The organism is Coraliomargarita sinensis, assembly GCF_003185655.1.
GTDB lineage: Bacteria > Verrucomicrobiota > Verrucomicrobiia > Opitutales > Coraliomargaritaceae > Coraliomargarita_B > Coraliomargarita_B sinensis.
The window spans coordinates 1-86,944 of sequence record NZ_QHJQ01000012.1 but is presented as its reverse complement, the minus strand read 5'-3'; the positions used below and the strand labels follow the sequence as shown (position 1 = coordinate 86,944).

Here is an 86,944-nt window from a genome sequence, read left to right as displayed (position 1 = left end):
AACGTTCGAACTCGCACGTCTTGAGGCACAGCTACGCCACCCACCTGCTGGAGAACGGAAGCAACATCCGCACGGTCCAGGAGCTTCTGGGGCATACCTGCGTCGAGACGACCATGATCTACCTGCACGTGATGGAAGATGAAAAGGATCAGACGCCGAGCCCGCTGGACGCGCTTTAAGGGCAGCGTATCATCCGTCTGACGAGCGGATGCGACCGGGTGCTACACCCTCTCTAAGGACTGAGTGCTAATCGCATAGCTACGTGAAGAGAAAGGACGGGACTTAAAACGGTTGTGAGCCTTCGGCGGCCTTCATCACAGGTTTGCCGCTTTCGCGGCTGAAGCGCATGGAGAGGAGCGTCGAGACGCCCTTTTCCGGCATGGTTACGCCGAAGACGGTGTCGGCGTTGGAGATGGTGCGCTTGTTGTGGGTAATGATGAGGAACTGCGACTTATCGGTAAAACCGTGCAGTGTATCGCAGAAGCGGCCGATATTGGCGTCGTCGAGCGCGGCATCGATTTCGTCGAGCACACAGAATGGGCTGGGCTTGACCATATAGATACCGAAGAGGAGCGCCACGGCCGCCATGGTGCGCTGGCCACCGGAAAGCAGGGTTACGCTCTTGAGGCGGGTACCGGGAGGGCGAGCAATGATCTCGATCCCGGACTCGAGCGGATCCTCGGAGTCGACGAGCTGGAGGTCGGACTCCCCTCCCCCCGAGATCTTCTCGTAGGTAAAGGCAAAGTTTTTACGCACCTGTTCGAAGGTATCACGGAAGAGGGTCTGCGAGGTCTCGTTGATCTCGTCGATGGTTTCCACAAGTTTGTTCTTTGAATTCCAAAGGTCTTCGCTCTGGCCCTTGAGGAAGTCGTGCCGTTCCTTGAGATCGGCATACTCGCTGATGGCATCGAGATTGACCGGGCCCATGTTGGCGATACGGCCCTTGAGCTCACCGACTTCCTCCTCGATGGCGGACCAGTCGGTCCGGTCCATCTCGGCGAGTTCTTCTTCGTTGGGGTCGCGACGTTCGCCCTTGGGCTGAGCGGCGATCTTGTCGGGGTCGTCCAGGTCGTCGAGGTTGACCCGTTTTTCGAACTCGATGTTGGCCTCCCAGAGTTCGGCCTTCCAGTCGATCTCGCTGAGCTCGGTCTGGTAATCGTCCTGAGCGGTGCTCTGGATAAAGCCGAGCTGTGAACGCTCCTCGGCGAGGCGTACTTCCAGCTTTGTCATTTCCTGATCGAAATTCCGCCCTTCGCTGCGGCGACCGGCGAGGCCCCCGTCGATCTCGGCAATCTCGGCGTCGAGCTTTTTCACTTTCTCGCGGTCGGTATCCAGCTGCTCGGTAGCGACGGCGAGTGTCTTCTCCAGTTCCTCGGTCTTGGCCTGCTCGGCGGACGAGGTCTGCTTGAATTCTTCGATCTGTTCGTTGAGGGTATCGATTTCCTGATTCCGGCGGAGGATGCGATGTTGCAGGTTGGCGGTCTCACGCTGCACTTCGCTCAGGGCGCGGTCGGCGGACTCCAGACGTTGCTTTTTCTCGGCCAGCTCCAAGCGCACATCGGCGAGGGCTTCGCGCTTCTGGTCGCGCACTTCACGGGCGCGGTTAATCTCCTCTTCCAAATCGGTGCCGTTCTGACGGGCATCACCCAGCCCCTTTTCAGCCGCGGCGAGATCCTCTCTGGCGGTTTCCAGTTCCTTGACGGAGTCGCCGTGCTTGGCATCCAGCTTGGCCAGTTCGTCTTCGCTCTCGCTGCGATTGCGGGCGTTTTGCTCGATTTTCTGCTGCTGGTTGCGCTCCTCGGCAACGAGGCCCGAGACCTCGCTGGCCAGTTCCCCCTGACGCTGGCGCTGCTCTTCCACCGTTGCTTCGGCCGCGTTGCGCTTATCCTCGAGGGCGCTGGCTTCTTCGCGGAGGGCATTGAGCTGCTTGCGCTCCGCCTCGATTTCGGTACGGAGTTTGCGAATTTCCGCCTCCCGCTCCAATAAGCTGGAGGACTTCTGCCCGGAATCCTTACCCCCGTGAATCAGGCCACGGCAATCGATCAACTCCCCGTTCTTGGTCGCGACCAACAGGAAGTGAAATTCCGGATTAGCCTTCCAGAATTCAATAAAGCTTTCAAGATTCTCGGCGAAATAACAGTCGCGAAGCAGGCTCTGAACCGGTGACTCAACCGATTCATGGCGGGCCTGGATGACGCTGCCGGCCGCAACGAGGCCATCCGGCAGGTCCTTGACGCCGGCCTTCGCAGCCGCATCCACTGAGACCTGCAGGCAGGCGCGCCCGAGCAAGGCGGAATCCAGCTTACCGATAACCGATAAGGCTTTGGCCGCGTCGCCGATGTAGAGTGCGTCGACCGACGAGCCCAGAAGCGCTTCCAGCGCGCCGGTGTAAGCCGGGTCCACTTTCAACTCCTTGGAGAGAATGGTGACCGCATCCTTGGATACGATATCGCCGAGCTTATCGCCGAGGATCGCCTTGGCGCCCTCGCCGAAGCCTTCGAACTTGGCCTGTAAGCCTTCAAGCACGTTGAGCTGAGCGGTCTTGCGGGCGATGCCCCTGTCCTGCTCCTGGATGCGCTCCTGCAGGCCGCGAAACTGCCCCACAATCTCGCGGGAATCGTTACGCGCCTGCTCGACGGCCGCTTCGCTGGCCGTTTGCTCCGCGCGGCGCTTGGCCAGAAGGCGCTGAATTTCGCTCAAGGCCTGCTCGAGGGATTTCGCCTCTTCCTTGAGCGTAAGGATATTCTCGGTCAAGGAGGCGTGCTTCACCTGGTAGGTCTTCAGATCGACTTCAAGTGTGGTGCACTGGGAACGCGCCCGATTGATCCGGTTTTCGGCATGAAGCACTTCCTGGCGGCGGTTTTGCAGCTCAGCCTCCATCTCACCCAGCTTTTCCTGGGCGGCGACCAGATCATTATTCCGGTCACGGAAGATACGGTCCGAATCATCCACCACGCCGAGGTGCATTTGCTTGTTCTCGGTCTCGCTCTTGGCCTTTTCGGCAAGCTCGGTCTTCTGGGCTTCGAGCTCGGAAATTTCCTTCTTAAACTCGACGATGCGGTTTTCCAGGTCCTTGGCACGAATGCCGGAAAACTCGGACTGGTTCTCCGCATTCTCCTTTTCCGAGCGCAGGGCATAGACCCGCTGCTGCAGCTCTTCCATCTTGTGCGCCAGCTCGGCACGGGTCACTTTCTTCTCCGTGAGCACCGATTCGTCGGACTCCAGGGATTCGGTGTGCGATTCGAGTTTTTTCTTCAGCTCCTCCGCCCGGGTGGCCACCGATTCGATGGACTCGTTCAACTGGGCATAGCGGTAGGCGTTAAAGGAAAGGTCGAGGTGGGTTAAGCGATGCTTGAGGCGCTGATAGCGAAGGGCCTTACTAGCCTGGCGCTTGAGCGAGCCGATCTGGCGGCTCACCTCCTCGATCACGTCGGTCACGCGGGCGAGGTTGGCGTCGACCAGGGCAAGCTTGTTCAACGCTTCTTTACGCTGCGCTTTATAGAGAGTGATACCGGCGGCTTCCTCGAAAATCGTGCGGCGCTCCGCCGGATTGGTGGAGAGAATCTGGTCGATCTGCCCCTGCAGCATGAAAGAGTAGGAAACGCGCCCCACCCCGGTATTGGCAAAAAGCCGCTGGATGTCTTTCAGGCGGGAAACTTTGCCGTTGATGTAGTAATCGCTGCCGCCGTCACGCGTGACCCGGCGGGAGATTTCCACCTCGTTGAACTGGGTGCCGAGTTCGGCCTCGCAGTCGGTGAATGTCAGGGCCACCTCACAGGTGGGCAGTGCCTTGCGCTTATCCGTGCCCTCGAAAATAACATCCTGCATGGACGCACCGCGCAGGGCTTTGGCACTCTGCTCGCCGAGCACCCAGCGAATGGCATCGACGATATTACTCTTCCCGCACCCATTGGGGCCCACCACGGCGGTGACGCCGGGACGAAGGTCGAAGCGGGTGCGGTCCGCAAAACTTTTAAAACCACTGATGACGATCTCTTTGAGATACATGAATACTTAAAAATAGCTGCTTATAGGGTAGAAAAGCCGACAAGAAGAAGCCTCGAAAGCGGACCCCGCAACCCTAAAAGAAGCGACAGAAACAGTTGCCAGTAGGAATTCGGGCAATAGCGTGCAACATACTAAGATTTCACAACTGCAAGATGAGCTTACCCAGAGATTGTTCCCGCGATGAATGGCCCCTCAAGGCCTATAAAAACCTCGATTTCCTCAACAGCGATGCCGCACGCAACATCCGTGTCTTGTGTGAGATGACCGAACCGGGGCTGCGCTTTGCCGAAGAATCGATCCAGGACACCATCGTGCTCTTCGGCTCGGCCCGTCTCCAGCCCGAAGCGGATGCCAAGGAGGCCCTGGAAACGCTGGTGGCCAGCTTTGAGAATCCGGAAGCGCCGACGGAAGCGGAAAAGTTTTCCCAACTGCGCGCGGAATCCGGGGTCAAGTCGGCCCACTACTACAGTTCCGCGGTGGAGCTGGCAGAGAAGCTAACGCGCTGGTCCCTGAAGCGGGAAGCCGAAGGTAAACCCTCCTACACGATCTGCTCCGGTGGCGGACCGGGCATCATGGAGGCGGCCAACCTCGGCGCGAAAAAAGCAGGGGGTAAATCCATCGGGCTGGGCATCAGCCTGCCCTTCGAACAGGGGGTCAATGATAGCGTCCCGGAGGAACTCAAGTTCGAGTTCCACTACTTCTTTGTTCGTAAATTCTGGTTCGTTTCCATGGCCAAGGTCCTGGTCGCATTTCCCGGCGGTTTCGGCACGCTCGACGAACTCTTCGAAACACTGACCCTGGTGCAGACCAAAAAGATCGAGGAAAAACCGATCATCGTTCTTTTTGGCAGTAAATTCTGGAACAGTGTGATCAACTTCGAAGCCCTTGTCGAATGGGGCACCATCTCCCCCGGAGATCTCCACCTCTTCAAAATCATCGATGATGTCGATGAGGCGGCGAAATACATCATCGACGGCCTGACCAAATCCTAGCCGACCTCATCACGCATCCCGCATCCCGTATCCCGCATCCCAGGGGCAGCCCCTACGACTTGCTCAGGAAAGCCCGGGCTGGTAAGCGTCGTGCAAGCGCAGTAGGCCGACCAGCTGCCCGGAATCACGGCCCACCACCGGAAGCACGGAAATCTGGGAGGAACGTTCTTCCATCAGCCGCAGCGCGTCTCCCAGACTTTTCTCCGGTTGGGTCGCAATCGGCGAAACCGTCATACAGGTGCCCGCTTCACGGGCGAGAATATCGCCATCCTCGGAAAGCAAACGGCGCACGTCGCCATCGGTAATCAAGCCTTCCAGCTGGCCCGCCTGATCCACAATACAGGCCGCACCCAGGGGGTGCTTCGTCATGCGTATGACCACTTCGCGCAAGGTATCCCCGGCAGAGGCACAGGCGACCTGATCGACTTTGTGCATGACTTCCGCAACTGTCATCGAGAGGTTTCGCCCTAGTTGCCCGCCGGGATGGTAGGTGGCGAATTCCTCGGCCGTAAAATCACGGGCACGGACCAGGGCAGCCGCCAGGGCATCGCCGATGGCCAAACTCACCGTCGAACTTGAGGTGGGCATGAGGTTGAGCGGGTCCGCCTCCTTTTCGACACTGGAATCGATCACGATGTCAGCCGCCGCCGCAATCGGGGACTTGGTGTTACCCACGATCGCAATCACCGGCGAGTCGAACTTCTTAAACATGGGCATGAGCCGAAGCACTTCTTCCGTGCTGCCACTCTTGGATAAGACGATGGTGGGATCACCCGGCTTGTAGACACCGAGATCCCCGTGAATCGCTTCCGCGGCGTGAAGAAAGACCGCAGGCATGCCCGAACTGGAAAACGTCGCGGCAAGTTTACCCCCAATGTGACCGGACTTGCCGATCCCACAAATCACGAGTTTGGACTTACAGGCCAGGAGCGTCTCAACGGCCTGCTCAAATGAAGCATCCATCCGTTCGGCTGCAATCTGTATCGCAGTCGCCTCGGCCTGCATAGCCTGACGGCCTGTTTCCAGACTGGATGCTGCACGCTCTGACATGATCGATAAAAAAGCCGCTCCCGGGAAATCGAAAGCGGCCTGAAAATAAGTTACAATTTCACCCTAGTAATCCTTGAGAGTAACAAGTCCCCAGAGGAGTGTTACCCGATCACCGGAAAAGTTTTTGCGCTTGTAAAGCTCGTCTGTATGCACCGCAAATGTGTTGGCCGTGGTGGGGCCGTAGTTGTCTTTTTCAATCTTTGCGATGCCAAGCAAATTGGATTCACGGCTGCCCATTTGCGCGCGGCCTTGATCGCAACCGGTAAACCAAAGGGCAGCAGTGGAGAGTGCTAGAAGAGTAACTATTTTAATACGCATAATATAATAAGGGGATTCTTGATGCTTTAAAAGTGGGTGTTCGGATGGTGCTTTGCAAGCGGTTTTTGAATTATTCTTCGTCCAGTAAACCTTCCGTCAGGTCCATGTTGTCGTGCACGGCTTTGACGTCTTCGAGGTCGTCGAGTTTCTCGATCAATTGCAGTACTTTTCGGGCGGTATCCTTGTCTTCGACCGGCACAAGAATATTCGGCAGGTAGGCCAGATCAGAAGATTCGGTCTCAATTTCCTTATCACTCAGAGCCTGGGAAAGTGAATCGTAGTCCGCCATGGGGCAAATGACCTCGTAATGGTCCTCCTGATTCTTGATGTCTTCAGCCCCGGCTTCGAGGGCGACCTCCATCAGTGCCTCCTCGTCGATTTGCTTGGCATCGATGATAAACTGTCCTTTGCGCTCGAACTGAAAGGCCACCGCCCCGACTCCGGCAAGATTACCGCCGTGCTTCGACATCGTGCTGCGTACTTCAGAAGCCGAGCGATTCTTGTTGTCGGTCGTGACCTCGACAATCAGACCGACACCGCCCGCCGCGTAACCTTCGTAGACAATTTCCTCGTAGGTGACCCCGGGCAACTCGCCGGTGCCCTTCTTGATCGCACGGTCAATATTGTCGGCCGGCATATTGGCCTGTTTTGCTTTCTGGATACAGGTCCGCAGGCGGGGATTAAAATCCGCATCGCCGCCGCCATCGCGTGCGGCCAGCGTGAGGTCTTTACTGAGAACGCTGAAAAGCTTGCCGCGCTTGGCATCGGCAGCGCCCTTCGCGCGTTTGATCGTGGCCCATTTACTGTGTCCTGACATAGCTAATAAAAAAACTGATTACTTGTGAACTGAGAACCGGAAAACCGACTAGGTTACTTCTTTTTCCGCGCCTTGCCTCCGTGCTTGGTTTTAGGTTTGGCAGCAGCGGCCTCGGCGACCACCGGTTCGGGGTCGGGACGGCTGTTGATGTATTTTTGCTGCAGAATGGTGAGGATATTCTGCACCGTCCAGTACAGAGTAAGGCCGGAGGAGAAATTGTAGAGAAAGACCAGAAAGATCGCCGGCATGAATTTGAAGATCTTCTGCTGCATGGGGTCCGCCGTCGGCGAGACGGGCATCATGTGCATCTGCAGGAACATCGTCAGACCCATCAGGATCGGCAGGAGGTTGAGCGGGAACCCTCCGATCTCCATAATCGTGTCCGGTTGCGATAGGTCGGACACCCAGAGGAAGGGTTCGTGGCGTAGCTCCGAAGCCGTGCGCAGCATGTAGAAAAGCCCGAGGAAGATCGGCATCTGTATGATCATGGGCAGGCAGCCTGCCAGCGGATTGACCTGATGTTCCTTGAAGAGCTTCAAGGTCTCCTGCTGCATCTTCTGGGGGTTGTCCTTGTACTTTTCCTTAAGCTCGGACATCGGCCCCTGGATCGACGCCATCCGCTTCTGCGAACGACTGGCTTTGGCGGTCAGTGGAAGGAAAATTGTCTTGATGCAGATCGTCATAATCACGATCGACCACCCCCAGCTTGGAACCACGGAGTGGATCGCATACATGAAGGCGAGCAAGAGCTTGCTGAAGAAACCGAGGAAACCGAACTGCATGACGAGGTCCTGCTCGTTACCCAGCGACTGCAGGCGCTTGAATTCCTTCGGCCCCACATAGTATTCGAAGGCAAGCTCGCTGCTGTTTCCGGCGGAAACCGTGCCCAGAGTATAGCCGACACTTCCGGAGATGCCGGGGCTGTCCGGTATGCCATCGCCGTTAGCCTGTACTTCGACCGGGTAAATAAAGACTTCACCGGCAGTTTGCTCGGAAGAAAGCACGCTGGCAAAAAACTGGTTTTTCACAGAGGACCACTCGATCCGGGCGCGTTTGGAAATCTCGTCCTGGGGTGAACTGGCCCCGATTCCCAAAAATCCGGCGCTGCCGGTCAGCTTATTGATGGGGATAAAGTCGGCATCCTCCCCATTGTAGAAGCCCACGTTCAGGTAGTTCGGCTGACTGGACTTGGAGATCGGGCGCGCCGTGCCCAGGTTGAGATAAATCGTGGAAAGCGCTTTGGGCGAATCACTGCGGTTATTGAACGTGGTGCTGTGCTCGATCACGTAGGGATCCTGCCCGTTTTCACCGGAAGCGATTTTGTAGGACCGCCGGATCACCAGGCCGTCACCGGCATCCAGGCCAAAAGTGATGGAATCGCGGGTCTGGCTTTCGATGGTGTAATCGAGATTGAACTCACGCATGGCACCTTCTCCCGCAGCCAGACTCAGACTCAGTGCGGGCAGGTAGCCGCCCTCATTGAAGACGTAATCGTCTTTTTCACCGCGTTTGGTTTGCAGGAAATGTACCTTGCGAATCGCCCCTCCGCGTGTGGTGAACTCGGCCTGAATGTAGTCATTGGAGAGCTCAACCGTCTTCTCTTCAGCCCGGGGCATTGATGACACACTGCTGGCAGCGGGCTCCTCCACTTCCTGCGCGAGCAGGTCCAGCATGGTGCCTGTTGCAGGTTCCGCTTCGACCGTGACCGGAGCCTCCGCAACTGTATTTGCCGGCTCTTCAGATTCGGTCTGCCCGGACGCGGGTATCGGCTCCGTTTGCTCCTGCAGCGCCTGCTCTCGGCGCTGCTCCTGAAGCTGCTGGCTCTGCCAGAACATAAATCCGATCCCCGCAGCAATGAAGACTATGCCTAAAATTGTATTCTTTTTATCCATCTAGATGAGTTTTAAAGTTTGGGGCTATGCCCTGCCTGTTCCCTGTTTTCAAGTCCGGAACAGGATCATAGCCACCTGAGTTCCATGGGTGGCAGCGTAGAATGCGCCCCAACGCCAGGCGACAACCGGAAAAAAAACCGTGCTTAAAGAGTGCCTCACGGGCGTAGCAGGAACAGGTCGGTTGAAAACGGCAGCCACAACCTGCGCCGAAAATCGCATGGATCGCCGGCGACACCGTCAATTGATAGGCCCTGACGCAAAGGGCCGCAATCCGGACGGGCACGCTGAGCTTATTCCTCGGCTGGCTCATTTGGAAGCCTCTCCCGCTTCAGTCCGGCGTACAATTTTCGCACAGGCCCGGGCAAAATGAGCTTCAAGCTCGGCAAAGCTGTAACGATCGAAACCGGAACGCAGAACCACCACGTAGCGGCTACCTGGAGGCAATGTCCCCGCGCTGCGGCGAAAAATCTCCCGCACCAGACGCTTGCCCCGGTTGCGCTTGACCGCATTCCCCACGCGACGACTGGCAATCACCCCGAGCATGGGCCGCGAAGCGCTAGCCTCTCCACCCGGCTGACATTGCACAACAAAAGGCCCGCAGTGGATACGATGCTCCGATCTGCGGACCTGTTGAAAATCGCTCTGTTTGCGCAGGCGCTGTGAAGCCGGTATGCCCATGCTTCTCAAAAACCACGCGACTCGCTGCCAACCTTATACGGAGGCAGACAAACGGTAGCGACCCTTGGCGCGACGTGCAGCCAGCACTTTGCGGCCGCTGTGTGTTTTGTTGCGAGCACGGAAGCCGAACTTGCGTGCGCGCTTGAGCTTGGAAGGTCTGTAGGTTGGTTTCATAACTATATAAGCTTGGAAATTGGAAAAGCGGGAGAGGAAAAACTTTGCCTCCCCTACTGTCAAGGCCTCAGAGCCTGGTTTTTCGTCATTTTTCCCGGACAGGAGCCGTATCTTAAAAAGACGTAAATCCTTGATCCTCAGACTTGTTACTTGCTTATACTTTAATGGCTTATAGCAATAAGGATACAAGATATCGAATCATGGCAAATCTAAGCTCCAAATCAGGATCCTCCGGCAAAGCCGGCAAGAAGCGTAGTTTCATGGAAGGGCAAAGGCTCGCGAAGCAGAAGTCCTACGAAAAACAGGCCAAGCGTAAAAAAGTCAAACTGGAGGAGTTGACCGTTTTCACGCAGCAGCTCGCCGCCATGCTGGAAGCCGGCCTACCTCTGGTGGGAGCCCTGGAAGCGCTGGAAGAACAAACGGAAAACCCGGTGTTTCAAATTATTATTCGCAACGTAAAGAACGAAGTGTCGGCCGGCCGCTCCTTCTCCGACTCTTGTTCCGATTACCCGAGAGCGTTTCCCAATCTTTTCGTCTCCATGGTTGAAGCTGGTGAAGCCAGCGGTAGTCTCGCCGAGATTCTGGATAAGACCTCGACCTACTTTGAGGATACGGTCAAACTGATGAAGCAGGTTAAAGGCGCATTGGTCTACCCGGCTGTCGTGATCGGCCTGGCCATCATTCTGGTGAATGTCCTGCTGGTCTTCGTGATTCCCGTCTTCGCCGACATGTTTACCGACTTCGGGGCGGAACTGCCCAAACCCACTCAGTTCCTCATTGGACTGAGCGATTTCCTCAAGTCCTACATCATCTTCCTGCTTGTCGGGATGTTTGGTGTTTTCTGGATGATTAAACGATTCTGCGCCACACCCAAAGGCCGTGTGATCAAAGACAATGTGATCACCAAGCTCCCCGTGATCGGAGAACTCGTACGGAAAGTGAATCTTTCCCGTTTCTGCCGTACCTACGCCATTCTCATGCGTTCGGGCGTCCCGATCCTGAAGACTTTGGAAATCACTTCCTCTGCCTCCGGAAATACGTTTGTCGAGCGGGCGTGTAAAAACATCGCCAAGCATATTAGTGCGGGTGGCCAGGTCTCCGAAATTGTCGCGGAAGACCCCTACTTCCCGCCCATGGTCAAACACATGAGCCGCGCAGGTGAGCAAACCGGTAATGTCGACGGCATGCTGGTTAAAGTCGCTGATTTCTACGACGCGGAAGTCGAAACCCTGGTCGCCGCCCTTACCTCCCTGATGGAGCCCTTGCTGATCACCTTCCTCGGTGTTGTCATCGGTGGTATCGTTATGGCCATGTTCCTGCCGATCTTCCAGCTCTCCAGCGTGGTCGGCTAATACCACACCTATTTCACGCCCGGCAACCGCATCGAAAGCAAGGGGCCAGGGGACTGGCTCTACTACATCTAAATGTAGCTATGGCAGTCCACTGCCGTCTCTATGGCTAGCTTTCTGTAAGGAGCCAGGGGACTCGCTCTGCTACATAAAACTATTTAAGCCAGAATTAAATCGAAGCGGTTTTATACCAGTGCCGAACTTTTATCGGTAATACGAACCCCCGAAACAGAGTTTGCTCCGCCATCTCGGTAAAAACTTCGTCGAGGCCACGTGGCCTCGCTTGTCAAAGCGGGGTGTTCGAGATGCGACATTTGTCTTTTTGTCAGTAAAAGTCAGTCGATGGTATTGGAAAGTTTGTCCTTGTAGCGACCTTGCGAGAACAAGGTCGCTAGATCTATGCCAGCGATAATCGACGGCACTATCGTGCCATCGCGACAAGCGAGCCTACAGCAGTTGGGCACTTGAAGCTTTCAGCACAGGGGTAGCGGAAAAAGCGCGTTTTCCTGCTGCTGGACGTAGGTGACCCGCTTCAGCCGGTCACCCGGACTGGAAAGTGCTGCCGTTTGGCCGATTCGAGTCGCACGGCTATAAGCAGAGCGACTACATTAAATACGCTTATTTTAGTGCCATTCGGCCTAAGCGGCGTTCGCCGAGCCACCCTTCTCGTCGGACTTCGACGCATTGCTCTTCTTACCGCCTTTGCGAATTTTGAGCTTGGGCTTACCACGGCCTTCCACCACCGAACGGTTGATCACAACTTTCTCGACATTCTCGACCTGTGGCAGGTCATACATGACGTCCAGCATGATCCGCTCCATGATGGAACGTAAGGCGCGGGCGCCCGTCTTGAGCGTAATGGCCTTTTCCGCGATCGCAGCCACGGCATCCCGAGTAAAATGAAGGTCCGCGCCTTCCATGGAGAAGAGCTTGGAGTACTGCTTGACCAAAGAATTCTTGGTATTGCGTAAAATATGCTCCAAATCTGAACGACTCAGTTCATCCAGCACGGCCACCATGGGCAGACGACCAATGAATTCGGGAATCATACCGAAATGAACGAGGTCTTCGGGTTGGGTCTCGCGCAGAAGTTCGCTTACCGGCACTTCGCTTTGATGGCGGTTATGCATGGTATCAAAGCCCATCGCTTTGGAACCGATCCGGCTTTGAACAATCTTATCGAGATCGACAAAGGCACCGCCGCAAATGAAAAGTATGTTGGAAGTATCCAACTGGATATACTCCTGGTTCGGGTGCTTACGCCCGCCCTGAGGCGGCACATTACAAACCGTACCTTCCAGAATCTTGAGAAGTGCTTGCTGGACGCCCTCACCGGAAACATCCCGCGTAATCGACACATTGTCAGTCTTGCGGCCGATCTTGTCGATTTCGTCGACGTAAATAATTCCGCATTCGGCTTTTTTCACGTCGTTGTCGGCCGCCTGGAGAAGACGCAGCACGATGTTCTCGACGTCTTCGCCCACATAGCCAGCTTCCGTCAGTGTCGTCGCGTCGGCGATGGCAAATGGCACATCGAGCATTTTGGCCATGGTGCGGGCCAGTAAAGTCTTACCGCTGCCCGTGGGCCCAAGTAAGAGGATATTACTCTTCTCGATCTGAACATCCGCAAACTCATCGTCTTTGCCGTTTAATCCCGATGCGGGCTCGTCGGACCGGAGGCGCTTGTAGTGGTTGTAGACTGCGACAGCCAGAGCCTTCTTTGCGTAGTTCTGCCCGATGATATGTTCGTCGAGCCGGGCTGTGATTTCAGCAGGCTTGAGCAGATTGAAGCGCTCGCCACGCTTGCCCCCCTGCTGCTGCGCGGCTTCCTGACCATCGGAAAGCTCGCGATCAATGATGGTTTTACACACGGATACACAGGAATCGCAGATGTGCACGCCGGCAGGGCCGGCAATCATCTTACGAACTTCGTTCTGCGCTTTTCCGCAGAACGAGCAAAAAGTCATGCGTGTGGATTTAGCCATGATGAAATGATACGAAAAATAAACCTGCTTGTGAAGGCCCGACTTGAAGTCGACTTCAGGACTAGGCCGAGTGCTTGCTCTCAATCACCTTGTCGACGATGCCGTATTCCAGTGCGTCCTGCGCGGTCAGGTAAAAATCGCGATCCGAGTCGGCGGCAATTTCTTCCGCCGTCTTCTTGGTGTGGCTCGCAATCAATTCATTCATCCGCTCGCGCCAGCGAACGATCTCGCGGGCGGCTATTGAAATATCGGAGGTCTGCCCGGTGGCGCCACCTGTCGGTTGGTGCATCATCACGCGACTGTTGGGCAGCGCGTAACGTTTCCCTTTCGTGCCGGCAGCCAGCAGCAGGGTCGACATGCTCGCGGCCTGCCCGACACAATAGGTCACGACATCGCACTGAAGAAAGTTCATGGTGTCGTAGATCGCCATTCCGTCGGTCACACTGCCGCCGGGGGAGTTGATGTAGAGGCTGATATCCTTCTTCGGATCCTCCATCTGCAGAAAAAGCATCTGCGCGATCACGGCATTGGCCACGAAATCATTGATCGGGGTGCCGATGAAGATGATACGGTCGCGAAGCAGGCGACTGTAGATATCCCATGCGCGCTCGGTGCGACCCTCGCGTTCATAGACTGTTGGTAATGGAACGTAACTCACGCAGTCAACATGTAGAGAGGCCGAAGCGAATATCAACTGCTTTTACAAATTCTGTGGCAAAGAACTACTTCTCGCTGTCTTCAACCGACGGCTCGACCGTTGCACGCTCAGCCTTATCCACCAGAAGATCCATGGTTTTGCCCAGAACAATCTCACTGCGCATACGGTTGATCCGGCTTTGGTCCTTTTGGAGTTCCTTCACCAGCTTTTCGGGCTTCTGGCCGGTATTCTGAGCTTCCATCATGATCATGCGGCTGAAATCATCCTGTTCGGCTTTGATCTTCTCCTTCTCCGCAATCTTGCTCAGAATAAGGCGGGATTTCAGGCGGTCATGTGCCGCCTTGCTGGCCCCTTCGTGGAGCTGCTCCTTGTGCTTTTCGAATTCCTCCGCGGAGACGCCCTGCTGCATGTTGCGCTGCATGAAGTCGCGCAGCACTTCTTCCGTCTCGCTTTGCACGCCGCTTTCGGGGACCGGAAAATCAACCGCTTTAATCAGGGCTTCGGTCACCTGTTGACGCTCGCCGTTCGCGTTTTGCTGCTTCTTCTGGTTCTCGATGTTTTCGGCAATCGCCTTGCGCAGACCGGCCTCATCTTCGACGCCGAGACTCTTCAATAGCTCGTCGTTGAGTTCGGGGAGTACCTTCTCACGCACCTCCTCAGCCTTCAAGCTGTAAGTAGCGGTCTTTCCGGCGAGAGCCTCGGGCTTGAAATCCTCGGGAAATTCCATGGTGACTTCCTTTTCGTCCCCTGCGCTCATCCCGACCAGACCGTCGACCACGGCGCGCACACCGGGCGCATCTTCAGATCCGGCTTCCTCCCAGGTGACTTTCTGGGTGCCGAACATGGGCGTATCCGGCACAAGGTCAGCGACAAACTCGTCACCGATTTTGCCTTCGTAGGAGCAACGTACGTAGTCCCCTTTCTCTGCCGCCTTCTCCACAACATTGTACTCGGCACGCTGGTTGAGAATCTGGGTCAGCATCTTGTCGATGTCCTCCTCGGTGGCCTCAGTCGGTTCACTGGTGACACGGATCCCCTCGTACTCAGGCAGCTCGAATTCGGGCACCACATCGACGGTAAAGATGATCTTGGCATCCGAACCAGGGGCGATTTCCCCATCCTCGAGGTCGACGATGTTGAACACTTCGAAGTCAGCTCCGCCGACACCCTCCTGGTGCGCCTGTGAGATGACCCGCTGCTTGAGTTCCTGGTTAATATCCTTGGCGAAGCGGGAGCGCACCATTTTCTCGGGTGCCTTGCCCGGACGGAAGCCGGGGATCTTCGCCTGACGTTGAAAGTCCTTTACCAGAGCAGCCTCCTGCTCGGTCACCTCTTCGGAAGTGAAGCTCACGGTAATAGTCTTGCGGGTCTCGTTGATGTCTTTGACGTCGGTTTTCACGGTGCTCATAATTTAAAGTTAGCGGATCCGGCAAACTGGGTTCCCCGGAGAAAAGCGGAGCAATAAAGGGGAAAGGCATTTTTCGGTCAATGCCTATTGCGCTTAATTTTACTGAGGCCGATGGTATCCTCTAATCGAGCAATTCCTCGGCGTGAGCACGGGCCGAGGCGGAATTGCGGTCCCCCAACATGCGCGCCAGTTCGGCGAGACGATCCTCGCGGGTCGCGTGAATCGGGGCAATGGCCACCGTGGTGGAGTCCTCGTCCTGCGATTTGGTGACGATAAAGTGATTCTGCGCCAGCGAGGCGACTTGCGGCAGGTGGGTCACACAAAGCACCTGATGTTCCGCAGCCAAGCGGGCCAGTTCGGCACCGACCGCACGGCCCACTTCGCCGCCGACGTTGGCGTCCACCTCGTCGAAGACCAGCAGCGGCGTGGCATCGGCCTCGGCCAACACGGTCTTCAGCGCCAGCATGACGCGAGCCGTCTCGCCACTGGAGGCGATTTTGTTCAGAGGCAACAACTCCTGACCGGCGTTGGGCGAAAAGACAAAGCGGCAATGGCTGTCGCCCCGCTCGTGCAGTCCTGCATCACGCAGCACCTCAATCCCCAGTTTGGCTTTTTTGAATCCAAGTGCCTGCAGCAACTTGGCCGCTTTCTCGCCGAGCGACTTGGCCGCTTTTTCACGGGTCCCGGTCAATTTCGCAGCGGCTTTAGCCAGATCTTTCTCCATCTTGGCTGCAGCGTCGCGCTTCTCCTTTAAAACGCCTTCGATATCGCCCTGAATGGCGATCTTCCCGGCCAGTTCTTCGCGCTTGGCCAGGACGGATTCGACACTGCCCCCGTACTTCCGCCGGACTTCCTGCCAGAGGTTCATGCGTTCGTTCACGGCTTCCACCTCTTCCGGATCAAAGTCCAAATCACCCGCCATACGCTCGACTTCCGAGCCGAGGTCCTGCAACTCGATCTGCAAACTGCGGGCGCGCTCCAAGAGAGACGCCGATTCGTTATCGAGCTCGGCCAATGCCTCCATCCGCCCGACCACGGTCATGAGTTGCTCACTCACACCCTGTTCGCCAACCATGCCCTCGGCGCACTCGCTGGCGATGGCCGTCAATTCCTGCGCACTCGACATCCGCGTGTAATCCCGCTCCAGCGCTTCGATCGAATCCTCACTCACCTCAACAGCGTCGATCCTGGCGATCTGTTTGCGCACAAAGTCGAGTTCGTCCTCATCCAGGCGCTCGCTGCCCTCAAGCTCATCAATTTCCTTCAAGGCCTCGCGCCAGGCACGAAAATCGGCGGTGTATTCTTCCACTGCCTTTAAATTACCGGAGTATGCGTCCAGCATTTCCAACTGACGCTTCTCCTGAAACAGCTTCTGCGGTTCCCCGGGACCATGGAAATCGATCCATGACTCACCGAGTGATTGCAACTGAGTGAGGGTGGCCATGTTGCCGTTAATCTGCACCCGTGGCATCTTACTGCGGTGGATACTGCGATAGAGCAGGAGCACACCGTCTTCGCAGATCGGCAAGCCCGCGGCTTCAAGCAGCGCATCGATGGCTGCGGTGTCGTCAAAATATAAGGCCGCCTCAACCTCCAGCCGATCCTGTCCCTGCCGCACCAGAGACTTGTCCGTACGGGCCCCGGAGAGTAGACTCAACGCCCCGAGTAAAACGCTCTTACCCGCGCCTGTCTCCCCTGTCACCGCAGTGAAGCCGGGCTCGAACTCAAGCCGCACCTCATCAAGCAGCGCGAGGTTTTTTATGCGAATATATTGAAGCATGGGATGCGTTAAGTCTTAGGAAGAGGAATCACGAAGTTTTTCAAAATAAAATTTTCCAACAAGCCTTAACACGCATCGCCAGCAAAATCCGGCCCCAAGGTAATCGCTGCCCATCCGCCTAACCGCCACAAGCAGGTCAACAACGTACTCGCACCGCTTTCCTGTCCGCCGTAGCTATATGTGAAGGCGGAAGCCATGCGAACCGAATCGGCCTTGCGGAACCGATTGTCCGATCGGTTGACCGGCTAAAGCAGGTCAACGACAGGAGCAGCATTTACGGCGCCTCCGGACCAGGAACGCCGAAAAACAACTGCATGACGAACGTGAGCGGAAAAATACTCACGAGAAACGTTAAGATCAGACAGAAAAACGCTTTCATTAATGAGAGGCGGAGCGCGACCGCCAAACATGAAAGTAAAATGACAAAGCCATAGACAATCGCAGCAAAGAACAGGGGAAACATCTGCCGGGCATCGCCACTGGTTGCGGTTACCAGAACAAGTAAAAGTCCGAAGAGCCCGGCCCAGGGCAAAAGTCCCCACCCCAATGCGGTGCGGACATCGACCAGCTCAGCCCCTCCCCCGAACCAGCGACTGAAATTCCGGAGCAACCAGCTGAAAAGATAAAGCCCAGCCACCCCGACAAAAGCACCGAGCAGCAGCAAGCCCGGGCGAGCAGAGCCCTGCGCGGCAAATGCCGGCCAGACTTGCACCACGCCAAATATGGCCGCGATGAACACAGCGACGCTTCGCCCCTTGCCAGAGGCAATTAGACCTTGCAAGGTCTGACCCGGCTTATACCAGAGCGTGATCAAGGGATTTGGACTGCTCGTTTCTGTCATTTCTTTTTTTTTGCAGGCAAACCGCTCTGCCCACGCCTAGCAAGCCTCTGTCCCGATAAAAATCTGTATGCTTACCATTTCACAAATCAGCAAAGGCTTCGGCCCGAAAGTCCTGTTCAGCGATATTTCCTTTCGTTTGCAGCGCGGCGAGCGTGTCGGCCTCGTCGGCCCGAACGGTGCCGGGAAAACCACGCTGTTCAATATCGTGCTCGGGCAAAGCGAGCCGGACTCGGGGGAAATCGAGACAGAGCGCGACCTGCGCATCGGCTACCTGCCTCAGGAGAGTGCTCCCGCCGGGGATGAAACCGTGACCGAGCTCGCCAGCTCCATCACACCGGAGTTGTGCGAGATCTACAAAACCCTCCGCCAATTTCCCGACCCCGAAGCACCCGAGCGACTGTCTGCGATGGAGCGCTTTGTCGAACTGGACGGCTATAAACTGGAAGCACGGACCAAGCGCATTCTCGCCGGGCTCGCCTTCCGCTCCGACGACTGCGACAAGCCCGCCCATACTCTCAGCGGGGGCTGGATCATGCGCGCGCACCTGGCCCGGCTGCTCGTCATGGAGCCGGACCTGCTCATGCTGGACGAGCCCACCAACCACCTCGACCTGGAAACACTGGGCTGGTTTCAAAACCAGCTCAAGCGCTACCCCGGGGCTATTCTGACCATCTCGCACGACCGCGAATTTTTAAATGCGGTTTGCGACGGCATCGCCGAGATCGCCCATGGCAAGCTGCACCGCTATACCGGCAACTACGAACATTACCTGAAAGAAAAAGCCGAACGGGAAGCCCAGCAACTGGCCGCCTACAAAAACCAGCAGCGTGAGATCGCCCACCTTGAAGACTTTGTCCGCCGTTTCCGGGCCAAGGCGACCAAAGCCAGTCAGGCCCAGGCGCGCCTCAAGCAGCTCGAGAAAATGGAGCGGATCGAAGCTCCGGAAAGTGCCGCCGACACCATTCATTTCAAGTTCCCCCAACCCGACCGCAGTGGCCAACGGGTCGCCACACTCGAAAAGGTGGATCAAGCCTATGGTGACCACCGGGTCTACTCCGGTCTCGACCTGAAAATTGAAAAAGGCCAGCGCATCGTGCTGGTCGGACCAAACGGCGCGGGTAAATCCACTCTGCTTAAAATCCTCGCCGAGCAGGTGCCGATTCAAGCGGGTACCCGGGAGCTCGGGCTCAATGTGAGCGTGGGCTACTTCTCCCAGCAACGCGTGGAGGTGCTCGATCTCGAACGCACGGTCCTGGACGAGGCCATGGAACGGGTGGAGGGAGGCATGAACGAGCAAAGCGTTCGTACGGTCCTCGGCGCTTTCCTTTTCCGCGGAGATGAAGTTTTCAAGAAGGTCAAAGTTCTCAGCGGGGGTGAGAAAAGCCGGTTGGCACTGGTGAAGCTGCTTCTGGCCCCACCCAATCTGCTTTTACTCGACGAGCCCACCACCCACCTGGACATGCCGAGTATCGACGCCCTCGTCTCCGCCCTGAAAGACTACAGCGGCACCCTCCTCTTCGTGAGTCACGACGTGCACTTCATCCGCGCCATTGCCGAGGAGACCATCCAAATCCAGGCGGGAAAAATCACCCACTATCCCGGTGACTATGATTATTACCTGCGCAAATCCGGAACCAGTTCCGAACAGGAAGGCCTGGTCGCAGGCCTGAAAAACGCCCGCCCGGATGGCAGCCTGGCGACCGAGGGCGAGCACAAAGCACTCAGCGCCAAGGAGCGCAGGCGAATCGCGGCCGAAGAACGCAAGGCCGCCTCCGCCGCCCGCAAGGATATTGAACGAAGAGTCAATCGCCTGGAGGCGGAAATTATGGAGCTCGAAGAGCAACAGGGCGAAATCTCCAAGCAACTGGAGGACCCCTCCAGCTACAGCGACCCCGAGGCCGCCAAAGAGCTCAATGTTAAAGCCGGACGTGTGGCAAAATACCTGGAAGAAAAAAATTACGAATGGGAAATCGCCGCCGGTGAACTCAGTGCGCTGCAGTCCTAGGTATTAATTTCCTGCGATGAAGAGGACGGATTTGGCAGACGGTAAAGCGCCACCTGCATGGGTTTCATCATGCCTCACCATAAGCGATCGTAGCGGCTGCGCTTGCGCATGCCAGTGCCTACTTGAGGAACATCCAGAAAATGTTTCCGAAGCCCAGACTCCTAAACGCAACACATCAAGGGGATGAAATATATCCAGATTATCCAGTTCCCATACTGGCACAGGTAATGCGCAGCCCCTACGCGAGCGTCAGGAGGCAAAATTAATATGAACTTGGACAGATCGGAGAATTGGGTTAGTTTGCGCCATCATGCAAGAAGACGGAAATTTAGACTCCTTTCGCTCCGCGTTGAATGACAACCACGATTGGCCCTGCCATTACACCTTTAAGTTCATCGTACCGAAAAAACAGTCGGAAACGGTGCTCGACCTCTTTGCCGACGACCCGGTGCAGGCCAATGAGTCCTCCAGCGGTCGCTTCATCGCCTACACGATGGAAATATACGTACACTCCTGCGACGAAGTTATCGCCCTTTACCAGCGTGTTTCTGCCGTCCCCGGAGTGATTTCCCTGTAAGGATTCGGGAACAAATTCTGTTTGGTCCGCCTCAAACCTTCATGAGAAAACGTTTACTACCATCATTCGGCCTGCTGTCCCTGATTCTCTCGCTATCACTTTCCTGCACGGCCCAGGAAAAAGAATCTCCCAATACCATGTTGTCTGAAGAAGAAAAAGCCTCGCTCGAAACCGCAACCTTTGGCGCCGGATGTTTCTGGTGCGTGGAAGCCGTTTTTGAAAACCTCGACGGCGTCAAGTCCGTTGAATCAGGTTATATGGGTGGCGAGACCGAAAATCCGACTTACCGGGAAGTGAGTATGGGGAATACCGGACATGCGGAAGTCACCCGGATTTATTACGACCCGAAAGTGATCTCCTACAAGACTCTGCTTGATTGGCTCTGGCGCTCACACGACCCGACGACTTTGAATCGCCAGGGAGCCGATGTCGGCACACAATATCGCTCGGCAATCTTCTACCACAGCGATGAGCAGCGCGAGATTGCCGAAGCTTCCAAGGAAACGGCTCAAAGTATGTTTGACTCGCCCATCGTGACCGAGATCACAGCGGCGTCGGAATTCTACATCGCGGAAGACTACCATCAGGATTATTACAAACTGAACAAGTCCGCGCCCTATTGCCAAATGGTGATCCGTCCGAAGCTGAAGAAATTGGATTTGGAGTAAGTGGGGTCATTTAGCCTATGCCTTACAAAACTGAGTGGCGAAACCGTGGCGTCTGCTGGACCTACACCGGTACAGTGAGCGGCGAGGATATTCTAAAGTCCAATTTAGACATCTACGGCGACGAACGATTTGACGATCTGAAATACCAGATCGTCAACTTGCTGGAGGCTGAAAAAATAGAGGTCAGTGAACGGCACATGCAAAAAGTCGCCCACTTGGATGCGGCCGCGGCACGAACAAATAAAAGAGTTCGAGTCGCTGTGGTTGCGGCTGACAAAGATGCAAGGTTACTGCACGAGCTCTACGTCAAACATCTAAGCGATGGCGGTTGGACTTCGAAGTTATTCGACTCGATCGAATCCGCCGAGGCTTGGGTCAAGTGATCCCGCCCCAGACACCTCGAAACCCAAAAGAGGCTGCCACTAGTACGACTTGGCGAAAACGACGCGTTTGCCCGGCTTGCCAGTAAAGATACAAGGGACCTCCTCGTCTGCCGTTGCGTTGGGGATACAGCGAACGGTGACTTTGTGCTCTTTGGCAATCTTGTCTTCCAGTTCCGGGTCGCAACAGAAACCGACTGAAGCAAAACCTGCATGAATCTCCGGGTCTTCCCGGTTTTTCGGCGTGAAGAACTCGACGAAGTCAGCCTCGCTGGTGATCTCACGCGAATGCTCATCGCGGAAGGCTTTGGCTTTTGCCAGAAGGTTGTTCTGAATTTCCTCGAGTAAGGCTCCAATCCCGCCGACAAATTCGTCGCGGTTGATGGCCTCCTTGTCTTTGGGCGCGCGGTCACGACGCCCCACGAAGACGGCGTTTTTCTCCATATCACGGGGACCGACCTCGACGCGGACCGGGATGCCCTTTTTCACCCAGCCCCAGGTCTTCTCGCCGCCACGGATATCGCGGTCGTCAAGTTCGACTTTGACCCGGCCATCGAGGAAAGGCTGTGCTTCAAGATCCTTCTGCAATTTCTGACAGTATTCCAGCACGGCGGCACGGGTCTCTTCCTTTGGCGTGACCGGAATAATGACGAGGTGCGCTGGCGCGATCCGTGGAGGAAGGACCAGTCCATCGTCGTCGGAATGGGTCATAATCAAGCCACCAACCAGACGTGTCGAGACGCCCCAGGACGTGGTCCAGGCATATTCCTCCTGCCCCTCGGCACTGAGATATTTAATCTGGCTGGATTTGGCAAAGTTCTGCCCGAGGAAGTGCGACGTGCCAGCCTGTAGCGCCTTGCGATCCTGCATCATCGCCTCGATCGCGTAAGTCACATCAGCACCGGGAAAGCGCTCGGCTTCGGTTTTTTCCCCGGTGATCACCGGCATGGCCAGGAACTCCTCCGCAAAATCCGCATAGATATCGAGAATTTTGCGGGTTTCTTCCATGGCCTCGTCTGCGGTGGCATGCACGGTATGCCCCTCCTGCCAGAGAAACTCGGCAGTGCGGAGAAAGAGGCGCGTGCGCATCTCCCAGCGGACGACATTGGCCCACTGGTTGATCAGGAGCGGAAGGTCACGGTAGGACTGCACCCACTTGGAAAAGAGTTCTCCGATAATGGTTTCGGAAGTTGGTCGTACGATGAGTGGTTCTTCAAGTGGCCCGGCCGGTTGTAGTTTCCCCTCGTCATCCGCCTCCAGACGCGAGTGCGTGACCACGGCACATTCTTTCGCGAAGCCCTCGACATGGTCGGCCTCCTTCTGGAGATAGCTCATGGGGATAAAGAGCGGGAAGTAGGCATTGCGGTGACCGCTCTCCTTGAACCGGCGGTCGAGTTCGCGCTGGATATTCTCCCAGATAGCGTAGCCCCATGGCTTGATGACCATACAGCCTCTGACCGGAGAGGTTTCCGCCAGATCGGCGGCTTTGACCACCTGTTGATACCATTCGGGATAATCTTCCGAGCGCGTGGGAGAAATTGCGTTTTTAGCCTGCTTCGCCATAGAAATTGTATTTTTGAAATATAGTCTTGGTTGGTTAGGGGTTACGCTAGCGGATGTCCAGTCTGGAGGAACTGCAAGGCACTCGAGGCATCTCATACAGGCGGGACGTCTGTTCTACGTCGCACAGGCGTCCCGCCTGTGTCACACTGGAACGACCGAGTTACCAGGGCTTGTCCGGACGGTGCTCGCCCAGCCATCCCCCGCGAATAAAGTCGGCAATCGGCTCGGCAATACCAGGAAAGAACTTGGCGATCAAAAAAACGCAGGCGCAGAAAGCGGCGAAGAGTAACAAGCCCTTGCCCGCGCTCTTGAGAATTTTGATAAAAAGAATCAACAGGACAACGAGTATGATCCACCCGATCAGGTTACCCGAAAAAATCAGCTCTTTAATACTGTCCATGCCTAGTAAGTCTCTAAGTCCTCGGTTATATGGCAAGTCTACAGCTTTACGCCCGCGATTCGCCGATATATTCCTGTTTCATCCAGTATTGCAGGCATTCCGGCACTTTCACGCGTCCGTCGGCCTGTAAATTATTTTCTAAAATTGCGGCCAGTACTCTCGGGACAGCCAAGCCGGAACCATTCAGGGTGTGCACGGTCACCGGCTTGCCATCCGCACCGCGGTAACGAATCCCGGCACGGCGCGCCTGAAAATCGGTAAAGTTGGAGCAGCTTGAAACTTCCAGCCAACGCTTCTGACCGGCCGCAAAAACTTCCAAGTCATATTGCTTGGCGTGCGGGAAGCCGATATCGCCCGTGCACATGCGCAGAACACGATACGGCAGATCAAGCTTTTGCAGCGTCCCTTCCACGTTCTCACGAAGCTTTTCCAACTCGTCCATCGAGCTCTCCGCATCCGTCCACTTGACGAGTTCGACCTTGTCGAACTGGTGCAGGCGGTTGAGGCCCCGGACATGCGCCCCCCAGCTTCCGGCCTCGCGGCGAAAACATGGCGTGTAAGCGCAGCGGTAAACCGGAAGCTGGTCGGCTTCCAGAATCTCGTCGCGGTAAAAATTTGTCACGGGAACTTCGGCAGTCGGAATCAGGTAAAGGCCCTCGTTCTCATCGACATACATCTGTCCTTCTTTGTCGGGCAACTGCCCGGTAGCGGTCGCACTATCGGCGTTGACCACGATTGGCGGAAGCACCTCCTCGTAACCGTTGCTGTGAGCTTCCTCCAGAAAGAAGTTGACCAGGGCACGAACCAAACGGGACATTTCGCCGACGTAGAATGGAAACCCGGCACCGGTTGCTTTCACCCCACGCGCAAAATCGATGCGGGATTCAAACCAGGGGATATCAAAGTGAGGCAAAGCATGGGGAAAGTCCGCGTCCGCATCACCCCAGGTCGAAGCCACCACGTTCTCGTCTTCGCCCTTCCCCACCGGCACGGATGCGTCGGGCAGATTCGGGATTTCGAGAAAGGCAGCCTGAAAGGCCTCGTCTGCCGATTTCGATTCGGCCTCCAATTCCTTCGCGCGGGCGGCGATTTTTTTCATGTCCTGAACTTTCTCCAAAAATTCGGGTGAGCCCTTCTTCAGGGCCGCCATCTCCTGGTTGGCCGCTTTCTGCTCCGCACGGGCCGATTCCGCATCCGTGATTTTGGCACGACGAACCGCATCGAGCTCCAGTACGGCATCGATGTCGCAGGTGAATTTCTTGTTGGCAATCGCAGCCTTGACTAGGTCCGGCTGCTCGCGGAGGAGCTTAATGTCTATCATGATTCGCGAGAAGTCAGAAGACAGAAGGGAGGAGACAGTCAAGACTTCATGACTCCGGGGCTAGCCTTCCAGGAGATATTCGAAGTCCTCACGGGAAAGCCCTGAACGGGCGGATTTCGCTCCGGGGACCTCAACGAGTTGCCGGAAAAGATCCGCTTTGCGGTTTTTCAACTCCATCATCCGTGACTCGATGCTGTGCTCCATGATCAAGCGCTGCACAAAAACGGCCTGTCGCTGGCCAATCCGGTGAGCGCGGTCGGTCGCCTGATTTTCGACCGCCGGGTTCCACCAGGGATCGAGATGGAACACATAGTTGGCCCGCGTCAGATTGAGACCAACACCACCGGTCTTCAGGCTGATCAAGAAAAACGGTGGGCCGCCGGCGGACTGGAACTCCGCCACAATCCCCTTCCGCTTGGCCACCGGCGTGCGCCCGTCCATCCGCAGATAATCGAGCCCACGGGCGGCAGCCTCGGCTTCAAGGCCGTCCAGACCGCCGATGAACTGGCTGAAGACCAGCGCCGCGTGGCCTTCGGAATGGAGTTCCTCGAGCTTGTCCGCCATGTAAGCAAACTTTGGTGCCACATCGGGCATTTCCTTACCCAGCAAGGCCGGACTCACGCAAACCTGCCGCAGGCGCAGAATCGCCGCCAGGGCCACGATCCCCGCCTGCTGCTCGGGCTTGTCGGCAAACGCCTCTGCGATCTCCTCGCGCACCTCCGCCACCGTGCGGGTGTAAATCTCTTTCTGAATCGGCGTCATCTGCAGATGCAAAACCTGCTCTTCCTTTTTGGGGAGTTCCTTCAGGATCGCCTTCTTGGTACGACGCAGAATAAACGGCCTCGCCCGGCCGAGAATCTGATCCGGTCGTTTGCGAAAAACTTCCTTAAAATCCTTGTGGGTGCCAAAGATCCCCGGCACGGCGGCACTGAGGACCGAATAAAACTCGGAAGCGTTGTTCTCGACCGGCGTCCCTGTGAGGCAGAGGGTAAAACGCCTATTTAAACGAGCGGCGGCCCGGGTCCGCGCTGCCGAAATGTTTTTCAGATTATGCGCCTCGTCAAAGACCACGATCTGGAAGCGCTTCTTTTCCAGCTCCCTGATGTCGAGTCGCACCCGATCATAGGTGGTTAAAACAACCTCGGCCTCAGCCAAGGCGTGGTCCCAGTCCGACTTCTTCAGGCAATCCCTCACCTTCACGCCCGGCGCAAAGCGCTGCCACTCATCCAACCAGTTGAAGACCAGGCTTGGCGGCAGAACAATCAGCACAGGCGCGCCATGCTTTTGACTCAAACCACGCTCGAAAGACGCGACTAGAAAACTGATCGTCTGCACGGTCTTTCCCAGCCCCATGTCATCGGCCAGACAGGCACCGAAGCGGTGCCGGAAGAGAAAATCGATCCAGGCACAGCCTGCCTTCTGGTAGCCGCGCAACTCGGCGGCACAGCCCTCGGGCGGTTCATACTCCGGCAACTGGCGCAAGTGCAGGAGGCTCTGGAAAACTTCTTCCGCCTCCTGCGGCAACTCCACCTTCACGCCGTGTCGTCGCAGCGCAATCCAATCCAGCATCTGTAGCCGCGAGACTTGCGCCGGTTCCCCCGCCTCGAGCTGACCGGTCATGCGGTCGACGCGCAGCATCGAGGCCAGCGCCTCCAGCCCGGCGGCCTCGCCCTCGCCCGCCTCGGGCATGATCAAGGCACCGTCTTCCCCGCGCAGGAGAAGTTCGCCGCGTATCAAATCCCGCCACTCCTCCGGCTCGATCGTCCGCTCCCCACAGGCAATCGAGGGATGCAAGGCGAACCAGTCGATGTCGTTGCCGGAAGCCTTCGCGTCCACCGAAATACTGAGCGGCTCGCTGCGTACGGGCAGTTCGTCGACCCGCACTCGCACGCCTAAATGTTGCGCGACTCCGATGAGGCGCTTGAGCGCACTGCTACCGCTGCTTCCCCGGCGTACCGTAATCCGACCCTCGGCCAGATCGTAAAGGTCCCGGCGCGATCCGGGTTCCGCCATGCCGTGCACCAGCATCGCAAGATGTCGGACCGGGACCTCGTAACACAGGAAACGTCCCGCCTTTGCGTCGGCAGCCAGTGCATACGCGTCCCCCTCCATCTCTGTAATCATGGCCGCATGCCGACGCAGGATAGCGAGTACCGCATGTCGATAGTTCGCGCCATACAATTCGGAAAAATCCCGAGCATAAACCGAAGGCTCGAATTCCTCTCCGGGCTTATAATCAGCCAGAAATCGACGAATCAAATCCATCAGGGCCGTGACACGGCGCTTCGCGCTCAGCATGTTGCCCGAGTAGGCGTGCAAGGTGACATCGAGCATATTCAAAAACATCCCATCTAAATCCACCCTGACGCCATCGACTTCCAAGCCGCAACGAAACTCCCAATACTCAGCCTCACCGGCCGCATTTCTCCAGAGCGAGCAATCCACCTGCAATTGGCAGGCATCGCCCGTAAAAAACAACGGCTGCATTGATTCTCCTTGAAACCTAAAGTCCTCCTGCAACGCCGCCTCGGTTCTTCCGTGCAGCACCTCATATCGGTTGAAGGAATCCACCGAACTGCTGTGGACCAGGGCGCCATCATGAGGCCCCAAAGAATCGCCTTTAGCCTGTTGAATGCGGTAAACCCGCCCATCCGCATCCAGTGCAAAATCGAACTCACCGATCAGTTCGACGACATCCAGAGCATCCCCCTTGATCGTCTCGAAAACATAATGGCGCACGACCTTGTCGCCCCTCAATGCATAGTCTTTTCTGGCACGACAATTCCTCGTCGCCATCGTCAGTTCGACCTCACCTTCTCCCGAGCGCCAGCGCACCGGAATGCCCGCTTTCTTCGCCTTGTGCAGGAAGGGTTTCAGCGTCCGCGACAAAGCCCCCATGAAAAGCTCCCGGCTCTGCCCCCCGCCGTAGCTATGGGGCAGATGCAATCCCGCCGACTTTAACAGGTCGTAGGGGATCGCACCCCGTACTCGAAGCCGCATCCCGCCATAGCTGCTCAGGTCGATCACCGTAAAACTGGTGGTATCCCCCTTACCGCCACTTTTCGATTCCGGTTCCGGCAAGGCCTCCCCAGAGGACAACCCGAGTCCGCTCCGCAGCTCCTGTAAATAGTCCTCCGGGATCTGCTGCGAGCCCACCTGAAAACCATTCAGAACCGCAAAGACCGCCGCCAGAGCGGCGACGCCGTGCTTGCAGGCCCCGTAGCTATCCCAGGCAGGACACTCACACTCGTGCTCGACATGACCATCCCGGACCCACAACAAAACTTCATAAGGCGCATAGCCCGAACCGCTCACCAGCGCCGTGATTCGCTTGGCACGCCCGTCCCAAAAAAGCGAGTCCACTGCATAATCCCGAAAGTAGCGCAGGCCACGCTCCACAATACGACGATCACCCAGGTAGTATAACTCGCCCAAGTCGAGTTGCGCGAAATCCGCCAGACGACCAAGCTTTGCTTCATCACTTCGCATAAACCGGCCAAAAGAGAGCGAGGTATTTCAATTGGCCAGTACGAAATGACGATTCCTGAAATGTTCCGACGGGTCGCTCCCTCAATCATAATCCACGGGGACGGGAACCCTGCCATGCTGCGGCTAAATGTTCGCACCCATGAGGGGCCTCCTTCCATGTCTGTCTACGATGCTTCAACAGCCTCAAGCACCTCCGCCACCGCTCGCCTGACCTCGCTTACGTCAATCTTTGTCAGGTCGCCACCTTCAGGCGCAATGATCCGCTGGATACTTGTCTGCACCGGATAAGGACCGAACCGCTCGGGAGAAGTCGGCCCGAACAAGGCCACCAGGGGCCGCTTTTGAGCCGCCGCCAGATGCATGGGCCCACTGTCGTTACTGACCACGCAATCGGCTGTTTCGAGAATACCCGGAAGGTCGTCGATGCCGGTTTTCGCCGTTAGATTAATAAACCCGGGGTCAGAGATGGCGCGCTTCGGCGCATACGCTACATGCCCGCACCACAGCACTTGGCCGATCCCAGGGGCGTCGAGGAACTCCCGTGTTAGCCGTTCATAACCCGACCAATTTTTCTCGGCCCGTCGACTTTCGGGAAAAACCACCACGCGACGTTGCCCTTCCCGAACAGGTGGCAAATCAACCTTAGAAGTGGTCGGGTGGAAGCGGATCGCCTGCGACAGATCCGGCTTCAAGCCGAGCACATCCAGAAAACCCGAGAGTATTTTTACCGCATGCATGGGCTGCCCGGGCAACGAGAGAGCGGTCTTCTCGCGATAAAAGAATCCAGCGCCTTCCCGGGCATCCGAGCGCCCGATTTTTCTGGCTGATTTGGCAAAAAATGTCAGCAACCCGGAACGTGCCAGCCCCTGCATGTCGAGCACGACATCATAGCGGGTTTCACGAATCTCACGAATCAAACGAAGGAAACTCTTGAGCCCTCCATCGCGCTCAAAAATCAAGCTGCGATCAACGACCCGAGCAGCATCAACCAGAGGCGCAAACTCGCGCCGAACCACCCAATCGATGCTTACATCCGGCAGCTGTGCATGGATTGCCTCGGCCACCAGCAATCCATGGATGATATCCCCCATCGATGATGGTTTTATGATAAGAATGCGCCTCATGGCTCTCCCCCTTTCATTCTACGGCGAAAAGCCTCGCCGATTTCGGGCCATGAAGACCAGTTTTTCAAAAAACGTTTCAAGTCCTTTCTGCGGCCGCGATCAAAGGCGCCGTCCGAAAGGCCGAAGCGAAAGGAATCCAAATCAAAGAGGAACACTTTATTGTCCGAATTCACCATCCAGTTGGTCGCCTTGAGATCGCCGTGCACCGCACGCAACCGACCGAGGCAGTCCCAGATGCGCCCAACACTCTCCACCAATTCGGCCACCTTTGCTGCATCACCTGAAATGCCCCGGGCATAGTCTGCCAATAGCTCCGCATTGATCGACTCCATCAAAAAATAGCTTCGACCCCTGGGAAACCCGCCTTCGTCCATAAAGGCAACCGCCTTGGCCGTTGGTACAAAGGCCAGATGTAAAACCCACGCGCTCGACCAGCTCAGGCGGGCACGGGACGGAGACAGCGAACGCCGGCACTGAGACCAAAAAGGCTTTTTGTTGTAGCGCTTCAGTACATATGCCCGGCCGTTACATTCAAATTGCTGCACCGTGCAGGTGTTGCCGGATTTGAGACGACGCCCCTCGGCCATGAGCGTTTCCGGATCGTCGAAGAAGCGATCGACCAGAGTCTTGTCCGCGGACCTTGAGAAGATTCCAGATCCCGTCGTATTTTCCCTTGAGGCAAACTCCGTGCAGTCGCGCTGTGTTTTTTTGAAATATTTCCGGGCCCGTTCGCTCTGAAGCCGAACAATGGCCTCTTCAAGGACGGCCTCCGTAAGGTCGTCACGCGCATTTACCACTGGTCCACCCTCACAGGAAAAAAGAGTTTTCCGGAAATCCTGTTCGGCCTCCGGAGGCAGCGTCGCACAAATCGCAGCCAGATCTTCCAATCGTTCCTTCGCACTGAGCGGCCTCGAATGAAACTGGAATGTTCCCGCATCGAGCAGAAAAACCTGCCCGCCAGACACGGCCCAGTTGTCAACATGCTGATCACCCTGACGGGCTCCGGCTTCATGCAGTTGATCCACCAGACGGACTAACTTTTTCATCAAAGAACTGTCTCTGCGTCCAGCCACATCCTCCAAGTAAGTGCCCAATGTCACAGCGTCAGCAAGCTGCTCCATCACTACGCAAATCTCTCCCGTCGAATTCCGACAAACCGCCAAGGGGCCGGGCGCAGGCAGTCCCAGCCTTTGCAGCGTTTGCAGCCCGCCCCACTCCTTTTCCCAATCGCGTGTCTGCTTTGCGTGGGGCAGATAGCACTTCACCACAACTGGTTGGTCCAGGTCGGTAACGCGGGCGCTGAAGACTTCCCGGCGACCGGGAAGGACGCGGAGCGACGCACCAACCTCTAAACTGAGCGAAGTCAGTGAACATCCGGACGCAGATTCCAGCACCAGCATGCTATCAAATCGAGCACTCATCTTCCATTCGTGGACAATACTTCCAGCGCTGCCTGAAGACAGCTTTGGGGTGAAACTTCGCGAATCGGCACGCCGCCTGTCGCCGGACAACCGTCGGGTTGCAATATCCTGTGCGGCGTCGAAAAGATCGGGCCGGTGCGGACGGGGTTCGTCGGCCCGAAGATCGCCACAACGGGCGTACCCAGCATATTGGCCAGATGCATCCCGCCGGTATCATTGCAGCACACAAGCTCACAGCCGCTGAGTTCATCACAGAACTGCGCCAGATCCGTCTCTCCCGCGAGGTTCCACACGCGCTCGGGATCAAAACCCGCAGCGACCTGATCCGTAATCGTGCGATCTGCCGGCGTCCCGTATAAAACCACTTCACTGACCTGGTCGACTTCCAGCAACCCGGTGATCAGGCTGCGCCAGTGCTCGACGGGCCAGCGTTTCTCGGGCGAATTCTCGGTGCCACAGATCAACCCGACCCGCCCCGGGCACTTCTCGATTTTCGTTTGTTTCACCGGACTGTAATCTATCGCCCCTTTCAAGCCGTACTTTCGCGCCATGCCCTCCCACACCGAAGTCTGGTGCAACTGCCGCTCGTCAATATCTTCAGATAAGTGATAGGCATTAGTCAAAAGCGGACGCCGCTTGCCGGGGCGAACCATACCGAAACGTTGCGCACAGGATGTCAGATAGGCCTCAAGATCGCCACGAAACGAATTCGTCAGAATGTAATAGGTATCCGGATACATCTTGCGCATCCTGTAAAACGCACAAAAGTAACCACTGCCCCGCTTCGGCAATGGAATAAAATGATCCGCAACACCGAGCCGGTCAACCAGTGGCTCGAATCCGGCTTTCCCAATCAAGGTAAATTCAAAGTCCGGACGGGCCTCGCGAATGGCGCGGAGGACAGGCAGCGCCATCACAACATCGCCCAACCAGTTCGGCAGGCGGACCCAAAAGCGCACCTTGCGCGGCAACTTGTCGTAACCGTGAAGCCGGTTCGAAAGAGCGATCTCGTTACGCTTCTCCGGAAAACTAAAGCGCTTGTACGAGGAATAAAAATGATCCCAGCGGTCGTGCAGCCATAACCAGTCTGCCGCCGTGTTAGTATCACGCTGCAGATAAGCTTCCAAGGCATCGTGAGCATGGACGGTCGTCTCAGCCGGCGAATCGCCGAGCGGTAGTTGTTGCAAGGTCAGCTTCGCCTTCCAGAACCCCTGCCGCTCCAAAAGCATGAGAAAAACATCGGCTCCGAAACGGTGAGCCATGAGCGCAGGCAAATCGGTCGCCGAAACAATGCGATCCATGAACGTGATGGTTGAACCTTTCTTGGAAGCGTCCTGGTCAAAAAGGACCGCCAGGATCTCCCCACGGCGGAGCGCTGCCATGGCATCGTTGTAACCCTTGCGGCGCGAAATCAGGTTGGCCCCGAACTTTTCCCGCTCCCGGGTCACCCAACGACTGATTGACGGCTGATTCAGGGGACGAAATATGACGTGAACCGGCTTCAGCCCGGGCGCTCTCGCCGGGAGCATCGTGGCCGCCTCAGACATGGTCATGTGCGGGAGCATAATTACCACCGGCTGCCCATGCTTCGCACCACCCTCTTCGTATTTTTTGATGATCTCACGCGCTTCGGGAGCAATCTCGAGACAGGCCTCCAGTCTTTTTTGCGAAAAATAAGCTGATGCCGGCCGGAACAGACCCATCTCAAAGAGGTGTACCGCCGATCTGCGAAAAACCGTCTTACGCCACTGCTCTGTTTTATCAGGGAATGCATGCGACAGGGAGTTCATCGTCGATCGACTCCGCCTGGGCATGAAGAGCTCTACCAACCAACCGAAAAAACGGCATAAACATGCCACGAAAGCCTCTGGCAGACAGGCTAAAGTTCGGGCAAATATTTTAAGAAGTAAGAGCAAGCCTGCATTGAAGACGAAAAGGCAGATACTCCGCAAGGCACGATTACGGCAAAGACCGTTACAGATCTGCGTCGGGATTAATTTCCCGCCGGGGGCAACGTTTCGACAGGCGAAGCACCTTTAGAAATAGCCTTGTTCTGGATTAAATTATGTTACAAATACGACACACGTGTCGCATCAGATGAGCAAAGTGAAAGCATCCCGGCAGTCTCTTGAAAGAGGCTGGGGATTTCTGGACGCTTTCGAAGTGCCTGCCAGCTCCGTCAAGGACAGGTCAGCGGTGTTCATCCGGGAGACAACACATAACGACAGAAAAACAGAAGTATACATAAAGATCTACGCCAATCGCAAACACCCGCTGCAACGGGTATTTCGCAGCGGGCGCAGTCAAAGAGAAGTCGGCAACTTGTTGTTTTTCCAGTCCCTCGGCATCCCGACCCCACAGGTTATTGCCTGGGGCGAAAGGCGGAATCCCTTCGGGCGTATCGTCGAAGAATTTATCATAACTGAATCAGAAAAAGGCACACTCCAGCTGGACGAGTTTGTCCGTAGTTTTTGCCCCGACCCGGAGCAATCCGAGCAGCAAGCTATGCGACGTCACATCGCAAAAAACTTAGGGGAATGGACGGCACGTATTCATGCCGAGGCTTTCATTCATGAAGATCTGAAATGGCGTAATATTTTAGTTCGTCCAAACGGCACCACACCAGAACTTTTCTGGATCGACTGTCCGAATGGGCGTTTCATGAAAAAAGGCAAAGCTCTGGACCGTAAAAAGCTCAAGGATTGCGCGGCTCTGGATAAACTGGCTCACCTCGAATGCACAAAAGAGGAGCGTAAAGCCTTTATCGCCGCTTATCTGGGTGATTCCGGCAATGCGGGCAGTGTGGCTAAAATGTGCCGCGAAGTGGAAAACTATCGCAGACGGCGATTTGACCCCAAAGATAGAACACAACGTGAGGGCTCTTAAGAAAATCAGCCAATCTGATTTCGATAATCTATGCCGAGGGGCAGAAATACTCGAAAAGGATCATTACGGACCGAAAGTCTGGCTTTTACCGGACCAACGGATTCTGAAGACCTTCCGGCGCAAGAAATTCATCTCATCACAATTATGGATGCCTTACGTTACCCGGTTTGCCCGCAACGCTGATCTCTTAAAGAAAAGAGAGATTCCCAGCGTGCAGGTCGAAGCGACTTACCGCATACCTGAAATCAAGCGCCATGCTGTGCTCTATGGCATGCTGAAAGGAGAAACGTTTCGTGACTCGATGACGGACCTCAACGGCCACGCCAGCCATCGTATGTTCGAAAAATTGGGCGGGTTCATCGCAGATTTGCACGACAAAGGAATTCTCTTTCGCTCGCTCCACCTCGGAAATGTTCTGGTATTGAGTGACGGCGAGTTAGCGCTGATAGACATCTCGGACTTGAGTTTTCGCTGGTTCGGGCCTCTCTCTATCAAACAGCGTATTCGCAACTTCCGGCATATGGACAGACGTGACGTTGATCGCAGCGCCTTGTCCGGAGAAGATGGCACGTACTTTATAAACGCCTACCTTGACGCAGCCAGGCTGCGGGATAGTGCCAAACAGACGCTGCATGAAAAATACGAGGCAATCTTCTCAAAATACGCGGTCCTGAAATAATGTTAAAGGTAACTAAATTATGGCATGCACCGGAGAAAAAGTGCATTTTGGAAGATGCGGGCCTGCTCGACATTGGTGCTTTGAGCCGGCGGGAATTCGATTGGTTCGAAGCTCCTAACTTGCGCCGAGGCGGCTGGAGCGGAGTCAGCAAAATCGTCCTGAATCCCGATGCAGCCGAGGAAAGCGATAAAGCTGTTTTCCTGAAGATTCAGAAAAACCACTTTTATCGGGCGCCCGACACTTGCTTTCTAAAACGTCTCACTTTCGAGCGCGAGTTTTCCGCAATGATGACCCTGCGTGACGCCTGTGCCGCGATTCCAAAGGTATTACTCTTTGCGAAATGGCAGGAGTGCGGAGACCAATACTCCGTTCTCGTTACCGAGTCCTTGGAAGATTGGTGGCCACTCGGCCCCTGGCTCAAGGGAGAACTTCCCGAGCCACCACCGGATGAAGCGACCCTGAATAAGGCCTTGGAAGCTATTGCCGCCACTGCCTGCAAGATCCATCAGGCCGGATGGCTACATATGTGTTATTCTGCCAAACACCTTTTTGTCCGCAAACAAGACAACGGAGAGTTCGACGTTCGGGTCGTGGATCTGGAAAAGACCCGCAAGCGCCTCGGATTGGGCCGACGCACGGTGAAAGACTGTTCCCACTTCATGCGCCATACTCCCAAGCTGGGTCACGCAGAAAAAAACCATTTCTTGAAATCTTATTTCCAGACAGAACATTTTAACACTAAACAGCGTAAGCTGATTCATAAAATGCGCGGGGGCCCTGGTATTTGAGAACTTGCCCCGGCCTTTGAAGCCAAATAACTACAGATCATGAACATTTTAGGACTAGGCGGTGCTGTCGGGCACGATCCGGCAACAGCACTTTTCATGAACGGCGAACTGATCGCCGCCGCTGAAGAGGAACGGTTCATCCGTGACAAACATGCCAAGGGTAAACCCGGCCACGAGGCGACAAGGTTCTGCCTGAAGCAGGGCGGGCTCAACCCCGGGGATATCGATATTGTCGCTTACCCCTATGCGCCCATTTCCCTTTCCCGGCCGGATCGCTGGCACTATGCCAAACGCTACTGGTATGCGCCCGACCGCGCCCTCACCGCCCTTTTCAACGGCAATCGTCGCTTCAAACGTAACAAACGCCAGGCTCTCGCCATGCTCGACGACCTCGGCTTCGACATGACCCGGACAAAATTCCAGCCCGTCGAGCACCATATGGCCCACGCCAGCAGCGCCTATCACCTGAGCGGCTTCAAGGGAAAGACTGCTATTCTCGGGATCGACGGCAAGGGCGAGTATGCCACCACCTTCTTCGGCTACGCGGAGAACGGAAAAATTCACAAAATCAAGGAGTTCTACGACCCCGACTCTCTGGGCGGCGTCTACGGCGCCCTGACCGAATTCCTCGGCTTCGAAATGCTCGATGGAGAGTTCAAGGTCATGGGCATGGCCCCCTACGGCGATCCGAAAAAATACGATTTCTCCCGCCTGATCGAATACGGCGACGGCGACTTCAAAGTAAATACCAAGCTGGTCAACGTCATCGGGACACGCCGCTACAAAGAAAACGGCAAAGGCTACTACTTCAGCCCGGCGCTGATCGACTGGCTCGGACCAAAGCGCCAGGGCGATGAAATCGACGATCCCTACATCGACTATGCCGCCTCCATGCAGCAACTGCTCGAAGACGTCGCGCTCCATCTCGTCGATTACTATCTCAAGGATATTCTACAAGAAACCGGCAAGCTCGCCTTCGCCGGGGGCGTTGCGCTCAACGTAAAGCTCAACCAGCGCCTCATGGCGCTGCCCTACGTCGACGAGCTCTTCGTTCAGCCTGCAGCCAGTGATTCCGGCACGGCCATCGGAGCCGCCTCCTATGCCGCGCATCTGGCCGGCGAAACCATTCAGCCCCAGAAACACGCCTACCTTGGACCGGCCTTCACCAGCGATGAATGTATCGAAGCCTGTAAAAATCACCCGGAGAAACCGACCTGGGAGGTGCTCGACGACCCCTCGCTTACCGGCGCGCAGATTCTCGCAGCCGGCAACCCCCTCTCCTGGTTCCAAGGCCGGATGGAGTTCGGCCCCAGGGCGCTGGGTAACCGCAGTATTCTCGGCGACCCCAGCTATCCCGGCGTGGCCGACCGAATCAACGAGCAGATCAAATACCGCGAGCGCTGGCGCCCCTTCTGCCCCAGTATGTTGGATACGGTAGCCGAAGACTTGCTCCAGTCCAAGCACCCGGCCCCCTACATGACATTCACCTTTGACATGGCCGAGCACTGGAAATCGCGCGTGCCGGAGGTGGTTCACGAGGACGGCACCGCCCGCGCGCAAATCGTGACCGAAGAGACCAATCCACGCTACTATGCTCTTATCAAGGAACTGGAACGCATGCGCGGCCACGGGGTATGCCTCAACACCTCGCTCAACCGCCGCGGAGAGCCCATGGTCTGCTCCCCGACCGACGCGCTCAACATGCTCTACGGCTCGGACCTGCAGTTTTTGATCATGGAAGATATTCTCGTAAAGAAAACCACCGCGCCGAAATTTTAATCGTACGCGAGCATGATGAATCCATTCACGCTCATCCAGCGGCACCGGAAAATCCGACGGGAATGTGCCAGAATTCAAGCTAGTATCCGTGATGACGCCCCGATAGTAATAATATACCAGATGGGGAAAGTCGCTTCCTCTTCGATCTATCACGCATTGAAGCAACGGGAGGACTGCCACGCATTTCATGCCCATTTACTTGGGATGCCACGGCAATTAAACCGGCGTCGCAGAGTAGCAGACTCATGGGCCAATCCGGACAAACGTCTACGAACAGCAAAGTCACTCTGGGAAACGATCATTGCGCCAAGACGACCGGCAAAGATTATCACTTTGGTCCGAGATCCCTTCGAACGAAACATTTCTGCATACTTTGAAAACTCGAAAGAGCCCAAGCGCCCACACAGCAACCGGAAAGAATTCATTGATCGACTGATTCGTGACTTTTTAAAGACGAGCCATCATAGTCTGGCCACAGATTGGTACCAAAAAGAATTCAACCCGACACTCGAGATCGATGTTTTTGCTCACCCCTTTGATACCTCGCGTAAATGGGCACAATACGAGCTAGAGCCCTACGACTTACTCGTCCTCCGCACGGACTTGCCGGACGAAAACAAAAATCAGGTTATCTCCGAGTTCCTCGGCCTTCAGAATCTGAAAATCAGGCCATCCAATCAAACTCATACAAAATCATTAAATCCTGTTTACGCTGATTTTAAGAAGACAATACGTTTCCCAAAAGAGCTGGGAACAACAATATTGAATAGCAGCTATACGAAGCACTTCTTCAGCGAGCAGGAAATAGCTGCGATGCAAGCGAAGTGGATTGAGACATGACACAGCCCGTATTCATTTTCTCCACGCCAAGGTCTGGCTCTACATTGCTACAGCGGGTTTTGCTCGCGACGCAACAATGCGCCACTTTGGGTGAACCAAGCTTACTTTTACGCTTTCTAGGCGATCATCGTACGGTGCAACGATATGCGAGTTATCGTGAAAACAACCTCTCCGTTTCCTTGCACGACATGCAAAAAAAATGGAGTGGATTTGATTCATGTTACCAGAATGGGGTACGCCGCATGATGCTAGACATCTACTCCAACCTATCAGAAGGCAAAGCCTTTTTCATCGATAAAACGCCGCGCTACACCTTAATTGCAGAAGAGATCCACAAAGTTTTCCCTGATGCTAAATTTATCGTTCTTTGGCGTCACCCCTTGGCGATTGCTTCGTCTATCCACCACACTTTTTACAAAGAACACTGGCGATTTGACGACTTCATCATCGACCTGACTACAGGCATGGATCGGCTGCATCAGTTTGAAGTACAGCATGAGGCATCCATCTGTTCCCTAAAGTACGAAGACCTGGTCAGCACTCCGGAGGCGGTCCTTGATAAACTCGGGGACTATCTGGGGCTGCCGGAACTTTCGGCGGTTGGGAATCAAATCCTCCCGAAAGACACCGGAGGTAATTTAGGAGACCCTTCCGGCACACATAAATATGCGACAATCTCCAAAGACAGCCGGGATAAATGGATGGCACACTATTCGAACTGGTATCGTCAAAGCTGGGCTAAAACCTATTTCGAACACCCGCGCGCGAAATGGCTTGGCGAGCTAGGCTACACATTACCAGAGAACATTTCCGGCGCTGGTAGGTTCAATAATTTAATCCCGGGCCTGAAAGATCTATTTTATACGATGCGTAAAAAACGAAGCCATAAAAAGCGTATTGTCCGTGAATTAACCAAACATCACATCTACCCTTATACTTACAAACCGAAAGACTAGCCACCTACCAGACACCCGGAGTCCTAATTATGCTGATCAGCCACAGATATAAATTTATTTACATGAAGACCGTCAAAACCGCGGGCACTTCAACAGAGTCCTACTTCGAACGCTTTTGCATGCATGAAGGTGAATGGGAACCACTTCGCGAACGGGATTCTTACGAATCCGATGCAGGTATTATCGGTTTTCGTGGGCATTTAGGTGGACGAAAAATCAAATGGTACAACCACATGCCGGCTGCCGAGGTTAAGCAGCATGTCGGCGATGAGATATGGAACAGCTACTACAAGTTCTGTTCGATCCGTAACCCCTGGGATAAATGCATTTCCGCCTACTTCCATTTTGGTAAAGATTTCAACTTCAAGCCCCGGAGACGGATTGCCCAGAAAATCAGGTACCCATTACTATCGAAGGACCAACACCGCTTCCTGGGCTGGTTGCATAAAGGGCATCCTCCGATCGACAGAGATAAATACTTAATCGAGGACAAGCCCTGCATCGACAGATTTATTCGCTTCGAAAATATGAAAGAAGACATGAAGAGCATCTGTGAGGACCTCGGCCTACCCTGGAATGAGGATTGGCTACCGCGGTTCAGGTCGGAAACGCGGAATCGATCCGTACAACCCGCGGACCTGTATTCGAAGCCCGCACATGCCTTGGTTCATAAGCGTTATGCTTATGAGATTGAGACCTTCAATTATCAGTATACCGGGTAGCCAGTTCCCGCGCTGATTCATTTATCCGTGCGCGCCAATAACCGATCTTCAGTTTCTCGTAGTTCCAGTTTCTACTGGAGAATTCCTTGTATTTCTGCTCCAGCACAGCTTCGTTCAGATCAGCGAATTCCTTATAATCTTCGAGAAACAGAATAGGCAGATCATTTAACTCATCATGCAACTTTGCCTCGCGTACGACAATCGGGATCGTACCCACGTACATCGAATCCCACATTCGGAAGGTTTCAATTGCGTTGCCACGCGGAGAGATACAAAACTTCGACGCTCTGAGTTGGCCATAAAAAGCTTCGTGCGACAGTGCATATTTCCGATACTCCCCCATATGCTCGGAGTGAACAAAAGGCTTGCTTCGAACTGCCGCCCAGACATCGCTCCGGACCGGATGCGTATCCAAAGAGAAGTTGCAGTAGACTAGATTTGCTTTTTGCGGTTGCGGAGCCAACCCGTGAGATTTTTGTCCTCTAAAATCCCGCCCCATCGGGAAATACCCCGCCAACTCGTCATTCGTATTCAAATTATTTCCATAGAGCTTCACCCGACTGCCCTGATATGGCTCCAGCAACGCATCATTAATTTCAACATCACTCTTCCCGAGTACAATGACATGCCTTTGGATCGCAGCCTTCAAACGAGCGGCTGGCAGTTGAATCTTATGGGCTGATTCAATTCGGCCATCCGAATTGCAGAGGTAGATCGGCCTTCCCTCCTTCAGACCCTCCAGGGATAAGCTCCGGTCACGCATATTTAAACGTAATCGGTGGATATTTCTCTTTAGCGTCCGGGTTGGGGCCCTCCATTTCACCGGATTTGAAACATCCAACCGGAAATATTCAGAACCGAATTCCGGGTTATCCACAGTCAAAATTTGCTCTTGAACCGGGATGCCCCCACTACACTGGAAATCCTGCAACTTCATAGCCTCTACTTCTCAGAACCAACCACACGAGCACATAAATCGTCTGCCAAGCACCTTAATTTTAGATCCAACTGTTTTCGTTTCCTCCGCAATCCGATCGCACGCGGTTGTAGGAACCATGGAATCGCCCCCTCTCTTACGGAATTCCATTCTTCCACCAACTGCCCCTTCTGAACGTACATCTCCAAAAGCAAATGCAATTCTCCCAATAAAGAATACCCGGGTTCATCTGCCTTCGTACTACGGGACAACGTTCGAAATGCGTCGACCGCCAATTGATACAACTTGGGCCGTGACAGAACTGACCCCCATCTCTGGCGACCGGAAGATGCATGCTTGATAAAAATAGATTCCACAGCAGGGGCAACGACCCAGCGTTCAGTATGTGGTCTGGCAATCGCCCAGGCTGAATCGCCGGCGTGCCCGTATTCACACGGGAATGGTTCAGACTTCAAAACGGAAGTGCGATACAGGTTGCTTGACGAACTTCCAATCAAAGTTCCCGGCAAAGCATGTACATTCCAAATAAACCGTTCGACAGAAGGTAACACATAAGGCTCATTTGAACTGAGCGCCTCACAATAGCGGTGGATAGGCCAGCCCGCGAAATTCCTCTGCCCGTCGGGCATAACTATCTCAGGAGGAGAAAGAACGACATCGGCATCTTCATTGACGGCAATCTGATACAGCTCGACCAGGGACTCAAAAGGCATCACGTCGCCAACTGTAGCAAAGTGGAGATAGTTGGCCTCGACCCGTTGAATCGCAGCATTCCAGGACTCATAGAGACCTGGAGGATGTTCGATAAAAACCAGATTCGGGTGAGAGAGATGCTCGTGAAAATATTCTACAGTTCCATCGGTCGACTCACTATCCACAACGACCACCTGCTTCACTTCGGACAACCATGGCAACAGGGCATTCAAATGAGCCTTCAAATGCCCCATTGAATTACGGGTCGGTATGATGACACTAATATCCAACATGTTAGGATGGGATCCGGATATAAGGATGTTGCACAAACCAGTCCTTACTATAAACCCAAAGCTCCCGGAAGAGACACAATCCATATGCCGTAGCGGGACTGATCTGCTGGGATGAATCGAGCCCGGCGTCCTTATGGGCATACGGCTTACTTTCTATTCCTGGAGACGAATGCCACGCTTCAAGGAGCGGCCGTAGCGCCTCACTGCCGTATTCCTGCAACCGCATTATCATTACTATGTATACCTGGTAAATCATCATCGTACTCCTCTGAAAGCTAGCCTCAGGAAATCCAATGACAAGGCAAGACGCCGCCGACAGCAACTTCAACTACTCTAGATATAACCTGAACGGAACAAATGATTGTGATCGACATGTTATTACTATGATAGCAAAAATTTTACGATAGTGTTACCCAATACCCGCCATGGATCTCAATGCACATCAAAACGCCACTCCGGCACGCCAAAAGCGCTTACACATCGTAGGCTGCCCGCGTAGCGGCACCACCTTGATGATGGAACTGATGGCGGCATGCATCGAGAATGACGGTCGCTGCGAACACGAAATGAGCATCTTCCAGCCATTGGACGAAGGCGCAGAACTTTTTTTTAGTAAAAAGCCAACCGACATTCGATACATCAGGCGAATCTTTCTCCGTGACCCCGATCTGTATCTAATCGCCTTAACCCGCGACCCCAGGTCCGTCATTAGCAGTATTCATAAGTCAATATCGGATAGATACTTCGTCGACTTTGACGAATGGGCAGAGTGCCAAAAAGCCGCTGATGCCCTGAAGGGGCATGACCGCTTTCTACTAATTAAGTACGAAGAGCTCACTCAAGACCCCAATGGCATACAGCAAAGGATATTATCCCAATTTCCGTTCCTCAAAAGTATACATCCATTTACCGAATACACTAATGTCGCCACACCATCCGAGAAGTCGGTGAACGCGCTCAACGGCGTTCGTGCAATCAGTACATCCCGTCACGACGGCTGGAAAATGCATTTGCCGCGAATAAAATCGCAGCTGGTTAAATATCCGGAGCTCGCCTCAGAACTAATCCGGTTGGGCTATGAGAAGGATGACAGTTGGATGAACGAGTTAAACGATATGCCGATCGAAAAGTTTTCCAGCCGGCACAATGAGTACTACCTGAAGTTCAAGCGCCTGGAAACCAGCGTCCGGAAGTTCATCCAATCTCAGCGTTACCTGAAGTCACGCAACCTGCGTTGAATTTCCGGTTCGAAAATTGTACGGAGGCAGACACAAACGAATGAAGGCATTGAAAAATTTCTTAAATGGCCTTCGGGGCAAACCGAAAACCAAAAGCTGGAGTGGCTCCCGCAATCAAGTGCATATAAATGACAGCGCACGACTAACTTTTCCGGAAAGAATCCAAATCGGCTCGTGGGTTCGAATCGGAAAATGCTGCTATTTAAACGGTCAGGGCGGAATTAATATTAGCGACGGCACCGTTTTTGCACCGGAAGTCGTCGTGCTGAGCAGCACACATCGGTACCAACAGGACAAATATCTTCCCTACGACGAATTTGACGAGTTCCGCCCCGTTTCCATCGGCAAAGGGGTATGGATCGGTTATCGAGCCATGGTTGCCCCGGGGGTTACGATCGGCGATGGTGCGATTGTGGCAATGGGAGCTGTCGTAACCCGCGATGTACCTGCAGGCGCGATTGTCGGGGGCAATCCGGCAAAAATCATCAAGCAGCGTGATGAGCAAGAGATCGTTCGTCTGGCAGAAAACGAAAGTTATTATATGAAAGCCGTTTTGGAGGACGGTCTTAAACGTAATAAAGATGCGCCTGCTGCAAACAAAGATGAACGATGACTTCGGTCATGCCGGCTCATAGATGTATTTGAAGGGCAAACTTCGACAGAGACGGGCTTTCCACTGAAATCGCCGGGGCCATTCATGGGGGTATGGCTTCTGCGAGCACAATTTGCGCTCGCTGGCTTTGAGATGGCGAAACTCCTCCTTCTTGGATAACTGCTGCTCATGTTTTGTGTAAAGATACAGCAACTTGGGAATAAGCCGGATACGCAGCCGATGATCACGAATACGAGCCCAAAAATCCTTATCCCCGATAAGAACCAAATTCTCGTCAAACATTCCCAGGACGGAATTCAAGTCTTTGCGCCAGGCAAAATATGCGCCAGGCCGAGTATTTAAATCCAGCCTGCTCAGGCGCTTTTGATCCCAGGAGTTCCAATTGCTATCCCTTTCCTGGCGGGCAATCAAAACAGAGAGAACATCCCATGAACCCATGCCAACTTCGCGGATGACCGTCTCCAACAATTTGGGATGCATCATGTCATCCATATTCGAGACACAGACATAAGGCGCCCTCGCCTCCTTCCAACCGATATTCCAGGCTTGGTAAAGGCTGATTCTTTCATCGGACCTGATGATTCGACAGTTCAGGTGCTTTGAACAGAATGGCTGCAGAAGCTCATGTTCATGTTCAGGCGAACAGGCGTCGATAAAGATAAACTCACAGGAATCGAACGCACTCTGACCGGTAATTTCATCCAGCTTTTTAGAAACCAGCTCTCGATCAGAATATGTACTAATGATAACTGTAAGCTTGTAATCATTCTGATGCATAACAGGCGTAAAAAGGATACGTGTGTCGAATTGGAACTGGAGATAGTCCGAATTCTCATCTGGCAAATGGTTTTGCCGCTCCCGTCTATTGGAGTCAAGGAGCGTAATACGGGACCACAGAATATTGTCAGAATGATTTTAGCGCAACGGCCCGGATTCGGACCGGGCAGGTTCACCGCGTACCCTGCCACGACGGCACAAGACATGCCCTGAAATTTCACGTTGCCCCGCCATCTGAACATAGTGAGATAGCGCCATGCAGATTGCCTTCGCACTTTATGACTATTACCGTTTTGGCGGGCTACAGGAGGATTGTCTGGCGACTGCAAAAAAAACCGCCGCGCGCGGGCACGAGGTACATATCTTTTGTCGAACCTGGAAGGGTGAAATACCAGACGAAATGACGGTCCACGAACTGGGAAGGCGCGGTTGGAGTAACACGGGGCGAAACAAAATCTTTTTCAGCGACCTCAAAAAGGCCGTCCAAGCCTTGAATCCGGATGGCCTCGTGGCCTTTAACCGTATTCCCGGGGCAGATATCTACTTTGCCGCTGACCCTTGCTACTTAAAACGTGTTGAAGACAGGTCGATATTTTACCGTCTAAGCTTTCGCCACCGCCACTACGCTGAGCTGGAAAAGGCCATCTTCAAAAGCAAGGACCCACCACTAACCCTGGTGCTGACTGCGCGGGAAATAGAACATTTCATTCATTACTATGGTTGCGACCAAGAGCAATTTATAGAGCTCCCACCGGGAATCGAACGGCAACAATTTGTTAAATCGATACAAGCGGACAACCGATGCTCCTTGAGGAAGGAACTCAACACTCCCGAAGACTCGGTGGTGGCACTCTTCGTCGGTTCGGGATTTCGGGTTAAAGGTCTGGACAGGGCGCTTCGGGCAATTCGCGCGAATCAGCAGGAGGCACTCCGCCTCGAGTTCTGGTGCGTGGGAAACGGAAAAGCATCCGAATATCGATCTCTGGCAAAATCAACCGGGCACACGATCCGTTTCCTGGGAGGCCGGGCTGATGTCGACCGCTTCTATGACGCCGCCGATTTTCTTCTCCACCCCGCGTACAGCGAATCCGCAGGTAAGGTTTTACTCGAAGCATTAACACATGGACTCCCGGTCCTGACGACGGACACTTGTGGCTACGCGCCACACATCGAACAGGCAAAAGCCGGCAAAGTGATCGGCAGTCCGTTCTCACAAAAGGCGCTGAACTCTGCAGTGCGCGAGTTTGTCCGTAATACAGCACAGAGAGCTGATATGCAACAGAATGCGCTGGCGTATGCTGCTCACGAAGATTTGTATAGCTGCCATGAAACAGCCGCTAAAATAATCGAGGCTAAACTTAAGCGAAAACAACCACGCTCTGAATAGCACTCAACTCCTCCGATGGATTTCCCCGAGAGTGTAAACCGCAAGCCTGCCATGCAACAATATGCCACCTTCATCTAATCTTACCGCTGATCTAAAGAACAGTTCGTCGCCGGTCTTTGAACAACCCGTAAGTGATTCAAAGAAGCTCTACATTCTATTTGGCGGTATTAAATCAGGCGTCGGCCTGGTCCCTTTTGAATTCTGTAGAGCCTCCAACATCCTCAACGAAAATAAGATTTTTGTGCGCGATTTTAGCCAGTCATGGTATCATTGTGGTTTAAAAGGCATATCCAAAGATATCCTTGGTACCCGCGACTTCTTGCGACAACGCATCACCCACTATCGTCCAGAAGAAACAATCCTGGTAGGCAATTCTATGGGTGGATTTGCTTCCATATTATTTGCCTCGCTGCTTTCAAACTGCCGGGCAATCGCCATTTCTCCACAAACCTACATCAGCTCAAGTAAGCGAAAAGCACACCAAGACTTCAGGTGGAAATCCGCCCTGCGCAAAACCAAATTAAAAAGCCTTTTCCGCAAGAAGTATTACGATTTAGCCGATATATCCAGCGAGCAAACCGACTGGAGCGTCGACTTGATTGTATCCGCCCACAGCCCACGGGACTTCACTCATGCGTCGAATATCCAACACCTGCCACAGGTAAGAATTCACCCTTTTGATTTCGCAAGCCATCGGCTTGTCAAAGAAATCCGCAATGCAGGCCTCCTGGGAGATATCCTCAATGGTCACATTCCCAATCCCAACCACAAAGGCATTATCGAGATTCCGCATAATTGATCTCGGGACATCAATGACGAACATGGATGCATTCGCCAATCGCGACACAAGGAACAAACATTAATATGTATCTCGATTTAGACCCACAGTTACAGAACGCCCTTGAGCAAGAGAGGGATGTATTCGAGTGGTTCTTGCAACCCAGGGGACAAACGCATCGTGAGGTTAAACACAGACTAACCTACGAAGTTAATCTCGGGGACTTGCACATTTTTGTAAAGCGACACCTCGGATGTGGTTGGAAGGAAGTCATTAAAGAGTGGTATCGTTTTAGAAAGCCAGTCGTCAGCGCCCGTAATGAATGGGAAGGCGCCAGCATCCTCAATAAGGCGGGCCTGCGCGTGCCGAAAGTCTTGGGCAAGGGAGAGCGTGGCAGATATCCTCATGCAGTCGAATCATTCGTCGCCTTGGAAGCCTTGGAGAATTGTGAAAATCTGGAACATTTCAAAAAGGGCTGGCTCGGATTTGAGGGCACGCGATGGGTCGAATTGAAGCAATACTTGGTCGGGGAAATTGCCCGCATCACCCGGACGATGCACCGGTGTGGCATCAACCACCGCGACTTATACATCAATCACTTTCTGGTTAATCACAGCATCATACTCGACTGGAATCCAGGTCGCACTCTTCCACTCTACCTTATTGATCTTCACCGCGTACAGAAACGGAAAGAGGTGCCTGCGAGGTGGCTGCAGAAAGATCTCAGCGCGTTACTATTTTCCGCGCTGGATGTGGGGTTAACTTCGGCCGACTGTGTCCGATTCCTGAAGGAATACCTGGGTGCGGACTGGAAAAAGGAATTTTGGGAAAAGAAGAGGCTATGGACGAAAATTGTCCGGCGAGCCATCCGCCTCTACAACGGTTTCCACCGAAAACCACCGACACTACCCAAACTTCTCCGAACGAATTGAACCGCACCTGTCCGATGGCCATTACAAGCACAATCGTTTACGCGCCTTGCGTTTTAAACGCTTCAGAGAGGCCTTAATTGCGTAGAGTTTAAAGCTGAGCCTATACCTAAAGGTAAAGCGGACACCTTCCTCTTCGAGATAGGTCTTCATGCAAAAACTTTGTTGATGGGGATTCAACTTGAAGACCAAGCGCTTTAAATCGGCAACACGCTGACTCCGTGTAAAACGTCTTCCGGAGAACCTTGCGCGCGCTGTATCGATCAATGAAAAGACCAATTTGCCGCCCTTTTCGACTCTCACGAGTACATTGCCCCCTGAAAGATCACGAAAGTATACACCTCGTTTGTGTACACTGCGGATGAACGCGATCAACTGCCGGGCAAAAGCTTCGAAGGTAAATCCTTCGACGGTATCCTCCCCCCGTGCATATGCGGCAAAAAAACGACGAGCACTTAGATGTGTGCCGGCATGCTCGCAGATAAACCAGTTATCCAGCACTCTGGCAGGGTCTTCATGCTCAAAGTAAGCCACCACTTTCGGCGTCTCAATCCCACGGCGTTGCAACTCGCTCGTACCATTCCAGCTGCGCAGCGATTTGGACGGCTTCCTGCGATCAAGAATTCGTTTATGCCAGGCGACGCGAACGGGTTTTTTGACAACCAGCGCCTGGGCCGGGTCGAGCGGGTTCTCAACCGACCAGATCACGTTGCGCGCCTGGCGCAGGGTTGACTCTTTTACGGGACTGCCAATCGAATCCGGCTTGAAGCGTTCGATCAGTCGATCGGCCTGCTCCCGGGACCGGGCACAGACCGTGCCGCGCCACTCCCCGCTCCGGTAGGCAAAATAGCGAGATCCCGGATCGGGCCGTGCGGCAATCATTTTTGGAAGGACTGCGGCTTCAGGCTTCACCACGATATCGCGAGAGAGCGGCCAGAAAAGATACAGGGGGCTTTCGGAGAAATAATCGGGCAGCTCGTCGAGCCGCTGACCATCCCGGGTGCTTACCGAGCTGAGCGCCGCCAGATCCTCTGCCCCATAGATACCGGCGCTCGGCGCCAAGGCACCATTCTTTGTCCAAACCACATGGAACTGCTCCGAACCTTTTTCGAAGGCATGGATTTCGAGCCCCTCTCCGCCGCGAAGGCGCTTCAGGTAGCGGGCTCCGGAAAGGCGCGCATAAAGCGTCTTGAATGCACTGAAGGAAGGTCGGCGGCGCCATTGGTCTGCCTGCCCGGGAAGCTCGCGATAATAGGAGACCACATCACGAACACTGCGGTCCTCCGGCAGACCGGTGCCATCGTCCAGTAAACCCTCTCTACGACTCACCAGTGGCCCCCAGTAAAAGCGCTCGAAGCTGCCTTGCGAAACACAAAGGATGTAATAACGGACCAGATAGTCCGCCTTCTGGTCTTCCGCATTGGCGAGAATGCGCTCAATGCGTGGCAGGGTCCAGAAGGCGCAGGTCGACCAATGCCGCTCGACGCCATAACGGCGGCCGATCCAGGCCACCATGCCTAATTTTTTGATCAAATCGTAGCCATGGAGACGCTTGAAGGTTTCGCCCAAAATCTTACGATCCAATGCCTCAGGCTCAATCGTCCGCTCGGCAAACATGTTGTTGGAATGAATATCCGGCAATATACCCCGCCGCTTGAGCATACCGAGCGCACCCGCGTTGTATTGTGGCTCAAAATCCGTCACATTCGGCCCCACAACCGTCAATCCATATCCTTTGACTAATGGGTAAGCCGTTTCCCAAGCGGCCAGGAAACCCGCCAGAGAATAGCCCGACCATTTGGCACGGTTGATGGTCGTGCCGATTTCCACAGCTTCGACGTAAGCGGAAAAAACATTCAAGGCGCGTTCAACGAACTGCTTCCATGCCTGAACTGCCGAATCCTCCGGCATTTCCCCTGCCTGGCTTAAGGGCTGAACCAAATGAAGGAGCACGGCGACCCCGGCAGCCTGAAGCCCCTCCAACAAGGGAATCAGGGCATCCGCACTCGTCTCCTCAGAGCAATCAATCCGCACGGCCCTGACGCCCAACTCCCGAATCCGTTCCAGCGCCTCACGGGACGCATCGGTATCCTGGGGCACGGCCAAACTGAAAGCTGCGAATGTCTCATCTATTGTACGCCCCTGCGCGGTCCGATTCTCTGTTTGACCGAAAAGGCTAAAACTCAGCAGCCCTTTGGCCACTTCGCAGAAAAACTCCATATCCAGGCGCCCCGGCGAAACCAGATTGACAAAGCGTGGTTTCGTCGGAGGTGTTGGACTGGACGCGTGGTCCGGTTTGCGCGGTGAGCCATCAGGCATGTCGTAAGAGAAATATGATTATGCGGGAAAACAATTCGCCGGAAGGGCGAATGAGCCAAAGCAGAAAATCATTGGCAAACTTTAGCCGAAATAACTCAAGTCAAGACTGACAATCTCACCGACCACGCTCTAAATACCCCAAAATGATGACCGAAAACGTATGGCATAACCCGGCTTTCGCTAACTTGTCCCCCAAAACTGCAGTCTTCGCCGACCGCGACGGTACATTGATCGAACACGTCGACTACATCGACCATCCGGACAAGCTCAAGCTGCTGCCCGGAGTCAAAGCCCGCGTCCACCAACTTATAGACAAGAAGATCCCTTTCTTCATCCTGACAAATCAATCCGGAGTCGGCCGCGGTTACTTTCCCATAGAAACGGTGCACGCCTGCCAAAAAAAGCTCTTTGAACTCCTCGAAATCGCTCCCGGGCAGATCGCCGGCTGGTGCATCGCGCCGGAGCTCCCGGACACCGAAGGCGGCTACCGTAAACCCTCGCCACGATTCATCGAGGAAGCCTGTCAGCACCTGGGCACCACTCCAAAGCAATGCCACATGATCGGCGATACCCTGGTCGATCTCGAAACCGCATGGAACTCGGGAGCCCAAGCTTGGGCCGTCAGCAATGGCAAACCAGAGTTGCCCAAGCGGGCAAACGCTGGCGAAATCACAGGTGATTTCACATTGTGCGAGAATTTCCCAACATGCGTCGACAGGATCTTGACGGCTTGACCTAAGCCCCCCTTTCAGGCGACTCTAGCGAATTGACTCGAACAAACATTGAAATGAAAACAGGCAATTACACTCTCGTCACAGGCGGCGCAGGATTTATCGGCAGCGCGCTGGTACAGGCACTCAACCAGAGGGGAAACTGTGACATCGTTATTGCCGACATTCTCGGTCAGGACGACAAATTCAAGAATCTCGTTCCGCTGCGCTACGCCGACTACCTCGAAGCTGACGACCTTCTTGAGCTCGCCGAGACCGAACCGGAGTACTTCGACCAGTTCTCGACCATTTACCATCTCGGTGCCTGCTCTGCCACGACCGAGAAGGACGCCAGTTACCTGATCCGGAATAACTACGAATACACCAAGGCGCTCGCTACGATCGCCATCGAAAAAAACATCCGCTTCGTCTATGCTTCCAGCGCCGCAACCTATGGCGACGGCAGCCAGGGCATGGAGGATACGCTCGAAGACCTGCATACACTGTGCCCGCTCAACATGTATGGTTATTCCAAGCACATGTTCGATTGCTACGCGCAGCGTATGGGCTGGCTGGACCGTATCGTCGGCCTGAAGTATTTCAACGTGTTCGGTCCCAATGAAAACCATAAGGGCGACATGCGCAGCCTGGTCAACAAGGCCTACGATCAAGTGACCGCCACCGGCGAGATCGGGCTCTTCAAGAGCTATCATCCCGATTACACCGACGGCAACCAGATGCGTGACTTCCTCTACGTGAAAGATGCGGTTGCGATGAGCATACACCTCGCGGAAACACCCGCAGCCAACGGCTTGTTTAATCTCGGCAGCGGTGAAGCCAACACCTGGAATGCACTGGCCGAAGCGATATTCGCCGCACTCGACCTCGAGCCGAACATCAAATACATCGACATGCCCGAAACATTAAAGGGCAAGTATCAGTACTACACCTGTGCCAACACCGGGAAGCTGCTTTCCACCGGCTTCGACGCATCCAAAAACTTCAATCTACACAGTGCGGTCAAAGACTACGTGCAAAATTACCTCGTGCCCAACAAACATCTCGGACAGGAGTCCTGACCCCATCGATGCACCTTCCCAACGAAAAATGGCTGACCCTGGAAGAGGCTGTCGGAATGCGCCAAAAGCTGCGTGATGCGGGCCGCACCATGGTCATGACCAATGGTTGTTTTGATCTACTGCATGTCGGTCATATCTCCTATCTGGAAGCCTCCAGGAAGTTGGGCGACAGTCTGTGGGTGTTGATCAACAGTGATGAAAGCGTGCGTGCGCTGAAGGGCCCCACCCGCCCGATTGAGTCCGAAGCGGAGCGCGCCTACTGCTTGGCGGCACTTAACTGCGTGGATCACATCGTTGTCTTCAACAACCCACGCCTGATCGAGGAGATCAAACTGCTTCAACCTGACATCTACACCAAGGCCGGGGACTACACCCTGGACACCCTGCACGCCGGCGAGCGTGAGGCTTTCGAAGCGGTCGGTACCGAAATCAAATTTCTTCCTTTTCTCGAGGGCTTCAGCACCACCAGGATGATCGAAAAAATTCACCGTGCCGCCAGCTTGTAAGTGCCGCCGCAGTCACCATATTCCATTGAAGACAATGACCACCGCAGAAGAAGAATACGGAAAGCTCAAATCCACTCTTGAGGCTTTTGAAGCGCAGCTACCCGCAGTCGAAACCACCGCGGAATTGATTGTCCAGCGCCTGCAGTCGGGCCACACCGTCTTTGCCTGCGGCAACGGCGGCAGCGCGACCGACTCCATGCACCTTTGCGAAGAGCTCGTCGGACGCTATCGCGGTGATCGGCGTCCACTGCCGGCCGTCTCCCTCAACACCGACACGTCGGTACTGACCTGCATCGCAAACGACTACGGCTTCGACGAAATCTTCTCCCGGCAGGTGGAAGCGCTCGTCAAAAAAGGCGATATTGTCGTCGGTTTCTCCACCAGCGGAAACTCGGAAAACATTTTTCAGGCCCTTCGCGCCGCCTCAGCCAAAGGAGCCACCACCATACTGCTCTCCGGTGGCGATGGCGGAAAGATCAAAGAGATTGCGGACCATACCGTCATCGTCCCGAATCATAACACAGCTCGTATTCAGGAAATACATACCTTTATACTTCATACCTGGCTGGAACAGGTCGAAGGTATGGATTGGACCTAGCGGACAACATTAGCGCATGGATATTCAGAACACGCTGAAGAAGCTCCCGGACTTGAACGTTCTCGTGATCGGGGACATTATGCTGGACCACTACATCATGGGGGATGCCACACGCATCTCGCCTGAAGCCCCTGTCCCTGTCGTCTCTGTGGCATCGGACCGCTATGTCCCCGGAGGGGCCGCCAATGTCGCGAACAATCTGGCAGGCCTCGGCATCCGCCCGACGATACTCGGAAGCTACAGCGACGACCACGAGTGCCTGCGCCTGCGGGAACTACTGGCGGGAAAACAGATCAAACTCTCCGCATTGGGCCAAAAGCAGAACATCCCCACCATTTTAAAGACTCGGGTTGTCGTCCAAAGGCAACAACTCTGCCGGATCGACCGCGAGGGCAAGGCAAGCGACTATGCCCTGGATCATCTTTTTGATTCCAAGGAGTTTAACGAATTAATCGGCGCAGCTGATGCCATCCTCCTTTCCGACTACGCAAAAGGGGTCATCAACGACGGACTGCTGCAGCGGATACGCTCGGAATTCGCAAACAAGGCGACATCTCCCCTACTGGTAATCGATCCCAAGCCAAAACGACACTTGGACCTGCAGGGACTCGGGCTGATGACTCCCAACCGTGCGGAAGCCTTGCAGATGGCGGGATTCGACAACAGCCCCGATGCCGACTTTGATGATACGGCAGTGTGCGATGCCATCTTCAGGAAATATGGCCCGGAGAAACTGGTCATCACTCTTGGAGCGGACGGAATGCTACTGGGCGAAGCCGGGCGAATCATCGGACGGATGACGACGGAAGCACGTGAAGTTTTTGATGTCTCCGGTGCCGGTGATACGGTAATCGCCGTTTTAACTGCCGCGCTTGCCGCTGGCGAAAGCCTCGAAGATGCTGCCGCGCTAGCCAATAAAGCGGCCGGCATCGTGGTGGGACACCTGGGAACGGCGCCCATCTCCTCGGCCGAATTGCTCGCAAAGCGACCGAACTAAGAACTCGACCGTTTCTTCAAAAAGCAAGGGCAGCCGAAAAGACCAAGCCGTAAGCGGCCACGACCACGCCGGATGTTTTGAGAGCCGCGAGATATTCGTCTGAGCTGTGAAGCTCAGGCAAACGCCATGCCAGCAAAGCGGCAGGAATCAGGGCCAACAGAGCTAGAGGCAGTAAGCGGTTCTGCAGCGCCACGGAAAGACAGCATGTGATCATGGCGACGGTAAACACAGTCGTCCGGTACTGCCACAATGCAAATGTACGGCCGAAGCTTACCGCCAGGGTCTTTTTACCCGAAACGAGGTCCTCCTCCACATCTCTGTAGTTGTTGACCACCAGAATGTTGTTAATCAGCAGGCCACAGGCGAAGCCGGACCAGTACACCACCCAATCCGGTGGACCTGCCTGAACAAAATAAGTGCAACCGACGGCAATAAAGCCGAAAAACAAAATGACAAAGACATCCCCCAGCCCATTGTAAGCCAGGGGGTAAGGCCCCCCGGTGTAACACCAGGCACAGAGGACAGAGACCACGCCCACTGCCAGCAGCCACCAGCCTCCGAAAGGGATGAGTAAAAGCCCGAGGCAAAAAGCAGCCCCCAACACAACCAACGCCGCTCGCTTCATGGAATCGGCGCGCACCAGACCGCTTGCCACAGCGCGTTGAGGACCGATCCGCTTTTGCGTATCCGAACCCTTCACACCGTCCAGGTAGTCATTGGCAAAGTTCGTTCCGATTTGTACCAACAATGCAAAAAATAGGCAAATCAATGCAGGTCGCCAGTCAAAGAGCCCTGCGTGCCATGCCAATGATGTGCCGACCAAGACCGGACAGACGGCCGCCGATAGTGTTTTGGGGCGAGTGGCCTCCAGCCAGACGGGAATTTTACTCATATTGAAAAGAGCGGTGCAGCTTGCTCGTTAGCAGGTAGCACGAGCGTCTCGCCTGTATATCACTTCGGTTTGTCATATTAGGAAAAGCAGAGGGGCCGCATTTTCACGGTTGCCAGCCAAAAAAATGAGTGAGACGAGTTCGACAGCCGCCGCTCGACCTGGCTCGTGCCAGTTCGCTACGGAATATAGCTTTTGTCGTCAGTCCGCTCGCCGGCAGCCTTGGCCGCGAGCTTGGCTTCCCGTTTTGCCGCCGCCCGGCGTTTGAAATAGCGATAAATCGTTCGAATCACGAAATAGAGTAGGAAAAGAACCAAAACACCCGCGAGAATCGGAATCAACACGGCCAAGCCCGCCGTCAGGACGGAACCGCCCAACTCGGCCGTGGATACGGCCGGGTTGCCAATCCCCCCCGTCGTGGCCGAGGAGGTTCCGCGGGCGATCACCGAAGCTCCCTGAACCACCCCTGCCGTACCACCTCCGGCAATCATCGCGACGGCCCACTTAAAGGAACCGTCCCCCATGAATTCAGGCAGCATGGTGCCGGTGATGACCGTGCCCGCCGTCACCGCCAACGGGGTCGCAATCGTATCCAGGGCATTGTCAATCCAGGGGATGTAGTAACTGCCTATTTCCACGACCGTTGCTACGCCAAGCATAATAGTCACCGGCGTACTGCCCAACCAGTGGTGCTCTCCTAACACTTCTTCGACATTGAAGCCTCCGAGGAAATCGACCTCCATTCCCGTGTTTGCCGCCAGGCTCGCGACGAAAAGAGGGACAAAAACACGGAAACCGCACGCGGCGGCCAGTCCGACCCCCGCAAAGATAGCCATAAATTCGTTCATAGTGTCATATTTCTAATTGATTTGACCGTCTTTGGAAGCGTAGAGTTCATTGTGTAATGCCACTGGACCTTTGATAAGTCTGATAAAAAAAAATTGGACTTCTCCCACGTTCAATGTAGGTTAATCACTTATACATTATAAACACTCGTCTTAACTTTATTTATTATGAATACTACTAAATCACCCCGTGCAGGTTTTACCCTGATTGAACTTCTTACCGTTATCGCGATTATCGGCATTCTTGCCGCGATCCTTATTCCTGCTGTTGGCGCGGTGCGAATCAAAGCTGCCCAAGCTTCTTCGCAAAGTAACCTCAAGCAGATTGCCTTGGCTTATAACAATTTCAGCATCTCCGGTTCCAGAACACGGATTATCACCCAAGGCACTTGGGCTCCCGGCGAATTCAGCGCAAATACCCCAGCACAGTGGGCTCAAGTTCTTGCAGAGTTCGGCGGTTTGAATGACGGTGCCCTCTACTTCATCGGTTCAGATGTGAATGTTGCGGCACTTGCTGATATTCCTCAAATCATCCTTCAAAATATCAACACGGCCACTGATGTAGCGCCTACTACTGACTGGAATGCTGCTGCTGACGCTGTCAGCTATGAAATGGGGGCCGACCTCAGCCCCAATGCACAGGCCACGATTACCCCGCTGATTTGGACACGTGGACTGCTTACTACCGGCCAATGGGAGCCGACCTCTCCATGGGAAGGTCAAGGCGGACACATCGCCTACCTGGATGGTCACGTTGTCTTCTACGAAGACGTGGTTGATCAGCTTGTCGATCCTGTTGATGCCTCCAAGACCAGCAGCATTGAAGATGCAGTCGGTGTGAACGGCGAAATCCTGAGAGAATCCAACTAAGATCTGATATTTTTTACCTAGCGAGCATCCAAACGGATGCTCGCTTTTTTATGTCTGGCATTTGCCATCGGCCCCAATAATACGGATGCAATAAAATGTCCTCACCTATCTATATCCTCGGTCATAAGAACCCCGATGTGGATGCCATCTGTTCTGCACTGGCATACGAAGCGTACAAGCATGCCACGGGACAGTCCGAGTATATCGCAGCTCGCTGCGGCAACTCCAACGCACGTATTGAAGCCATTCTCGAGCGCTTTAAAGTAAAGCTCCCCCGTTTCATCGGTGATGTGACGCCACGGGTCGATAATCTGATGCACAAGCAGGTCTTGAGCGTCTCCCGCGAAAGCACCTGTTCCGAAGCACTCGAACTCATCGACAAATATGACGTCCGCGCACTTCCCGTAGTCGACAGCGAAGGTCATGTGGAAGGCATGGTCTCGATTTTCCAGCTGGGCGAATTTTTCATTCCCAAGCCCAAAGAGCCCAAGGCGATGCGACGGGTCAACACCAGCATTAGCTCGATCATACGATCGCTCGATGCAGAAATTCTGCACTGTGATAACACCGATCAGATTGAAGAACTGTTCGTCCGGATTGGTGCTATGGACATCCGCTCCTTTGGGAGCCATCACAAGGAACAGGGACTCCCCTCGGAAAAAAGCATCATCATCGTTGGCGACCGCTGGGATATTCAGGAACGTTCCATCCAGCTGGGCGTTCGTCTCCTGGTGGTGACCGGCGGACTGGAGGTCGACGAAGATGTGGTGGCGCGGGCGAAAGAGCATAATGTTTCACTGATTGTCAGCCCATACGACTCCGCAACCACCTCCTGGATCATCAAAACCGCGACGCACATCGGCGGCGTCATCGAATCCGAAGTTCAGCGCTTCACCCCCCAGGATACCATCGCCTCCGTCAAGCGGCGTATCGCAAATAGCGCCGACCCTCTCTATATGGTGGTTAACGACGACCAGCAACTTATCGGAGTCTTCTCGAAAAGTGATATTCTTCGCCCCAGTAGCACACGTATCGCACTCGTTGACCACAACGAGTTGGGCCAGGCGGTAAATGGAGCCAGCGATGTGCAAATCACGGAAATCCTGGACCATCACCGGTTGGGCAATATTCCGACCGAGCAGCCGATCTTGTTCATTAATCGACCGGTAGGATCCACCTGTTCCATTGTCGCCGATCTCTTCCGCTCCGCCGGCCTCACCCCAAAGCCATCTATTGCCGGCGTCATGATGGCGGGAATCATTTCCGACACCCTACTCCTCAACAGCCCGACAACGACTCCCCTTGAAGGTGAGCTGCTGGATTGGCTCAGCCCGATCGCGGACATCGAGCCCAAGGAACTGGCTGACATCATTTTTTCCGCGGGCTCACTCATTATCAACAACACTGCGGAACAGGTCATCAGCGCAGACTGCAAAATCTACGATGAAGGTGATTTCCGCTACTCCGTCTCACAGATTGAGGAACTTGGCTTCGACAACTTTTGGAAAAATGAAGAGGAACTCAGCGACGAACTCGAAGCTTATCGTCAAAAGGAGGAGCTCTATTTCAGTTTCCTACTGGTGACCGATATCAACTCGCAAAACTCACTTCTTGTAGCTGCTGCCAATGATGAAGTGAAGTCGGCCATTAGCTATCCTCGCCGTAGCCAGAGCAACATTTACGAATTAACGGGCATTGTCAGCCGTAAGAAGCAATTGATCCCCTACATCTCGACCATGTTGAAGACGATGGGCATGCTTGGCTAGTAGCCTCGTCTAATACCACTTTGCAAAAGTTTTGATCTTTTTGGAAACAGATTTTGTAGCGAACTTGCGCCAGCAAGGTTGAGGGTGGTATCTGAGTGCTAATCGACGGCACTGGCGTGCCATCGCTACAACCATTAAGTATCAATTCTTTTTTAGAAGTGTATAACTTGAATGAAACTTAATTAAGAGTATTTACCGTAGTCGCTCTGCTGATAGCCGTGCGATCCGAATCGGCCAAACGGCAGCACTTGCAAGCTCGGGCGACCGGCTGAAGCGGGTCACCTACGTCCAGCAGCAGTAAAACACACTTCTACCTGCCATTCGCTCTAACCTTCGCCACCCAAAGCAAAATTAACCGCTTCGATACCCGCGAGCGAGCAGGCGTCCATCACCTTGACGATTTGGGCGTGCTTAACGCTACCGCCCGGCGAGATGGTGACAATCGCCTCCACCTTGTTGGCCTCACTGGCCTCACGGAAACGTGTCAGCATGGCAGCTAATTCGTCGAAACGGTCTTCCTCCGGACTGTCGTAGGAATAATCATTCACCACAACCTGGCCGCCATCCTGTATCTCAATTACCTGCTCGTCCGGTAAATCCAAGGGTTCTTCCTGCTCCACCGAACCGGGAAGCTGAAATGAGAGATCCGCTTCCTGACGTTCCAGTGTCGATGAAACCATGAAGTAGATCAGCAGCAAGAAAACCACATCAATCATAGGAGCGATTGGTATGGAGGTTTTGTCTTCCTGCCTTCTGCGTAATTTCGCCATAAGTGATCAGCGTGATTGGTAGGTCGCGTATATGACCTCATAAGCACCGACCTCGGCACATGCATTGAGGACTTTCCTGATCTCCCGATAAGGCGTTTGGGAGTCCGCGCGGACATGAATACGTAATTCCGGATTAGCTTCGAGCGCCTGCTTCATCTCGCCCTGCATCCCTTCTATATCGAGCGGACGTGCCCCCAGGTAAAGATTCCCATCGGCATCCAGGGAAACCGTGCCACGGTCCGACAAATCATCGGGAACATCACTCTGCTCGGATTCAGGCAGGTCCAGCTTCACCTGCTTGTCGGCCTGGGCAAGCGTGCTGACCGTCATAAAGAAGACCAAGAGAAGGAAGACCATGTCGATCATCGGCGTCATGGGAAAATCCTCTTCCGGCGGGTGGCTCTTTCGGCGGCGTGCCATGAGCATCATTAAGTATCTGAATGCGTCCGGTTTGAAGACAAAAAAAAGAGGCGCCCGCCATGCGGACGCCTCTGAAAGTTCAGACCGGAATGGTCTTAGTAAACCTGTGTGGCTTCTTCTTCCGGAACCGGGCTGCGGAGCAGATCGGAATCCATTTGGGCCTTGAAGCGTGCGTCACCTTCGGAGACGGCTTCTGCAACCACGCGGAATTCGATAATTTCCTTGGCCTTGAGTACCGGATAAGCAGCGAAGCTTACCTTGTTACCAGAGATCGTGCCCTTGGTGTCACCGGATGCGGAGATCACCTTAAGCTCGCCCGGAAGTGCCACATCAAGTGTGACGTTGGTATCCTGAGCGGTACCCTGGTTAGTGATTTGTACCACATATGTGGTTTGCTCACCTTCAAGCAACGGATCTTCCGTATCGATCACCTCGATGAGGAGAGCCGGATAGCCGCGCCATTCGGTGCAAGCTTCGTCGGAACCACTGAGACCGTATTCAGCGGAAGAAGCGCTGACTTGGTTACAGTAGGTGCCACCTTGCTTACCACGAACTGTGAGCTCGAAGCTCTTGGATTCGCCGGCACCAAGGTTGGTTGTCCAAGTAGCGGTGTTACCGTTGATCTGGGCGCCCGGAGCCGCAAGCAGCTCGTTCTGGGACGGTACAGTATCGGTAACGACGACGTCGGTAAGCGGCACATCACCGGTGTTGGTCACCTTGATGGTGTAAGAGGCCTTCTTGCCGACAAACTGCATCGGTGTGCCTTCCTTCGTTACATCCAGACCTGCTTCCACGACGACGACGCAAGCGTCATCCTTGGCGGAGCCGGCATTGGAGGAATCAACAACGGCAACGTTGCAGTGTTCGCCGGTAGCAGCGGCTTCTGTGTTCACAGTGATGTCACGGCTTTCACCCGGTGCAAGTGTGCCTAACTCAGTGGTCAGTACCTTCTCACCGGAAGCGTGTGTCACGCCGTTTGGAAGTGTGTCGGTGACGACAACATCATAAGCGCAGAAGTTACCGGTATTGGTGACCGTGATGTTCCAGGGAACACCGGCACCAAGAAGCACCTGCTCATTGGGAGTCGTCTTAACAATAGCCAGTTCCGGCACACCAACCGAAGTTGTCGTGCAAGCTTCCGGGTAGGCGGTGATTGTTGCACAGCTGCTGAGATCCGCAACTTGTGTCGGCTTCACCGTAAGCTTGAGAGCGACATTGTCACCTTTCTCAAGGTTGTAGAGCGTCCAGGTGACATTGCTGCCACTGACATCTGCTTCCGGATCACTGGAAACATAAGTGGTGCCGGCAGGAATCTGCTCCTCGACAACAACCTTCTTTACCTTGTCTTTAGCGGTAACGGTATAGTTGTAGTCATAGTTCTCGTTCAGAGAAACCATGGCGGGAGCCGACTTTTCCAGACGGACCAGGTACTGGTCTACGTAATCGGTAACAACGCCGGGGTCGCAATCAGCCTTGGGCGCAGGTGCCGGCGCAGGTGCCGGTGCTGGCTCAGCTTTTGGCTGACCACGGAAATCGTTAATATGTCGGTTGTTGGACGGGACCTTCAGATTGAAGACCGTTGTGTCAGGAGAATCCGAAACGGTGAAATTTTTGCCTGGGTCCGGATCAGCGTGAAGCTGAAAACCAGACACAGCAAACATTCCGACCATAACGGTAGCTCCTAGGAACTTTTTCATGATATTCATATGTTCGTTGTGGTGTAGTTGGTTTACTTTGGTAACGGGCGAGATAAACCCGATCATCTATGATTGAGATGAGCCTAAATCCTAACCAGCTAACCAGTATATGCCAGTAAAAACATCACAAAATTCTTCATTAGGTGACCTTAACCCTGCGCCCCATAAAAGAACTTTTTCTAAAAAAAGGGCGTGTCACAATCTGTGACACGCCCTGGTAAAAATCAATCCCGTTGGCTAGGCTCAGGAAACGGTTTGAAAGAAATTCTTCACCTGCGCCTGAGCATAATCACGGTTGAGGTGGGCAATCATGTCCAGAGAGATTTGTTTCGGGCAAACAGCCTCACACTCTCCGATATTGGTGCAGCCACCAAAACCCTCGTCATCCATGGTGGAAACCATAGCCAAAGTACGGCGATCTTTTTCCGCCTTACCCTGGGGAAGGCTGTTCATGTGTGAGGCTTTCGCTGCAGTGAAGAGCATTGCCGATGCATTTGGGCAGGCCGCCACACAAGCACCACAACCGATACATGCCGCCGCATCCATCGCGTAGTCCGCCGTGCTTTTAGGAATCGGCATATCATTTGCATCGACGGCGCTACCAGTACGTCCGGTAATAAAACCTCCCGACTGTATAATGCGGTCGAAGGGTGAGCGGTCCACGACCAGGTCTTTCATCACCGGAAAGGGTTTGGCCCGCCATGGTTCGATCGTGATGGTTTGACCGTCACGGAAATGACGCATGTGGAGTTGGCAGGCAGTGGTCGCCCGTTGTGGTCCGTGAGGGATGCCGTTAATGGTCATGGAGCACATGCCGCAAATACCCTCGCGGCAATCATGGTCGAATGCCACCGGCTCCTGCCCCTGCTCGACGAGTTGCTCGTTGAGAATATCGAGCATCTCCAGAAATGAGGAATCCTCGGAGACATCACTCAACGGATACTCTTCAAATTTTCCTTTGGTCTCGCCGTTCTTTTGGCGCCAGACCTTGAGTGTTAGATTCATTGTCTTTTCCATTTTCGAGATCGGTTTAGATTATTTGTAGCTGCGGGTCGCCAGCTTGACGTTTTCGTAAATCAACGGTTCACGGTGCAGCTTCGGCTCCTGATCGTCACCGAGATATTCCCAGACACCAACAAAGGCAAAGTCTTCGTCGTTTCGCATGGCCTCGCCGTCATCCGTCTGGTGCTCCACCCGGAAGTGACCACCACAAGACTCTTCACGCATCAGCGCGTCGCGGCACAAAAGCTCTCCAAACTCCATGAAATCGGCCACACGCCCGGCTTTTTCCAGTTCGGGGTTGATGCCGTCGGCGTCACCCACGACGCGAACGTTTTCCCAGAATTCCTTGCGCAGGGCCTGAATCTCGCGGATCGCTTCTTCCAGACCTTCCTTGCTTCGGGCCATGCCGCACTTTTCCCAGATGATGTGCCCCAGTCGTTTATGGAATGAACGTGGAGACTCATTACCGTTAATTGACATGAGTTTATCGATCCGGGCTTTTACATCAGCTTCGACTTCAGCAAAGGCCGGGTGGTCGGTCGAAACCTGACCTGCGGCGGCCACGCCCTGTTCGCCAAGGTAATTCCCTACAGTGTAAGGCAGGACAAAATAGCCATCCGCCAGGCCTTGCATAAGAGCGGACGCCCCGAGACGGTTCGCACCGTGATCGGAGAAATTCGCCTCACCTCCCACGAACATGCCGGGGATGGTGCTCTGCAAGTTGTAGTCCACCCAAAGACCGCCCATGGTGTAGTGGACGGCCGGGAAGATCATCATCGGCACCTCATAAGGATTGTCGCCGGTGATGCATTGATACATCTCAAAAAGATTACCGTAGCGTTCTTCAATCGCTTTTTGGCCGTCCCGCTTAATGGCGTCGCGGAAGTCGAGATAGACCCCCAGTCCGGTCGAAGCGATACCGCGGCCCTCATCACAAGCTTCCTTGGCCGCACGGGACGAGATATCACGCGGAGCCAGGTTACCGAAACTCGGATACTTCCGTTCCAGATAGTAATCGCGCTCATCCTCCGGCACGTCGTTCGCAGCCAGCTCACCGGCACGTATTTTCTTGGCCGTCTCCGGCGACTTGGGTGCCCAGACGCGGCCGTCATTTCGGAGCGACTCGGACATCAGCGTCAGCTTCGACTGCTGATCGCCGTGAACGGGAATGCAGGTCGGATGAATTTGCGTGTAGCAAGGGTTGGCGAAACCGGCACCGCGCTTGTGAGCGCGGTAAGCTGCCGTTACATTGCACCCCTGCGCATTGGTCGAAAGGAAGAACACATTGCCGTAACCTCCGGTAGCCAAGACAACGCAATCACCGGCGTGTCGGGAGATCTCACCCGTCACCATGTTCCGGACAATAATACCTTTGGCATGCCCGTCGACCTTGACCACATCCAGCATTTCGTGGCGGTTATACATCTTGACCTTACCAAGACCGATTTGACGGCTGAGCGAAGCATAAGCCCCCAGAAGGAGCTGCTGTCCGGTTTGCCCGCGGGCGTAGAAAGTTCTGGAAACCTGGGCACCGCCAAAGGATCGGTTGGCCAGTTGACCGCCATATTCACGGGCAAAAGGTACGCCGGACGCCACACACTGGTCGATGATATCGGCGCTGACTTCCGCCAGGCGGTAAACGTTGGCCTCACGGGCGCGATAGTCGCCGCCTTTAACCGTATCATAAAACAGGCGGTAAACACTGTCGCCGTCATTCTGATAGTTCTTGGCCGCGTTAATCCCGCCCTGTGCCGCAATGCTGTGCGCGCGGCGGGGACTGTCCTGGTAACAAAAGCAGGAAACATTGTAACCCTGCTCAGCCAGACTGGCGGCAGCCGCGCCACCGGCGAGGCCGGAGCCCACCACGATGACGTGGTACTTCCGGCGGTTAGCCGGATTGACCAGCTTCATTTTAAACTTATGGCTCGACCACTTTTCCGCGATCGGACCCTCGGGTATTTTAGCATCCAGATTCATCGTCTACGTTCCGTCCTATTTTTGTAAATTCTCAGTGATTGTGGCAACGGTGCCGTCGAGCCCGCCGGTGGGATCCATCTTAAGCAAACCGGTCAACGCTGCAAGTGGGATGACCGCAAAACCGATAAAAACGATCCAGCCGTAAGCCACGGCCACGAGATTCAGGCGCTTGCGCCACTCCTTATTTCGCAGCCCAAGGGTTTGGAACATGCTGCTGACCCCGTGGGCCAAATGCATGCAGAGTAGGCCTGTCGCGATAATGTAAAATGCGGACACCCACCAAACCTGGAAGCCGGCGACCATCATATCGTTAACGTTGAAGGTCATGACGTCATGGCCGTTTTTCTGAACAATCTCACCACCCTTCACCAAGGGCACTTGCGTGACGGAGTTCTCGATACTCTCATCGTAAAGCATTCCCGGAACCACGCGTGCCGTGTAATGCGCGATGTGAAAAATGATAAACGCCAACAAGATGAAGCCGCTGATCCGCATGGTACGTGAAGCGTAGGTCGCCTGGACCCTGCGATTTTCTGCATAATTCGATGGACGCGCCTTCTTGTTATCCAGTGTCAAGGATATCGCTGCCCAGATATGGACGGCAACACTGGCAAGCAGGAAAAGCCTGATGGCCCATAGGGCCGCTGTCGGCATCACGTGATGCAGCTTGTAAGCGTAGGCATTGATAACCTCCGCACCCAGAAAGATCTGCAAGTTTCCGAGCATGTGGCCCATCACGAAAAGGACGAGTACCAGCCCGGTCAGAGCCATGAGAATTTTTCTCCCAATCGTGGATTGGACGAATTTACAAAGTGGAGAACTCATAATTTGTCTTAGTCAGTGTGTAATAGCTATGCGGCTGCGGTTTGTTTTCAAACGCGTAGGTTATGCTCCATGATCTATTAGTGAATGCTGCACACTCTATTAGTAAAGCTAACTTTAAATCGCCAATAGACATAAAACACACCCGACTGAGAATAGGCTGATGAAATTGTCGATTCTAAAATCAAAAATACTAATCACAGATATACCCTGAAACAGTTTTACTTATTGAAAATAACTTCCTGTCTCTCGGGCCTAAAAATGTTTGCCATCCCCAAAGAGGTCACAGTTGAATGCGAGCCCGGAAGCGGCAGCTCCTACCTGCCCTTCCTTTTTTCATTATGGCGCAGAAAAACAGCATGAAATATATCTTCGTCACCGGTGGCGTCGTTTCCTCGCTCGGAAAGGGGCTAACTTCCGCCGCGATTGGTGCTCTCCTGGAGCAGCGTGGCCTGAAGGTCCGCTTGCAGAAATTCGACCCGTATCTGAATGTGGACCCCGGTACGATGAGTCCATTCCAGCATGGCGAGGTCTATGTCCTTAACGACGGCGCGGAGACCGACCTCGATCTCGGCCACTACGAACGCTTCACTTCGGGAGAACTCAGCCGCTTCAACAATCTCACGTCCGGTCAGGTCTACGAAACAGTCCTGCAAAAGGAACGCCGGGGCGACTATCTCGGTGCCACTGTTCAAGTGATCCCGCACGTCACGAATGAGATCAAGGACCGCATCTACAAGGGAGCCGGCGACGATGTGGACATCCTCATCACCGAACTCGGTGGCACGATTGGCGACATCGAAGGCCTCCCCTTCCTTGAAGCCATGCGCCAATTCGCACTTGAAGTCGGGCACAAGGACGTGCTCTTCCTGCATTGCACCTTACTCCCCTACCTCAAAGCTGCCGGTGAACTGAAGACCAAGCCCAGCCAGCAAAGCGTGGCCAAGCTTCGGGAAATCGGTATTCAACCGGACATTCTCGTCTGCCGGACCGAAGAACCGATGACCAATGAGATGCGGCAGAAACTCTCCCTTTTCTGTAATGTCCCGGTAAAGGCCGTGATCGAGGAAATGGACGTCGAGACTTCGATCTACGAACTGCCGCTGGCGCTGAAGTCAGAGAACGTCGACGATCTCATCGTGGAACACCTCAGCCTGAACGCACCCGACAATGACATGCAGGTGTGGCACGACGTGGTGCGTCGCCTGAAGGCACCGAGTCACAAGGTCGAGATCGGCGTTGTCGGAAAATACATCGAACTACAGGACGCCTACAAATCCGTTTATGAATCGATCATCCATGCCGGCATCGCCAACGACTCCGCCGTGCGCATTGTCCGCTTGGATGCCGAGGAGATTGAGGCAAATCCGGAAAAGCATCTGGCCTCTCTCGACGGCATACTCATCCCTGGAGGTTTTGGAGACCGCGGCACCGAGGGAAAAATCGCTGCGGCAAAGTACGCCCGCGAGAACGGGACCCCCTACTTCGGTCTCTGCCTGGGCATGCAAATCGCGGTGATCGAATATGCGCGCCACGTTGCCGGATTGGAAGAAGCCAACAGCACCGAATTTAACGCGGACACTCCACATCCCGTGATCGACATCATGGAGGACCAGAAGGACCTCACGACCAAGGGTGGGAATATGCGCCTGGGCGCCTGTCCCTGTCACCTGGAAGAGGACAGCTTCAGCTTTGATGCCTACGGCGTGCCGGATATTCATGAGCGCCACCGCCACCGCTACGAGTTCAACAATAGATACCGTGAACAACTGAAAGAGAGCGGTTTACGCATCGCCGGAATCAACCCCGAACGTGATCTGGTTGAAATCGTGGAAATTCCCGAGCACCCCTGGTATGTGGGCGTGCAATTCCACCCGGAATTCCAATCCAAGCCCAACGCCGCGCATCCCCTGTTTGCCAACTTCATCGCCGCGGCACTGAAGTATAAGAAATAAGCATGCGCCGGATCGCCGCAGCCACGCACTTATTATTTGCAGTGCTGTTATTCAGCGCTTGTGCCTCTGTTCGCCAGCCCAGCAGCTACATCGCTAATCTCGGACTCAACAGCCGCCCTATAATCGGCGAATTCGATGTTTGCGATTCGGCTGGCTGTCGCAGCATCACCGGGCTGAGCTATACCCCGCAAGAATGGCAAACCATCGCTGCCCTATTCGAACCAAAACCGGAAAGCCCGGCTGAGGAGCGGGAGCGTATCAACATCGCAATCGGGGCGATGGAGACCATGATCGGTGCCAAAAATGACACTTTGGGTGATGCCCCCAAAAACAAACGGCACTTAGGTACGGGCAAGCAGATCGACTGTATCGCCGAAGCGGCCAACACAACCGTTGCGCTGCTGCTGCTACAACAAGACGGCCTGCTTCGCTATCACACGGTCGGTTTCCCAAAACACCGCGGTTTCACCCGCTTACGCTTTCCCCACAACACCGCGTCCGTCACTGAGCGAAAAAGTGGAGACAAATATGTCATCGACTCTTGGTTTTTCGCCGGGGGCGAACCTTCCATCAGTGTCCCCGTGAGCGAATGGAAAGCAGGTTACGACCCCCACAAAGATCCAGATTTTACGGTGCCAAGCGCTCAGTGAACCACTGACTAGCTTCGTCTTTGCGATAAACAAAACGATCGTGCAATCGATTCGGGCGCCCCTGCCAAAACTCGAAGCTATCCGGGACAATGCGATACCCGCCCCAGTGATCCGGCAGCGGCACCTTTCCTTCGGCGAACTTTCGCTTCATCTGGTCCAGTTTCGTCTCTAATACCGACCGCGAGGTGATCACTTTGCTCTGCGGCGAAGTCCAGGCGCCCAACTGGCTACCGAAAGGACGACTGAGAAAATATTTGAGGGATTCAGACTTGGAAACACGCTCGACCCGCCCCGTCACATTGACCTGACGCTGCAGTGGCAACCACAGGAAATTTGCGGCCACCTTGCCCGTTGCTTCGATCTCTACCGACTTGCGGCTTTCGTAATTGGTGTAAAAAGTCATCCCCTTGTCGGAGAAATCCTTCAAAAGAACAATCCGCGTACTTGGCTGACCGTCCTTGGAGACCGTGGCCAGGCACATGGCATTGGGCTCCTCCAACTGGGAGTCCATCGCCTGTTGGAACCATTTCTCAAATTGTTCAAAGGGTGAAGCCAGCAAATCCTGTTCGGAAAAGCTGCCCTTGGTATAACTTTGCCTGAGTTCGGAGAGGTCCATAATTGTAGGAAGGTGCGAATGTTAAAAAGTAGCAAGGTGAGAGAAGCAAAAATGGCCGGCATGAAAACTTTCCAACATTCCCACCTTCCTACTTTCACACCCCGTCACCCGTTCTCCGCCAGCCAGCGTTCGGCCTCGATTGCCGCCTGACAGCCCATCCCCGCCGCTGTGATCGCCTGGCGGTAAACATGGTCCACGCAGTCACCGGCCGCATAAAAGCCCTCGTACTTGGTCTTCACCTGACTTCCCGCCTCGGGAACGATGTAGCCGTCGCCGTCAAGTTCGAGGACGCCCTCGACAAAATCCGTGTTTGGAATATGGCCGATCGCGATAAAGACCCCCTTACATGGGATTTCCCGCTCTTCGCCGGAGTTGACATCTTTGACCCGAACTCCCTTGGCCAGGCCCTTATCATCTGCCAGGACCTCGACCGGAACCGAATTCCAGGCCATCTCGATCTTTTCATGCGACGTCGCCCGGTCCGCCATGATCTGGGAAGCCCGCAGCTCATCACGGCGATGAATCAACGTCACTTTCGAGCAGAAACGGGTGAGAAAAAGCGCTTCTTCACAAGCCGAGTCGCCACCGCCGACAACCACGACTTCCATATCGCGGTAAAAGGCGCCATCACAGGTCGCACAGGTGGTCACTCCTTTGCCCCCGTACATTTCCTGCTCCCCGGGAATGCCGAGCAGGCGTGGGCGCGCGCCGGTCGCCACGATGACTGTTTTGGCCTCAAATACCTTATCCCCCGCGTAGAGCTTCTTCGTCTCCCCTTCGATCTCGACCTTATCGATTCTTGCATGCTCGTAGCGTGCGCCAAATCTGGCAGCCTGCTTACGCAGATTATCCATCATCATGAAGCCGTCGATCCCCTCCGGAAAACCGGGAAAATTCTCCACTTCCGAAGTCGTCGTCAACTGACCACCCGGCTGGGTGCCCTCAAGCACGAGAGGATTCAGCTGGGCGCGGCCCGTGTAAATTGCAGCGGTAAGTCCGGCACAACCGGTGCCGAGTATAATAACGTCTTCCATAGTCTTTGATTAGTTGAAAACTGTGAGAAAACGCTCAGTCGGCTTATTCTCAACTAAATTATGCGATTTGCCTTTTTCTAAAGCTTATTTACCCTAATAGGCATGAGAAACCATGGTTTGAAAGGGCTTATCCTCCTCATTTTCCTTCAATCTGTCACCGGAGCAGAACTCAAGATCGGTGATAATCTGGAAACAACTCTCGCGACCCTGGGCAAGCCGGTCGGCACAATTGAACTCAGAGAAAAAACTCTGTTGCTCTACCCTGAAGGCGAAGTCGTTTTGAAAAAGGATGCCGTGGTCGAAATCGACCTGATGTCGGAAGATGAATTCCAGAAGGAACAAGCCCGCCTCAAGAGAGAACGCGAAGAGTGGCTCGCCGAGCAGGCCAGACTGAAACAAGCCCGCACGGAAGAGGGAACGTCCATTCGAGCTGCGAAACGCAGCAGCAGTGCCTTTGCCTCCCTGCCCGCCAAAGACCGAGTCGACTTCTGGCGTAGCTTTCAAGTGCGCTATCCGGAAGTCGATGTCTCCGAGGAGTTGGCCCTGGCCCTCGAAGGCTACCAAACGGAACTCGCAGAATTGAAGTCGCAACAACAAATCGCACAACTCGAAGCCCGGGTGGCCAAAGCGGAACAAGAGGCGGCCAATGCCCGACTCGAAACACAACGCCTCAAGGAGGAGACTGAACGTAGCCGCCAGTCCACACGCTATGGACTACGCTACTACTACGACCCCGTCGTGCAACCGCGCTATATCTACCGGCCCCCTACGGTGACGATTTTCACCAACGGAGAAAAGAAAGAGGTGAAGCACCACAAACCGGATTACTGGAAATTCCGCCACTACAACCCTGACGGCACAGCGGAACGGGTGGCTCGTATTTTGCACGGCGAGAAAAGCGATTAGCAGTCAAGAAAGCTCAAAGAGTTCCAAGGGAAAGCGCCCCTGCCAGCCGATTACTTTCCGACCAGCAAAACAGAAAATTGGATCGCCGGGAAGTAGCGATTACGAACCGATCCTACTGCGCGCTATTTTCTGCCTTCAAGCCCCGCATCAGTGCTCCGGCTTCGCGCTCGACACCTTCCCGGCATATCCGGCTGGCCGGGTAAATATCCTGAGCCGCCAGATAAGCTGCCAATGCACCGGCGTGTTGCCCATCCTTTGACTGGCGTTCCGCACGATCCACCTGCTGGACAAAATCGGCAACCCGTGGCGCCAACTCGGCTCGTGCCTGGTTCATCGGGCCGTCGGTCGCGTTAATTTTGGATGCTTCGGCGAGAAGTTCCCAGGCCGCATAAGCTTCGCCCTGTTTAATCAACTCCTCGCTTTGTTTCACCAATAAATCAATGCGGGCGACCTGATCGATTACTTCCATCAGGAGTGGTTTACGCTCCTCATCCTCGGCTAAAGCAAAGCCAAGTTCCAGACGACGGTCGTAAATCGCGCGGCGCTCGTTCCTTTCATACAAATCATCAAAGATCTGGACCCCCTGGGAGCCGGCCGTCGCCAGCTTCGTCGTTTCCATTTGGAACTCCCGTATCGCAGGATTGGAGGGCCATATCTCGATCGCCTGCATCAATTCTCCACGTGCTTTTTCAATGTCGCCCGTGTTGCGGTATTGGGACGCGGCGAATACGGCCATGTCGCTCATACTTTTGGCTGTTTCCACGGCGGAAAGTACACGTGACTTCGGAAAATCTTCGGCCAGAGTGGAAATACTCTCTGCCAGTTCCGTGACGCCATCGTAGTCTTTTGCTTCGGCCAAATCACCGGCTTCCATCAAGCTGCGATACAGGTCGAGCAGATGTCGGCGCTGCTCAGTGGGAATTTTGTTTAATTCAGTCAGGTGCTCGCCGAGAAAGAAGACTTCCTGCAAACGTTCCAACGCAAGCATGGTCCGGCGTTCCTCGTAAGCGGCATTCACAGCCTCGACACCCTTGTCCACGTCGTTGATCGCTTCCCGCGCGATAAACGACATACTGTCGACCGTGTAGGACAGATCACTGCCGGGCAGAAACTGTTCCAGCTGGCTTTTGCCCACCTGAAGTTCCTGATGCGACCCCTTGAAAATCAGCTGGTAAAACCCGGACAGTACAAGCGCATGCTCAAAGCGGCGCTGCATGAGGAAACTTACAATCTGGCTCTGAAATTGAAGTTTGGCCTGTAGTCCGGTGCTTGCCGCCTCGGTCTCAAGGGCAAGTATTTTAGCTTCGGTTTCCGCAAGGTCCAGAGCACGAAAGGCGGCTTCGGATGGCAGATCATCTTCGCTGGCCTCGCCCGAGGACTCCATGCTTTGCCGGCGTGCATGGCTCGACTCTCGCATGCGCTTCTCTTCGATGCGCTCCAACATCCTTTTACGGTTGGCGACCACTTCCTGTTGGTACTTGCGCATGTCTTCCAGTTCGCGCTGCGACATGGCCACACCACGGCTTTCTTTACGAATACGCCAGGCATTGAATACCTGGTTGGCGACAATCGTGCTGTTCCCGCCGTCAATATCGAATTCTGAAGCACGGAAAAGCAATTCCCAGGTGTCGAGGATCGTATCGTCCGTGTTGTTGTTCGAGACGGAAAGCCGCTCCATAATATCAGCGATCAATCGCGCATACTGCTCTTCCTCTTCGCTAGGTGACGCCAGCAGGAAGCGCTCGAAACGTGACCGAAAAGCCCGTTGCTCCGCAATGTTGAATGTCTTCCCCTTCCAGTTGAAACTGCCGTTCTCGAAATCCATCGAGTCACTCGTTGGATCAAAGACCCGATTGGCTGTCTCAAGAAAAGTGTTACTCTCGAATAAGCCGTTGGTCGGGGCGCTGGCCCCGGCTTGAGCCGTCTGGGTTGGCGGGTTCGACGGAGCCCCACCGGATGAAGCACCGTTGGAAACCGGAAATCCGCCTTGAGCCAGAATCGTTCCAGCCGCAAAGAATGCACTGAAACTAAAACTTACGTAAATCTTCCACATAAATCAGTCCTCCTTTTCGTATAATCGCGCGCATTTCGTAGCGCTGGCCGACATGCAGGTTTTGCCCGACACCATCCGGCACAAAAACCGGCACGCGTGATGTAGAACCGTCGGTCTCCACTGCCAGAATACGGCCGACCCCTTCTTCCCACTGTATTTGTGAATCGATTTGAGCGGATATCAGATAGGTATTTCCGAGAAAGTTCGCCGGGTTCTTGAGATATGAATCCACCGGCAAACTCTCCAGGCTGGAGAACTCACCTTTGCCGCAGGCCGTAAGCAAGACGACGGACAGAACAGTGCAGAATATTTGCAAACCATTGACAAATAGCTTGGCGGGATAACGGCGGTCTCGAAACATAGTTGGTAGATGCAACTTTAAAGGTAAAATTAGGCTCATGCTTAGTTCCAGCGTTTTTGCTGGCAACCCCAAAAGACCATAACTGCTCCGAGAACAAAATGCAGGCCGAGGACCGCAAGAGATAAGCCTGCGGATGGGATCCATTCACTGGATTCCAGTCGATACGCATCATACAATCGAGTTTCCAGCATAGAGCTGAAATACCCCCCCCAGCCCCAGTAAGCATTGATGAAAGGTCGGCAGACCCAGACCAAGGCCTCGGGCAAAGCCAGTACAATTCCGGAGAGCGGCAACTGGAAGCCAACCAGATAGACCGAAAGCAGCGATGCCTTGTCCGCGGAATCAAAAATAGCGGAAAATCCGAGACAAATCGCCGTCATGGAGACACAGCACAAAACCAGGACACCGGCCTGCAAGGAAGCCACTCCGGGGAATTCACAGATATACCTGACAAACAGCATCATCCAAAGCCCCTGAAGAATGGCCACGGATGAGGCGAATATCAGCTTGCTGCTGGCATAAGCCCCCGCACTCAACCCCGCGAAGCGTTCTTTTTCATACAGCTGACGCTCTCCGGCAATTTCCCGGGCACCATTATTGCTCCCCATCAAGGTGAGCAGGATGACCTGAAAGAGAATCAACCCGGTCACCAGCGAAGCCATTTCCATGGCATCAATCCGATACCGTAAATCTTCACTGGCCCGTTCCATAAAGCCGGCCGAGGAATCCATCGAAAGGCCTCGGAGCTGCGGAATGCCGTCCCAGGCAAAAATCGTTACCAGTAAAGGGAAACCGATTGTGATCCCCAAGGTGAGCAACCAATACCCGCGGTCGCGTTTAAAGAGAAGCGCGCGTCGAAGCAATAAGGTCCAGGTCTGGGCAATGGGCCCCGGGGGCGGCGGGGCCTTTACCGCCGCAATTTCGGAGTGTACGGCGACATCCGTATCCGAACCCTTCCAACGCTCACGCCAATATTCAATATCGTGCTCGTTGAGTTTATCATAAAGGTGGAGCGCGTCGGGGATATCAAAATAACGATTCAGCGCTTCCAACTCACCCTGAAAAATCACGACACCTTCGTAAACCACCGTAATCCAGTCGAATTCCTCCAGCTTGGCCAGATTGTGGATGATACAAATGAAGGTTTTTTCCTGCTCATCCCTCAAACGCTGCAGCACTTCCAGAATCTGGTCTTCGGATTTCGGATCGAGGCCACTGGTCACTTCGTCGCAAACCATGCATTGTGGGTCCCCCACCAGTTCGAGCCCCAGCCCAAGCCGGCGTAGTTGACCGCCACTGAGATCGCCCACCTTTTTGGTACGGTGCTCATCCAGACCAATCCGCTTGAGAATCTCCTCGATTCGCTTCGCCTTGACCACGCCGTCCCTCACACACAGGTCGAGCGCATACTGCAGGGCCTCGTTGACGGTCAGCCGCTCGTGGGCGATGCTGAACTGGGGCGCGAATGAGAGCATCCCCTGAAGATCCGAGCTTTTGTAGATTCGCTCCCCGGCATAACTGACTTCTCCCTCACTCGGCAGAATCCCCAGCATGGCCTTGACCAAAGTGGTCTTGCCACAACCGGAGGGGCCAATGACTGCATTCAGGGCGCCGCCTTTAAATTGCGCCGTCGCACGATCCAAAATACGCGGCCCGTTGGGTCCGACATCAACCGATAATTCTTTGCAGGATAGCATTGTGCTTAATTTATCTTTGCGGAAGATGCAAAGGCCAGCATTTTACTCCTTATGTCATATTTCCGAATCATTTTATCACTCACTGCGGCCCTCTTTCTTCACACCTCACTTGATGCGGTGAATGTAAATAGCCAGGGCATTAAAAACCGGGCCCTCTTTGGCATCAATTTTCCGGGCGGCACCCGAAGTTACCATGCACAGGAAAAGGCCGTTCTTTCCATCTCGAAACAGGAGTACGTCACGGCAGCATTTCGCGTAATTGAACTGAATATCGTCACCGATGGGCCTGCAATGCTCCGCATCTACTACAGCCGCGCGCTCAAAGCCGGCGAACTTCAGGCCGCACTGGGTGACGCAGCGGAAGCTTCGGGCGTGCCGGGTTCTTCCATCGTCAAAACTCCCCTTCCTCCGCAAGTAGAGGCGATGGCTGGCAGAGGCTCGGACATTGCGGACAGCATAACCAGTGACACCGTCATTAAGGAGTACCCGCATGCGACTCACGCCCATACGATTGAATTTCGTATTTCCAGCCGGAGCGAGCTGCTGGAGCTGCATGACGAACTTAGAAAACACTGGCTCAAAGAGCCGACCTTTTTTCTTGCCGGACAAATTGTCAATCCGGACGAAAACCCGCAAAGCGAATTAAAACCGCGTAGCCTCGGCGGAACGCTATTCACGGTCGAGGAATAAAATCACCGGCGGATTGGACCTTCTGCACCTGCTCTGCATTGTGCATTTTCCATGCCCTCTCATCACGACTACATCCGCCTGCGAGGCGTCCGCCAAAACAACCTGAAAGGCTTCGACCTCGACCTGCCGATCGGTCAGCTCACCGTCGTCACCGGCCTGAGTGGCGCAGGTAAATCGTCACTTGTTTTCGAGACCCTGCATGCGGAGGGCCAGCGCCGCTATGTGGAGACTTTTTCGCCCTACACGCGACAGTTCATGGAGCTCCTCGATCGGCCGGATGTGGACAGCGTGGAAAACATACGCCCTTCCATCGCCATACAGCAGTCCAATACGGTCAAGACCTCCCGCTCAACGGTGGGAACCATCACGGAGCTGTGCGATTACTTCAAAGTCTGGTTTGCCAATGCCGCCACACTCTACGACCCGGCCACGGGGAAGGCCATACGTGATGATAAACCGCAAAACATCTGGAAAAGCCTGCTCAAGGATTTTTCGGAAGAATCCATCCTGGTCTGTTTCTCTGTGGAAAAGCCCGGCAAGCTGAAGTGGTCGGAAATCATCAAGGCTCTCAGCGGGCAAGGCTATACCCGCGCCATACATGCCAAACAGGTCGTACGCCTCGAGGAACTGAAAATATCCAAGCTGAAGGCGAAAGACCAGCTGCATATCATTCAGGACCGCTTGAAAGTAAACACGAGTGCACGGTCCAGATTTATTGAGGCAGCCCATCAGACCTTCGCCTTCGGCAAGGGGCGCATGCAAATCTTCGATTTGAATGCCCGGCAACTCACCGCATTTACCCAGGGTCTTAATTCTCCGAAAACCGGTGAAAGTTTCCGGCCGGCAACGCCGGCCCTTTTTTCCTTCAATTCCCCCATCGGAGCCTGCCCAAGCTGCCGGGGCTTCGGGCGCGTGATTGAGATCGACTACGATCTCGTTATCCCCGACCAGAGCCTATCCATCGATGATGGCGCCATTCGTGCCTTTCAGGGCGAGGTTTACAGCGAAAGCCTGCGCGACCTGCAACGCGCGGCCCAACACCACAAAGTACGTACCAACGTTCCCTACGGAGAGCTGACGACGCGGGAGAAAAATTTTATCATCGAAGGTGAAAAAGACTACGAGGATGGAAGCTATCACAACCGCTGGTATGGTGTCCGTCGATTTTTCGGCTGGCTGGAGAGCAATGTCTACAAGATGCACGTCCGGGTCTTCCTCTCAAAGTTCCGCAGCTACAGTCGCTGCCCGGATTGCCAGGGGGCACGCCTCCAACCCGAAGCCCTCAACTGGAAATGGCAGGGCCACACCTTGCCGGATTTATACGGGAAAAGCGTCAACGAACTGATTGCACTGCTTCACCGTGCCAACACACAAAAAGCTGCCACCGGTAACACCGCATTAAGCGGTATCCTCAGCCGACTCTCCTTTCTTGACCAGGTCGGCCTCGGCTACCTCGCACTCGACCGCAGCTCACGAACCCTATCGGGCGGGGAAACCATGCGGGTCAATCTGACATCGTGCCTGGGCTCGGCGCTAACTGACACACTCTTCGTTCTCGATGAACCTTCGGTCGGGCTACACTCCCGCGATATGGATCGCCTCATCTCGATCCTCCGCCGCCTCACCAATCTCGGAAATACCGTTGTCGTGGTGGAGCACGATGAGGCCGTCATGCGGGCGGCCGACAACCTCATCGAAATCGGCCCGAAGCCCGGCGTCAACGGGGGCCAGCTGACCTTTCACGGAAACTACGACCGTATCCTGAAATCCGATACACAGACCGGGCGCTTTCTCTCCGGCCGGGAACAAATCGATGTCCCCAAGAAACGTCGCCCCTGCATCCAGGAACCCACCACAAACCACTCAACCACCTCGTCCCGCCGTAGCATAGCGAAGGCGGATCAACCACCCACCACAAACTACTTATCCATTTACGGAGCGAGTAAGCACAACATCAAGGAACTCGACCTGCATCTGCCACAGCAGCAACTCGTTTGCTTGAGCGGCGTATCGGGCTCGGGAAAGAGCACCCTGCTCAACAACGTCATTTACCAAAACCTTCTCGTTCAGAAAGGCCTGTCCGCGGATGATCCGGCCACGCTCAAGGACATCGAATCCACGCTGCCACTCTCGGAAGTGGTGCTGGTCGATCAAAGCCCGGTCAGCAAGACACCAAGATCCAACCCGGCACTGTTCTCCAAGGCGTGGGATGAAATTCGCAAGCTCTTCGCCAAGCTCGATGCGGCCCGGGCGGCGGGCATGCAGCCGGGGCATTTCTCATTCAACGGCGGTGATGGCCGCTGCCCAACCTGCTCCGGCCTCGGGTATGAACGCATTGAGATGCAGTTTGTGTCCGATCTTTTTGTGCCCTGCGAAACCTGCGAGGGGCAGCGCTTCAAGCCCGAAGTTCTGGAAATCGTTTACAATGGTAAATCCATTGCCGGCATTCTCGAACTCGATATCGACGAAGCGATTCTCTTTTTCGGCGAGCATCCGAAGATTGTTCGCGCGCTTCAACCGCTCATTGATGTGGGGCTCGGCTACCTTAAGCTCGGTCAACCACTCAACACCTTGTCCGGGGGCGAGTCACAACGACTGAAATTGGTTCGCTATCTTGGCCGCATCTCGCGCCCGAAGCGCACGCGTAACGATGACCATGGCGTTTCTAAAAATTCTTCGCATGCCATGATACTGATCGACGAACCCACGACCGGGCTGCACCGGGCGGATATCAAACGCCTGATCAAGGTGCTGCAGAGCCTCGTGGATTCCGGGCACTCCGTCATCGTGATCGAGCACAATCTCGACCTGCTCAAGGTCGCGGACTGGATTGTCGAAATGGGCCCGGAAGCGGGCGACAGAGGCGGCCGGGTTATTGCCGAAGGCACACCGGAACAGGTCGCAAAGATGAAGTGCGAAACTGCGCCCTACCTCAGCGAAGCCCTGGGAGAGGGTCGCGGCGTAGTCCATCAAGCGTCTGCCGCAGAGTCACAAGCCCGCTACAACAGCGTTCAAGGCGCGAAGTCGGACGCGAAGCCTTCAAAACTAGCTACGCTCAGCGTCCGGGGCGCACGTGAACACAACCTGAGGAATATCTCCACCGATATCCCGCACAACGCGATTACTGTGGTCACCGGAGTCTCCGGTTCCGGAAAATCATCGCTCGCTTTCGATATCGTCTTCGCCGAAGGCCAGCGCCGCTTCATGGAGAGCATGTCGGCCTACGCACGCCAATTCGTGGAGCAGATGCCACGGGCAGATGTTGATGCACTCGATGGTATCGCGCCAACCGTGGCCATTGAGCAACGCGTCACCCGGGGCACGCGGAAGTCGACCGTCGCGACCATTACGGAAGTCGCTCAATACCTGCGCCTGCTTTTTGCCCGAATCGGTATCCAACACTCCCCCATCAGCGGCGAAGCCGTCGTCACCCAAAGCGAGAGCGCACTCCAGAAGCGCCTCGAAATCCTCCTCAAAGAATACGGTTCAAGCAGTAAGAATCGGCAAGCCAATGCCCCGCTCTACCTCTGCGCGCCGCTATTACGTGGACGCAAGGGGCACCATGAACCACTCGCCAATTGGGCCCGTGACCACGATTACAGTATGCTCCGCATCGACGGACAAATGGTACCGCTGGATCAGTTTCAAAAACTCGACCGCTACCGCGAGCATGACATTGACCTGGTGCTGGAGGAGTTGTCCGCAAGGCAACGAACCACCGCCGCCATAAAACAACGGAGCAACGCCAAGTTGCAGGAGGCTCTGCGTCTGGGCAAAGGGAGCGCCCTGATCCTGAACGCTCAAGGCGAGGTTTTGAGCTGGCTCTCGACCAAGCGGACCGACCCGGCAACCGGACAGGCTTTTCCCGAGCTCGACCCGAAACACTTCTCCTGGAACAGCCCGCGTGGCTGGTGCCCGACCTGCCGAGGCTACGGGCAACTGTTTGATTGGATGTCGAGCGAGGAAGACAGCCGAATCGGACATCCCGATCCGAATGATTACGAAAACGGCGGCACCTGCCCGGATTGCCAGGGGGCACGCATCAACGAACTCAGCCGGGCCGTGCGCCTGCCGCTGAAGGCATCCAGGAAAGTCGAGCGTTCCATCCCATCGGCAGCTTCGACCGACTCACGGCTTTCAGCGAAAACAGCTCCGACAGTCTCTCTCCCAGAGTTACTCTCGCTCACACCAAGTAAACTGCTCACGGCCCTCAAAGCAGTCAAAACCACCAAGCGCACAAAACCGATTCTGGATGAACTGCTGCCGGAAATCGAAGAACGCATGCGCTTCATGGACCGGGTCGGCCTCGGCTACCTGGAACTCGACCGGGCCACGGCGACACTCTCCGGAGGCGAAGCCCAACGCATCCGGCTCGCAGCTCAACTAGGATCCAACCTATCCGGCGTGCTCTATGTACTGGATGAGCCCTCGATTGGCCTGCATGCCCGCGACAACGAGCGCCTGATTCAATCGCTTGAGCAACTCCGTGACCGAGGGAACACCTTGCTGGTCGTCGAGCACGATGCGGACACCATGAAGCACGCAGACAAGATTATCGACCTGGGCCCGGCGGCTGGCATCCATGGCGGTGAGATTGTCGCCAGCGGCACACTCGCTCAACTCAAGCGAAACAAAGCGTCGATTACCGGGAAGTATTTGCGAAAAAGTCTGTCGCATCCACGCCGCGGGGAATATCGGGAACTTCCCGCCCCGTGGAGCCCACGCAAAAAAAAGGACAATCAGAACTGGATCGTCCTGCAGCAGGCGGCGCTACGAAATTTGAAAGGCTTCGACCTCATGATCCCAAAGAACCGCCTGACTGCGGTATGCGGGGTTTCCGGCGCGGGCAAATCAACCCTGATCCGGGACCTGCTAAAGCCTCTGGTGGACGAGGCAGTTAATCAAAAAGCGGAAAAATTGGGCCCGAAGCATCTGTCCAGCAGTCACCCTTGTGCTTCCGTGTCGCTCTCTGGCTCCAAAAAGCAGTCAAACCGCTTCAAAACGCTCCATCATGCCCACGACATTCGCAAAGTCATCGAAGTGGACCAAAGCCCCATTGGTAAAACCCCTCGCTCCACACCGGCCACCTATATTGGGGCTTACGACATCATTCGGCAGATTTATGCCAGCCTCCCCGAGGCAAATATGCGCGGCTACACCGCCGGCACTTTCTCCTTCAATACCAAGGGTGGTCGCTGTGAGAATTGTAAAGGTGCCGGCCGGGTAAAATTGGAAATGAATTTCATGCCGGACACCTATGTGACCTGCGAGGACTGTGGCGGGCGTCGCTACGGCAGCGAGTTGGACGAGTTGCAGTGGAACGGCAAAAGCATCGCCGATGTTCTGGAAATGAGTTTTGAGGAAGCCGCCGGGTTCTTCAGCTTTCATACCCAGCTCAGTCATCTCATGCAGTTGATGGTCGAAACCGGACTGGGTTACATCACGCTTGGCCAGTACTCGCCCACTCTATCCGGTGGTGAGGCCCAACGCATGAAGCTGGTGAGTGAGCTTGCCAAGGGCCAACCCAGCTTCAAGGAACGCCAATACAATAAAGGCCAGGGCAACCTCTACATTCTGGAAGAGCCGACCATCGGACTGCACCTTTCCGACGTGGAGCGTCTGACCGAACTCCTGCATCGCCTCGTCGACAAGGGCCACAGCGTGATTGTGATTGAACACCACCTGGATGTCATCCAGGATGCGGACTACGTAGTCGAGATCGGGCCGGACGGAGGGGACGCCGGCGGGGAACTGCTCTACCAGGGCAATGTAGCCGGGCTCAAGAGCTGCAAGGAAAGTGCCACCGCGCAGTTCCTGTAGCGCCCTAAAAACCTTTTTGCTGCAGAACTTCCTGCAACTGGCTTTGGAATTGTTCCAGATCCGCCGCTGCCGGACGGTACTCCGGATCATCTTCATCCGGAATCAGGCCGAGTTGGCCGCTGGCACTGAGTTGCCAGCCGAGGGACTTGCCGTCGCTGAAATTGGCCGTCCCGCTGACGAGCGAGCCAGGGCGCATAACCGCATCGACATCAACCGACACGCCACCGGCGCTGGCACCACCTTCATCCACCAGCTCGGCGTCGGCCGCCGGCTTGGCCGCCTCGGCGGAACTGTCACCCTCTTCCGTTTCGGGCTCCACCATGGGAACATCGAGATCATCCACCAAAAAGCGCACGTCCATGTAAGTCATGGAAATTTTAAATTCATCCAGCAACAATCGCTGGATATCGGCAATCGATCTGGCTTCCTGCACCCATTCGACGACGGCAGACTTTTGACTATCAGTTAGTTCCATAAGGACGTGGAGGTTGGACAAAGTCCCCTTCCCGTCAATATCAAGAAATAGAGAAACCGGAATATCAGGCCCGGCCGCTCGAAAGCTGCTTAATCAGGTAATCGACTCCCCGCTTCACACTACCATCCTGTTCCATCATGTTCTCAACCTGCTTGCAGGCGTGAATGACGGTACCGTGGTCGCGCCCGCCAAAGGCATCACCAATCGACTTCAACGGATCACTGGTCAAGGTGCGGCTGATATACATCGCAACCTGCCGGGGAAAAACAATCTGGCTGGTCCGACGACGGCCGACGAGTTCACTGAATCGAATGTGGTAATAGTCAGCGACCTTCTGCTGGATCTGTTCGACGGTCACCTTGCTGGCCGCTTCTTCCTGAAGCAGGTCGCCAAGCAAACGCTCGACCGAATCGAGGTCGATCTTACGGTCCACCAAAGCGTCGTAACCGGCGATACGGGTCAAGGCGCCCTCCATCCGGCGAACGTTGCGCGATACCCGCTCGGCCAGAAAATCCATAATTTCGTCGTCGAGGGTAATCTTCATTGAAGCCGCCTTCTTACGAAGGATCGCCACGCGGGTCTCGAAGTCCGGTGCCTGAATGTCGCTGACCAGACCCCATTGAAAACGGGAGACAAGTCGGTTCTCCAGTTTTTCGATTTCGTTGGCCGGACGGTCGCTGGCCAAAAAGATCTGTCGTCCGGACTCGAAAAGATCGTTGAAGGTGTGGAAAAACTCTTCCTGCGTGCTCTCCTTCCCGGACAGAAAATGAATATCGTCCACCAGCAAAGCATCAACGTTTCGGTAGAACTTCCGGAACTTCGCCAGTTTGTTCTCCCGGATCGCATGAATGAACTCGTTGGTGAACTTTTCGGTGGAGATGTATGCGATTCGGGCGGAGGGATTGTTCAGCAGCATCTGGTGGGCCACCGCGTGCATCAAGTGGGTTTTGCCCAATCCCGTCTCACCAAAGACAAAAAGCGGATTGTAGGCGCGGCCCGGAGCATTGGCCACGGCGATCGAGGCGGCATGGGCAAGCTGATTGCCAGACCCCACCACAAAGTTGTCGAAGGTGTTGCTGGGATTCAGCAGTGAGCGATTCGGCACCGGCGCGTGGTTGACCGGAATGTCCCGGCTTTTTTCACGGGATGAGCTCTCGACACGGTTGTGCGCTTCCGACTTGGATTCATTACCGCTTTCCTCCTTTTCCTCCGGCTTCGCGACTTCGATCGAAATTTCCACAGGAGCTCCGGCAAAACTACGGGCCTGCTGACTGATGACGTCTAAAAAGTTATTCTCGATCCAGATGGCGTTAAACTCTGAAGCCGCCTCGAGAACGATCTTCGAATGGCTCTCATGGGCACAGACAAGATCACTGAACCACATCTCGTAAATATCTGCTGGAAAGAGATTTTTGAGCTGTTGATTCGTGCTTTCCCAAAGGGTGAGATCAGGCGTGGTTGAGGGCATGGAAATGGTCTAAATGGCAAATTATTCACACTAGTGCGTCATCGATACGTAACTCGGGCGAGACGCAGGCGGCAGGGATACTTGAAAAAGAAGCGCTATTTGCTCGGTGCAATACACTTCGTTAGGTAAAAGTTGGACAATATTTTTACTAACTTCTCTACTTCAATGACTTGCAAAATTGTTGTTTGTTTTGGTTGTTTGTAAAGGAAATGTAAGTCGTTGGAAATCAAGCCCGCTGAAAGGATCAAAATCAACGATGTGCTATAGAAAGCGACAGCCGAAACCGCTTGGCAAGGTCAACTTCTGCACAAGTTATTCACAATCCCCGGATCAATAACTTTTACGAGATTTTTCGCTCGCTTGTAACGGACCCGTGACAATTCCACTAACCTTTGAAAAAGCGCGGTTTCCAGCATTTGGTTCCGCCCGATATTGACTAATTTTACTATCGCTATGTTGATCCCGAAATTATTTTGGCATCCGAAATTATTTTTCGCGGGCTTTGTTTGCCATATTGGCGATCAAGCGCTCGTTGAATTCGGTCGCGGAGTCGTGCCCCATCTTTTTCAAAGCCTGGACCATGGCCGCAACTTCGACCAGGCGCGCCATGTCACGGCCCGGACGAACGGGTATTTCCATGGCCGGAACTTTCAATCCGAGAATTTCAACACTGTTTTCTTCGAGCCCGGTGCGTTCCTCGTCCATCCCGAGGTGCCAGATGGTAAAGTTGATGATGAGGTCGAGCCGCTTCTCCAGCCGGACGGAGCGGACGCCGAAGAGCTCGGCGATATTGATAATGCCCAGGCCCCGGCATTCCATATAACCCCGGCTGAGCTCGGAGGAATTCCCCAGCAGTTCACGTTCGCTGAGTCTTCTGACATAAGTCAGGTCGTCGGCGACCAAACTGTGCCCCCGTTCAATCAAGGCCAGCGCGCATTCGCTTTTCCCCACGCCGCTTTCACCGCAAATCAGAGTACCGATGCCTTTGATGTCCAGCAAGGTCCCGTGGATATGGGTTCGGGGGGCGAACTTGTCCTCGAGAAGCAGTGTTGCTTCGGTGGTAAAGGTCTTCGACTTCAGAGGGGTCCGAATCAGCGGCGTCTTGTACTTGTTGGCCAGCTGTTTCAGCGTTTTCGACGGGGCCAGTTGCCTGGATATAATCATGCAGGGAACCTTGCGCTCGAGAATCGCCGTCATGATGACTTCTTCCTCTTGCTCGCTTTGCTCCCGGAGGAAGGCCATTTCACCCGCCCCGAGCAACTGGATGCGCTTGGCGGCGAAGGCGGTAAAAAATCCCACCATGGCGAGGGCAGGACGATTTAAACTGCGCTCCCGGATGGTCTTATCGAGCCCCTCTTCCCCGGCAACAATCTCCATTTTGAGAGGCTCTTTAAAGGACTCGTAGAACTCCCGAACCGTGACCGCCTCGACGAATTTTGTGTTATTGGTGTGTATATCGATCATCACTCAATTATCAGCGCTACATGTTAAAGTCTTCTCCGAGATAAAATTCGCGGCTCTTGGGGTCGTTGATCAGGAAGTCGCTACTTCCTTCACTGAGCACGGAACCTTCATGCAGGAGGTAAGCGCGATCAACAATGCTGAGGGTTTCCCGGACATTGTGGTCGGTAATCAGCACACCGATATTTCGCTTGGCGAGCTGCACGATAATTTTCTGCACTTCACTCACACTGATCGGATCCACCCCGCTGAACGGTTCGTCCATCAACAAAAACTTGGGTTCGGTCACGAGTGCCCGGGAGATTTCCAGACGGCGGCGCTCGCCACCACTGAGGGTAAAGGCTTTTTGCTTAGCCAGATGCTGCAGGCCTAGTTCCTCAAGGTGCTCCTTCACGCGCTTGTCGCGCTCGGCACGGCTCAGCGGGAGCGTCTCGGCGATCGCCCTGATATTCTGCTCCACCGTCATCTTTCGGAAGACAGATGCTTCCTGTGGAAGATAGCCGATCCCGCAGCGGGCACGTCGATACATCGGCAGGTCGGTCAGGTCGTCGTCATTGAGAAAAACCTGACCCTCGGTCGCGGGGATCAACCCCACCACCATATAAAAAGTGGTGGTTTTCCCGGCACCGTTCGGTCCGAGCAATCCGACAATTTCACCGGCATTGACGTTGATACTCACATCATTGACGACGCGCCGCTTACCGAAATCCCGCACAAGTCCACGGGTTTCAATCTTTGGTGGGGCAGATTTGGAATCCATATGAGTTCAGCAAAAACAGTCCTGCCCGACTCCGCAACGCATTCCTTTGTTTGCCCTGCAATTACTCTTCGCTACTTCCGGGCAAGGCGGGCAATGTGATTCGCGCACGCTCCTGTCCCGGACCGCCACCACCCTCGACGATGGCTTTACGCTGCCCCTGAAGGAGCGTCATGCGAAAACCGGAAACACGGCCGCGCTCGTCATTGACCACGGCATTATCCTCGAGCACGACCTTACCCTCTTTAGGCATGATAAAAGCGCGGCTCGCGGTAGCGGTACGCCCGGCCTGCTTGATCACGACAGAGTCATGAGCTTCGATACGCTCTACTTCCAGGCGTTCGGTCCCTTTAGTATCGGACGACACCAGGCGCTTCTCCTTTGCAATCACGTCCAGCCGGGCGCAAGTCGCTTCCAAGTTCGTCCCGGAGACCTCAACATCTTCGGTAAAGCGGAACAAGGTGCGATCAGGTTCTTCAATCATGCGCAGCAGCTGACTGCGTACAATCGTCACTTCAGGTTCAACTTGCTCCGTCTTCTCATCTTCCTCCGCCGTGGCTAATGTCGGCGTGAAAGTCTTATAGCCGAGATCCGGCATTTCCGGTAATTCGACACTCACCTTCTCGTTCTCCGAACCGGTGACAATCGCCAGCTTTGGCTTCAGTTCCATTTTCTCACCGGTAATCACGGCTTCGCCGTTGGTCACTTTCGGCTGCCCTGTCAGCTCACAGCGCTCTTCTGCGGGAAAGAAAACCACCTTTTCCCCGGTGGCCACCTGCCCGGCCTGCTCGATACGCACACCGCCTTCCGCGACCAATTCACGCACCTCACCGACTTTCAGCTCACCGTTTTCCACTCCTTCAGCATCCGCCGGCTTTTCTTTTTTCGCCTGGTCCGCTTGTATCGTCATCTTCGCGGCTTGAAGTTGCACGGCGCCTGACATGACTTCGACCTGCTCTTCAAACAGGAACCGGTTTCCGCCATTGATTTCCTGCATCGTGATCTGATTGGCCAGAACGATCGTTTCTTCACTGAGCGCAGACACCCCCTGAAGGCCGAGACCACCCGTCTCGGTTAGAATCATTTGGGCACGTCCCTCGGACGGACTTCCCTCGATAACGAGTTCTCCCGACTGACTGCGCACCACCGCTCCGCTGATAAATGCGCCCGCCACTTCAATCTGCGGCGAGCCTATTAAGGTCGCACGGCCCTCCCGGGTCAGGAATTTGGCTTCACCCGCACGAACCGTGCGTCCTCCTTGCAAGATCGTCACTTCTTCCATCGCGACAATCTCGCGGACGGAATCGAGCTTCCCCTGTCCCAGCTTGGGAGCTTCCTCATCCCCACCCGGGGCATCCGCCAGGGCGATCAGGATATGACTCTCCAAATTCATGTCGCCGGAAACCGCCTGCACCGAACCGCTGAATTCAAAGTGATAGTCCTCCTCCGTCGTTTGCAAAACCAGTTGGTCGCTCTTGATGACTGTCCGCTTCTCTTCAGCCGCAGGCGCCCCTTCCGTAAGCCCCCCGGTGATCGCCTGGGTAAACTCAACCACCGTATCCGCTTCCACCACGATCTCCTTGGTCGCCCCAATCCACTCCCACCCGGTTCCGGTGATGGTGAAATTGGCCCCCACAATCTTGATCGCCTTTTTGGAAAAAGCACGGTTCTCCTTTAAACGTATGGTCGCTCCGGGGCTGTCCAGCGTCAGCTCCTTGGCCATTCGCTCATCCCCCGAATAGACCCGCAAGGCCATGTCTTCGACCCGGATCTGCTCCTCATTGTCATAAATTCCCTTTTCCCCCTGAAGCACCCACTGCGTGTAACCGTTCTCTCCAAAGCGCGGGAAGCGGAAATTCTTCACCGGCGCGTTCGGCGTCATCTGCGCCCAAAGCGAAATCGAAACGGTAAAAAGTAAAAGAGGAGCTGTGAATCGCCCAATACGCATACTACTAAGAAAGGCAGCTGAGTAAGGGGTTCCAGCCTATAATCTTACCCGCCCTGAATCCATAAACATTGGTGTAGACCCCCGCAACAATCCATGAGGCCCTGCATAGCCGGAGGCGACGCAGGGCACGCTTCGCTGAACTTCAATCTTCACGTGGCCGCGCCACGCGTAGCTCGAAGAGCGAAGGGCTCACATTAAAGTAAACGCTTCGCCGCAAAAGCCTTACCGGAATGCGATTTCAGGTAGGCCTCAAAGGCCAGGGCCTTTTGTTTGCTCTCGAAGGCAGCATAGAATTTCAGCTCCCAAGGTAGATACTTCGAGGTATGCGGGCTCTGGCCGCAATTGTGCTCCTTCAGACGCTGGGTTAAGTTCGACGTACAGCCTATATAGCTCTTATCCGGATCAGACTGAGAAAAGAGAATGTAGGTATAATACATAACAATCCCTGAGGCCCTGCGTCGCCCCTGCTCTCCATCAAAGATTGGGGACATGGAGCAATTAAGCTACCATGTCCCCGATGATTAACAAGATAGGTCTAGCAGGATACGAAGTGATCGAGGTCTCTAGCAAGGCTGATGTTTACGAGTTGCGGG

General features: G+C 54.6%; 74 protein-coding genes. 31 read left to right on the top strand and 43 right to left on the bottom strand.

Going from position 1 to position 86,944, the window contains the following annotated elements; translation table 11 throughout:
- Window positions 1–20 precede the first annotated feature (20 nt).
- Window positions 21–179, top strand: a complete 159-nt coding sequence (locus DDZ13_RS13840; protein WP_343192837.1) for a tyrosine-type recombinase/integrase — start codon at window positions 21–23, stop codon at window positions 177–179.
- A gap of 103 nt (window positions 180–282) precedes the next feature.
- Here DDZ13_RS13840 and smc read toward each other — a convergent pair whose 3' ends face one another.
- Window positions 283–4,008 carry a chromosome segregation protein SMC gene (gene smc / locus DDZ13_RS13835; RefSeq protein ID WP_110132055.1) on the bottom strand — a complete coding sequence of 1,242 codons (3,726 nt, stop codon included), beginning with the start codon at window positions 4,006–4,008 and terminating at the stop codon, window positions 283–285.
- 152 nt (window positions 4,009–4,160) lie between these two features.
- On the opposite strand from smc, the gene DDZ13_RS13830 reads away from it, so the two are divergent.
- The gene (locus DDZ13_RS13830; RefSeq protein WP_110132054.1) at window positions 4,161–5,000 is read left to right on the top strand and encodes an LOG family protein; all 840 of its coding nucleotides are present in this window, start codon (window positions 4,161–4,163) and stop codon (window positions 4,998–5,000) included.
- Between the two features lie 63 nt (window positions 5,001–5,063).
- Here the strand turns inward: DDZ13_RS13830 and DDZ13_RS13825 are convergent, their stop codons facing one another.
- The 7 genes from DDZ13_RS13825 to rpmH form a co-directional block, all read right to left on the bottom strand.
- Window positions 5,064–6,050, bottom strand: coding sequence for a KpsF/GutQ family sugar-phosphate isomerase (locus DDZ13_RS13825; RefSeq protein WP_110132053.1), 987 nt, complete (start codon window positions 6,048–6,050; stop codon window positions 5,064–5,066).
- Between the two features lie 63 nt (window positions 6,051–6,113).
- Window positions 6,114–6,368, bottom strand: a complete 255-nt coding sequence (locus DDZ13_RS15365; RefSeq protein ID WP_146209377.1) for a hypothetical protein — start codon at window positions 6,366–6,368, stop codon at window positions 6,114–6,116.
- Window positions 6,369–6,438: 70 nt separating this feature from the next.
- Window positions 6,439–7,185, bottom strand: a complete 747-nt coding sequence (locus tag DDZ13_RS13820; protein ID WP_110132052.1) for a YebC/PmpR family DNA-binding transcriptional regulator — start codon at window positions 7,183–7,185, stop codon at window positions 6,439–6,441.
- 53 nt (window positions 7,186–7,238) lie between these two features.
- Window positions 7,239–9,077, bottom strand: coding sequence for a membrane protein insertase YidC (yidC, locus tag DDZ13_RS13815; RefSeq protein WP_110132051.1), 1,839 nt, complete (start codon window positions 9,075–9,077; stop codon window positions 7,239–7,241).
- Window positions 9,070–9,387: a membrane protein insertion efficiency factor YidD gene (yidD, locus tag DDZ13_RS13810; protein WP_110132050.1), complete on the bottom strand. Its 318-nt coding sequence runs from the start codon at window positions 9,385–9,387 to the stop codon at window positions 9,070–9,072. The genes yidC and yidD overlap by 8 nt, the downstream gene beginning before the upstream one ends.
- On the bottom strand, window positions 9,384–9,755 hold the full coding sequence (gene rnpA / locus DDZ13_RS13805; protein ID WP_110132049.1) for a ribonuclease P protein component: 372 nt from the start codon (window positions 9,753–9,755) through the stop codon (window positions 9,384–9,386). Before rnpA ends, yidD begins: the two co-directional genes overlap by 4 nt.
- A gap of 33 nt (window positions 9,756–9,788) precedes the next feature.
- The gene (gene rpmH, locus DDZ13_RS13800) at window positions 9,789–9,929 is read right to left on the bottom strand and encodes a 50S ribosomal protein L34 (RefSeq protein WP_110132048.1); all 141 of its coding nucleotides are present in this window, start codon (window positions 9,927–9,929) and stop codon (window positions 9,789–9,791) included.
- Between the two features lie 200 nt (window positions 9,930–10,129).
- Here rpmH and DDZ13_RS13795 point away from each other — a divergent pair, with 200 nt between their 5' ends.
- Window positions 10,130–11,281, top strand: coding sequence for a type II secretion system F family protein (locus DDZ13_RS13795; RefSeq protein ID WP_110132047.1), 1,152 nt, complete (start codon window positions 10,130–10,132; stop codon window positions 11,279–11,281).
- A gap of 635 nt (window positions 11,282–11,916) precedes the next feature.
- Here the strand turns inward: DDZ13_RS13795 and clpX are convergent.
- The 5 genes from clpX to DDZ13_RS13770 form a co-directional block, all read right to left on the bottom strand.
- Window positions 11,917–13,263 carry an ATP-dependent Clp protease ATP-binding subunit ClpX gene (gene clpX / locus DDZ13_RS13790; RefSeq protein WP_110132046.1) on the bottom strand — a complete coding sequence of 449 codons (1,347 nt, stop codon included), beginning with the start codon at window positions 13,261–13,263 and terminating at the stop codon, window positions 11,917–11,919.
- A gap of 61 nt (window positions 13,264–13,324) precedes the next feature.
- Window positions 13,325–13,921, bottom strand: a complete 597-nt coding sequence (locus tag DDZ13_RS13785) for an ATP-dependent Clp protease proteolytic subunit (RefSeq protein ID WP_110132045.1) — start codon at window positions 13,919–13,921, stop codon at window positions 13,325–13,327.
- Between the two features lie 64 nt (window positions 13,922–13,985).
- Complete coding sequence (gene tig / locus DDZ13_RS13780) at window positions 13,986–15,329, bottom strand: trigger factor (protein WP_110132044.1); 1,344 nt, start codon at window positions 15,327–15,329, stop codon at window positions 13,986–13,988.
- A 121-nt stretch (window positions 15,330–15,450) separates the two neighbouring features.
- A complete protein-coding gene (recN, locus tag DDZ13_RS13775) occupies window positions 15,451–17,109 on the bottom strand; it encodes a DNA repair protein RecN (RefSeq protein ID WP_110132043.1) in 1,659 nt (552 codons plus the stop codon).
- Between the two features lie 274 nt (window positions 17,110–17,383).
- Entirely contained in the window at window positions 17,384–17,923 is a 540-nt protein-coding gene (locus tag DDZ13_RS13770; protein ID WP_146209376.1) for a hypothetical protein, read from the bottom strand.
- 94 nt (window positions 17,924–18,017) lie between these two features.
- Here DDZ13_RS13770 and abc-f point away from each other — a divergent pair, with 94 nt between their 5' ends.
- From abc-f to DDZ13_RS13750, 4 genes are all read left to right on the top strand, one after another.
- Window positions 18,018–19,955 carry a ribosomal protection-like ABC-F family protein gene (gene abc-f, locus DDZ13_RS13765; RefSeq protein WP_110132041.1) on the top strand — a complete coding sequence of 646 codons (1,938 nt, stop codon included), beginning with the start codon at window positions 18,018–18,020 and terminating at the stop codon, window positions 19,953–19,955.
- A gap of 310 nt (window positions 19,956–20,265) precedes the next feature.
- A complete protein-coding gene (locus DDZ13_RS13760) occupies window positions 20,266–20,532 on the top strand; it encodes a DUF493 domain-containing protein (RefSeq protein WP_110132040.1) in 267 nt (88 codons plus the stop codon).
- Window positions 20,533–20,573: 41 nt separating this feature from the next.
- Window positions 20,574–21,200: a peptide-methionine (S)-S-oxide reductase MsrA gene (msrA, locus tag DDZ13_RS13755; protein WP_199221135.1), complete on the top strand. Its 627-nt coding sequence runs from the start codon at window positions 20,574–20,576 to the stop codon at window positions 21,198–21,200.
- Window positions 21,201–21,217: 17 nt separating this feature from the next.
- Window positions 21,218–21,583 carry a hypothetical protein gene (locus DDZ13_RS13750; RefSeq protein WP_110132038.1) on the top strand — a complete coding sequence of 122 codons (366 nt, stop codon included), beginning with the start codon at window positions 21,218–21,220 and terminating at the stop codon, window positions 21,581–21,583.
- A 39-nt stretch (window positions 21,584–21,622) separates the two neighbouring features.
- Here the strand turns inward: DDZ13_RS13750 and proS are convergent, their stop codons facing one another.
- The 7 genes from proS to DDZ13_RS13715 form a co-directional block, all read right to left on the bottom strand.
- The gene (proS, locus tag DDZ13_RS13745) at window positions 21,623–23,143 is read right to left on the bottom strand and encodes a proline--tRNA ligase (RefSeq protein ID WP_110132037.1); all 1,521 of its coding nucleotides are present in this window, start codon (window positions 23,141–23,143) and stop codon (window positions 21,623–21,625) included.
- A gap of 160 nt (window positions 23,144–23,303) precedes the next feature.
- The gene (locus tag DDZ13_RS13740; RefSeq protein WP_110132036.1) at window positions 23,304–23,543 is read right to left on the bottom strand and encodes a hypothetical protein; all 240 of its coding nucleotides are present in this window, start codon (window positions 23,541–23,543) and stop codon (window positions 23,304–23,306) included.
- 46 nt (window positions 23,544–23,589) lie between these two features.
- On the bottom strand, window positions 23,590–24,864 hold the full coding sequence (serS, locus tag DDZ13_RS13735) for a serine--tRNA ligase (protein ID WP_110132035.1): 1,275 nt from the start codon (window positions 24,862–24,864) through the stop codon (window positions 23,590–23,592).
- 60 nt (window positions 24,865–24,924) lie between these two features.
- On the bottom strand, window positions 24,925–28,353 hold the full coding sequence (locus tag DDZ13_RS13730; protein WP_110132034.1) for a DEAD/DEAH box helicase: 3,429 nt from the start codon (window positions 28,351–28,353) through the stop codon (window positions 24,925–24,927).
- Between the two features lie 164 nt (window positions 28,354–28,517).
- On the bottom strand, window positions 28,518–29,477 hold the full coding sequence (locus DDZ13_RS13725; protein ID WP_110132033.1) for a glycosyltransferase family 9 protein: 960 nt from the start codon (window positions 29,475–29,477) through the stop codon (window positions 28,518–28,520).
- Window positions 29,474–30,898 (bottom strand): lipopolysaccharide kinase InaA family protein, encoded by a 1,425-nt coding sequence (locus DDZ13_RS13720; RefSeq protein WP_110132032.1) that lies wholly within the window; start codon window positions 30,896–30,898, stop codon window positions 29,474–29,476. The genes DDZ13_RS13725 and DDZ13_RS13720 overlap by 4 nt, the downstream gene beginning before the upstream one ends.
- Window positions 30,895–32,814: an LpxL/LpxP family acyltransferase gene (locus DDZ13_RS13715; protein WP_158279930.1), complete on the bottom strand. Its 1,920-nt coding sequence runs from the start codon at window positions 32,812–32,814 to the stop codon at window positions 30,895–30,897. The genes DDZ13_RS13720 and DDZ13_RS13715 overlap by 4 nt, the downstream gene beginning before the upstream one ends.
- A 181-nt stretch (window positions 32,815–32,995) precedes the next feature.
- Between DDZ13_RS13715 and DDZ13_RS13710 the strand changes: the two genes are divergently transcribed.
- From DDZ13_RS13710 to DDZ13_RS13680, 7 genes are all read left to right on the top strand, one after another.
- A complete protein-coding gene (locus DDZ13_RS13710; RefSeq protein WP_110132030.1) occupies window positions 32,996–33,784 on the top strand; it encodes a lipopolysaccharide kinase InaA family protein in 789 nt (262 codons plus the stop codon).
- 148 nt (window positions 33,785–33,932) lie between these two features.
- Complete coding sequence (locus DDZ13_RS13705) at window positions 33,933–34,463, top strand: BUD32 family EKC/KEOPS complex subunit (protein WP_146209374.1); 531 nt, start codon at window positions 33,933–33,935, stop codon at window positions 34,461–34,463.
- Window positions 34,463–35,251: a lipopolysaccharide kinase InaA family protein gene (locus DDZ13_RS13700; RefSeq protein ID WP_110132028.1), complete on the top strand. Its 789-nt coding sequence runs from the start codon at window positions 34,463–34,465 to the stop codon at window positions 35,249–35,251. The genes DDZ13_RS13705 and DDZ13_RS13700 overlap by 1 nt, the downstream gene beginning before the upstream one ends.
- Window positions 35,252–35,290: 39 nt before the next feature.
- On the top strand, window positions 35,291–37,030 hold the full coding sequence (locus tag DDZ13_RS13695; RefSeq protein ID WP_110132027.1) for a carbamoyltransferase family protein: 1,740 nt from the start codon (window positions 35,291–35,293) through the stop codon (window positions 37,028–37,030).
- Between the two features lie 12 nt (window positions 37,031–37,042).
- On the top strand, window positions 37,043–37,870 hold the full coding sequence (locus DDZ13_RS13690) for a putative capsular polysaccharide synthesis family protein (RefSeq protein ID WP_110132026.1): 828 nt from the start codon (window positions 37,043–37,045) through the stop codon (window positions 37,868–37,870).
- Window positions 37,867–38,826, top strand: coding sequence for a sulfotransferase family protein (locus DDZ13_RS13685; RefSeq protein ID WP_110132025.1), 960 nt, complete (start codon window positions 37,867–37,869; stop codon window positions 38,824–38,826). Before DDZ13_RS13690 ends, DDZ13_RS13685 begins: the two co-directional genes overlap by 4 nt.
- A 62-nt stretch (window positions 38,827–38,888) precedes the next feature.
- On the top strand, window positions 38,889–39,548 hold the full coding sequence (locus DDZ13_RS13680; RefSeq protein ID WP_158279929.1) for a sulfotransferase family 2 domain-containing protein: 660 nt from the start codon (window positions 38,889–38,891) through the stop codon (window positions 39,546–39,548).
- On the opposite strand, the gene DDZ13_RS13675 is transcribed toward DDZ13_RS13680, so the two are convergent.
- Window positions 39,526–40,485 (bottom strand): exostosin domain-containing protein, encoded by a 960-nt coding sequence (locus DDZ13_RS13675; RefSeq protein ID WP_110132023.1) that lies wholly within the window; start codon window positions 40,483–40,485, stop codon window positions 39,526–39,528. The genes DDZ13_RS13680 and DDZ13_RS13675 overlap by 23 nt on opposite strands.
- Before the next feature lie 5 nt (window positions 40,486–40,490).
- The gene (locus tag DDZ13_RS13670) at window positions 40,491–41,471 is read right to left on the bottom strand and encodes a glycosyltransferase family 2 protein (protein WP_158279928.1); all 981 of its coding nucleotides are present in this window, start codon (window positions 41,469–41,471) and stop codon (window positions 40,491–40,493) included.
- Window positions 41,472–41,896: 425 nt separating this feature from the next.
- On the opposite strand from DDZ13_RS13670, the gene DDZ13_RS13665 reads away from it, so the two are divergent.
- Window positions 41,897–42,709, top strand: a complete 813-nt coding sequence (locus DDZ13_RS13665; RefSeq protein WP_110132021.1) for a sulfotransferase family protein — start codon at window positions 41,897–41,899, stop codon at window positions 42,707–42,709.
- 40 nt (window positions 42,710–42,749) lie between these two features.
- Window positions 42,750–43,322, top strand: coding sequence for an acyltransferase (locus DDZ13_RS15865; RefSeq protein WP_110132020.1), 573 nt, complete (start codon window positions 42,750–42,752; stop codon window positions 43,320–43,322).
- Between the two features lie 6 nt (window positions 43,323–43,328).
- Here the strand turns inward: DDZ13_RS15865 and DDZ13_RS13655 are convergent, their stop codons facing one another.
- On the bottom strand, window positions 43,329–44,099 hold the full coding sequence (locus DDZ13_RS13655; RefSeq protein WP_110132019.1) for a glycosyltransferase family 2 protein: 771 nt from the start codon (window positions 44,097–44,099) through the stop codon (window positions 43,329–43,331).
- A gap of 256 nt (window positions 44,100–44,355) precedes the next feature.
- Between DDZ13_RS13655 and DDZ13_RS13645 the strand changes: the two genes are divergently transcribed.
- The 3 genes from DDZ13_RS13645 to rfaP all read left to right on the top strand — a co-directional run bounded on the left by DDZ13_RS13645 (window position 44,356) and on the right by rfaP (window position 47,196).
- Window positions 44,356–45,486 carry a glycosyltransferase family 4 protein gene (locus tag DDZ13_RS13645; protein WP_110132017.1) on the top strand — a complete coding sequence of 377 codons (1,131 nt, stop codon included), beginning with the start codon at window positions 44,356–44,358 and terminating at the stop codon, window positions 45,484–45,486.
- Between the two features lie 61 nt (window positions 45,487–45,547).
- Window positions 45,548–46,285: an alpha/beta fold hydrolase gene (locus DDZ13_RS15360; protein WP_146209373.1), complete on the top strand. Its 738-nt coding sequence runs from the start codon at window positions 45,548–45,550 to the stop codon at window positions 46,283–46,285.
- A 65-nt stretch (window positions 46,286–46,350) separates the two neighbouring features.
- Window positions 46,351–47,196, top strand: a complete 846-nt coding sequence (gene rfaP, locus DDZ13_RS13635) for a lipopolysaccharide core heptose(I) kinase RfaP (protein WP_158279927.1) — start codon at window positions 46,351–46,353, stop codon at window positions 47,194–47,196.
- A 21-nt stretch (window positions 47,197–47,217) separates the two neighbouring features.
- Here rfaP and DDZ13_RS13630 read toward each other — a convergent pair whose 3' ends face one another.
- On the bottom strand, window positions 47,218–49,512 hold the full coding sequence (locus DDZ13_RS13630; RefSeq protein ID WP_110132014.1) for a lipopolysaccharide kinase InaA family protein: 2,295 nt from the start codon (window positions 49,510–49,512) through the stop codon (window positions 47,218–47,220).
- A gap of 185 nt (window positions 49,513–49,697) precedes the next feature.
- Here DDZ13_RS13630 and DDZ13_RS13625 point away from each other — a divergent pair, with 185 nt between their 5' ends.
- Genes DDZ13_RS13625 through DDZ13_RS13605 form a run of 5 tightly spaced genes read left to right on the top strand, consistent with a single transcriptional unit; the run spans window position 49,698 to window position 53,402 of the window.
- A complete protein-coding gene (locus DDZ13_RS13625; protein WP_233246168.1) occupies window positions 49,698–50,246 on the top strand; it encodes a D-glycero-alpha-D-manno-heptose-1,7-bisphosphate 7-phosphatase in 549 nt (182 codons plus the stop codon).
- A gap of 53 nt (window positions 50,247–50,299) precedes the next feature.
- Window positions 50,300–51,301, top strand: a complete 1,002-nt coding sequence (gene rfaD / locus DDZ13_RS13620) for an ADP-glyceromanno-heptose 6-epimerase (protein WP_110132012.1) — start codon at window positions 50,300–50,302, stop codon at window positions 51,299–51,301.
- Window positions 51,302–51,309: 8 nt separating this feature from the next.
- Window positions 51,310–51,807, top strand: a complete 498-nt coding sequence (locus DDZ13_RS13615; protein ID WP_199221134.1) for an adenylyltransferase/cytidyltransferase family protein — start codon at window positions 51,310–51,312, stop codon at window positions 51,805–51,807.
- A 34-nt stretch (window positions 51,808–51,841) separates the two neighbouring features.
- On the top strand, window positions 51,842–52,405 hold the full coding sequence (locus DDZ13_RS13610; protein WP_110132011.1) for a D-sedoheptulose-7-phosphate isomerase: 564 nt from the start codon (window positions 51,842–51,844) through the stop codon (window positions 52,403–52,405).
- Window positions 52,406–52,421: 16 nt separating this feature from the next.
- The gene (locus DDZ13_RS13605; RefSeq protein WP_110132010.1) at window positions 52,422–53,402 is read left to right on the top strand and encodes a bifunctional heptose 7-phosphate kinase/heptose 1-phosphate adenyltransferase; all 981 of its coding nucleotides are present in this window, start codon (window positions 52,422–52,424) and stop codon (window positions 53,400–53,402) included.
- Window positions 53,403–53,418: 16 nt separating this feature from the next.
- On the opposite strand, the gene DDZ13_RS13600 is transcribed toward DDZ13_RS13605, so the two are convergent.
- Both DDZ13_RS13600 and DDZ13_RS13595 read right to left on the bottom strand, forming a co-directional pair.
- Window positions 53,419–54,294 (bottom strand): 1,4-dihydroxy-2-naphthoate polyprenyltransferase, encoded by an 876-nt coding sequence (locus DDZ13_RS13600; protein WP_110132009.1) that lies wholly within the window; start codon window positions 54,292–54,294, stop codon window positions 53,419–53,421.
- A 176-nt stretch (window positions 54,295–54,470) separates the two neighbouring features.
- A complete protein-coding gene (locus DDZ13_RS13595; RefSeq protein ID WP_110132008.1) occupies window positions 54,471–55,139 on the bottom strand; it encodes a DUF4126 domain-containing protein in 669 nt (222 codons plus the stop codon).
- 165 nt (window positions 55,140–55,304) lie between these two features.
- On the opposite strand from DDZ13_RS13595, the gene DDZ13_RS13590 reads away from it, so the two are divergent.
- Window positions 55,305–56,006: a type II secretion system protein gene (locus DDZ13_RS13590; protein WP_110132007.1), complete on the top strand. Its 702-nt coding sequence runs from the start codon at window positions 55,305–55,307 to the stop codon at window positions 56,004–56,006.
- A 95-nt stretch (window positions 56,007–56,101) separates the two neighbouring features.
- Window positions 56,102–57,772: a putative manganese-dependent inorganic diphosphatase gene (locus DDZ13_RS13585; protein WP_110132006.1), complete on the top strand. Its 1,671-nt coding sequence runs from the start codon at window positions 56,102–56,104 to the stop codon at window positions 57,770–57,772.
- A 326-nt stretch (window positions 57,773–58,098) separates the two neighbouring features.
- Here DDZ13_RS13585 and DDZ13_RS13580 read toward each other — a convergent pair whose 3' ends face one another.
- From DDZ13_RS13580 to DDZ13_RS13555, 6 genes are all read right to left on the bottom strand, one after another.
- Entirely contained in the window at window positions 58,099–58,542 is a 444-nt protein-coding gene (locus DDZ13_RS13580; protein ID WP_110132005.1) for an ExbD/TolR family protein, read from the bottom strand.
- Window positions 58,543–58,548: 6 nt separating this feature from the next.
- Window positions 58,549–58,962: an ExbD/TolR family protein gene (locus DDZ13_RS13575; RefSeq protein ID WP_158279926.1), complete on the bottom strand. Its 414-nt coding sequence runs from the start codon at window positions 58,960–58,962 to the stop codon at window positions 58,549–58,551.
- Window positions 58,963–59,057: 95 nt separating this feature from the next.
- Window positions 59,058–60,659, bottom strand: a complete 1,602-nt coding sequence (locus DDZ13_RS13570; protein ID WP_158279925.1) for a DUF7507 domain-containing protein — start codon at window positions 60,657–60,659, stop codon at window positions 59,058–59,060.
- 243 nt (window positions 60,660–60,902) lie between these two features.
- A complete protein-coding gene (locus DDZ13_RS13565; protein ID WP_110132057.1) occupies window positions 60,903–61,664 on the bottom strand; it encodes a succinate dehydrogenase/fumarate reductase iron-sulfur subunit in 762 nt (253 codons plus the stop codon).
- A 30-nt stretch (window positions 61,665–61,694) separates the two neighbouring features.
- Complete coding sequence (locus tag DDZ13_RS13560) at window positions 61,695–63,638, bottom strand: fumarate reductase/succinate dehydrogenase flavoprotein subunit (RefSeq protein ID WP_110132002.1); 1,944 nt, start codon at window positions 63,636–63,638, stop codon at window positions 61,695–61,697.
- A gap of 15 nt (window positions 63,639–63,653) precedes the next feature.
- On the bottom strand, window positions 63,654–64,463 hold the full coding sequence (locus DDZ13_RS13555; protein ID WP_110132001.1) for a succinate dehydrogenase cytochrome b subunit: 810 nt from the start codon (window positions 64,461–64,463) through the stop codon (window positions 63,654–63,656).
- Window positions 64,464–64,819: 356 nt separating this feature from the next.
- On the opposite strand from DDZ13_RS13555, the gene pyrG reads away from it, so the two are divergent.
- Together pyrG and DDZ13_RS13545 are read left to right on the top strand one after the other, a co-directional pair.
- Complete coding sequence (gene pyrG, locus DDZ13_RS13550) at window positions 64,820–66,415, top strand: CTP synthase (RefSeq protein ID WP_110132056.1); 1,596 nt, start codon at window positions 64,820–64,822, stop codon at window positions 66,413–66,415.
- 2 nt (window positions 66,416–66,417) lie between these two features.
- Window positions 66,418–67,065 carry a hypothetical protein gene (locus tag DDZ13_RS13545; protein ID WP_110132000.1) on the top strand — a complete coding sequence of 216 codons (648 nt, stop codon included), beginning with the start codon at window positions 66,418–66,420 and terminating at the stop codon, window positions 67,063–67,065.
- On the opposite strand, the gene pdxH is transcribed toward DDZ13_RS13545, so the two are convergent.
- Both pdxH and trxB read right to left on the bottom strand, forming a co-directional pair.
- Window positions 67,043–67,681, bottom strand: coding sequence for a pyridoxamine 5'-phosphate oxidase (pdxH, locus tag DDZ13_RS13540; RefSeq protein ID WP_110131999.1), 639 nt, complete (start codon window positions 67,679–67,681; stop codon window positions 67,043–67,045). The two genes, DDZ13_RS13545 and pdxH, sit on opposite strands and share 23 nt — an antisense overlap.
- A gap of 104 nt (window positions 67,682–67,785) precedes the next feature.
- Window positions 67,786–68,715 (bottom strand): thioredoxin-disulfide reductase, encoded by a 930-nt coding sequence (gene trxB, locus DDZ13_RS13535; RefSeq protein WP_110131998.1) that lies wholly within the window; start codon window positions 68,713–68,715, stop codon window positions 67,786–67,788.
- A 102-nt stretch (window positions 68,716–68,817) separates the two neighbouring features.
- On the opposite strand from trxB, the gene DDZ13_RS13530 reads away from it, so the two are divergent.
- Complete coding sequence (locus tag DDZ13_RS13530) at window positions 68,818–69,621, top strand: hypothetical protein (protein WP_110131997.1); 804 nt, start codon at window positions 68,818–68,820, stop codon at window positions 69,619–69,621.
- 112 nt (window positions 69,622–69,733) lie between these two features.
- On the opposite strand, the gene DDZ13_RS13525 is transcribed toward DDZ13_RS13530, so the two are convergent.
- The 3 genes from DDZ13_RS13525 to DDZ13_RS13515 are packed head-to-tail and all read right to left on the bottom strand — an operon-like array spanning window position 69,734 to window position 73,732.
- A complete protein-coding gene (locus tag DDZ13_RS13525; RefSeq protein ID WP_146209371.1) occupies window positions 69,734–71,674 on the bottom strand; it encodes a tetratricopeptide repeat protein in 1,941 nt (646 codons plus the stop codon).
- Window positions 71,649–72,035 (bottom strand): hypothetical protein, encoded by a 387-nt coding sequence (locus DDZ13_RS13520; RefSeq protein ID WP_110131995.1) that lies wholly within the window; start codon window positions 72,033–72,035, stop codon window positions 71,649–71,651. The genes DDZ13_RS13525 and DDZ13_RS13520 overlap by 26 nt, the downstream gene beginning before the upstream one ends.
- A gap of 41 nt (window positions 72,036–72,076) precedes the next feature.
- Entirely contained in the window at window positions 72,077–73,732 is a 1,656-nt protein-coding gene (locus tag DDZ13_RS13515; RefSeq protein ID WP_110131994.1) for an ATP-binding cassette domain-containing protein, read from the bottom strand.
- A 51-nt stretch (window positions 73,733–73,783) separates the two neighbouring features.
- Between DDZ13_RS13515 and DDZ13_RS13510 the strand changes: the two genes are divergently transcribed.
- Both DDZ13_RS13510 and uvrA read left to right on the top strand, forming a co-directional pair.
- Entirely contained in the window at window positions 73,784–74,422 is a 639-nt protein-coding gene (locus DDZ13_RS13510) for a hypothetical protein (protein WP_110131993.1), read from the top strand.
- Between the two features lie 51 nt (window positions 74,423–74,473).
- A complete protein-coding gene (gene uvrA / locus DDZ13_RS13505) occupies window positions 74,474–80,242 on the top strand; it encodes an excinuclease ABC subunit UvrA (RefSeq protein WP_110131992.1) in 5,769 nt (1,922 codons plus the stop codon).
- 4 nt (window positions 80,243–80,246) lie between these two features.
- Here uvrA and DDZ13_RS13500 read toward each other — a convergent pair whose 3' ends face one another.
- The 6 genes from DDZ13_RS13500 to DDZ13_RS13475 all read right to left on the bottom strand — a co-directional run bounded on the left by DDZ13_RS13500 (window position 80,247) and on the right by DDZ13_RS13475 (window position 86,788).
- A complete protein-coding gene (locus DDZ13_RS13500; RefSeq protein ID WP_110131991.1) occupies window positions 80,247–80,717 on the bottom strand; it encodes a hypothetical protein in 471 nt (156 codons plus the stop codon).
- 64 nt (window positions 80,718–80,781) lie between these two features.
- Entirely contained in the window at window positions 80,782–82,185 is a 1,404-nt protein-coding gene (gene dnaA, locus DDZ13_RS13495) for a chromosomal replication initiator protein DnaA (RefSeq protein WP_110131990.1), read from the bottom strand.
- Between the two features lie 486 nt (window positions 82,186–82,671).
- Window positions 82,672–83,649 carry an HPr(Ser) kinase/phosphatase gene (gene hprK / locus DDZ13_RS13490; RefSeq protein WP_110131989.1) on the bottom strand — a complete coding sequence of 326 codons (978 nt, stop codon included), beginning with the start codon at window positions 83,647–83,649 and terminating at the stop codon, window positions 82,672–82,674.
- Window positions 83,650–83,665: 16 nt separating this feature from the next.
- Window positions 83,666–84,406, bottom strand: a complete 741-nt coding sequence (gene lptB, locus DDZ13_RS13485) for an LPS export ABC transporter ATP-binding protein (RefSeq protein ID WP_110131988.1) — start codon at window positions 84,404–84,406, stop codon at window positions 83,666–83,668.
- 61 nt (window positions 84,407–84,467) lie between these two features.
- On the bottom strand, window positions 84,468–86,285 hold the full coding sequence (locus DDZ13_RS13480; RefSeq protein ID WP_158279924.1) for an LptA/OstA family protein: 1,818 nt from the start codon (window positions 86,283–86,285) through the stop codon (window positions 84,468–84,470).
- 260 nt (window positions 86,286–86,545) lie between these two features.
- A complete protein-coding gene (locus tag DDZ13_RS13475; protein WP_110131986.1) occupies window positions 86,546–86,788 on the bottom strand; it encodes a GIY-YIG nuclease family protein in 243 nt (80 codons plus the stop codon).
- Between the last annotated feature and the right edge of the window lie 156 nt (window positions 86,789–86,944).

Bases quoted from the DNA above. Each gene is read 5' to 3' on its own strand.
- smc (WP_110132055.1), bottom strand. From the start codon at position 4,008: ATGTATCTCAAAGAGATCGTCATCAGTGGTTTTAAAAGTTTTGCGGAC.
- DDZ13_RS13830 (WP_110132054.1), top strand. From the start codon at position 4,161: ATGAGCTTACCCAGAGATTGTTCCCGCGATGAATGGCCCCTCAAGGCC.
- DDZ13_RS13825 (WP_110132053.1), bottom strand. From the start codon at position 6,050: ATGTCAGAGCGTGCAGCATCCAGTCTGGAAACAGGCCGTCAGGCTATG.
- DDZ13_RS15365 (WP_146209377.1), bottom strand. From the start codon at position 6,368: ATGCGTATTAAAATAGTTACTCTTCTAGCACTCTCCACTGCTGCCCTT.
- DDZ13_RS13820 (WP_110132052.1), bottom strand. From the start codon at position 7,185: ATGTCAGGACACAGTAAATGGGCCACGATCAAACGCGCGAAGGGCGCT.
- yidC (WP_110132051.1), bottom strand. From the start codon at position 9,077: ATGGATAAAAAGAATACAATTTTAGGCATAGTCTTCATTGCTGCGGGG.
- yidD (WP_110132050.1), bottom strand. From the start codon at position 9,387: ATGAGCCAGCCGAGGAATAAGCTCAGCGTGCCCGTCCGGATTGCGGCC.
- rnpA (WP_110132049.1), bottom strand. From the start codon at position 9,755: ATGGGCATACCGGCTTCACAGCGCCTGCGCAAACAGAGCGATTTTCAA.
- rpmH (WP_110132048.1), bottom strand. From the start codon at position 9,929: ATGAAACCAACCTACAGACCTTCCAAGCTCAAGCGCGCACGCAAGTTC.
- DDZ13_RS13795 (WP_110132047.1), top strand. From the start codon at position 10,130: ATGGCAAATCTAAGCTCCAAATCAGGATCCTCCGGCAAAGCCGGCAAG.
- clpX (WP_110132046.1), bottom strand. From the start codon at position 13,263: ATGGCTAAATCCACACGCATGACTTTTTGCTCGTTCTGCGGAAAAGCG.
- tig (WP_110132044.1), bottom strand. From the start codon at position 15,329: ATGAGCACCGTGAAAACCGACGTCAAAGACATCAACGAGACCCGCAAG.
- recN (WP_110132043.1), bottom strand. From the start codon at position 17,109: ATGCTTCAATATATTCGCATAAAAAACCTCGCGCTGCTTGATGAGGTG.
- abc-f (WP_110132041.1), top strand. From the start codon at position 18,018: ATGCTTACCATTTCACAAATCAGCAAAGGCTTCGGCCCGAAAGTCCTG.
- DDZ13_RS13760 (WP_110132040.1), top strand. From the start codon at position 20,266: ATGCAAGAAGACGGAAATTTAGACTCCTTTCGCTCCGCGTTGAATGAC.
- msrA (WP_199221135.1), top strand. From the start codon at position 20,574: ATGAGAAAACGTTTACTACCATCATTCGGCCTGCTGTCCCTGATTCTC.
- DDZ13_RS13750 (WP_110132038.1), top strand. From the start codon at position 21,218: ATGCCTTACAAAACTGAGTGGCGAAACCGTGGCGTCTGCTGGACCTAC.
- proS (WP_110132037.1), bottom strand. From the start codon at position 23,143: ATGGCGAAGCAGGCTAAAAACGCAATTTCTCCCACGCGCTCGGAAGAT.
- DDZ13_RS13740 (WP_110132036.1), bottom strand. From the start codon at position 23,543: ATGGACAGTATTAAAGAGCTGATTTTTTCGGGTAACCTGATCGGGTGG.
- serS (WP_110132035.1), bottom strand. From the start codon at position 24,864: ATGATAGACATTAAGCTCCTCCGCGAGCAGCCGGACCTAGTCAAGGCT.
- DDZ13_RS13730 (WP_110132034.1), bottom strand. From the start codon at position 28,353: ATGCGAAGTGATGAAGCAAAGCTTGGTCGTCTGGCGGATTTCGCGCAA.
- DDZ13_RS13725 (WP_110132033.1), bottom strand. From the start codon at position 29,477: ATGAGGCGCATTCTTATCATAAAACCATCATCGATGGGGGATATCATC.
- DDZ13_RS13720 (WP_110132032.1), bottom strand. From the start codon at position 30,898: ATGAGTGCTCGATTTGATAGCATGCTGGTGCTGGAATCTGCGTCCGGA.
- DDZ13_RS13710 (WP_110132030.1), top strand. From the start codon at position 32,996: ATGAGCAAAGTGAAAGCATCCCGGCAGTCTCTTGAAAGAGGCTGGGGA.
- DDZ13_RS13705 (WP_146209374.1), top strand. From the start codon at position 33,933: ATGCCTTACGTTACCCGGTTTGCCCGCAACGCTGATCTCTTAAAGAAA.
- DDZ13_RS13700 (WP_110132028.1), top strand. From the start codon at position 34,463: ATGTTAAAGGTAACTAAATTATGGCATGCACCGGAGAAAAAGTGCATT.
- DDZ13_RS13695 (WP_110132027.1), top strand. From the start codon at position 35,291: ATGAACATTTTAGGACTAGGCGGTGCTGTCGGGCACGATCCGGCAACA.
- DDZ13_RS13690 (WP_110132026.1), top strand. From the start codon at position 37,043: ATGATGAATCCATTCACGCTCATCCAGCGGCACCGGAAAATCCGACGG.
- DDZ13_RS13685 (WP_110132025.1), top strand. From the start codon at position 37,867: ATGACACAGCCCGTATTCATTTTCTCCACGCCAAGGTCTGGCTCTACA.
- DDZ13_RS13680 (WP_158279929.1), top strand. From the start codon at position 38,889: ATGAAGACCGTCAAAACCGCGGGCACTTCAACAGAGTCCTACTTCGAA.
- DDZ13_RS13675 (WP_110132023.1), bottom strand. From the start codon at position 40,485: ATGAAGTTGCAGGATTTCCAGTGTAGTGGGGGCATCCCGGTTCAAGAG.
- DDZ13_RS13670 (WP_158279928.1), bottom strand. From the start codon at position 41,471: ATGTTGGATATTAGTGTCATCATACCGACCCGTAATTCAATGGGGCAT.
- DDZ13_RS13665 (WP_110132021.1), top strand. From the start codon at position 41,897: ATGGATCTCAATGCACATCAAAACGCCACTCCGGCACGCCAAAAGCGC.
- DDZ13_RS15865 (WP_110132020.1), top strand. From the start codon at position 42,750: ATGAAGGCATTGAAAAATTTCTTAAATGGCCTTCGGGGCAAACCGAAA.
- DDZ13_RS13655 (WP_110132019.1), bottom strand. From the start codon at position 44,099: ATGCATCAGAATGATTACAAGCTTACAGTTATCATTAGTACATATTCT.
- DDZ13_RS13645 (WP_110132017.1), top strand. From the start codon at position 44,356: ATGCAGATTGCCTTCGCACTTTATGACTATTACCGTTTTGGCGGGCTA.
- DDZ13_RS15360 (WP_146209373.1), top strand. From the start codon at position 45,548: ATGCCACCTTCATCTAATCTTACCGCTGATCTAAAGAACAGTTCGTCG.
- rfaP (WP_158279927.1), top strand. From the start codon at position 46,351: ATGTATCTCGATTTAGACCCACAGTTACAGAACGCCCTTGAGCAAGAG.
- DDZ13_RS13630 (WP_110132014.1), bottom strand. From the start codon at position 49,512: ATGCCTGATGGCTCACCGCGCAAACCGGACCACGCGTCCAGTCCAACA.
- rfaD (WP_110132012.1), top strand. From the start codon at position 50,300: ATGAAAACAGGCAATTACACTCTCGTCACAGGCGGCGCAGGATTTATC.
- DDZ13_RS13615 (WP_199221134.1), top strand. From the start codon at position 51,310: ATGCACCTTCCCAACGAAAAATGGCTGACCCTGGAAGAGGCTGTCGGA.
- DDZ13_RS13610 (WP_110132011.1), top strand. From the start codon at position 51,842: ATGACCACCGCAGAAGAAGAATACGGAAAGCTCAAATCCACTCTTGAG.
- DDZ13_RS13605 (WP_110132010.1), top strand. From the start codon at position 52,422: ATGGATATTCAGAACACGCTGAAGAAGCTCCCGGACTTGAACGTTCTC.
- DDZ13_RS13600 (WP_110132009.1), bottom strand. From the start codon at position 54,294: ATGAGTAAAATTCCCGTCTGGCTGGAGGCCACTCGCCCCAAAACACTA.
- DDZ13_RS13595 (WP_110132008.1), bottom strand. From the start codon at position 55,139: ATGAACGAATTTATGGCTATCTTTGCGGGGGTCGGACTGGCCGCCGCG.
- DDZ13_RS13590 (WP_110132007.1), top strand. From the start codon at position 55,305: ATGAATACTACTAAATCACCCCGTGCAGGTTTTACCCTGATTGAACTT.
- DDZ13_RS13585 (WP_110132006.1), top strand. From the start codon at position 56,102: ATGTCCTCACCTATCTATATCCTCGGTCATAAGAACCCCGATGTGGAT.
- DDZ13_RS13580 (WP_110132005.1), bottom strand. From the start codon at position 58,542: ATGGCGAAATTACGCAGAAGGCAGGAAGACAAAACCTCCATACCAATC.
- DDZ13_RS13575 (WP_158279926.1), bottom strand. From the start codon at position 58,962: ATGGCACGCCGCCGAAAGAGCCACCCGCCGGAAGAGGATTTTCCCATG.
- DDZ13_RS13570 (WP_158279925.1), bottom strand. From the start codon at position 60,659: ATGAAAAAGTTCCTAGGAGCTACCGTTATGGTCGGAATGTTTGCTGTG.
- DDZ13_RS13565 (WP_110132057.1), bottom strand. From the start codon at position 61,664: ATGAATCTAACACTCAAGGTCTGGCGCCAAAAGAACGGCGAGACCAAA.
- DDZ13_RS13560 (WP_110132002.1), bottom strand. From the start codon at position 63,638: ATGAATCTGGATGCTAAAATACCCGAGGGTCCGATCGCGGAAAAGTGG.
- DDZ13_RS13555 (WP_110132001.1), bottom strand. From the start codon at position 64,463: ATGAGTTCTCCACTTTGTAAATTCGTCCAATCCACGATTGGGAGAAAA.
- pyrG (WP_110132056.1), top strand. From the start codon at position 64,820: ATGAAATATATCTTCGTCACCGGTGGCGTCGTTTCCTCGCTCGGAAAG.
- DDZ13_RS13545 (WP_110132000.1), top strand. From the start codon at position 66,418: ATGCGCCGGATCGCCGCAGCCACGCACTTATTATTTGCAGTGCTGTTA.
- pdxH (WP_110131999.1), bottom strand. From the start codon at position 67,681: ATGGACCTCTCCGAACTCAGGCAAAGTTATACCAAGGGCAGCTTTTCC.
- trxB (WP_110131998.1), bottom strand. From the start codon at position 68,715: ATGGAAGACGTTATTATACTCGGCACCGGTTGTGCCGGACTTACCGCT.
- DDZ13_RS13530 (WP_110131997.1), top strand. From the start codon at position 68,818: ATGAGAAACCATGGTTTGAAAGGGCTTATCCTCCTCATTTTCCTTCAA.
- DDZ13_RS13525 (WP_146209371.1), bottom strand. From the start codon at position 71,674: ATGTGGAAGATTTACGTAAGTTTTAGTTTCAGTGCATTCTTTGCGGCT.
- DDZ13_RS13520 (WP_110131995.1), bottom strand. From the start codon at position 72,035: ATGTTTCGAGACCGCCGTTATCCCGCCAAGCTATTTGTCAATGGTTTG.
- DDZ13_RS13515 (WP_110131994.1), bottom strand. From the start codon at position 73,732: ATGCTATCCTGCAAAGAATTATCGGTTGATGTCGGACCCAACGGGCCG.
- DDZ13_RS13510 (WP_110131993.1), top strand. From the start codon at position 73,784: ATGTCATATTTCCGAATCATTTTATCACTCACTGCGGCCCTCTTTCTT.
- uvrA (WP_110131992.1), top strand. From the start codon at position 74,474: ATGCCCTCTCATCACGACTACATCCGCCTGCGAGGCGTCCGCCAAAAC.
- DDZ13_RS13500 (WP_110131991.1), bottom strand. From the start codon at position 80,717: ATGGAACTAACTGATAGTCAAAAGTCTGCCGTCGTCGAATGGGTGCAG.
- dnaA (WP_110131990.1), bottom strand. From the start codon at position 82,185: ATGCCCTCAACCACGCCTGATCTCACCCTTTGGGAAAGCACGAATCAA.
- hprK (WP_110131989.1), bottom strand. From the start codon at position 83,649: ATGATCGATATACACACCAATAACACAAAATTCGTCGAGGCGGTCACG.
- lptB (WP_110131988.1), bottom strand. From the start codon at position 84,406: ATGGATTCCAAATCTGCCCCACCAAAGATTGAAACCCGTGGACTTGTG.
- DDZ13_RS13480 (WP_158279924.1), bottom strand. From the start codon at position 86,285: ATGACGCCGAACGCGCCGGTGAAGAATTTCCGCTTCCCGCGCTTTGGA.
- DDZ13_RS13475 (WP_110131986.1), bottom strand. From the start codon at position 86,788: ATGTATTATACCTACATTCTCTTTTCTCAGTCTGATCCGGATAAGAGC.